The 112783-nt window shown below is 71.9% G+C and carries 99 protein-coding genes and 2 tRNA genes (2 of these 101 only partly in view); 40 read left to right on the forward strand and 61 right to left on the reverse strand.

All coding sequences use genetic code 11. From position 1 onward, the window contains the following. From ACZ69I_RS17400 to ACZ69I_RS17445, 10 genes are all read right to left on the reverse strand, one after another. Positions 1-1201, reverse strand: partial view of a bifunctional albaflavenone monooxygenase/terpene synthase gene (locus ACZ69I_RS17400; RefSeq protein WP_470833022.1) — the 5' portion only. 176 nt of this gene lie to the left of the window's left edge; only the first 1201 of its 1377 coding nucleotides appear in the window; the start codon lies at positions 1199-1201; the stop codon falls past the left edge of the window. Next, complete coding sequence (gene cyc1 / locus ACZ69I_RS17405) at positions 1198-2322, reverse strand: epi-isozizaene synthase (RefSeq protein WP_470833023.1); 1125 nt, start codon at positions 2320-2322, stop codon at positions 1198-1200. Before cyc1 ends, ACZ69I_RS17400 begins: the two co-directional genes overlap by 4 nt. Before the next feature lie 302 nt (positions 2323-2624). Further along, positions 2625-3281: a peptide deformylase gene (gene def / locus ACZ69I_RS17410; RefSeq protein WP_467671130.1), complete on the reverse strand. Its 657-nt coding sequence runs from the start codon at positions 3279-3281 to the stop codon at positions 2625-2627. 63 nt (positions 3282-3344) lie between these two features. After that, entirely contained in the window at positions 3345-4325 is a 981-nt protein-coding gene (locus ACZ69I_RS17415) for a tetratricopeptide repeat protein (protein ID WP_389715245.1), read from the reverse strand. Between the two features lie 198 nt (positions 4326-4523). Next, positions 4524-5774 carry an HD-GYP domain-containing protein gene (locus tag ACZ69I_RS17420; protein ID WP_470833025.1) on the reverse strand — a complete coding sequence of 417 codons (1251 nt, stop codon included), beginning with the start codon at positions 5772-5774 and terminating at the stop codon, positions 4524-4526. After that, the gene (locus ACZ69I_RS17425; RefSeq protein WP_470833026.1) at positions 5771-7168 is read right to left on the reverse strand and encodes an HD-GYP domain-containing protein; all 1398 of its coding nucleotides are present in this window, start codon (positions 7166-7168) and stop codon (positions 5771-5773) included. The genes ACZ69I_RS17420 and ACZ69I_RS17425 overlap by 4 nt, the downstream gene beginning before the upstream one ends. A 171-nt stretch (positions 7169-7339) precedes the next feature. After that, complete coding sequence (gene rsrA / locus ACZ69I_RS17430; RefSeq protein WP_467671123.1) at positions 7340-7660, reverse strand: mycothiol system anti-sigma-R factor; 321 nt, start codon at positions 7658-7660, stop codon at positions 7340-7342. Beyond that, positions 7657-8340: a sigma-70 family RNA polymerase sigma factor gene (locus tag ACZ69I_RS17435; protein ID WP_467671121.1), complete on the reverse strand. Its 684-nt coding sequence runs from the start codon at positions 8338-8340 to the stop codon at positions 7657-7659. Before ACZ69I_RS17435 ends, rsrA begins: the two co-directional genes overlap by 4 nt. A gap of 231 nt (positions 8341-8571) precedes the next feature. After that, on the reverse strand, positions 8572-9213 hold the full coding sequence (locus ACZ69I_RS17440; RefSeq protein WP_470833028.1) for an alpha/beta hydrolase family protein: 642 nt from the start codon (positions 9211-9213) through the stop codon (positions 8572-8574). Positions 9214-9225: 12 nt separating this feature from the next. Next, positions 9226-10041 carry an SOS response-associated peptidase gene (locus ACZ69I_RS17445; protein ID WP_470833029.1) on the reverse strand — a complete coding sequence of 272 codons (816 nt, stop codon included), beginning with the start codon at positions 10039-10041 and terminating at the stop codon, positions 9226-9228. 49 nt (positions 10042-10090) lie between these two features. Here ACZ69I_RS17445 and ACZ69I_RS17450 point away from each other — a divergent pair, with 49 nt between their 5' ends. The 4 genes from ACZ69I_RS17450 to ACZ69I_RS17465 all read left to right on the forward strand — a co-directional run bounded on the left by ACZ69I_RS17450 (position 10091) and on the right by ACZ69I_RS17465 (position 13655). Continuing rightward, the gene (locus ACZ69I_RS17450; RefSeq protein WP_470833030.1) at positions 10091-10813 is read left to right on the forward strand and encodes a M50 family metallopeptidase; all 723 of its coding nucleotides are present in this window, start codon (positions 10091-10093) and stop codon (positions 10811-10813) included. Positions 10814-10845: 32 nt separating this feature from the next. Next, positions 10846-12192: a 3-phosphoshikimate 1-carboxyvinyltransferase gene (gene aroA, locus ACZ69I_RS17455; RefSeq protein WP_470833031.1), complete on the forward strand. Its 1347-nt coding sequence runs from the start codon at positions 10846-10848 to the stop codon at positions 12190-12192. A gap of 17 nt (positions 12193-12209) precedes the next feature. Continuing rightward, complete coding sequence (gene rsgA / locus ACZ69I_RS17460; protein ID WP_467671111.1) at positions 12210-13220, forward strand: ribosome small subunit-dependent GTPase A; 1011 nt, start codon at positions 12210-12212, stop codon at positions 13218-13220. Between the two features lie 111 nt (positions 13221-13331). Continuing rightward, on the forward strand, positions 13332-13655 hold the full coding sequence (locus ACZ69I_RS17465) for a DMT family transporter (RefSeq protein ID WP_389715260.1): 324 nt from the start codon (positions 13332-13334) through the stop codon (positions 13653-13655). A 7-nt stretch (positions 13656-13662) separates the two neighbouring features. Here the strand turns inward: ACZ69I_RS17465 and ACZ69I_RS17470 are convergent, their stop codons facing one another. Further along, a complete protein-coding gene (locus ACZ69I_RS17470) occupies positions 13663-14268 on the reverse strand; it encodes a TetR/AcrR family transcriptional regulator (RefSeq protein ID WP_467671108.1) in 606 nt (201 codons plus the stop codon). Positions 14269-14411: 143 nt separating this feature from the next. Here ACZ69I_RS17470 and hisN point away from each other — a divergent pair, with 143 nt between their 5' ends. After that, complete coding sequence (gene hisN / locus ACZ69I_RS17475; RefSeq protein ID WP_467671106.1) at positions 14412-15212, forward strand: histidinol-phosphatase; 801 nt, start codon at positions 14412-14414, stop codon at positions 15210-15212. 225 nt (positions 15213-15437) lie between these two features. Beyond that, on the forward strand, positions 15438-15839 hold the full coding sequence (locus ACZ69I_RS17480) for a CBS domain-containing protein (protein ID WP_467671104.1): 402 nt from the start codon (positions 15438-15440) through the stop codon (positions 15837-15839). 66 nt (positions 15840-15905) lie between these two features. On the opposite strand, the gene ACZ69I_RS17485 is transcribed toward ACZ69I_RS17480, so the two are convergent. Beyond that, positions 15906-17375, reverse strand: coding sequence for a catalase (locus ACZ69I_RS17485; RefSeq protein WP_470833033.1), 1470 nt, complete (start codon positions 17373-17375; stop codon positions 15906-15908). Between the two features lie 126 nt (positions 17376-17501). Here ACZ69I_RS17485 and ACZ69I_RS17490 point away from each other — a divergent pair, with 126 nt between their 5' ends. The 4 genes from ACZ69I_RS17490 to ACZ69I_RS17505 all read left to right on the forward strand — a co-directional run bounded on the left by ACZ69I_RS17490 (position 17502) and on the right by ACZ69I_RS17505 (position 20937). Then, a complete protein-coding gene (locus ACZ69I_RS17490) occupies positions 17502-17918 on the forward strand; it encodes a Fur family transcriptional regulator (protein ID WP_470833035.1) in 417 nt (138 codons plus the stop codon). Positions 17919-18089: 171 nt separating this feature from the next. Beyond that, entirely contained in the window at positions 18090-18893 is an 804-nt protein-coding gene (locus ACZ69I_RS17495) for an ABC transporter ATP-binding protein (RefSeq protein ID WP_470833037.1), read from the forward strand. Continuing rightward, positions 18890-19762, forward strand: coding sequence for an ABC transporter permease (locus ACZ69I_RS17500; RefSeq protein WP_470833039.1), 873 nt, complete (start codon positions 18890-18892; stop codon positions 19760-19762). The genes ACZ69I_RS17495 and ACZ69I_RS17500 overlap by 4 nt, the downstream gene beginning before the upstream one ends. Before the next feature lie 41 nt (positions 19763-19803). Then, a complete protein-coding gene (locus tag ACZ69I_RS17505; protein WP_470833156.1) occupies positions 19804-20937 on the forward strand; it encodes an ABC transporter substrate-binding protein in 1134 nt (377 codons plus the stop codon). Positions 20938-20997: 60 nt separating this feature from the next. Here the strand turns inward: ACZ69I_RS17505 and ACZ69I_RS17510 are convergent. The 4 genes from ACZ69I_RS17510 to ACZ69I_RS17525 all read right to left on the reverse strand — a co-directional run bounded on the left by ACZ69I_RS17510 (position 20998) and on the right by ACZ69I_RS17525 (position 26311). Then, a tRNA-Met gene (locus ACZ69I_RS17510) sits at positions 20998-21071 on the reverse strand. A gap of 90 nt (positions 21072-21161) precedes the next feature. Continuing rightward, on the reverse strand, positions 21162-22982 hold the full coding sequence (locus ACZ69I_RS17515; protein ID WP_470833040.1) for a tetratricopeptide repeat protein: 1821 nt from the start codon (positions 22980-22982) through the stop codon (positions 21162-21164). Between the two features lie 244 nt (positions 22983-23226). Next, a tRNA-Met gene (locus ACZ69I_RS17520) sits at positions 23227-23300 on the reverse strand. Between the two features lie 50 nt (positions 23301-23350). After that, positions 23351-26311 (reverse strand): UPF0182 family membrane protein, encoded by a 2961-nt coding sequence (locus ACZ69I_RS17525; protein WP_470833158.1) that lies wholly within the window; start codon positions 26309-26311, stop codon positions 23351-23353. A gap of 148 nt (positions 26312-26459) precedes the next feature. Here ACZ69I_RS17525 and ACZ69I_RS17530 point away from each other — a divergent pair, with 148 nt between their 5' ends. Continuing rightward, on the forward strand, positions 26460-26999 hold the full coding sequence (locus ACZ69I_RS17530) for a PPA1309 family protein (protein WP_467671092.1): 540 nt from the start codon (positions 26460-26462) through the stop codon (positions 26997-26999). Positions 27000-27064: 65 nt separating this feature from the next. Here ACZ69I_RS17530 and ACZ69I_RS17535 read toward each other — a convergent pair whose 3' ends face one another. The 4 genes from ACZ69I_RS17535 to ACZ69I_RS17550 all read right to left on the reverse strand — a co-directional run bounded on the left by ACZ69I_RS17535 (position 27065) and on the right by ACZ69I_RS17550 (position 30476). Continuing rightward, positions 27065-28156, reverse strand: a complete 1092-nt coding sequence (locus ACZ69I_RS17535; protein ID WP_467671090.1) for a YlbL family protein — start codon at positions 28154-28156, stop codon at positions 27065-27067. Positions 28157-28238: 82 nt separating this feature from the next. Beyond that, complete coding sequence (locus tag ACZ69I_RS17540; RefSeq protein WP_470833043.1) at positions 28239-28556, reverse strand: hypothetical protein; 318 nt, start codon at positions 28554-28556, stop codon at positions 28239-28241. Between the two features lie 174 nt (positions 28557-28730). After that, positions 28731-29195, reverse strand: a complete 465-nt coding sequence (locus tag ACZ69I_RS17545; protein WP_470833045.1) for a molybdenum cofactor biosynthesis protein MoaE — start codon at positions 29193-29195, stop codon at positions 28731-28733. A gap of 168 nt (positions 29196-29363) precedes the next feature. Further along, positions 29364-30476 (reverse strand): SDR family oxidoreductase, encoded by a 1113-nt coding sequence (locus ACZ69I_RS17550; RefSeq protein WP_470833046.1) that lies wholly within the window; start codon positions 30474-30476, stop codon positions 29364-29366. A 191-nt stretch (positions 30477-30667) separates the two neighbouring features. On the opposite strand from ACZ69I_RS17550, the gene ACZ69I_RS17555 reads away from it, so the two are divergent. Together ACZ69I_RS17555 and ACZ69I_RS17560 are read left to right on the forward strand one after the other, a co-directional pair. Then, positions 30668-32134 carry a zinc-dependent metalloprotease gene (locus ACZ69I_RS17555; RefSeq protein ID WP_470833048.1) on the forward strand — a complete coding sequence of 489 codons (1467 nt, stop codon included), beginning with the start codon at positions 30668-30670 and terminating at the stop codon, positions 32132-32134. Continuing rightward, positions 32131-32655 (forward strand): NUDIX hydrolase, encoded by a 525-nt coding sequence (locus ACZ69I_RS17560; RefSeq protein WP_467671081.1) that lies wholly within the window; start codon positions 32131-32133, stop codon positions 32653-32655. Before ACZ69I_RS17555 ends, ACZ69I_RS17560 begins: the two co-directional genes overlap by 4 nt. A 99-nt stretch (positions 32656-32754) precedes the next feature. On the opposite strand, the gene ACZ69I_RS17565 is transcribed toward ACZ69I_RS17560, so the two are convergent. The 4 genes from ACZ69I_RS17565 to ACZ69I_RS17580 all read right to left on the reverse strand — a co-directional run bounded on the left by ACZ69I_RS17565 (position 32755) and on the right by ACZ69I_RS17580 (position 36699). After that, positions 32755-33510 carry an AIM24 family protein gene (locus ACZ69I_RS17565; RefSeq protein ID WP_467671079.1) on the reverse strand — a complete coding sequence of 252 codons (756 nt, stop codon included), beginning with the start codon at positions 33508-33510 and terminating at the stop codon, positions 32755-32757. A gap of 16 nt (positions 33511-33526) precedes the next feature. Beyond that, complete coding sequence (locus ACZ69I_RS17570; RefSeq protein ID WP_361722062.1) at positions 33527-34207, reverse strand: AIM24 family protein; 681 nt, start codon at positions 34205-34207, stop codon at positions 33527-33529. A gap of 11 nt (positions 34208-34218) precedes the next feature. Next, positions 34219-35934: a TerD family protein gene (locus tag ACZ69I_RS17575; RefSeq protein WP_470833050.1), complete on the reverse strand. Its 1716-nt coding sequence runs from the start codon at positions 35932-35934 to the stop codon at positions 34219-34221. Between the two features lie 141 nt (positions 35935-36075). Further along, the gene (locus ACZ69I_RS17580) at positions 36076-36699 is read right to left on the reverse strand and encodes a M48 metallopeptidase family protein (RefSeq protein WP_470833051.1); all 624 of its coding nucleotides are present in this window, start codon (positions 36697-36699) and stop codon (positions 36076-36078) included. Positions 36700-36910: 211 nt separating this feature from the next. On the opposite strand from ACZ69I_RS17580, the gene ACZ69I_RS17585 reads away from it, so the two are divergent. After that, positions 36911-38053 (forward strand): ThiF family adenylyltransferase, encoded by a 1143-nt coding sequence (locus ACZ69I_RS17585; protein WP_470833053.1) that lies wholly within the window; start codon positions 36911-36913, stop codon positions 38051-38053. A gap of 41 nt (positions 38054-38094) precedes the next feature. Then, complete coding sequence (locus ACZ69I_RS17590; protein WP_470833054.1) at positions 38095-39522, forward strand: ABC1 kinase family protein; 1428 nt, start codon at positions 38095-38097, stop codon at positions 39520-39522. Positions 39523-39535: 13 nt separating this feature from the next. On the opposite strand, the gene ACZ69I_RS17595 is transcribed toward ACZ69I_RS17590, so the two are convergent. The 5 genes from ACZ69I_RS17595 to ACZ69I_RS17615 all read right to left on the reverse strand — a co-directional run bounded on the left by ACZ69I_RS17595 (position 39536) and on the right by ACZ69I_RS17615 (position 43500). Continuing rightward, on the reverse strand, positions 39536-39727 hold the full coding sequence (locus tag ACZ69I_RS17595) for a hypothetical protein (protein WP_467671067.1): 192 nt from the start codon (positions 39725-39727) through the stop codon (positions 39536-39538). Positions 39728-39871: 144 nt separating this feature from the next. Then, a complete protein-coding gene (locus ACZ69I_RS17600; protein WP_467671065.1) occupies positions 39872-40195 on the reverse strand; it encodes a hypothetical protein in 324 nt (107 codons plus the stop codon). Next, positions 40192-40560: a WhiB family transcriptional regulator gene (locus ACZ69I_RS17605; RefSeq protein ID WP_055555173.1), complete on the reverse strand. Its 369-nt coding sequence runs from the start codon at positions 40558-40560 to the stop codon at positions 40192-40194. Before ACZ69I_RS17605 ends, ACZ69I_RS17600 begins: the two co-directional genes overlap by 4 nt. A 170-nt stretch (positions 40561-40730) precedes the next feature. Beyond that, a complete protein-coding gene (locus ACZ69I_RS17610) occupies positions 40731-41072 on the reverse strand; it encodes a hypothetical protein (RefSeq protein WP_361722037.1) in 342 nt (113 codons plus the stop codon). A gap of 163 nt (positions 41073-41235) precedes the next feature. Next, entirely contained in the window at positions 41236-43500 is a 2265-nt protein-coding gene (locus tag ACZ69I_RS17615) for an ATP-dependent DNA helicase UvrD2 (RefSeq protein ID WP_470833056.1), read from the reverse strand. Positions 43501-43593: 93 nt separating this feature from the next. Between ACZ69I_RS17615 and ACZ69I_RS17620 the strand changes: the two genes are divergently transcribed. Then, positions 43594-43836 carry a mycoredoxin gene (locus ACZ69I_RS17620; protein WP_389715291.1) on the forward strand — a complete coding sequence of 81 codons (243 nt, stop codon included), beginning with the start codon at positions 43594-43596 and terminating at the stop codon, positions 43834-43836. A gap of 4 nt (positions 43837-43840) precedes the next feature. Here ACZ69I_RS17620 and nudC read toward each other — a convergent pair whose 3' ends face one another. The 6 genes from nudC to ACZ69I_RS17650 form a co-directional block, all read right to left on the reverse strand. Then, positions 43841-44788, reverse strand: a complete 948-nt coding sequence (nudC, locus tag ACZ69I_RS17625; RefSeq protein ID WP_470833058.1) for an NAD(+) diphosphatase — start codon at positions 44786-44788, stop codon at positions 43841-43843. A 90-nt stretch (positions 44789-44878) separates the two neighbouring features. Further along, positions 44879-46282, reverse strand: a complete 1404-nt coding sequence (locus tag ACZ69I_RS17630; protein WP_470833060.1) for a dipeptidase — start codon at positions 46280-46282, stop codon at positions 44879-44881. A gap of 10 nt (positions 46283-46292) precedes the next feature. Further along, complete coding sequence (locus tag ACZ69I_RS17635; protein WP_470833062.1) at positions 46293-50036, reverse strand: UvrD-helicase domain-containing protein; 3744 nt, start codon at positions 50034-50036, stop codon at positions 46293-46295. Between the two features lie 83 nt (positions 50037-50119). Next, positions 50120-50818 (reverse strand): hypothetical protein, encoded by a 699-nt coding sequence (locus ACZ69I_RS17640; protein ID WP_470833064.1) that lies wholly within the window; start codon positions 50816-50818, stop codon positions 50120-50122. A gap of 96 nt (positions 50819-50914) precedes the next feature. Continuing rightward, positions 50915-54406, reverse strand: a complete 3492-nt coding sequence (locus tag ACZ69I_RS17645; RefSeq protein WP_470833066.1) for an ATP-dependent helicase — start codon at positions 54404-54406, stop codon at positions 50915-50917. 167 nt (positions 54407-54573) lie between these two features. Continuing rightward, positions 54574-55059, reverse strand: coding sequence for an MGMT family protein (locus ACZ69I_RS17650; protein WP_470833067.1), 486 nt, complete (start codon positions 55057-55059; stop codon positions 54574-54576). A gap of 212 nt (positions 55060-55271) precedes the next feature. Here ACZ69I_RS17650 and ACZ69I_RS17655 point away from each other — a divergent pair, with 212 nt between their 5' ends. Continuing rightward, positions 55272-58064: a lysylphosphatidylglycerol synthase domain-containing protein gene (locus tag ACZ69I_RS17655; protein WP_470833069.1), complete on the forward strand. Its 2793-nt coding sequence runs from the start codon at positions 55272-55274 to the stop codon at positions 58062-58064. Between the two features lie 21 nt (positions 58065-58085). Here the strand turns inward: ACZ69I_RS17655 and ACZ69I_RS17660 are convergent, their stop codons facing one another. Beyond that, positions 58086-58853, reverse strand: a complete 768-nt coding sequence (locus ACZ69I_RS17660) for a YwiC-like family protein (RefSeq protein WP_470833070.1) — start codon at positions 58851-58853, stop codon at positions 58086-58088. Between the two features lie 177 nt (positions 58854-59030). Here ACZ69I_RS17660 and ACZ69I_RS17665 point away from each other — a divergent pair, with 177 nt between their 5' ends. From ACZ69I_RS17665 to ACZ69I_RS17700, 8 genes are all read left to right on the forward strand, one after another. After that, complete coding sequence (locus tag ACZ69I_RS17665; protein WP_470833160.1) at positions 59031-62672, forward strand: nitrate reductase subunit alpha; 3642 nt, start codon at positions 59031-59033, stop codon at positions 62670-62672. A gap of 2 nt (positions 62673-62674) precedes the next feature. Continuing rightward, positions 62675-64207 (forward strand): nitrate reductase subunit beta, encoded by a 1533-nt coding sequence (gene narH, locus ACZ69I_RS17670; protein WP_470833072.1) that lies wholly within the window; start codon positions 62675-62677, stop codon positions 64205-64207. Beyond that, positions 64204-64839: a nitrate reductase molybdenum cofactor assembly chaperone gene (narJ, locus tag ACZ69I_RS17675; protein ID WP_470833074.1), complete on the forward strand. Its 636-nt coding sequence runs from the start codon at positions 64204-64206 to the stop codon at positions 64837-64839. The genes narH and narJ overlap by 4 nt, the downstream gene beginning before the upstream one ends. After that, on the forward strand, positions 64839-65561 hold the full coding sequence (narI, locus tag ACZ69I_RS17680) for a respiratory nitrate reductase subunit gamma (RefSeq protein ID WP_467671039.1): 723 nt from the start codon (positions 64839-64841) through the stop codon (positions 65559-65561). Before narJ ends, narI begins: the two co-directional genes overlap by 1 nt. Next, entirely contained in the window at positions 65558-66802 is a 1245-nt protein-coding gene (locus tag ACZ69I_RS17685) for a TIGR04053 family radical SAM/SPASM domain-containing protein (RefSeq protein WP_470833076.1), read from the forward strand. Before narI ends, ACZ69I_RS17685 begins: the two co-directional genes overlap by 4 nt. Further along, positions 66799-68226, forward strand: a complete 1428-nt coding sequence (gene hemG / locus ACZ69I_RS17690; protein WP_470833077.1) for a protoporphyrinogen oxidase — start codon at positions 66799-66801, stop codon at positions 68224-68226. Before ACZ69I_RS17685 ends, hemG begins: the two co-directional genes overlap by 4 nt. Before the next feature lie 100 nt (positions 68227-68326). After that, positions 68327-69874, forward strand: a complete 1548-nt coding sequence (locus ACZ69I_RS17695) for an alpha/beta hydrolase (protein ID WP_470833079.1) — start codon at positions 68327-68329, stop codon at positions 69872-69874. 87 nt (positions 69875-69961) lie between these two features. After that, on the forward strand, positions 69962-71530 hold the full coding sequence (locus ACZ69I_RS17700) for an alpha/beta hydrolase (RefSeq protein ID WP_470833081.1): 1569 nt from the start codon (positions 69962-69964) through the stop codon (positions 71528-71530). A 105-nt stretch (positions 71531-71635) separates the two neighbouring features. On the opposite strand, the gene moeZ is transcribed toward ACZ69I_RS17700, so the two are convergent. From moeZ to ACZ69I_RS17760, 12 genes are all read right to left on the reverse strand, one after another. Beyond that, the gene (gene moeZ, locus ACZ69I_RS17705; protein ID WP_467671028.1) at positions 71636-72814 is read right to left on the reverse strand and encodes an adenylyltransferase/sulfurtransferase MoeZ; all 1179 of its coding nucleotides are present in this window, start codon (positions 72812-72814) and stop codon (positions 71636-71638) included. Between the two features lie 62 nt (positions 72815-72876). Continuing rightward, the gene (locus ACZ69I_RS17710) at positions 72877-73626 is read right to left on the reverse strand and encodes a spherulation-specific family 4 protein (protein WP_467671026.1); all 750 of its coding nucleotides are present in this window, start codon (positions 73624-73626) and stop codon (positions 72877-72879) included. Then, positions 73614-74570, reverse strand: coding sequence for an NAD-dependent epimerase/dehydratase family protein (locus tag ACZ69I_RS17715; RefSeq protein WP_467671024.1), 957 nt, complete (start codon positions 74568-74570; stop codon positions 73614-73616). Before ACZ69I_RS17715 ends, ACZ69I_RS17710 begins: the two co-directional genes overlap by 13 nt. Before the next feature lie 142 nt (positions 74571-74712). After that, positions 74713-76242 (reverse strand): hypothetical protein, encoded by a 1530-nt coding sequence (locus tag ACZ69I_RS17720; RefSeq protein WP_470833083.1) that lies wholly within the window; start codon positions 76240-76242, stop codon positions 74713-74715. Beyond that, on the reverse strand, positions 76239-78023 hold the full coding sequence (locus tag ACZ69I_RS17725; protein ID WP_470833085.1) for a DUF3492 domain-containing protein: 1785 nt from the start codon (positions 78021-78023) through the stop codon (positions 76239-76241). Before ACZ69I_RS17725 ends, ACZ69I_RS17720 begins: the two co-directional genes overlap by 4 nt. Positions 78024-78224: 201 nt before the next feature. Next, the gene (locus tag ACZ69I_RS17730; protein WP_470833086.1) at positions 78225-79835 is read right to left on the reverse strand and encodes a dipeptide ABC transporter ATP-binding protein; all 1611 of its coding nucleotides are present in this window, start codon (positions 79833-79835) and stop codon (positions 78225-78227) included. Further along, positions 79832-80821 carry an ABC transporter permease gene (locus ACZ69I_RS17735; protein WP_470833088.1) on the reverse strand — a complete coding sequence of 330 codons (990 nt, stop codon included), beginning with the start codon at positions 80819-80821 and terminating at the stop codon, positions 79832-79834. The genes ACZ69I_RS17730 and ACZ69I_RS17735 overlap by 4 nt, the downstream gene beginning before the upstream one ends. Continuing rightward, positions 80818-81753 (reverse strand): ABC transporter permease, encoded by a 936-nt coding sequence (locus ACZ69I_RS17740; RefSeq protein ID WP_470833089.1) that lies wholly within the window; start codon positions 81751-81753, stop codon positions 80818-80820. Before ACZ69I_RS17740 ends, ACZ69I_RS17735 begins: the two co-directional genes overlap by 4 nt. Beyond that, complete coding sequence (locus tag ACZ69I_RS17745) at positions 81750-83471, reverse strand: ABC transporter substrate-binding protein (RefSeq protein WP_470833090.1); 1722 nt, start codon at positions 83469-83471, stop codon at positions 81750-81752. Before ACZ69I_RS17745 ends, ACZ69I_RS17740 begins: the two co-directional genes overlap by 4 nt. A gap of 215 nt (positions 83472-83686) precedes the next feature. Further along, positions 83687-83779, reverse strand: a complete 93-nt coding sequence (locus ACZ69I_RS17750) for an Ms4533A family Cys-rich leader peptide (protein ID WP_467671010.1) — start codon at positions 83777-83779, stop codon at positions 83687-83689. A 67-nt stretch (positions 83780-83846) separates the two neighbouring features. Next, entirely contained in the window at positions 83847-85223 is a 1377-nt protein-coding gene (locus ACZ69I_RS17755; RefSeq protein ID WP_470833092.1) for a DUF3152 domain-containing protein, read from the reverse strand. 8 nt (positions 85224-85231) lie between these two features. After that, positions 85232-86230 carry an alpha/beta fold hydrolase gene (locus ACZ69I_RS17760; RefSeq protein WP_470833094.1) on the reverse strand — a complete coding sequence of 333 codons (999 nt, stop codon included), beginning with the start codon at positions 86228-86230 and terminating at the stop codon, positions 85232-85234. A gap of 199 nt (positions 86231-86429) precedes the next feature. On the opposite strand from ACZ69I_RS17760, the gene ACZ69I_RS17765 reads away from it, so the two are divergent. The 4 genes from ACZ69I_RS17765 to ACZ69I_RS17780 all read left to right on the forward strand — a co-directional run bounded on the left by ACZ69I_RS17765 (position 86430) and on the right by ACZ69I_RS17780 (position 88312). Beyond that, complete coding sequence (locus tag ACZ69I_RS17765) at positions 86430-86651, forward strand: hypothetical protein (protein ID WP_470833096.1); 222 nt, start codon at positions 86430-86432, stop codon at positions 86649-86651. A 191-nt stretch (positions 86652-86842) separates the two neighbouring features. Continuing rightward, on the forward strand, positions 86843-87484 hold the full coding sequence (locus tag ACZ69I_RS17770; protein ID WP_361733636.1) for a TetR/AcrR family transcriptional regulator: 642 nt from the start codon (positions 86843-86845) through the stop codon (positions 87482-87484). Between the two features lie 139 nt (positions 87485-87623). Next, the gene (locus ACZ69I_RS17775) at positions 87624-87851 is read left to right on the forward strand and encodes a DUF3107 domain-containing protein (RefSeq protein WP_358590202.1); all 228 of its coding nucleotides are present in this window, start codon (positions 87624-87626) and stop codon (positions 87849-87851) included. A 191-nt stretch (positions 87852-88042) separates the two neighbouring features. Then, a complete protein-coding gene (locus ACZ69I_RS17780) occupies positions 88043-88312 on the forward strand; it encodes a hypothetical protein (protein WP_389715332.1) in 270 nt (89 codons plus the stop codon). A 74-nt stretch (positions 88313-88386) separates the two neighbouring features. Here ACZ69I_RS17780 and ACZ69I_RS17785 read toward each other — a convergent pair whose 3' ends face one another. Then, positions 88387-89124 (reverse strand): ferritin-like fold-containing protein, encoded by a 738-nt coding sequence (locus tag ACZ69I_RS17785; RefSeq protein ID WP_470833098.1) that lies wholly within the window; start codon positions 89122-89124, stop codon positions 88387-88389. A gap of 465 nt (positions 89125-89589) precedes the next feature. Between ACZ69I_RS17785 and ACZ69I_RS17790 the strand changes: the two genes are divergently transcribed. Together ACZ69I_RS17790 and ACZ69I_RS17795 are read left to right on the forward strand one after the other, a co-directional pair. Beyond that, the gene (locus tag ACZ69I_RS17790) at positions 89590-91962 is read left to right on the forward strand and encodes a DEAD/DEAH box helicase (RefSeq protein ID WP_470833100.1); all 2373 of its coding nucleotides are present in this window, start codon (positions 89590-89592) and stop codon (positions 91960-91962) included. Between the two features lie 107 nt (positions 91963-92069). Next, positions 92070-92945: an alpha/beta fold hydrolase gene (locus tag ACZ69I_RS17795; protein ID WP_470833101.1), complete on the forward strand. Its 876-nt coding sequence runs from the start codon at positions 92070-92072 to the stop codon at positions 92943-92945. 43 nt (positions 92946-92988) lie between these two features. Here ACZ69I_RS17795 and ACZ69I_RS17800 read toward each other — a convergent pair whose 3' ends face one another. Continuing rightward, positions 92989-93942: an NYN domain-containing protein gene (locus tag ACZ69I_RS17800; protein WP_470833103.1), complete on the reverse strand. Its 954-nt coding sequence runs from the start codon at positions 93940-93942 to the stop codon at positions 92989-92991. A 181-nt stretch (positions 93943-94123) separates the two neighbouring features. Between ACZ69I_RS17800 and ACZ69I_RS17805 the strand changes: the two genes are divergently transcribed. Next, complete coding sequence (locus ACZ69I_RS17805) at positions 94124-94276, forward strand: hypothetical protein (RefSeq protein ID WP_467670991.1); 153 nt, start codon at positions 94124-94126, stop codon at positions 94274-94276. Positions 94277-94364: 88 nt separating this feature from the next. On the opposite strand, the gene ACZ69I_RS17810 is transcribed toward ACZ69I_RS17805, so the two are convergent. The 3 genes from ACZ69I_RS17810 to ACZ69I_RS17820 all read right to left on the reverse strand — a co-directional run bounded on the left by ACZ69I_RS17810 (position 94365) and on the right by ACZ69I_RS17820 (position 96736). Further along, positions 94365-94970, reverse strand: a complete 606-nt coding sequence (locus ACZ69I_RS17810) for a MarC family protein (RefSeq protein WP_389715352.1) — start codon at positions 94968-94970, stop codon at positions 94365-94367. A gap of 153 nt (positions 94971-95123) precedes the next feature. Beyond that, positions 95124-95999, reverse strand: coding sequence for a PHP domain-containing protein (locus ACZ69I_RS17815; protein WP_467670987.1), 876 nt, complete (start codon positions 95997-95999; stop codon positions 95124-95126). A 95-nt stretch (positions 96000-96094) separates the two neighbouring features. Continuing rightward, the gene (locus ACZ69I_RS17820) at positions 96095-96736 is read right to left on the reverse strand and encodes a DUF6758 family protein (protein WP_467670985.1); all 642 of its coding nucleotides are present in this window, start codon (positions 96734-96736) and stop codon (positions 96095-96097) included. Between the two features lie 164 nt (positions 96737-96900). Here ACZ69I_RS17820 and ACZ69I_RS17825 point away from each other — a divergent pair, with 164 nt between their 5' ends. After that, on the forward strand, positions 96901-98154 hold the full coding sequence (locus ACZ69I_RS17825; protein ID WP_470833106.1) for an MFS transporter: 1254 nt from the start codon (positions 96901-96903) through the stop codon (positions 98152-98154). Positions 98155-98172: 18 nt separating this feature from the next. Here the strand turns inward: ACZ69I_RS17825 and ACZ69I_RS17830 are convergent, their stop codons facing one another. Further along, a complete protein-coding gene (locus ACZ69I_RS17830) occupies positions 98173-98757 on the reverse strand; it encodes a suppressor of fused domain protein (RefSeq protein ID WP_467670981.1) in 585 nt (194 codons plus the stop codon). A gap of 495 nt (positions 98758-99252) precedes the next feature. On the opposite strand from ACZ69I_RS17830, the gene ACZ69I_RS17835 reads away from it, so the two are divergent. Together ACZ69I_RS17835 and ACZ69I_RS17840 are read left to right on the forward strand one after the other, a co-directional pair. Next, complete coding sequence (locus ACZ69I_RS17835; protein WP_467670979.1) at positions 99253-100389, forward strand: magnesium and cobalt transport protein CorA; 1137 nt, start codon at positions 99253-99255, stop codon at positions 100387-100389. Between the two features lie 44 nt (positions 100390-100433). Continuing rightward, complete coding sequence (locus tag ACZ69I_RS17840) at positions 100434-100940, forward strand: hypothetical protein (RefSeq protein ID WP_467670977.1); 507 nt, start codon at positions 100434-100436, stop codon at positions 100938-100940. An 87-nt stretch (positions 100941-101027) separates the two neighbouring features. On the opposite strand, the gene ACZ69I_RS17845 is transcribed toward ACZ69I_RS17840, so the two are convergent. Next, the gene (locus tag ACZ69I_RS17845; protein ID WP_470833161.1) at positions 101028-101747 is read right to left on the reverse strand and encodes a hypothetical protein; all 720 of its coding nucleotides are present in this window, start codon (positions 101745-101747) and stop codon (positions 101028-101030) included. 247 nt (positions 101748-101994) lie between these two features. Here ACZ69I_RS17845 and ACZ69I_RS17850 point away from each other — a divergent pair, with 247 nt between their 5' ends. From ACZ69I_RS17850 to ACZ69I_RS17860, 3 genes are read left to right on the forward strand one after another with little or no spacing between them, the layout of a single operon-like run. Then, the gene (locus ACZ69I_RS17850; protein ID WP_467670975.1) at positions 101995-103272 is read left to right on the forward strand and encodes a magnesium transporter MgtE N-terminal domain-containing protein; all 1278 of its coding nucleotides are present in this window, start codon (positions 101995-101997) and stop codon (positions 103270-103272) included. After that, on the forward strand, positions 103262-103819 hold the full coding sequence (locus ACZ69I_RS17855; protein WP_467670973.1) for a DUF1003 domain-containing protein: 558 nt from the start codon (positions 103262-103264) through the stop codon (positions 103817-103819). The genes ACZ69I_RS17850 and ACZ69I_RS17855 overlap by 11 nt, the downstream gene beginning before the upstream one ends. A 44-nt stretch (positions 103820-103863) precedes the next feature. Beyond that, positions 103864-104997 (forward strand): Mrp/NBP35 family ATP-binding protein, encoded by a 1134-nt coding sequence (locus ACZ69I_RS17860; protein ID WP_467670971.1) that lies wholly within the window; start codon positions 103864-103866, stop codon positions 104995-104997. A 236-nt stretch (positions 104998-105233) separates the two neighbouring features. On the opposite strand, the gene ACZ69I_RS17865 is transcribed toward ACZ69I_RS17860, so the two are convergent. The 5 genes from ACZ69I_RS17865 to sigE all read right to left on the reverse strand — a co-directional run bounded on the left by ACZ69I_RS17865 (position 105234) and on the right by sigE (position 110600). Next, complete coding sequence (locus ACZ69I_RS17865) at positions 105234-105902, reverse strand: hypothetical protein (protein ID WP_467670969.1); 669 nt, start codon at positions 105900-105902, stop codon at positions 105234-105236. A gap of 120 nt (positions 105903-106022) precedes the next feature. Beyond that, the gene (locus ACZ69I_RS17870) at positions 106023-106484 is read right to left on the reverse strand and encodes a sec-independent translocase (protein ID WP_470833109.1); all 462 of its coding nucleotides are present in this window, start codon (positions 106482-106484) and stop codon (positions 106023-106025) included. Between the two features lie 224 nt (positions 106485-106708). After that, positions 106709-108685 (reverse strand): S1C family serine protease, encoded by a 1977-nt coding sequence (locus ACZ69I_RS17875; RefSeq protein ID WP_470833110.1) that lies wholly within the window; start codon positions 108683-108685, stop codon positions 106709-106711. A gap of 131 nt (positions 108686-108816) precedes the next feature. Further along, a complete protein-coding gene (locus tag ACZ69I_RS17880; RefSeq protein WP_470833162.1) occupies positions 108817-109737 on the reverse strand; it encodes a zf-HC2 domain-containing protein in 921 nt (306 codons plus the stop codon). A gap of 89 nt (positions 109738-109826) precedes the next feature. Then, positions 109827-110600: an RNA polymerase sigma factor SigE gene (gene sigE / locus ACZ69I_RS17885; RefSeq protein WP_467670964.1), complete on the reverse strand. Its 774-nt coding sequence runs from the start codon at positions 110598-110600 to the stop codon at positions 109827-109829. Between the two features lie 154 nt (positions 110601-110754). Between sigE and ACZ69I_RS17890 the strand changes: the two genes are divergently transcribed. Further along, positions 110755-111453, forward strand: a complete 699-nt coding sequence (locus ACZ69I_RS17890; protein ID WP_470833164.1) for an O-methyltransferase — start codon at positions 110755-110757, stop codon at positions 111451-111453. A 449-nt stretch (positions 111454-111902) separates the two neighbouring features. On the opposite strand, the gene ACZ69I_RS17895 is transcribed toward ACZ69I_RS17890, so the two are convergent. Continuing rightward, complete coding sequence (locus ACZ69I_RS17895; RefSeq protein WP_003966491.1) at positions 111903-112070, reverse strand: DUF3117 domain-containing protein; 168 nt, start codon at positions 112068-112070, stop codon at positions 111903-111905. 308 nt (positions 112071-112378) lie between these two features. Between ACZ69I_RS17895 and chcB the strand changes: the two genes are divergently transcribed. Beyond that, positions 112379-112783, forward strand: partial view of a 2-cyclohexenylcarbonyl CoA isomerase gene (chcB, locus tag ACZ69I_RS17900; RefSeq protein WP_467670962.1) — the 5' portion only. 396 nt of this gene lie beyond the right edge of the window; the window shows 405 of its 801 coding nt (coding positions 1-405); the start codon lies at positions 112379-112381; the stop codon falls past the right edge of the window.

A 112783-nucleotide genomic window follows, 5' to 3' on the forward strand; every position in this document is an offset into this window, starting at 1 on the left:
TGAACGGCATCATCGCGAAGTCCGGCACGTCGGACGCGCGTTCCGGATTCCAGCGGTCCGGGTCGAACTCCAGGTGCCGCTCGAAGGAACGCGGATCGCGCTGCATCGCGTAGACGCTGTAGACGATGTCCGCGTCGGCCGGAATCGAATAGCCGCCCAGCTCGGTTTCGGCCACGGACCGACGGGTGAATATCCAGGCGGCCGGCCGTATACGCATCGCCTCGGTGACGACATTGCGGGTGTGCGGCAGGTCTCCCAGATCGGCGAATGTGATCGCCCGATCCGGGGCCACGGAATTTACTTCTTCAACCAACCGCCTTTCCTGCTCGGGGTGTTCGGTGAGCAGATGGAACGTCCACGCCAGCGTCGACGCCACATTCTCCGCACCCGCCACGACGAGCGAAACCACGTTGTCGTGGATCTCCTGGTCGGCTATGGGCGCACCGGTTTCGTCCCTGGCCCGCAGCAATTCGGCGAGCAGGTCGTCGGGGCCGCCGGGGCCGGCCGCGCGGCGTTCCGCGACGATCTCGTCCACGAGCGCGTGCAGATCGGCGAGCGCCCGCTCGAACCGCCGGTTGGCCGGGGTCGGCACGCGGTAGAGCGGGCCGACCGAGAGCACCATCCGGCGGTAGAGCCCCTCGAAGACGGTGTGCAGCGAATCGGCGATGCGGTCCGCCTTCTCGCCGATCGAGTCGACCTCCAGGAGCGAGCGCGAGACGATGCGCACGGCGGTGCGGAACATCTCCGCGCTCACGTCGACCGTGGCGCCCGGCTGCCAGCGGGCCGCCGTGGCGCGCGCCTCCTCCTCCATCACCTCGGCGTAGCCGGCGATCCGCTCGGGCCGGAACGCGGGCTGCATCGTGCGCCGCTGGCGGCGGTGCACCTTGCCGTTGCTGGTCGCCACGCCCTTGCCGAGGAGCACCTCGAGGGTGTCCCAGAGCGGTCCGCCGACGATGTACTCGGGGCTCTTCAGAAGGGCGCCGACGAGTTCCGGGTCGCAGACCGCGTACGCCGTCCTCGGCCCCAGCCTGATCCGTACGAGATCCCCGTGGTCGCGCAGCGCGGCGAGGAAGCCGAGTGGGTCGCGCACCAGTTTCCAGGCGTGGCCGAGCAGCGGCACACCGCCCCGGACGAGGGGCGGGGTGCGCAGCGGGCCGGGGCCCGAGGTGGCCGGCGCGGGTATCGCGGATTCGACGCTCATTCTTCACCCACCAGTTCGTTTTCCGCCAGGACGTCTTCGGTCACGTACGGGGGCATGGACCTGTCGTCCCAGCTGTCCACCCGATAGCGACCGGATTCGTGATGGAACCAGTACACGGAAGAGAACCAGTTCCGCATATTGAAGACGCACGATTTCACCGCGTCCGAGAGAGCCCTTCCGCGTTCCGTTCCGTCCGCCAATTCATCGGCGAGCAGGAGGACTTCACGCTCGGCTTCCATGAATTCCCGGACGCACCCACTGACGCGTCTGTGGACTTCGCGCACCGCCTCTTCGAGCGTCATTCCCTCATGGTGGATGAGGCTGATACCGAGATTGTGCAGCTCGTCTCCCGCGAGCTCTTTCGGCAGGGAACACAGGTCGTTGTACCAGGCCGAGAAATCCTGGGTCGCCAGTGCCGCCCGCCGGTATGCGGGGTGTTTCCGCACGGCGCCCGGCAGTTCGCGCCGTGCGGTGGGTTCGAGGAGGTCGATCCACGCCCAGTGCGCGAACGTGAGGCGGCGCAGCTCGACGTACGCCTCGACCGTGGGCACCCTGCCGCAGGCCCGGTTCCTGAACTCCTGGTCGTACGCCTCGATCACCGGGTGGAAGTGCCGGGCGAACCTGGCGTTCCAGCTGGGGCCGAGGAAGGAGTACAGGCGCCGGACGCAGTCCGCGAACCCCGCGACCAACGGGTCCTTGTGGTGCAGGTACTGCCCGGGGTCGTTCAGGGTGGCGTGCAGGCCCCGGCACAGCCGCCGCCACTGTGCCGTCCTGCCGTGCACCGAGTCCCTGTCGTGCCGGTCGTCCCACGCGAAGAACCAGCTGCTGAGATCGGCTATCGCACTGAGCAACTCGTCGGGCGCGCCAATGTAGTAGCCGGCGACCAGATCGGTGTAGCAGAGGCTGTCCGCGTACCGTTCGACCTTGTCCGGTGGCATGAGGCGCATTTCGCGCAGCCACGTCCTGGACTTCTCCTGAAGCTTTGGCCAATACGGATGCAGACGGCGAGGGAAGGTGGCTTCGATCACCGGAACGGCCAGCGCCGGTGGGACGGTAACCACCGGTGTGCGTGGCTGTGTGTGTGCTGGTGTCGGTGAAGTGCTTCCGGAATATGCAGGCACGAACGTACCCCTTTCAGCCGCCTGAGGACACGCGCCCCTTCCGCCGTGCCGGGCGCGCGCCGTTGCGTATCCCCGCGCTTTCCATTCAGCACCACAACTGACCGTTCAGGGAACAGATTTGCGCCATTCACTACCCCCCAGTGCCGAGAACATCCCCGTACGTGACTGAATATGGATCACTGACAGCCTGTTTTGCTCGCACTGGCGAGCGGTTCATGCCAACGGCCCCTGGTCAGGGGCTAGTTCCCGACCAGGGGCCGCTCGTGTCACGCGGTGCCCACGCCTCTCAGGCGTCGCGCACGTCAGTCATTCGCCACCACGGGGTAGCGCGGAGTGCCCTCCGCCATCTGCCGCAGCGCGTCCTTGCGCTCCCGCTTGGAGAGGCGGTCGATGTACAGGTAGCCGTACAGGTGGTCCGTCTCGTGCTGCAGGCAGCGCGCGAAGTAGCCGGTGCCGCGCACCTTGACGGGGTTGCCCTTCTCGTCCTGCCCGGTCACCTCGGCGTAGTCCGGGCGGGCCAGCGGGGCGTACGCCGTCGGGACGGAGAGGCAGCCCTCGCCCGAGTCGTCGAGGCTGCGCCGGTCGGCGGGCAGCTCGGTCAGGACCGGGTTGCAGATCACACCGACGTGGCGCACGCCCTCGTCGTCCATGCAGTCGTAGACGAAGACCTTCAGGTCGACGCCGACCTGGTTGGCGGCCACGCCCACGCCCTGCGCGACGCGCTGTGTGGCGAACATGTCGTCGACCAGCTTCGCCAGCTCGTCGTCGAAGGCCGTGACGTCCTTGCACTCCTTGTGCAGCACCGGATTGCCGACGACCGTGATCGGCCGGGACGTGCCGCGCTCGCGGTAGGCCGTCTCACGCTCCTCACAGTCCTCGGTGTCGATGACGAAGCCCTCGTCGTCGACGGGGAGGACCCCGCCGCCGCCGATGGCCTGCTGCTCAGTGTCCTGCGCCATGTCCGCCGTACGCCTTCCGTGTAACCCTCAGGAGTTTGTGCCGGTACAGCCTACGGCGAAGTGTCAGCAGACCTCTTCGAGATCCCGCCAGTCACGGGAGTCCGGGCTGTCCGCCACCCAGCCGTCCAGGAGCCCGCGCACCAGGGCGGCGGGCGCCGCGAGACCGCACTCGCGCTCCGGCACCCAGAGGGCGCCCGGGCTGCGGTGGCCGAGCGGGCCCGGATGGCCGGGCTCACTGTGGTCGTGCGGGTCGAGGTGCTCCCCGTCGCCCTCGTCGCTCGGCATCCGGGACTCGGAGCACATCCGGCAGAGCAGCCGCACGGAGGACGACCAGTCCTCGGCGGCGAACCCGGCGTCGGCCGCGAGCCGCTCCAGGGCGTCCCTGTCCTCCTCGGTGGCCGCCTCCAGGAGCACGACCCAGGTCGGCACGGGTGAGGGCGCCCACAGCTCGATCTCGTCGAAGACCGGGTACGAGTGCCCGTCCGCCGTCGTCCGCTCGCCGTGCGGGACGCCGTCGTGCAGCACGACCTCGCCCCAGCGGCGCCCGGAGGAGGGCAGCGGAATGGACAGGACCTCCATGCGGGCCGGGTCGAGCCGGCGGCCCCAGACGACCTCGGCCTCGCCCTCCGGGGAGAGCCGCACGGCCGCGCTGCCGAGCTCCATGCCCGTCGGCTCGCCGGAGGCGGCCACACCGCCGGGCACCCGCAGGCCGTACGCCTGCCAGGCGCGGCGGGCCAGGGGCCAGTCCTGCAGGGCGGTCGCCGCGATGCCGACGTTCCACCAGTCGGGGGCGCCCGCGGACCGGTCCAGGAGCGCCACGGCACGCAGCCCCGCGGCCCGTGCCTGCTCCCAGTCGTGCCGGAACTTGTGCAGCAGGGCGAGGTTGAACCAGGACTCGGACAGCCAGGGTTCGAGATCCGCCGCGCGCGTGAGCAGTGCCCCCGCGTCCTCGTACCGGCCGTCGCCGATCAGCGTGAACGCGCGGTCGGTCGCCTGCCGCCATGAGGCGGAGGGCCGGTGCCGTCCCTTGCCGAAGATCCTCACGATTCCCGCCTGTTTCCGCCTGCCACGTTATCCGTAGGTCTCGTCTCGATCGGGCGCAGCCGCGGGTCGGTACCCCCGCGCACCCTCTTCTTCGCATCCAACCACGTACGGTCGGACGGCCGCTCATTACCCATGGGTTACCCAGCTGGACCCGAGGTAAGGCCCGCCGTTCTCCCACCACCGCTCTCACCCGGGACCCTAAGGGCCGCCCCGCCTGTCCCTGGACAGCACCCTGGCCAGCGACTCCACGACCTCCGGCTGGTAGTCGTGGCCGGTGGCGAGGCGCAGCCTCTCCAGGGCCTGGAGGGGCCCGTCGAGCGCCCCCGAGGGTCCTTCTCCCCGCGCCATCTCGTCGTACGCGTTCGCGGTCCGCACAATTCGCGCGGTGAGCGGCTGTTCGCGGTACGGATCGGCCTGGCGCTCCACGACGACGGCGACGGCGGCGTCCACCCCGGTCTGCCGTACGACGGCGCCGCCGAGCAGGGCTATTCGGCGCTGTTCCGCCGCGGGCAGCGCGGCGGTGGCGCCCGCGGGGACCGGGTCGACGAGGGAGAGCTGGCCGATGTCGTGCATCAGGGCGGCGTGCTCCAGGACGGTGAGGTCCGACGCCGAGAGTCCCAGGTCCCGGCCCACGGCCCGGCTCAGCCCCGCCACGCGGTGGGCGTGGCCCTGCGGGGTGTACCCGGCGATCTCGGTGGCCCTGGCCAGCGAGGCCATGGTCTGCCGGTAGGTCGCCCGCACGGCCGCGTACCGCCGGAAGGACAGCTGGGTGAGGAGCAGCGGCAGGCTGAAGACGGGCAGCGCCCACAGGCCCGCCACGGCCACCGAGAGCGCCATGACGGCGCCCGTCGCGCACACGGCGGAGCCGATGCCGAGCGTCGCCCGCAGCTCCTCGCGCAGCAGCGGTCCGAACGGCCACCTCGTGCGGGCGCGCGCGGTCACGGCGGCGAGGACGGCGTCGCAGAGCGCGGTGAGGACCAGCAGGGCGACGATGACGAGCGCGAAGTAGGGCCCGTGCCCGAACCAGCCCCCCAACTTGCCCGAGTTGTAGAGGGGTTGGAAGCAGGCGGCCGCGAAGCCGACGGTCAGCACCCGGCGCGCGATGTGGTCGGGCGTGCCCCCGCGGCCGAGCGCCACGTGCGGCACCGCGCCCACCAGGGCCGCCGCGACGACCACGGCGATCACCTGGAGCACCCCGTGGTGCGTGGCCCGCCCGGAGTTCTCGCCGAGCAGGGCGTACGCGAGTGCCCCGGCGGCGCCGAGCGGCGCGGACTCCCGGCCCTGCCCGCTCCCCCACCGGGCCAGCTCACCGAGCGCGATCAGCATCCCGAAGGCGAGCGCGATCCGGCCCTCGGTGATGCCGTACCAGAGGGTCCAGGCGAGGGCCGCGAGGGCCACGAGGGCGGCCAGGCAGACGACGGTCGGGGGCAGGCGCGCCGGGGCCTTCACCGGGCCGCCGAGCGGGAGACCGCGGGGGCGGCGTCGGCACCGGCGTCGGTACCGGCTCCCGCATGGGCATCGGCATCGGCATCGGCATCGGCATCGGCAGGCACGTTTCCGCCCTGGCCGGGCACGTCGGCCGTGACCTCGGGGTGCCAGCCGTGCCGCTCCAGGGCGCGCGCGAGGGCGCCGACCATCTCGGGGTCGAACTGCGCTCCGGCACACCGCGAGAGCTCCGCCACGGCCGTTTCGACGGGCCGGGCCCGCCGGTAGGACCGGGTGGAGGTCATGGCGTCGAAGGCGTCGGCCACCGCGACGACCCGCGCGCACTGGGGAATCTGCGGCCCGGTGAGCCCGTACGGGTACCCGCTGCCGTCGATGCGCTCGTGGTGGTGCAGGATCGCCGCCCGCGCCTCGCCGAGGAAGCCGATGCCGCGCACCATCTCGTGGCCGTACTCGGGGTGCAGCTCGATGACGCGCCGCTCGTCCGGGGTCAGCGGCCCGTCCTTCCTCAACAGCCGTGTGGGGACGCCGAGTTTGCCGACGTCGTGCAGGATTCCGGCGAACCGCAGGACCTCGACGCGCTCGTCGTCCATGCCCAGTTCGCGCGCGATCATCACGGAGGCGCGGCCGACCCGCTCGCTGTGCCCGCGGGTGTACCTGTCCTTGATGTCGACGGCCTGCACGAGGGCCCGGATCGTGGCCTGGTGGGCGGCCCGCTCGCGGTGGTACTGCGCGAAGACCCAGCAGGAGACGCCCATCGGGAGCAGCACGAGGAGGGCGGCGGGCGGGCCGTACGGGCTGGCCCAGAGCACGGCCATCATCAGCCCGGCGAGGCCGTGCACGGTGACGGGCGCGAGCGAGCGCAGGAAGAGGCCACGCCAGGCGGTGCGTGCGGGCAGGCGCTCGGCGGTCACGAGGATGCCGCCGTCCAGCACGGTGAGCACCCCGGAGAAGGCGAGCACGGCGGCTCCGGCGGGCGCGAGGACGTACGGGAAGTCGGGCGCGGCACCGGCCGCGGGGCCGCCCAGCGCGCCGTACACCCACGCCGCCGCCCAGGCCGCCAGGGCGAGTTGGGCGGCGCGCCAGAGGCGGCGCACCCGTCGGGGGGGCCGGTCGACGCGGGCGAGCAGGGCGCCCGGCACGGCCACGAGGGCCGCGGCGGACGGCGGCAGCAGGAACACCCCGGCGAGCAGTACGGGGAAGAACGTGCCGAGGCCGCGCGGGACGCGGCGCCCGACGAAGTGGCAGCGGGAGAGCTGCTCGCAGCCGGCGAAGAGCACGGCGAGCAGCAGGACGGCGGGCCACGAGGGGTGCGTGCCGGGCGCGGGCGCGGCACAGCAGCCGCCGGCCAGGGCGACGCACAGGATGTAGACGCGGGCCCGCGCCGGCACCGACCGCATGGAGCTCTCCTCCCCGTTCCCGGTCCGGAGACTAGAACGGCGCTCCCCCGGCCAGCACCCGGCCGCCGTTAATTAGCACGTTCGAGTGACGGGAGGGGGGGAGGGGAAAAGAAAGCAGAGCAGGTTCGCGGCGTCGCGATCCTGCTCTGTCTCCTTACGGGGTACGGGGGTTCAGGCCTCCGAGGCCGTCACGTCGGGCGTGACGTCGTGCGCCACGTCCTGGTCGGGCACGGCCTGTCCGGAGCGGATGAGGTCGATGCGTCCCATGACCTTGGCCCGCAGGTCGACGGGGACGTCGTCCGAGCCGCAGCAGCGCTTCACCAGCTTCTTGACCGCCTGCTCCAGGCCGTACTTCTCCAGGCACGGAGAGCACTCCTCGAAGTGCGTCTCGAACTTGTTGCAGTCGCTGTCCGGCATCTCGTGGTCCAGGAACTCGTAGAGATGGTCCAGGACCTCACTGCAGTCAGTCTCGTGCGGCTCTCCGCAGCTCATGAGCCCGAGCCTTTCGTTCCGTTCGACTCCCCGGCACCCGCCGGGACGAGCCCGCGCTCGCGGGCGTAGTCCTCCAGCATGCCGCGCAGTTGGCGACGGCCCCGGTGCAGTCGTGACATCACCGTACCGATGGGTGTCCCCATAATGTCCGCGATCTCCTTGTAGGCAAAGCCCTCTACATCGGCCAGATAGACGGCGATGCGGAATTCCTCGGGGATCGCCTGCAGCGCCCGCTTCACGTCCGAGTCGGGCAGGTGGTCGAGCGCCTGCGACTCGGCGGAGCGCAGACCGGTGGACATGTGCGACTCCGCACGCGCCAGCTGCCAGTCCTCGATCTCCTCGGCGGCGCTGCGCTGGGGCTCGCGCTGCTTCTTGCGGTACGAGTTGATGAAGGTGTTCGTGAGGATGCGGTAGAGCCACGCCTTGAGGTTGGTGCCCTCGCGGAACTGGTGGAACGACGCGTACGCCTTCGCGTAGGTCTCCTGCACCAGGTCCTCCGCGTCCGCCGGGTTGCGCGTCATGCGCAGCGCCGCCGAGTACATCTGGTCGAGGAACGTCAGGGCGTCCCGCTCGAAGCGGGCCGAGCGCTCCGCGGCCGTCTCGGACTTCTCGGCGTGCTCTCGGGGCTGCTCCGCCTGACCGTGCTCGGTCCCTGCGTCGGTCCCAGTGACCGGACCCACCTCCTCCAACGACGTGGTGGGGCCGAATGCAGCCCCACTCGAATCGGAGGATAGACGACGATCCGTACCGCGCGCCGCCCGAATAGTTGCGTTTTTGGGTGCGCTCAGCACCGTCCACTCCAGGTCAGAGGCGCTGGAGCGGTTCGGGCAGATGGTCGAACCCATGCGGCGGACTCCCTCTCGTACGAGCAGCTACCGACGGCGTTCACCGTCTGTCCGCCACAACAGAGGTCAGCCGCTCAGCATTCCCGTCCAACGCGTCACGGCGTCCGTGACGCGCTTCACTGCCTCGTCCTGACCGATGTCCGCGCTCTTGGGCACGGCGAAGCCGTGGTCCCCGTACGGGATCTCCACGAGCTCGTACGCCCCTTCGGGGAATTCGGCGGGCCTGCCGAAGAGGTCGTTGCCGCCCTGGACGACGAGGGTCGGCACGCCCGCGCCGAGCAGTTCGTCGGCGCGGGACTTCTCGGGCCTGCCCGGGGGGTGCAGCGGAAAGCTGAGGGCGAGAACGGCCGCGGCGCCCAGCTCGGTGGCGGTGCGGCAGGCGACGCGGGCGCCCGCGCTGCGGCCGCCGGAGATCACCGGGAGACCCTTCTTCTCCAGCAGCGGCCAGATGCCGCGCCACCCGACGTCGAGCGTCTTCGGCGCGGGGGCCACCTTCTTGCCCGCGACGCGCCAGGGCTGCTCGACGAGGGCGACGCTCACGCCGTGCGCGGGCAGGACGGCCGCGATGGCCTGCAGGTCACGGGCCTCGATGCCGCCGCCGGCGCCGTGACTGACGGCCAGCAGCAGGCGGGCGCTCTTGCGGGGGGCCGGGTGCCAGGTGATCCGGGCCGCACCCGCGTCGGTCTCGACGATCTCGCTCTTGGTCACGTGAGCAGGGTGTCAGAAGAGCGTGCCTTCTTCGGGACCGTCGAGTTCCTTCAGCAGCTCCGGGCCGTTGTTGCGGACGTTGCTGACGGCGGTGGACACCGGATAGGCCCGCATCAGGCCGTGCGGGGGCGGCTCCAGGAGGGTGCGCAGCTCCTCGACGTCCGTGCGGGACGGGTCGAGCCAGGCGTCCCAGCGGTCGGGCGTCAGCATCAGGGGCATGCGCGGGTGGATGTCCGCGAGCGCGCGGGGGCCCTCGTCGGGGGCGACCGCGAGGGGCGCGGTCTCCGCCTCAGTGGTGATCACCGTGCACGTCACCCACCAGGCCAGGGGGTGCTCGTCGGGCAGGGTCTTGTCCCGCCAGAACTCGTAGAGCCCCGCCATGGCGAAGACCGAGCCGTCGGCGGGCGTCACGAAGTAGGGCTGCTTGCGCGGCCGCTTCTTCTTGCCCTCGACCTCCAGCTGCCGCTCCTCGGGCGCGGTCACCCACTCGTAATAGCCGTCGGCGGGTATGACGCAGCGGCGGGAGGTGAAGGCGCGGCGGTAGGACGGCTTCTCGTGCACGGTCTCGGCGCGGGCGTTGATCATCCGCGCGCCGCCCTCGGGCGTCTTGGACCAGGAGGGGACGAGGCCCCACTTCAGTGTGCGGAGCTGGCGAACCGGACGCGGGTCGTCGGCGTCTTTCAGGGGACGGTCGAGGATCGCGTAGACCTCCTTCGTGGGCGCCACGTTGAAGTCGGGAGCCAGCGCCTCCTCGGGCTCCCACTTCTCGATCTCGAAGATCGGAGCGAGATCCTCGGGCCTACGACTGGATGCATACCGTCCGCACATACGTGCCAGACTGCCAGACCGCGCACGACCTGAGGGAGCAGTCCCAGTAATGGAAAGCACCGCCAACGCCAGCCTGACCGACCTCTGGGACCGGGTGTTCGGCACGCAGTCGGCGCCGGAGCAGTGGCTGGTCATAGCCGCCGGTGTCGTCGCCCTGGCCGTCGTCGTCCCGCACAACGTCTGGCGCCTCGCCCGCAACGCCATCACCATCGCCCACGAGGGCGGCCACGGCCTGGTCGCCCTGCTCACCGGGCGCCGCCTCGACGGCATCCGGCTGCACTCCGACACCTCGGGTCTGACGGTCTCGCGCGGCAAGCCCTCCGGGCTCGGCATGATCCTCACCGCGGCCGCGGGGTACACCGCGCCGCCGCTGCTGGGCCTCGGCGGGGCGGCGCTGCTCGCCGCCGGGCACATCACGGCGTTCCTGTGGATCGCGACCGCGCTGCTCGTCGTGATGCTGGTGATGATCCGCAACGCGTACGGCGCCCTGACGGTGATCCTCACCGGCGGCACCTTCCTGATCGTCTCCTGGCTGGCCGACACCGACGTGCAGGCGGCGTTCGCGTACGCGGTGGTGTGGTTCCTGCTCCTGGGGGGCGTACGTCCCGCCTTCGAGCTGCAGTCCAAGCGCAGGCGCGGCGGAGCGGGCGACTCGGACGCGGACCAGCTCTCCCGGCTGACCCACGTCCCCGCGGGACTCTGGCTCTTCCTCTTCCACGCGGTTTCGCTCTGCTCCCTGATGGGCGGGGCCCGGTGGCTGCTCGACGTCTGAGCGGGGCTCCGGCCAGCCACTAAAGTGAGGGCATGACCGAAACTCCGGCGCACACCGCCCTCTGGCCCGCCCCGCACGCAAGCGGAGCCGTCACCGCGACGGTCCACGTCCCCGGTTCGAAATCGGTCACCAACCGTGCGCTGGTCCTGGCCTCCCTGGCCGCGGAGCCCGGCTGGCTGCGCCGCCCGCTGCGCTCCCGCGACACCCTGCTGATGGCGGGCGCCCTGCGCGCCATGGGCGTCGGCATCGAGGAGACCGTGTCGTCGAGCTCCGCCGTCGCCGGGGGCTCGGACGCATCCGGCGAGGCCTGGCGCGTGATCCCCTCGCGGCTGCAGGGCCCCGCCACGGTCGACGTCGGCAACGCCGGTACGGTCATGCGCTTCCTGCCCCCGGTGGCCGCCCTCGCCGACGGCCCGATCCGCTTCGACGGCGACCCCCGCTCGTACGAGCGCCCCCTGCACGGGGTCATCGACGCCCTGCGCGTGCTCGGCGCCCGCATCGACGACACGGACGGCAGCCGCGGCGCGCTGCCCCTGACCGTGCACGGCGGCGGCGCCCTGGAGGGCGGCCGGGTCGAGATCGACGCCTCGTCCTCCTCGCAGTTCGTGAGCGCCCTGTTGCTCTCGGGCCCCCGCTTCAACCAGGGCGTGGAGGTGCGGCACGTGGGCGGCGCGCTGCCGTCCATGCCGCACATCCGGATGACGGTCGACATGCTCCGCGCCGTCGGCGCGCAGGTGGACACCCCGGAGGCGGGCGGCGAGCCGAACGTGTGGCGGGTCGCCCCCGGCGCCCTGCTCGGCCGCGACCTGACCATCGAGCCCGACCTGTCGAACGCCCAGCCGTTCCTCGCCGCGGCCCTGGTCACGGGCGGTACGGTCACGATCCCCGACTGGCCCGACCGCACCACCCAGCCCGGCGACGCGCTGCGCCAGATCTTCACCGAGATGGGCGGCTCCTGCGAACTGACCGAGCAGGGCCTGGTGTTCACCGGCTCCGGATCGGTGCACGGCCTGGACGTCGACCTGAGCGAGGTCGGCGAGCTCACCCCCGGCATCGCGGCGGTCGCGGCCCTCGCGGACTCCCCCTCGACGCTGCGCGGCGTCGCCCACCTGCGCCTGCACGAGACGGACCGCCTGGCCGCGCTCACCAAGGAGATCAACGAACTGGGCGGTGACGTCACCGAGACCGCCGACGGCCTGCACATCCGGCCGCGCCCGCTGCACGGCGGCGTCTTCCACACCTACGACGACCACCGCATGGCGACCGCGGGCGCGATCATCGGCCTCGCGGTGGACGGTGTACAGATCGAGAACGTCGGGACGACGGCGAAGACGCTCCCCGACTTCCCCGACCTGTGGACCGGGATGCTCGGGAACTGACGGGCGGATCGAGAGCCATGCGCCGTTACGGCAAGAACCCCGACGAGGACGACATCCGCGTCCGCCCCAACCGCAAGGGCAACCGCCCCCGCACCCACATCAGGCCCAAGCACGAGGACGCCGCCGAGGGCATGGTCCTGACCGTCGACCGGGGCCGCCTGACCGTCCTGGTCGACGACCGGATCGTGCTGGCCATGAAGGCCCGCGAGCTGGGCCGCAAGGCCGCCGTGGTCGGTGACAGGGTCGCGGTCGTCGGCGACCTGTCGGGCAAGAAGGACACGCTCGCCCGGATCGTGCGGATCGCGGAGCGCACCTCCGTCCTGCGGCGCACGGCGGACGACGACGACCCCTACGAGCGGGTGGTCGTCGCCAACGCCGACCAGCTCGCCATCGTCACGGCCCTCGCCGATCCCGAGCCGCGTCCGCGGCTGATCGACCGGTGCGTCGTGGCGGCGTACGACGGCGGTCTGGAGCCGGTGCTCGTGCTGACCAAGTCGGACCTGGCCTCCGCCGACAAGATCCTGGAGACGTACTCCACCCTCGACATCCCCTACGTGGTCACCAGCCGCGAGGAGTTCACCGACGGCGCGGAGCTCGCGCGCGTCCACGAACTGCTGGCGGGCAAGGTCACGGCCTTCGTGGGGCACTCGGGGGTCGGCAAGACGACGCTCGTCAACGCGCTCGTACCCGAGGAGCGGCGGCGCACGACCGGGCACGTCAACGCGGTCACGGGCCGCGGCAGGCACACCACCACGTCCGCCCTCGCGCTCCCCCTGGAGGGCTCGGAGGGCTGGGTGATCGACACGCCGGGCGTGCGGTCGTTCGGGCTCCACCACGTCGACCCGTCCCGCGTCATCCTCGCCTTCCCCGACCTGGAGCCGGGCACCGCGGACTGCCCGCGCGGCTGCAGCCACGACGAGAAGGACTGCGCCCTGGACGCCTGGGTCACGGCGGGCCACGCCGATCCGGCGCGCCTCTATTCGCTGCGCCGTCTGCTCGCCACCCGGGAGCGGCACGACGGCGACTGACCTCCCCGTTGTTTGCGCCGCGACGGCAAAGGTAAATGCATAATCGCACCAAGCCGGATTCAAGCCAGACGAAGCGGCCGCGGATCGTGGACGAGTACGGGAGGCAAGGACATGGCGTGGCTGCTGGTCATCGTCGCGGGGATCCTCGAGACCGGCTTCGCGGTCTGCCTGAAGCTGTCGCACGGGTTCACCCGGCTGTGGCCCACGATCGCGTTCGCCTGTTTCGCCCTCGGCAGCTTCGGTCTGCTGACCCTCGCCCTGCGGAAGCTGGACGTGGGTCCGGCGTACGCGGTCTGGACGGGGATCGGCGCCGCGGGCACCGCGATCTACGGGATGATCTTCCTCGACGACCTGGTCTCCACGCTGAAGATCGTCTCGATCTCCTTCGTCATCATCGGCGTGATCGGTCTGCAGCTCTCCGGCTCGACGCACTGAGCAGGTCCTAGCGCACGCCCACCCAGCGCCCGATGGCCCCGCGGACCAGTTCCGCGGGGTCGTCGTCGTTCCCGGCGGGCGCCACGACGTAGGACAGGGCGAGGCGGACGGCGCTCTCGCAGGCGAGGGCGAGCTCGGGGTCCCTGGTCCGGCCCCGGCCGCCGAGCGCGAGGACCGCCCGGTCCCTGACGAGCGCGAGCAGCTCCGCGGCGGAGGGCACTCCCGCGTCCGCGCGGCGCTGCGCGGGCACCGGCGAGGTGGACCCGCCGACCCGGCTCGGCGCGGGCAGCCGCTCGCCCCAGCAGCCGGTGAGCGCGGCCCGCACCAGCGTGTTGGCGCGGGCGGCGCCCACGGTCCACGCGGCCACGGCGGCGAGCCGGTCGGCGGGCTCGCGCTCCTGCGCGAGGGCCCGTTCGACGCCGTGCAGATAGCCGTCGGTCTCACGGCGGAGCAGGGCGCGGGCGAGGCCCTCCTTGCTGCCGAACTCGTTGTAGAGGGTCTGCCGGGAGACCCCGGCGCTCGCCGCCACGTCGACCATGCGGACGCCGGGCCACGGCCGCCGCGCGAGCGCCGTGTACGCCGCGTCAAGTAAGGATTCCCGTGCTGCAGGCATCGTCGCCTCCCCGGGCCCGAAACGGCTCCCGTGCCAGAGTTGACGCGCTCGGCAGCACTGTCAATAGGTCCGGCGACGGCAGGGCCGAGCCCCCGCGACCCGGCGCTGTGGATCGTGCCGAACGAGATCGATACTGTTCACCCATGCCCGACTACCACGATGATCTGCGTCTCGCCCACGTCCTCGCGGACACCGCCGACGCCGCGACCATGGACCGGTTCAAGGCCCTCGACCTGAAGGTCGAGACCAAGCCGGACATGACGCCGGTGAGCGAGGCCGACAAGGCCGCCGAGGAGCTGATCCGTGGCAACCTCCAGCGGGCCAGGCCGCGCGACGCGATCCTCGGTGAGGAGTACGGCGTCGAGGGCACGGGACCGCGCCGCTGGGTGATCGACCCGATCGACGGCACCAAGAACTACGTGCGCGGCGTGCCGGTCTGGGCCACCCTGATCTCGCTGATGGAGGCGGGCGAGGGCGGCTACCAGCCGGTGGTCGGCGTGGTGTCGGCGCCCGCGCTCGGGCGCCGCTGGTGGGCGGCGAAGGGCGGCGGCGCCTACACGGGGCGCTCGCTCAGCTCGGCGACCCGGCTGCAGGTCTCCAAGGTCTCGCGGCTCTCGGACGCCTCCCTGGCGTACTCCTCGCTCACCGGCTGGGAGGAGCAGGGCCGCCTCGACGGCTTCCTCGACCTGACGCGGGCGGTCTGGCGCACCCGTGGCTACGGCGACTTCTGGCCGTACATGATGGTCGCCGAGGGCTCGGTCGACCTCTGCGCGGAGCCGGAGCTCTCGCTCTGGGACATGGCGGCGACCGCGATCGTGGTGACGGAGGCGGGCGGCACCTTCACCGGTCTCGACGGCAGGCCGGGACCGCACAGCGGCAACGCGGCGGCCTCGAACGGCGTGCTCCACGACGAGCTGCTCGGCTACCTCAACCAGCGTTACTGAGCCCGCACCCCGTATCACCCGGGTCGCGATCCACACCGGCGCGCGGGCCAGGACCGCACACGCCCCGAACTGACCGCACGCGCCCCCTTGCTGCCCTCCGGCAGGGCTGCGACTCTATGAGTCCCCCCACTTGTGAACTTGTGAATCCCTTCTCCAAGCCGGTAGCGGAGGCAATCCTTCGCCCTCCGGGAGACCGCGGATTCACCAAGGAGGTGGCTCACGCCCATGCTCGTCCGCGACGCCATGAGCTCGATGGTCCTCACCATCGGCCCCGCCCACACCCTCCGTCAGGCCGCCCGGCTGATGTCGGCGCGCCGCGTCGGCGCCGCAGTGGTCCTCGACCCCGACACCTACGGACTCGGCATCCTGACCGAACGCGACATCCTCGTCTCCCTCGGCCTCGGCCAGGACCCGGACCAGGAGACCGCCGGCACGCACACCACGACGGACGTCGTCTTCGCCTGCCCCTCGTGGACCCTGGAGGACGCCGCGGACGCCATGTCGCACGGCGGCTTCCGGCACCTGATCGTCATGGACGGGAACGAACCGACCGGGATCGTCTCGGTCCGCGACATCATCCGCTGCTGGGCGCCGGTGCGGCGCGCGGCGGCCACCGTGGCGGGCTGACACACGGCGGCGGGCCGGTCCCCGAGGGGATCCGGCCCGTCGCTCATCCACGGCAAGTGGCACAGGTCAGCCGCGCAGGGCCTGGACCGCGGCCTCCAGCCGCTTGCCGAAGTCACCGTCGGCCTGACGGAAGTTGTCGATCGCGCGCTCGGCTATGTCCTCGCGCGAGACCTTGGCGATGAAGCCCGACAGGTTCTCCACCAGGCGGTCCTTCTCGTCCTCGGACATCAGGCGGTAGAGGTTGCCCGCCTGCACGAAGTCGTTGTCCTCGGCGTGGACGGCCGGCGCGTGGTTGCCGGTGCCGCCCGTGACCGGGATCGGCTGCCACAGCGGCCGCCCCGTCTGGGCCGGGCCGCCGAAGCTGTTCGGCTCGTAGTTCTTCGCGCCCTTGTGGCGGCCGTCGTACAGGAAGCCGTCACGCGAGTGAGTGCGCGCCTCGGTGGCGTGCGGACGGTTCACCGGCAGGTGGTCGGCGTTGATGCCGACGCGGTAGCGGTGGGCGTCGCCGTACGCGAAGAGGCGGCCCTGGAGCATCTTGTCGGGGGACGGGCCGATGCCCGGCACGAAGTGGGCGGGCGAGAAGATGGCCTGCTCCACCTCGGCGAAGATGTTCTCCGGGTTGCGGTTGAGCTCCAGCTTGCCGATCTCGATCGGCGGGTAGTCCGCGTGCGGCCACACCTTGGTGAGGTCGAACGGGTTGAAGCGGTAGTTCGCCGCGTCCGCCGCCGGCATGATCTGCACCTGCACGGACCAGGACGGGAAGTCGCCGCGCTCGATGGCCTCGCGCAGGTCGCGCTGGTGGGAGTCGGGGTCCTCACCGGCGAGCTTGTTGGCCTCGTCCTGGGTGAGGTTCTTGATGCCCTGGTCGGTCTTGAAGTGGTACTTGACCCAGAAGACCTCACCGGCCTCATTGTTCCACTGGAAGGTGTGCGAGCCGAAGCCGTCCATGTGGCGGTACGAGGCGGGGATGCCGCGGTCACCGAAGAGCCAGGTCACCTGGTGGGTGCTCTCCGGGCTGAGGCCCCAGAAGTCCCAGACGTTGTCCGCCTCCTGCGAGCCCGTGTAGGGGTCCCGCTTCTGGGTGTGGATGAAGTCGGGGAACTTGATGGCGTCCCGGATGAAGAAGACCGGGGTGTTGTTGCCGACGAGGTCGTAGTTGCCCTCTTCGGTGTAGAACTTCAGCGCCCAGCCGCGCGGGTCGCGCACCGCGTCGGCCGCACCGAGGTTGCCCGCCACGGTGGAGAAGCGCAGGAACGTCTCGGTCTCCTTGCCGACCTCGGAGAGGAACTTCGCACGCGTCCACTGCGAGACGTCGCGGGTCAGCGTGAACGTGCCGTACGCACCGGCGCCGCGGGCGTGCACGATCCGCTCCGGGATCCGCTCGCGGTTGAAGTGGGCGAGCTTCTCGAGCAGCGCCTGGTCCTGCACCAGGACCGGACCGTCGACGCCCGCGGTCTCGCTGTTCTGGTTGTCGGCGACCGGCGCCCCGGCCTCCGTGGTGAGCGGTCCCTGCGTCACGTGCGCCTCCTGCGTCATTCCTGCAAGTCCTGTCCCTTGGTGTTTTCCGTACTCGATCCTACGATGGACTTTGTCTAAGTCAAGCGACGATCCAAAGTCGCATCCGTTCGGGACTGAGGTCCCCCGCCTGTTAGGCTGGCTCACATGAGTGACCTGTTGGAACGACTGCGCGGACGCGGCTGGCGCATGACAGCGCAGCGGCGCGTCGTGGCCGAGGTCCTCGACGGGGACCACGTCCACCTCACCGCGGACGAGGTGCACGCCCGCGCCACGGACAAGCTGCCCGAGATCTCCCGGGCGACCGTCTACAACACCCTGGGCGAGCTGGTGACCCTCGGCGAGATCCTCGAAGTCTCGACGGACCGCCGTGCCAAGCGGTACGACCCGAACGCGCACCGCCCCCACCAGCACCTGGTCTGCGCGCGCTGCGGCGCCATCCGCGACGTGCACCCCACGGGCAACCCCCTGAGCGCCCTCCCCGACTCGGAGCGCTTCGGCTTCACGATCGAGGACGTCGAGGTCACGTACCGCGGCGTCTGCCCGAACTGCGCGGCCGCGTAAGCACTCTCCCGTACGTCACGAAGGGGTCCGGCACCGTTCTCGGTGCCGGACCCCTTCGGCATGCCCCCGGCACCGGTGGATCTCGGCCACGGCGCACCCCTTCCAAGATCTGACGCACCGTCATATTCTCTGCGGCGCCCGCCGTCCGCCTGCCCTCCGCAAGGAGAAGCCGTGGAAGCTCCGCACCCGCCGCACCCGCCGCACCCGCCGCACCCCAAACTCCGCGCCCGCGCGGTCACCAGAACCTTCGGCCGCGCCGCCGGGGCGGTGCACGCCCTCGGCCCCGTCGACCTGGACATCGCCCCCGGCGAGTTCACCTGCGTCGTCGGCCCCTCGGGCTGCGGCAAGTCGACCCTGCTCCGCATCGCCGCCGGCCTGCTGCGGCCCAGCTCGGGCGAGCTGGGCATCCGCACCGCCGCCCGCCGCCCCATCGCGATGATCTTCCAGGACTACGGCATCTACGACTGGAAGACCGTGCGGGCCAATGTGCGTTTCGGCCTGGACGTCCAGAAGGTCCCCCGCCGCGAGGCGAACGCCCGCGCCACGGACTGGCTGACCCGCATGGGCCTCGCCGACTTCGCCGACGCCTACCCCGCCGCCCTCTCCGGCGGCATGCGCCAGCGCGTCGCCATAGCCCGCGCCCTGGCCGTGGAGCCCGAGATCCTCCTCATGGACGAGCCGTTCGCCGCGCTCGACGCCCAGCTCCGCACGCTCCTCCAGGACGAGCTCCTCGCCCTCACCCAGACCACCCGCACCACGACCCTCTTCATCACCCACAGCCTCGAAGAGGCGATCGTCCTCGGCGACCGCGTCCTGGTGATGTCGGCCCGGCCCGGCCGCGTCATCGCGCAGCGCCACCCGCCGTTCCCGCGCCCCCGCAGCGGCGAGGTCCGCGCGGCGCCCGAATTCACCGCGCTGAAGAGCGAGTTGTGGGAGCTGCTGCGCGCCGAGGTCGGCACGGTGGCGGCCGCATGACCACCGCCACCGGCAAGAGCCCCGCCCCGCGGGAAGAGGTGCTGGTCAGAAGGCCCGGCCCGCAAGAGCTCCACCCCGTCCGCACGCATCGCCGCCGCCGCGCCCTGGAGCTGTCGCTCGCCGCGGGCGTCCCCGTCGTCCTCGTCCTGCTGTGGCAGCTCGCCGCCGTCAGCGGCTGGATCGACGACCGCGTCTACCCCGCGCCGCAGACCATCCTGGAGGACGGCTGGCAGCGCGCGGCGGACGGCGATCTGTGGCCGGACGTGTGGGCCACGCTCAAGCGCGTGCTCGCCGGGTACGCGATCGGCACGGTCGCCGGGTACGCGCTCGGCCTCCTGATGGGCTCGCTCTCCGTCGTGCGCGCCGCCCTCGAACCCACCCTCGACGCGCTGTACGTGGTCCCGAAACTGGCGCTCCTGCCCGTCTTCCTGAACATGTTCGGCCTCGGCGAGGGCCCGCAGATCGCCCTCGTCGCCGCCACGGTCTTCTTCTTCGTCTGGATATCGACGATGGCGGCGGTCCTCGCCGTACCCTCCGGCCACCGCGACGCGGGCCAGGTCTTCGGTACCTCGCCCTGGCAGATGTTCCGCCACGTCCTGCTGCCCGCCTCGCTGCCCGCCGTCCTGGTCGGCGCGCGGATCGCCGCGGGCGTCGCGGTCCTCGTCATCGTCGCCTCGGAGCAGATCGCGGCGGCGGACGGTCTGGGCCACCTCATCTTCGACTCGCGCGCCCTCTTCCAGAACGACGTGATGTTCGTCGGCATCGTCTGTGTCGCCGTGCTCGGCGTCGTCTTCTCCGAACTGGTGCGGATCGCGGGCCGGTTGCTCACCCCCTGGGCGCCGCGCGACCGCGGCCGAAGCCAGTCATGACCTCCACCGACGTACGTACGAAGACAGCATCCGGAGGCGCCATGCGCACCCGCTCCACCGCACTCGCCCTGCTCGCCGCGGGCTCGCTGCTCGCCACCGCGGGCTGCGCGAAGGAGGACGACGAAGCCCCGTCCACCCCCGCGAAGCCCCGCACCGTCACCGCCGTCCCCGGCTGCGGCAAGGGCAGTTGGACCGACCCCGCCGACCTGTCACCCGACCGCGCTCCGGCCCGCTGCGCGCCCCGCACCCCCGCCCCCGACCCGCTCCCCGAGGAGCGCAGCCTGACGATAGCGACCGGCACCCTGAGCGCCGAGTACGTCGCCCCGCTCCACATGGCCCTGGAAAAGGGAGAGTTCAAGAAGGAGGGCCTGAACGTCGACCTGAAGGTGCTGCCCACCCCCGACGCGCTCCCCCTCCTCGCCAAGGGCGACGTCGACGCCCAGTGGGCGGCCCCGGAGGCCGCCGTGATGAACGGCATCACCAGCGGCTTCGACATCAAGTGGACGGCCGGCAACTTCTCCCCCGACCCCCGGTCCAAGAGCGGCCTGTGGGTGCGGCTCAAGAATCACGAGAGCGCCGCCCACGTCCCCATGGCGGGCCGCAAGCTCGGCACGATGATCGGCAAGGGGTCCGTCATCGCGTACCCCATGAACCAGGCCCTGAAGAAGCACGGCGGCGGCCTCGACAAGATCCGGTTCCAGCAGCTGGGTTCGGCCGACGTCCTCACCGCGCTGCAGAACGGCGGCACCGACTCGGCGTGGCTCCTCGACCCGGTCTGGCGCGAGGTCGACGGCGACAAGAAGTACGCGTTCCTCGGCGGCCAGCCCCCGGCCGAGCCCCTGGGCGGCCTCCTCTTCGGCCCGAACCTGCTGAAGAAGGACCCCGACGCGGGCGTCGCGCTGCTGCGCGCGTACATCCGCACGGTCAACACGTACTTCGCCGCCGACTACAAGGCCGACAAGCCCTTCGCGAGGGAGCTCGCCAGGCTGCTCAAGACGGATGAGGAGGTGCTGCTCTCCACCCCGTCCCTGCGCATGGACTGGGAGATCCGTGCGGGCACGACGGACCGCTTGCAGGACGCGTACCGCGCGGCGGGGGTCTCGGAGGGCGCCGGGGTCCCGGAGAGCAAGGCGGTGGACCGCACGCTGTACGAGGAGGCGGTCGGGCACACATGAGGTCGGGCACACATGAATCGAGGGCCGGAAGCCAATCGGCTTCCGGCCCTCGACCGTCAGTAGCGGGGACAGGATTTGAACCTGCGACCTCTGGGTTATGAGCCCAGCGAGCTACCGAGCTGCTCCACCCCGCGTCGGTGAATACAACTCTACGTCAGGGCTACGACCAGCGCAAATCTGTTCCAGTGAGGCCCCGGGACGGGGCGGACGCGGTGCGCCCGCCCCTACGCGGAGAGCTCTTGCCGCAGAGCCTCGCGCAGCCGCCCGGCCCGCTCGGACACCTCTGCGGGCCCGAGATCGACCGCCCGCGAGGCCCACCGCTGCCCCTGCGCCAGCTGCCCGCGCCGGGCGTAGAGCAGGGCGAGCCGCAGCGCCGCACGCCCGTGCCCCGCGTCGGCGGCCCGCGTCCACCACAGCGCCGCCTCCGGCTCGCTGCCCTCGCGGGCGAGGAGCAGCCCGAGGTTGAACGCGCCGTTGCGGCTGCCCGCCTCCGCGGCCTTGCGGTACCACCGCGCGGCCTCGACGACGTCGCCCCGGCCCGAGGCCAGCATGCCGACCCGGACCTGGGCCCGCCGGTGGCCCTGCTCGGCGGCCCGCTCGTACCACTCCTCGCACTCGCTCTTCTCCGCCGCGGGCTCGCCGAGCGCGGGCGGGGCCGCGGCCGGACGCCGCGCGTCGAGCAGCATCCCGAGCCGGTACGCCGCCTCGGCGCTGCCGCCTCCCGCCGCGCACCGCAGATACCGCTCGGCCTCCCGGTCGTCGCCCGCGCGCAGCCGCGCGGTGCCGACCTGGAGCGCGGCGTCGGTGTGCCCGGCCGCGGCCGCGCGCTCGTACCAGCGCAGGGCACCCGCCTCGTCGTCCCTGCTCGCGTACAGGATCCCGAGGTTGAACGCGGCGTCGACGCTGCCGGCCTCCGCGGCCTTGGAGAACCACGGCTCGGCCCCGGCGGCGTCGCCGCCCTGGAGCAGCAGCACGGCGAGCGCGTTGGCCGCCTCGCGGTGCCCGGCGTACGCCGCGCGGCGGTACCACTGGTCGGCCTGCGCGGTGCGGTCCTGCTCGGCGCAGAGCAGCCCGAGGTTGTACGCGCCGTTCACGTCGCCCGCGTCCATGGCGGCGCGGTACCAGCGCTCGGCGGTCTGCGTCTCGCCCCGCTCCGCGTGCAGCGCGCCCAGGGCGTTCGCGGCGTTGCCGTCGCCGTCCTGGGCGGCCTTGAGCCACCAGACGGCGGCGCTCTCCTCGTCGCCCGCGTCCCGCAGCAGGAACCCGAGCGCGCAGGCCGCCCTCGACTCCCCGTCCTTCGCGGAGTTGAGGTACCAGCGGCCCGCCTCCTTCAGCTCGCCGCGCCGCTCCAGGATCGCGCCGAGGTGCAGCGCGGCCCTGCGGTGCCCGCGGGCGGCCGCCTGGCGGTACCACTGCTCGGCCTCGTCGGCAGGCCCCTTGGTCTCGTCGTCGCCGTGCTCCGCGCGCGAGGGGTGCTCGCCGCGCTCCGTGGTGGCCCGCCGGTCGAGCGCGCGGGCCAGACGGTACGCGGCCTCGCGGTGGCCGCGCTCGGCGGCGACGCGCAGCCAGCGCTCGGCGCCGACGTCACCGCGGTGCTCCAGGAGATCGGCGAGCGCGTACGCCCCGAGGGTGTGGCCGTCCTCGGCGGACTGGCGCAGCCAGTACTCGGCGGCGGGCTCGTCACCGCGCTCGCGGTGGTGGCGCCCGAGCGCGTGCGCGGCCGCCGCGGAACCGGCGACGGCGGCGACCCGCCACCAGCCGGCCGCCTCGTCGGCGTACCCGCGCTGGTGGAGGAGGACACCGAGGTTGTTGGCCGCCGCCCGGTCGCCCGCGGCGGTCGCGGCGCGCAGCAGGGATTCGGCCCCGTCGAGATCACCGCGGCGCAGCAGAAGGCTTCCGAGAACGCTCATCGCGTCCACGTCGCCGGCCTCGGCGGCCAGCCGATGGCGCATCTCCTCGGCGGCCGCCCCGGGATCCTCCCGGTCGGCCGGCTGCACAAACCGCCCTGTCTCCAACAGAGTTGCCTTGTCCCCCATAACGTCCATCGTCGCACCACCTGCAACCTGGGTACACCTGGTATACCGCAGCCAGTGAGGTCACTTCAGCGTTTTGTCGACATGCCCACAGAGAGATAAGTCAAACACAGATCCCCCAACTCTCCCCCGACCTCGCACCGTTCGCATGTCTTGGCATAGGACACCCGCACACGACCGCCACCGGCCGCCGCACGTGCCCCGGCACACACGACGAAGGCCCGGATCCGTAAGGATCCGGGCCTTCACCTTGCAGTAGCGGGGACAGGATTTGAACCTGCGACCTCTGGGTTATGAGCCCAGCGAGCTACCGAGCTGCTCCACCCCGCGCCGTTGTGTTCAAACCGTACCACGGCGCGAGGGGGCAGCCTGACCAGCCACTAGCCGGTCTTGTCGGCCTCGGGGTCGTCCTTCTTGTCCCCGCCCTTGTCACTGCTCTTGTCGGCGCCCTTGTCGGCCTTCTTGTCGCCGCTCCCTGCGCTCTTGTCGTTGGCCTTCGCCGATGCCTCCTCGGCGCGCTCCAGGGCCTCCTGCAGCTGGTCCTGGGCCTCGCCGTACGCCTTCCAGTCGCCCTTCTTCATGGCGGCCTGGCCCTCCTCGAACGCCTTCTGGGCGTCGTCGAGCGCGGCCTGGACCGTCGGATCGCTCGTCCTGGGCGGCTTGGTCGGCTCGTCCCGGCCCTCACCCGGTGGCTTGGTGGCGCCCTCGGCGCTGAAGACCTCGTTGAGCCCCTCGCCGAGCGTGTCCGCGAAGGCGGTCTCCGTGCCGTACGAGACGGCGACCTTCTTCAAGAGGGGATACGCCGACTTGCGTCCCTGTACGTAGACGGGTTCGACGTACAGGAAGCCGTCGTCCAGTGGCACGGTCAGCAGATTGCCGTAGAGGACGTCGGAGTCGGCGCCCTTCATATCTCGCACGAAGTTGCCGACTTGCGTCATGGAGTTCAGCTTGTTCTGGACCTGTTCGGGTCCGTCGACGTCGCCCTGGACTCTGAGCAGCTGCATCCTGCCGTAGTTCTTGCTTCTGGCGTCGGCGTCGACCGTCATGAAGGCCCGTAGGTTGGGCCGCTCGCTCGGTGTGAACGTCGTCGTCAGAGAGAACTGCTGCTGTGTCTGACCGGGCGACTTCAGGGACAGGTAGTACGGCGGGACCGCACTGTCGTCCTTCTTCGTCGGGTCGTTCGGCACCTGCCAGGCGTCACTCGCGTTGTAGAACTGGCCGGGGTCCGTGACGTGGTACTTCGTCAGCAGTTCGCGCTGGACCTTGAACATGTCCTGCGGATAGCGCAGGTGGTCCATCAGCTTCGGCGGGATCTCGCTCTTGTCCTTGACGGTGCCCGGGAACGCCTTCTTCCAGGTCTTCAGGACCGGGTCCTTGTCGTCCCAGGTGTAGAGCTTGACGTCACCGGTGTACGCGTCGACGGTCGCCTTCACCGAGTTCCGGATGTAGTTGACCTGGTTCTGCTGGGCGATCACGGTGCGCTGGCTGTCGGCCTGCGACAGGGAGTCGGCCGTGGTGTCGCCGAGCGTCGTCCGCGAGGCGTAAGGATAGCCGTTGCTGGTCGTGTACGCGTCGACGACCCACTGGATGCGGCCGTCGACCACCGTCGGATAGACGTCGCCGTCGATGGTCAGCCAGGGGGCCACCGCCTCGACGCGCTCCTTGGGCGTGCGGTTGTAGAGGATCCGGGAGCCCTCGCCGATGGCTCCGGAGTAGAGGATCTGCGGCTCTCCGAACGACACCGCGTAGGCCGCGCGGTTGATCGGGTTGGAGAGGTTGACGCCGCTGTCGCCCTTGTAGCTGTACGTCTTCTGACCGCCGCCGTTCTCCTCGTAGTCGAGCTCCTTCTGGGGCCCGCCGACGATCGAGTACTGGCTGGTCTTCTCGCCGTAGTAGATCCGCTGCTCGTACTCGCCGAGGTCACCGTTGGTGGGCAGGCCGGACTCGGTGAACGCCGGGGCGCCCTTGGAGCCCTTCTTGGTCTCCGTGCCCTTGGCGGCGACCATGCCGTAGCCGTGGGTGTAGGCGAAGTGGTCGTTGATCCAGTTCCGCTTGTCGAGCTTGTTCACGTTCAGCTCGCGCAGGCCGACGATGGTGTCCTGGCCGTTGTAGCGGTCCACGTCCAGCGTCTTCGGGAACTGGTAGTAGCTGCGCTCCTGCTCCAGCTGCTGGAAGGTGGGCGAGACGATGTTCGGGTCGTTCAGCCGGTAGTTGGCCGCCGTGTCCGCGTTCTCGCGCTTCTTCTTCGAGTCCTCCTCGACCTTGCCCGCGCCCCTGTACTCCTGGGGCTTCACGCCGTTGATGCCGTACGCGTTGCGCGTGGCCTCGATGTTCTTCTCGATGTACGGCGCTTCCTTGGCCTGCTCGTTCGGCTGGACCTGGAACTTCTGGACGATCGCGGGGTAGAGCCCGCCGATGAGGATCGCCGAGAGCACCATCAGGCCGAAGCCGATGACGGGCAGCTGCCAGGTGCGCCGCCAGAGCGTCGCGAAGAAGAGGATGGCGCAGATGACGGCGATGCAGAACAGGATCGTCTTCGCCGGCAGGTACGCGTTCGCGTCGACGTACCGCAGGCCGGTCCAGTTGCCCGTCGCCTTGAAGTCACTGGACTTCACCGCGAGGCCGTACCGGTCGAGCCAGTACGCGATGGCCTTGAGCGACACGAAGACGCCGAGGAGCACCGAGAGGTGCCCCGTGGCCGCCGCGGTCGCGCGCGCGCCCGGGCTGGTGATCCGCAGGCCGCCGTACAGGTAGTGCGTCAGGGCGGCGGCGACCAGCGAGAGCACCGTCGCCGCGAAGCCGAAGCCGAGCAGGAAGCGGTACCAGGGCAGGTCGAACGCGAAGAACGCCACGTCCATGTGGAACTGCGGGTCCTTCTGACCGAAGGGCACGCCGTTGACCCACAGGAGCCAGGTGCGCCACTGTCCCGCGGCGGACGCTCCCGCGATCAGCCCCACCAGAGCGGTGACCCCGATGAGGAGCCACTTCTTGTAGGGGGCGATTCCCATCCGGTAACGGTCGAGGCTCTGCTGCTCCATCGACATGGCGCTCAGCGGCGGGCGCAGCCGGTGCGCCAGCCAGATGTTCACGCCGACTGCGGCCGCCATCAGGAGGCCGAAGACGAAGAACAGGCCGATCTTGGTCCACAGGGTCGTCGTGAAGACCGATGAGTAGTGGACCGAGCGGTACCAGAGCCAGTCCGTCCAGAACCCCGCGAACATGACGAAGGCCATGGCCAGGACGGCCAGTACCCCCAGTGTCATGAGCAGGGTGCGGACGCGCCGGGAGGGTCGGCCCACTCTGATCCGTGGCCCCGTCGGGCCTCCGCCGCGGTCCGGCATCTGGAAAGCCAAGGTGCGCACCTCGAAGTTCGCTGTTGATGAGCTGTTGGTCCGTCAGGCCCCCGAGATCGCGGACCCACACCTATGCAACTTACTCACGCTTTACTCGGTTCCCGTTTCTCGGGACTAACGAGGCAGGATTGTGACCATGTCCAACACTCCCATGGCAGCGAGCCCCCTCACGCGGGCAGTGCTCGAGATCGACGAGTACGTCTCCGGCCTCGGCTGGGACCGGCCCGCCCGCCTCTTCGCGCTGGTCGACACGGCGCGTCTGCGTACCCAAGAACCCGGCCTCGCCTCCCAGCTCGGCCTCGACGACGGCGTGGAACACGCCGGTTACACGCCCATCGAGCAGGAGGAGATTTCCGCCGACAAGCCGCTGGACGAGTTCCTCGGCACCATCGCCTGGCCCGACGCGGTGACGGGCTGCGCCCTCACGGTGGAGCGCCTGATGCTGCCGCCGTCCGCCGAGACGTCCGTCCCGGAGGGCCTCAGCGAGGCGCAGCTCGCGAAGTGGGTGGCCGAGCACCCGGACCGCCAGGAGGTCCGCATGACCGTGGCGGTGCTCCGTGACGGGGCGCGCGAGTCCGCGCTGCGGCTGCGCGAGAAGGACTCCGCGACGGAGGTCCTCACCGGTTCGGACCTGGTGCCGGGCCTCGCGGAGGCACTCGCGGCGACGTTCGCGTAGGGGAAGGTCCTAGGTGCTGTACGCGGGTGGTCCGCCGCCCGCGTACAGCTGTCCGTCCCGCGGGGTCAGCTCGCCGCGCACTGCGGCAGGCCTGCGGTGTCCCCCTTGCGGATCTTCTTCAGGGACTTCACCGCGTCGTCGATGGTGTTCACCTTCACGAGCTTGAGCCCGTCGGGGACGTCCTTCGCGGCGGCCGCGCAGTTGGCCTTCGGCGTCAGGAAGTACTCGGCGCCCTTGTCGCGCGCGCCGACGGTCTTCATCTCGATGCCGCCGATCGGGCCGACCTTGCCGTTGTCCTCGATGGTGCCGGTGCCGGCCACGAACTTGCCGCCGGTGAGGTCGTCCGGGGTCAGCTTGTCGACGATGCCGAGGGCGAACATCAGGCCGGCGCTGGGGCCGCCCACGTCGGCCAGCTTGATGTCGATCGTGAACGGGAACGTGTGGTCGGTGCCCGCCTGGATGCCGACGACCGCGCGGTCGGCGTCCCCCTCGGCCGGCTCCGTCGTGATCTTGATGTCGTCCGTGCCGGTCGCTTCCTTGCCCGCCTTCTCGGCGGCGGCCGCCTCCTTGACCGGGACGATCGAGAAGGTCACGGGCTCGCCGGGCTTGTGCTTGGTGACGAGCTTGGCGACGTCCGTCATCTCCTTGACGGGCTTGCCGTCGACCTTCTTGATGACGTCACCCGCGTGCAGCTTGCCCTCCGCCGGGTCGCCCTTGAAGACGGTGGAGACGATGACCTGGGACTTCACCGGGATGTCCAGCTGCCGCAGCGCCGCGACCTTGGCGCTCTCCTGGGAGAGGCTGAACTCCTCGGCGTTCTCCTGGGAGGACTGCTGCTCGGTCTTGCCGTCCGGGTAGAGCGTGTCGTGCGGCACCACGATGTTGTCGTGCGCCAGCCAGCCGTAGACGGCCTCCGCGAGATTCATGTTGTAGTCGGCGCTCGTGACCCGGACCGTCGTCATGTTGAGATTGCCGGTCGTGGGATAGGTCTTCCGCCCGGAGATCTGCAGAACCGGTTCGCCGTCGTGGTCCCCGAGGGTGTTCACCGTGGGACCGGGAGACATCTCCGAGTACGGCACTTTGATGAGCACTCCGGCGCAGAGCAGCGCGATCAGCATGAGGGTGGAGGCGAGCATCGTCGCGGTGCGGCGTGGCATGGAACGACAGTACGGGACCTGCCTGTGGGAGCACCCCTGGGGCCGGTCCGTACGGGGCCTCCCGGCCGGGCTGAGCAGGGCCCTAGGTCCCCGTGGCGGACTTCTCCATGACCACGTGGTGCTTCTCGGTCCGGTGGGGCTCGTTCGCGTCGAGCGCGCTCTCGCGGAGCTCGGCCTCTTCGGGCTCGGCGGCCTCTTCGGGCTCGTCGGACCGCACGCTCCGGCGGGGCCGTTCCGCCCCGCGCGACTTCTCCATCGCCTCGCGGAACGCGGCGTAGCCGTTGAGCTCGGTGGCGTCACCCGTCCGGCCGGACTTGCGGTTACGGGCGGCCCAGCTGCCCCACAGACCCGCACCGACGGCCGCCAGGAGCGGAATCAGCAACCAGGCAAGTGATGCCATGTCGACCTCCCGACCCCATGATCCACCACAACTGACTGATCAGCAGATTAACCATCTGCATGGTCAACGCTCACGGCAGGGGTCGGGTTACGCAACCGGAGCCACACGGGTCAATCGCACCTCAGCCGATGTACCCCGCGTCGGAGCGCGCTCCCCCGCGCTCCCGCACCCGTCTCAACAGGCGCCCACCCACTCCTCCTTGCCGTCGGAGAAGCGCTGGTGCTTCCAGATCGGCACCTCGTGCTTGAGGTCGTCGATCAGCTTGCGGCAGGCGTCGAAGGCCTCCGCGCGGTGCGGGCAGGAGACCGCCACGACCACCGCGAGATCGCCGACGGCGAGGTCACCGACGCGGTGCACGGCCGCCAGGGCGCGCACCGGATACGCGGCGACGACCTTCTCGGCCACCCGGCGCATCTCCGCCTCCGCGCTGGGGTGGGTCGAGTACCCCAGCTGGTCGACGTCCGCACCGCCGTCGTGATTGCGCACGGTCCCCACGAAAAGTGCCGTGCCGCCCGCCGCGTCGTCGCCGACGGCCCGGAAGACCTCGTCCAGCGAGAGCGGGGTGTCACGGATCGCGAGGAGGCGGATCGGGTCCTGGGCGGCCTGCTCGCCGGGGTGGTCCATCGTGGTGCGTGCCATGCGGCCATGGTGCCTGACGGCACGGGCCGCGCGGAATAGACCTTTCCCCCGGCACGCGCGCGTGTCGCCTTGGAGCTCCCTACAGGGAGCCGCCCGCACGGGCCCTCTCCAGGACGTCCACGGCCCGCGCGTCCGCCCGGCGGACGGCAGACGGCGGGCCCGCGACCCTCAGATCCTGCGCCGCGCCTTCCGCGCCCTGCGCACCACCGCGGCGGCGCCGAGGAGTGCGACCGTCGCGCCCGCCGCGCCCGCGGCCGTGGCGTCCTTGCGGCCGAGGCGCCGGCCGGCCACGGTGCGCCGTCCGGAGACCTCTTCGAGCAGCTCCGAGAGGACCTCCTCGTTGGTCCACTGCGGCCGCCACCCGGCGTCGTGCAGCCTGCTCACGCTGACCACCCAGGGGTACATCGTGTACGCGAGGTCGCCGGCCGGGGACGGCGTCAGGCCGATCCTGTGCAGCCGGGCGGCGGCGCCGAGGGCGACCGTCGAGGGCAGCTCCATGCGCCGGATCCCGCTGAGCTCCTCGACCTCCTCCTGCTCCAGCCAGCCGTCGCAGCCGACGGCGAGCTCGCCGTCGACCTTCTCGAGGACCGCGTACTCCAGAGCGCTGCACAGGTCCTCGATGTGGCAGAACTGCCAGGCGGGGCGTGAGCCCGCCACGACCAGGAGGCGGGGCGACTCGAAATAGCGGGTGAGGGCCGTGTCCGTGCCGCCGACGAGGGTCGCGGGCCGGACGACGGTGACGTTGAGGCCGGGGTGCGCGCGGGGCGCCCGGCGGGCGAGGCGCTCGACCTCCAGGAGGTCGCCGACGCCGGTGGCCTCGGCGGTGGCGCGCAGTTCGGCGTCTTCGGAGAGGGGCAGTTCGTTGTCGGACAGCGCTCCGTAGACCATCGCCGACGTGCACAGGACGACCCGGTGCACGCCCGCGGCGGCGGCGGCCGTCAGGACGGTCTGGGTGCCGCGCACGTTGTAGGCGGTGCGGGCCGCCCCGTCCGTCTCCAGGTCGAGGTCGAGCGCCAGGTGCACCACGACGTCCGCGCCGCGCAGCTTCTCGGCGATGGCCGGATCCCGCACGTCCAGAATGTGCCACTGCGCCTGCGAGCAGTCACCGCGGCGCTCGTCGATGGCGATGACCTGCTTGATCTCCTCCGAGGCCGCGAGGCGCTCGGTCAGCAGCGCGCCCACCCCGGAGGCCGCGCCGGTCACGGCGACGACGGGCCCTCGGACGGGCGCCGGGGTTGACGGGTTTCGCGCTGCGCGAACCTGTGGATCTGGGGAACTCACCGGGCGTCTCCAGCGGTTGTCTTCAGTACGTACGCGAATGACGCGTACGTACCAGGTGGCATCCATCCTGCCGCAGGCCATGAGTCGGCGAAGCACCGAGGCCCGATCCCGTCACGGTGTCTACGCTGGGTGGTGTTGTAGGGCAGCCGCCGCCGGCACATTACCGGCGGCCTGACGAGCCGAGGAATCCCGTGAGTGACACCCCATTCGGATTCGGCCTTCCGCCGGAGGAGCCGGAAGACGGCGACGAGGGCAAGAAGAAGGAATCCCCTGGAGAGGGCCAGAGCGGGGGACAAGGCGCAGGTGGCCCCGCGAACCCGTTCGGTTTCGGGGGGTTCCCGGGCGCGGGCGGTCCCGGCGGCGGTGACAATCCGTTCGCCGCGATGTTCGGTTCGATGAACCCGAACGACCTGGGGGCCGCGTTCCAGCAGCTCGGCCAGATGCTCTCGTACGAGGGCGGCCCGGTGAACTGGGACATGGCCAAGGACATCGCCCGCCAGACCGTGTCCCAGGGCACGGCGGACGGCACGAAGGACGCCAGCGTCGGCCCCGCCGAGCGCTCCGCCGTCGAGGAGGCCGTGCGCCTGGCCGACCTGTGGCTGGACGACGCGACGTCGCTGCCGTCCGGGTCCGGCACGGCGGTGGCGTGGAGCCGCGCCGAGTGGGTCGAGGCGACCCTGCCGGTCTGGAAGGAGCTCGTCGACCCCGTCGCCGAGCGCGTCGGCCTTGCCATGGGCGACGTGCTGCCCGAGGAGATGCAGGCCATGGCGGGCCCGCTGATCGGCATGATGCGCTCCATGGGCGGCGCCATGTTCGGCCAGCAGATCGGCCAGGCCGTGGGCGTGCTCGCGGGCGAGGTCGTCGGCTCCACCGACATCGGCCTGCCGCTCGGCCCGTCCGGCAAGGCGGCGCTGCTCCCGGTGAACATCGAGGCCTTCGGCAAGGACCTGGGCGTCGACAAGGACGAGGTGCGGCTCTACCTGGCGCTGCGCGAGGCCGCCCACCAGCGCCTCTTCGCCCACGTCCCGTGGCTGCGCTCGCACCTGTTCGGAGCGGTCGAGGGGTACGCGCGCGGGATCAAGGTCGACACCGCCAAGCTGGAGGACGTGGTCGGCCAGCTCGACCCGCAGAACCCCGAGCAGCTGCAGGAAGCGCTTCAGCAGGGCATGTTCCAGCCGGAGGACACCCCGGCCCAGAAGGCCGCTCTGGCCCGTCTGGAGACGGCTCTCGCGCTCGTCGAGGGCTGGGTGGACGCGGTGGTCCACGCCGCCGCCAAGCCGCGCCTGTCGTCCGCTGACGCCCTCCGGGAGACGCTGCGCCGCCGCCGCGCCACGGGAGGGCCCGCCGAGCAGACGTTCGCGACCCTGATCGGTCTCGAGCTGCGCCCGCGCCGTCTGCGGGACGCCTCGCGCCTGTGGGCCTCCCTCACGGACGCGCGCGGCGTGGACGGCCGGGACGACCTGTGGGAGCACCCGGACATGCTGCCGACCGCCTCCGACCTGGACGACCCGGACGGTTTCGTCCACCGCGAGCAGCTGGACTTCTCCGAGCTGGACAAGATGCTCGGCGAGGCGGCCGGGTCCGGCCCCGCCAAGCCGGACCTCTCGAAGGACAAGGGCGAGGAGTCCGACGAGGACAAGGGCGAAGACGGCAAGTGAGTCTGTACGACGACGCGGTCCTCGTGCTCAAGGGCTACGAGGACCAGCCCGAACTGCGCCAGGCCTACCTGGACCACCTGGCCGAGCACGGCGACGACGGCATGTGGAAGGCCTGCACGGCGGGCCATGTGACCGCGAGCGCCCTGGTCGTCGACCCTTCGCGCGGGCGGGTGCTGCTCACCCTGCACAAGAAGCTGCGGATGTGGCTCCAGATGGGCGGCCACTGCGAGCCGGGCGACGCGACGCTGGCCGCGGCGGCGCTGCGCGAGGCCACGGAGGAGTCCGGCGTGCCCGGCCTGACGCTGCTCGCGGGCGGCCCCGTCCGCCTGGACCGGCACCCGATCCCGGGCCCGTGCACGCAGCACCTGGACGTGCAGTACGCCGCGCTCGCCCCGGCCGACGCGGTCGAGGCGATCAGCGACGAGTCCCTCGACCTGCGCTGGTTCGCGTATGACGAGGTGGCGGGGGTGGCAGACGAGTCGGTGGTGCGCCTCGTGAAGGCGACGAGGGCGCGCCTTTAGCGGGGGCGCCCCTGAAAGGGGCGCGGGGAACTGCGCGACCAGCCACAGCCGGCCCGCAGTTCCCCGCGACCTGTCCGCTGCTTCACCGAAGCGGAGCGCTCAGCTCCAGACGTTGCCCTGGTTCGCCCCCCGGGCGCCCTGCTGGCCCATCCCGAACTGCGCCTGGGCACCCTGTCCGATGACCGCGTTCTGGGGCGGCAGCATCTCGCTGGGCTGGACGAGCGCGTAACCCTGGCCCATGAAGCTGAGCTCCCAGCCCTCGCCGGTGTTGCCGCGGCGCCGCCACACGCCCGAGGAGTGGGTCTGGGCCTGCATCTGGACGCGCAGGCCGTTGGACCAGGCGACGATCGCGTCGGCGTCGGCGTTGACGTACCGGTCGGGCGTGACCTGCAGCATCAGCGGCTGGCCCGACGTCATCAGGGCGACCTTGCCGCGTCCGGTGATGTTGAGCTGGTACTTGCCGGACCCTGAGATCCCGTACTGGCTGTCCACGGCGATGACCTGGTGGGTCAGCGACGAGTCCATGGCGAGGACATAGCTGCTGTCCACGGTCAGGCCGTCCTGGTCCACGTCCACCACGTGGATGTACTGGGCGAGGTTGGCGAGGTAGACCGTCCCCTGGCCGTGGCAGCGCATCAGGTCCAGGCCCTCACCGGTGTGCGCGCGGGCGCGCTGGTTGCCCCGGCTCTGGTACTCGGCGTCGAACTCCATCAGCCCCTGGTAGGCGACCATGGCCCCCTTGCGGGCCAGGACGTCGTCGTGGCCTTCCAGGGCGACCCGCAGCATCTGCGGGTTCTGGACGGAGTAGCGCTCCTGCGTCTGCTGTTCGGCGTGCGCGAAAAGTGGACTCTGCATGGTGTGTTGCTCCCCCTCAGCCCCGTGCTCGGAGACGGTCGGTGCTGTCCTCGCTGGGCTGTACGACGACGATGCCCTCTCCTGAGAAGCCCATCTGGTAGGCCTCGCCGCTGCCGCGCCCGATGAGGGAGCCGGCCTTGAAACTGCGCTTGCCCTTCACCTTCAGGTTCGGGGACCAGGCGATCAGGGCGTCCGGGTCGACGTACGTCTCGTCCTCGCCGCGGCCGCAGTCGACCACGATCGGGGTTCCGCGGGAGGTCAGCGCGACCCAGCCCTGACCGGAGATCTTGATGTTCCACAGGCCCTGGCCCGCGAACTTGGCCATGCCCTTGACCCGCTCGACGCCCCACTGGAGGGACGCGTCGAAGGCGAGCAGGTTGGTGCCGTTCACCGAGAGGGAGTCGCCCGCCAGATTGATGACGACGACGTCCGCTCCGTAGTCGGCCAGATAGAGGAGGCCGTCTCCGGAGCACTTCATCAGGGGCGCGCCCTCGCCGGTCATCCACTCGCGCGCGACCTGACGGACGGCGGGCGGATTCGGCTCGTACTGCACGAACCCTTCGTAGGCGACCATCGAGCCCACGCGCGCGAAGAGGTCGTTGCCGGTCTGCATGGCCACCTTGACCATGTGGTGGCCGTGGTTCTCCATGCGGGTGGCGACGGGTGCGGGAGCGAAGCCCGCGAGTTGCTGATTCATGACGGGCTCCCTCAGACCTCGTACGGCTGGACGACGATGAAATTGCCGGGCGCGCCACGGAACTGGAGGTTCACGCTCTCCCCCGTGGAACCCGCGTAGGCGTTGCTGCGCAGCCGTACCTGGCTGGAGACGATCGCCTGCGCGGCGGCCGACCAGGCGACGACGGCGTGGCAGTCGGCGAACGTCGTCGGCGTGACGGGCAGCACGACGGGTACGCCGTGGGTCTTCACGATGATCGTGCCGGTGCCCTGGAACTGCATGACGAACAGGGCGCCGCCTGGAATCCCGTGCCCCTCGATCCTGCGCACCTCGTGCTGGAGGCTCTCGTCGAAGGCGAGGACGTTCTCCGCGGAGACGCAGATCGCGTCACCCTGGAGCTCGATGGGGTGCAGGTGGGTGCCCTCTTCGGCGAGGAAGACCTGGCCGCGGCCGGAACAGCGCATCAGCTGCATCTCCTGGCCGGTGGAGTTGCCGACGATGCGCCCGGCGAAGCCCGCGCCCTTGTAGCTGAACTCGACCTTGCCCTGGTAGAGCACCATGCTGCCCTGACGGGCCAGGATCGGCTGGTCAGCGACGCCCAGGTCGACACGGACCAGCTTCTCGTTCTGCTGGGTCCAGCGCTGGCCGGTGGGGGCCTCGCGGTACTTCTGCAGGGCGGCGGCCACACCGGCGCCCTGCGGAGCCGCGCCCTGTGGGGCGGCGGGCTGGGGGGCGGCGGCCTGGCCCGGGAACTGGCCGCCCGGAGGCTGCTGCCCGTAGCCGGGAGGCATGGGGGCGCCGGGCTGCTGGCCGTACCCGGGGGGCATCGGGGCCTGCGGCTGCTGGCCGTAGCCCGGCGGCAGGGGCGCGGTCTGGCCGGGGGCCTGCTGGCCGGGGACCTGGCCGAACTGCGGCTGCTGCGGGGGCTGCTGGCCCGGCTGGCCGTACGGCGAAGGGGGCGGCGGAGGCGGCACGGGGCCGCCCGGCGGCTGGTTCAACGGGGCGACGACGGTCTGCGCGGCGTGCACCGACGGGTTCGCGGGCGCGGGCGGCGGGGGCGGAGTGGCGCCCTGGGGCGGCGCGAAGTGCTGCGCGGGGGCGGGCGCCTGGGGCGGCGCGGCGGCCGCCGGGGCACCGAACGCGGGCGGCGCCGCGGCCTGCGCGGGCGGCGCGAAGGAGGGAGCGGCGCCCTGCGGCTGCTGCGGAGCGGCGGGCTCCTCCTCGGCGACCTCGCCGCCGAAGTTCTTCAGGAGCGCGTCGAGTCCGCCGTCGAAGCCCTGGCCGATCGCGGCGAACCGCCAGACGTCCTTCAGGTAGAAGTCGCCCAGCATGACGGCGCGCTCCGTGGAGAACTCCGAGCCGTTGAAGGCGTAGCGCGCGACTTCCTCGCCGCCCGCGACGATGCGGATGTACCCGGAGGCGACCTGCGACATCTGCCCGGCGCCGTCGACCGTCGCCGTGAACGACAGCCGCTGTATCTGCTGCGGGATGCGGTCGAGCGTGACGCGGAAGGACTCGCTGTCACCCGCCTGCGCGCCGAGGAGCTGGATCGACTCCTCGGGCGACTTCGGCTGGTTGAAGAAGATGAAATAACGGTCGTCCGAGAGCCGTTCGCTCGCGTCCAGGCCGAAGCAGCTGATGTCGAAGGTCAGCCCGGGGGCGGAGATCTGTACGCCGACGTACAGGTCCGTGCCCGGAGTGAGATCACTGATCTTGGCCTTGTGGCCGCGTTGGAATTCCCTGGCCATACGTAACGACCGTCCCCCATCCCGAATGTGAATACGTCGCGTCAGGCTAACCGCAAAGTCTGACGGCGAGCGAAGCCGGTACAGACCCGCTACACAACCCTCGGGATCCGGCGAACGTGCACTCCGCGCGGTCGCGGACGTTCACTCCTCGCGGGCGGCGGGAAGGTGCGGCAGCCGGCTCGCCGCGACCACTCCTTCGAGGTACCCCCTGGCCCGCTCGGTGCGGGGGTAGGCCTCGAGGAGGCGCCAGAAGCGGGGGCCGTGACCGGGGACGAGGAGGTGGGCGAGCTCGTGGACGAGGACGTAGTCCACGACGTATTCGGGCATGCCCTGCAGCCGGTGCGAAAGGCGGATGCTGCCCTCTGCCGGCGTGCAGGAGCCCCACCGGGTGTTCTGGTTCGTGACCCAGCGCACCGAGGCCGGTCTGGGGCGGCCTCCGAAGTACTGCTCCGAGAGCTGCCCGGCACGCTCGGCGAGCTCCGCGTCGCCGAGGAGCCGCTTGCTCTCCTGGGCGGCGAGCTTGTCGAGCATGACGTTGACCCAGCGCTGCTCCTCCGCCTCGGACATCCGGGCGGGGATGAGGACGACCGTGCGGTCGCCCTCCCGGTACGCGGAGACCGTTCTGCGACGGCGCGCGCTCCGTCTGACCTCGACCGCGCTGGCCGCCGCGCCGGACGGCGCCGGGCTGGTCGTGCTGCGCTGTGGAGTTCCGGCGCGACGCGCTGAGGTCTCCCCAGCGACGCGAGAGGACGGGTCGGCGGGCACGCCCCGACGTTACCCGCTGGGCATGGGGGAAGTCCCGCCTCCGGGACGGTTCGGCGCCGTTCCGCACCCCGTGCGTTTGATTAGTACGACGAACACCCCCCGCCTGTGGACAACGCGACGCAAGCGTCCGGCGAGGCGGGCATTCTGGCATTCGATCGACGCGGCGGACGGGACCGCGCCGACCGGCCGACGGGGGACGACCATGCGTCTGATGCATCCGATCGTGAAGCCGGCGCTCCGGCGTGGCTGGCGGGACCTGAGCACCGTGCAGTTCGGGGTGGCGCCCGCGCACGCCTTGGTGCTCGGCCCGATGGACACGGCGACGAGCAGCTTCCTGACCCTCCTTGACGGCACCCGGGGGCTGCCGCTGCTGCGCGAGGAGGCCCGGCGGATGGGGCTGCCCGACGGGCACGTGGACCGACTCCTGGGAGAGCTCTCGCGCGCCGGACTCCTCGACGACTCGACGGGCGGCGGAGCGGCGGCCGACTCCCTGCGCGAGCGGGACGAGGTCATGGACCGGCTGCGGGCCGACGTGGCGTCGCTGTCGCTCCTGTCGCCCGAGCCGGGCGGTGCGATCGCGAAGATGGCGGCGCGTCGGACCATGCGGGTACGGGTCCAGGGCGCCGGTCGGGTGGGCGCCGTCGTGGCCTCGGTGCTCGCGGCCGCCGGGGTCGGCCGGGTCGATGTGCTGGACGGCGGACATGTGCGGCCGTGGGACGTCGCACCGGGCGGCCTGCCCGCGGAGTCCGTCGGGGAGCGCAGGGACACCACGGTGCGCCGGGTGGTGCGGCAGTCGGCGCCCGGCCGTCCGGTCCGCCGCCCCCGGCAGGAGGCTGAGCCGGAGGGGACGGCGGGACTGTCCCTCGTGGTCATCGCCCCGAGGGACGGTCTGGATGCGTATGCTCCCGCGCCCGCCGCGGCCGAGGAACTCCTCGCCTCGGGCACGCCCCACCTGTACGCCGGAGTGATCGAGGGCACGGGGGTGGTGGGCCCGCTGGTCCTGCCGGGGGCGACCGCGTGCGCCGAGTGTCTCTTCCGGCAGCGCGCGGACCGCGACCCCACCTGGCCCCGGATGCTGGCCCAGTGGCGCTCGGGGCACGCCCGGCAGGTGCCCGCGTGTGACGTGGCCCTGTCGACGTCGGTCGCCGGGCTCGCGGCGGGGCACGCCCTCGCCTTTCTGGACGGGGAGTCATCGGCCTGCGCGGGCGCGCGCTGGAAGGCAGCCGTGCCCGGATTCGAGTGGCGCTCGAGCCCGATTTGGGCCCATCCATCATGCTCTTGTGGGGCGGGGATGTCCGTTAGGGGGGATCGGCCCACCGCCGGTTCGGAGCCGCACGCAACAATGGCCGGGTAACCGCCTGAGAGGGCGCGGCTGTCTGGGACTTGGAGGGGCGCATGTCTGATCTTCCCCGGAAGGCGGTCACCCGTACCGCCAAACTGGCCGCGCTGCCACTCGGCTTCGCGGGGCGCGCTACCTGGGGGCTCGGCAAGCGGATCGGAGGCAGGTCCGCGGAGATCGTCGCGCGTGAGCTGCAGCAGCGCACGGCCGAGCAGCTCTTCAAGGTCCTCGGCGAGCTGAAGGGCGGCGCCATGAAGTTCGGGCAGGCGCTGTCCGTCTTCGAGTCCGCGCTGCCCGAGGAGATCGCGGGGCCGTACCGCGCCGCGCTGACGAAGCTGCAGGAAGCGGCGCCTCCGATGCCGACCAGCACCGTGCACTCCGTCCTCGCGGAGCGTCTGGGCACGGACTGGCGCGAGTACTTCCTGGAGTTCGAGGACAAGCCGGCGGCCGCCGCGTCCATCGGCCAGGTGCACCGGGCCGTCTGGACGGACGGCCGTGAGGTCGCCGTCAAGGTGCAGTACCCGGGAGCGGGCGAGGCGCTGCTGTCCGACCTCAACCAGCTCGGACGCTTCGCCCGGCTCCTGGGGCCGCTGATTCCCGGGATGGACATCAAGCCCCTCATCGCGGAACTGCGGGACCGCGTGTCGGAGGAGCTCGACTACGCCTTGGAGGCCGCGGCCCAGCAGGCGCACGCCGAGGAGTTCACGGACGACCCCCAGGTGGTGGTGCCCCAGGTGGTGCACCAGAGCGACCAGGTCCTGGTCACCGAGTGGATGGACGGGACGCCCCTGTCGAAGGTGATCTCGGAGGGTACGCAGGAACAGCGCGACCGGGCGGGACAGCTCCTTGCCCACTTCCTCTTCTCGGGACCGGCCCGCACCGGACTGCTGCACGCCGACCCGCACCCGGGCAACTTCCGTCTGCTCCCCGACGAGAAGGACGGCTACCGCCTCGGGGTCCTCGACTTCGGCACGGTGGACCGGCTGCCCGACGGGCTGCCCCCGACCATCGGCACGTCCCTGCGGATGACGCTGGCGGGCGAGGCCGACGCGGTCTACGACATGTTGTGCGAGGAGGGCTTCGTCAAGGAGTCCGTGGATCTCGAGCCGCAGGCGGTGCTCGACTACCTGCTGCCGATCATCGAGCCCATGGCCGTCGACGAGTTCACCTTCACCCGTGCCTGGATGCGCAAGCACGCGGCGCGGCTGGCCGATGTCCGCTCCCCCGCCTACCAGTTGGGCCGGTATCTGAACCTGCCCCCGGCGTATCTGCTGATCCACCGCGTGACGGTGAGCACGATCGGGGTGCTGTGCCAGCTGGGCGCGACGGTACGGATGCGGGACGAGCTGGAGGAGTGGCTGCCCGGTTTCGTGGAGGAGACCGAGGAGCTCACGGAGTCCGAGGAGCTCACGGAGTCCGAGGAGCTCACGGAGTCGGAGGAACTGGTCGAGGCTCGGGAGGGTGGCGCGGCGGCGGAGGCCTGAGCCGCGGAGAGGCTCACCACCAGGCGGAGTCGAGGCGCCCTTCGATGGCTCTGATGTTCTCCCGTGCGCAGGCGTCGCAGAAGTAGCGGCGGGCGCCGTTCTCCACGGAGCAGGTCCAGGTCGGTGGCGTGCCCTCGGCGACCGCGCCGCAGCGGCAGCACACGAGATTCCCGGTCTCCTGGGGCTGGGGGTTCTGCTGGTCCACCCGGCGACCATAGCGCCGCACCGGGAAGATCGGGGAGCACAACGCACCACGGGGGGCGGTCCGTTCGGACCGCCCCCCGTGGCATCTGTCAGGGTGCCGAGCCGCGTCGGCGGCGCTTTCGGCGTGACAGCTTCTGTGTGGCTCCTACTGCATGACCGCGATGGCGAGCGCGCGCCGGGCACGCAGCGAGGCGCGCTCCGCGCGGCGCTGCATGCGGCGGGCCGCCATCAGGCGCTCGGCCGGGCGTTGGGCCTCGGCCTCGCGCAGTCGTTCGTGCATATGCGCACGAGCCATGGCTTCTGGGATGAGTTGCATCTCACGGGTCCTGTTCTGGCGCGCGACGTGCGCGCCGGTGGTGGTGAAGTCTGTGGTGGCGGAGCCGGCGGGCTCACGCGTGGCTGCCTTCATCGGGGCCTGCTTCTTGGGGTCGTGCGTCAGGGGGCGGTCGATGGTTCCGGCGGTGCTCATGCGGCGACCGGGTTCTTGCGCGGGCGACCACGCGGCCGCTTGCGGGCAACGACGACACCCTGGACGAACAGTTCGCCGCCCCAGACGCCCCACGGCTCACGCCGCTCCTTGGCGCCGGCGAGGCAGGCTTCCATCAGCGGGCAGGTCCGGCAGAGGGACTTGGCGTACTCGACGTCGGCCGGGGACTCCGCGAAGAAGACCTCCGGGTCGTAGGCACGGCAGGGAACGGGTACGCCGAGGTTCTCGATGGCGTCGTCGAGCGCGGTGAGCGCAGTCAGGGGGGTCAAGGTCGGGTCCTCCGTGGGTGCGGGCGGGGGGAGCGTCTGTGAAGGCGGTACGGACGGGGCGTGCGCTTCGAGTTGCACGGTGGTGTTTTCCTCGTCTGGTCGTGCCGGCCTGGGTCGGCCGGTTGGCGGCTGGTACCGGGTCTTGCTGTCGGCCCCTTCGCTCTGTTCTCCCTGTTCTGGGGAAAACAGAAGGGCCGCGGATCCCGGGTGGGGTTCCGCGGCCCTGAAGGCGCCTGTCTGATCGAGGATCAGACTGGATCACTCCAGGGTTCGAGCCCACGGAAGGCCCACATCGTGTGGTGCTGCGTCGTCTGCTTCCGGAATCCGGCACCGGCTGCCGCAAAGGCATAGGCCTGGGCCTGCGCCTCCGCTACTGCTGCTTCCGGTGCCTTGGTCGGTCGCTCATTGCCCTCATTGACCTCGCGGACGGGAAGACCCGTGAGAGGCAGGGAGGCGGACATCGGACGGGTGGCGGGGATGCCGCCGGACAGACCGGTGCCCTGGTTCGAGAAGCCGAGCAGGCAGGAAGCGACGACCGAGCGATCGGTCATTTTCGCGGTGCTGATGAAGCTCTCGTTGATGCTGATCACTGGAATCGCCTCCTCTCGGCGTCTAGGGGTTCGGTCGGAACCGAACCTGCGGACTGACAAGTACAGCACGGAACCGGGGCTTCGGAGAAGCCCGCCGTTTCCGTGTTAAGAACCTATGGGTCTTCCTTGCGCATGCGCAAACTATTTTTTCGACGAGTTTGAATCATTCTCCCTCGGCGCCCCTTACACGCTCCTGACCTGCGCAAATGGCGAGGACATCGGCGCCGAACCGGTGAAACTTACGGACGCCGACCCCGGGGATGCGGGCCAGCTCGCCCTCGTCCTCCGGCACGGCTTCCGCGATGGCGATCAAGGTCTTGTCCGTGAAGACGCAGTACGCGGGCTGTCCCAGCTCCCTCGCCTGGCCGGAGCGCCACTCCCGCAACCGTTCGTACAGCCCCTCGTCCATGTCGGACGGGCAGTCCTCGCACCGCATGAGCTTCATCTCACCCGCCTCGGTGAGGGTGCGGCCGCAGACCCGGCAGCGGGCCGGCGTACGGATCTTGCGCTGACGGCGGCCCACCGCGGCCACGGCCCCGCCGCCGCTGCCACGCTCGACACCACCGGGGCCACCGCCCGCGGCACGGGCCGCGGAGCCCGCCCCCGAGCCGGGGCGCAGCCCGTCCAGGAAACGGCTGGGACGGCGGCTCGGTCGGCCGCCCGGCGAACGGGAGAGCGCCCAGGAGAGCGAGAGGTGCACGCGGGCGCGGGTCACCCCTACATAGAGGAGGCGGCGCTCCTCCTCGATCTGCTCGTCCGTCTTGGCGTACGTGATCGGCATCATGCCCTCGGCGAGGCCCACGAGGAACACGGCGTCCCACTCCAGGCCCTTCGCCGCGTGCAGCGAGGCCAGCGTGACGCCCTCGACGGTGGGCGCGTGCTGGGCGTTCGCCCGCTCGTCGAGCTCGGCCACCAGATCGGCGAGGGTCGCCTCCGGTCTGGCCCGCGCGAAGTCCTCGGCCAGCCGCACCAGTGCGGCCAGCGACTCCCAGCGGTCGCGGACGGCGCCGGAGCCCGCGGGCGGCTCGCTCGTCCAGCCCTTCGTGGAGAGCACGGCGCGCACCTGGGAGGGCAGGTCGACCACGTCGTCGAGGAGGGCGTCGTTCCCCCCGAAGCGGGCCGCGCCGCGCAGAGCCGCGCCCGCCTCGCGCACTTCGGTGCGCTCGAAGAACCGCTCGGCACCGCGCAGCTGGTAGGGCACGCCCGCGTCGGCGAGCGCCTGTTCGTAGATCTCCGACTGGGAGTTCGTGCGGAAGAGGACCGCAATCTCGCTGGCGGGGACGCCGTCGGCCATGAGGGCACGGATGCGGCGGGCGGCGCCCTCGGCCTCGGCCGGCTCGTCCACGTACTCCGTGTAGACCGGTTCCGTGCCGGGATCACGCTGGGAGATCAGCTCGAGGCGGTGGTCGGCGGCGCGGCCGCGGGCCTGGGAGAGCAGGCCGTTGGCGAGGTGGACCACCTGCGGAGTGGAGCGGTAGTCACGGACCAGCTTGACGACCGTGGCCCCGGGGTGGCGGGTGCGGAAGTTCAGCAGGTGGTCGGGGGTCGCGCCGGTGAAGGAGTAGATCGTCTGGCTGGCGTCGCCGACGACGCAGAGGCTGTCCCGCTCACCGAGCCACAGCTCGAGGAGCCGCTGCTGGAGCGGGCTCACGTCCTGGTATTCGTCGACCACGAAGTGCTGGTACTGGGCGCGGATCTGTTCGGCGATGTCGTGCCGGTCCTGGAGGATGCCGACGGCGAGCAGCAGCACGTCCTCGAAGTCGATGACGGCGCGGTCGCGCTTGAGGTCCTCGTACGCGGCGTAGAGCTGGGCGGTCTCCGCGGGGTCGCGCGGGACGTCCCGGCCCGACTTGGCGGCGGCGGCCGCGTAGTCCGCGGGGACGGTCTGGGTGACCTTGGACCACTCGATCTCACTGGTGAGGTCGCGCAGCTCATTGCGGTCGAGCCGGATGCGGCAGGCGGCGGCCGCGTCCGCGACGAGCTTGATCTTCCGGTCGACGATCCGGGGCAGCGGGCCGCCGACCGCCTTGGGCCAGAAGAACTGGAGCTGGCGCAGGGCGGCGGAGTGGAAGGTGCGGGCCTGGACGCCGGAGGCGCCGAGCTGGCGCAGGCGGCCGCGCATCTCGCCCGCGGCGCGGTTGGTGAACGTGACGGCCAGCACGCTGGCGGGCTGGAGCATCCCGGCCCGCACCCCATAGGCGATCCGGTGGGTGATCGCCCGGGTCTTGCCGGTACCGGCGCCCGCCAGGACGCACACCGGCCCGTGCAGGGCGGTGGCCACCTCGCGCTGCTCCGGGTCGAGCCCGTCGAGCACCGCGTCGGCAGATTCCGGGACCTGCGGGAAGAGGGAGGAGTGCGTTGCTGATGTCACCCTGCCATGCTGCCAGGTCGCACGAGGCGGCTGAGCCGGTTGTCCACAGGGCGGCACCTGTGGTCGTACTAATGCGGGAATGGCGGCCGGGTCGCGTACGTTCGATCCATTGCGAACACGCACCCCGAGCGACGAAGGAGCACGAAAGAGATGCCGGGCACTGTGACGATGTACAGCACCACGTGGTGCGGCTACTGCCGCCGCCTCAAGGGTCAGATGGACCGCGAGGGCATCGGGTACACCGAGATCAACATCGAGCAGGACCCGGACTCGGCGGCCTTCGTCGAGAAGGCGAACGGCGGAAACCAGACGGTTCCCACCGTCCTCTTCCCGGACGGCTCGACGCTCACGAACCCCTCGCTGGCGCAGGTCAAGCAGAAGCTGGACGTCTGAGGGCTCAGCCCACGGTCCCGGGCTTCGGCAGGGGCTTGCCGTACCAGAGCTCGATCAGGCGGGCCGCAATCGAGATTCCGTAGGGAGGCAGGACCTCTCCGGACTCGAATGCGGCCCGCAGGTCTTCGCGGGAGAACCAGCGGGCCTCCTGGATCTCCTCGCCGTCGACGTTGATCTCCGAGGAGGTCGCGTCGGCCATGAAGCCGAGCATCAGGCTGGAGGGGAACGGCCAGGGCTGGCTCGCGACGTACTCGACGTCGCCGACCGTGACGCCCGCCTCTTCGAAGACCTCGCGCCGCACCGACTGCTCGATGGACTCCCCCGGCTCCACGAAGCCCGCGAGGGTGGAGAAACGGCCCTCGGGCCAGTGCACCTGACGGCCGAGGAGGATGCGGTCCTCGCTGTCCCTGACCGCCATGATCACGGCGGGGTCCGTGCGCGGGTAGTGCTCGGCGCCACAGGCCTGGCAGCGGCGGATGTGGCCCGCCGCCGCGATCACGGTGCGTTCGCCGCAGCGCGAGCAGAAGCGGTGCAGGCGCTGCCAGTTCTCCAGGGCGACGGCGTGCACCAGCAGGCCCGCGTCCCGCGGGGAGAGCAGGAGCCCCGCCTCGCGCAGCCCGGCCGGGCGGGCCGACTGGTCCATGCGGCCCGGCAGGCCGTCCTTCTGGAGCGCGAAGTAGCTGATGCCGTCGTCGTCCGTGCCCAGGAAGTAGCGGTGCTCCTCGGTGAGGGGCGCCTCGAAGGCGGGCGTCATCACCAGTTCGGTCCGGCCGTCGGGCGTCTCGTCGATGAGCGCCTGGCCACCGGAGACCACGAAGACCCGGGTCGTGGGGTGGCTCCAGGCCGCGGCGAGCCACGCCTCGTCCATGCGGTGGTGGGCCGCGCGGTCGATGCCGCTCGCGGCGGTCAGCGAGACGGGGCGGTCTGCGGTGCGGTCGGTCCAGGTGGTCACAGGTGCTTCCAACTCCCCCGATGGAATGGGTGGTTCAGCAGGGCGTGCGGCAGGACGTGTTCGGCGGCCGGCGGGGCCGCGAAGGGGGCTTCAGTGTGCATCGCGCCAGTTCTCCGCGAGGTCGCCCCACAGGTGTGCCGTCGTCTCGACACCCTTCAGGAGCAGGTCGATCTCGACCTTCTCGTTCGGCGCGTGCCAGCCGTCGGAGGGGACGGAGATGCCGAGGAAGAGCACGGGAGCGGCGAGCACGTCCTGGAGGTCGGCCGCCGGCCCCGAGCCGCCCTCGCGCGTGAAGCGGATCTGCTGTCCGAAGGCGCGGCCCATCGCCCGCACGACGGACTGCAGGGCGGGGTGGTCGAGCGGGGTCAGGCACGGGCGCGTACCGGCGCTGAAGGTGACCGTGTGGCGGATGCCGGCGGGGACCCGGTCGGCGGCCCAGGCGCGCACGGCCTGCTCCACGCGGTCGAGGCGCTGACCCGCGACGAGCCGGAAGGACAGCTTCACGAAGGCGGACGACGGGATGATCGTCTTGCTGCCCGCCCCCTGGTAGCCGCCGCCGATGCCGTTGACCTCGGCGGTGGGGCGGGCCCAGATGCGCTCCAGGGTGGTGTGCCCCGCCTCGCCGTGGGTGCCGTGGGACTTGGCCGTGCGCAGCCAGCGCTCCTCGTCGAAGGGGAGCTCGGCGAAGAGTTCGCGCTCGCGGTCGGTGAGCTCGGTGATGCCTTCGTAGAAGCCCGGTATCGCCACGCGCGCGTGGTCGTCGTGGAGGGCGGCGACGAGGCGGGCGACCTCGGTGGCGGGGTTCGGCACGGCGCCGCCGAAGGAGCCGGAGTGGATGTCCTGGTCGGGGCCGTGCAGTTCGATCTCGCACTCGGCGAGGCCGCGCATGCCCGTGCAGACGGTCGGGGTGTCCTCCGACCACATGCCGGTGTCCGAGACGATCACCGCGTCGGCGGCGATGCGGTCCCGGTGGGCCTCGATGAGGGCGCGGAAGTGCGGGGATCCGGACTCCTCCTCGCCCTCGACGAGCAGCTTGAGGTGGACCGCGGGCGCGGTGCGGCCGGTGGCGGCGAGGTGGGCGCGGACGCCGAGGGTGTGGAAGAAGACCTGGCCCTTGTCGTCGGCCGCCCCGCGCGCGTGCAGGCGGTTTCCCCGGACGACGGGTTCGAAGGGCTCGGTGTCCCAGCCGTCCTCGCGGGCCGCGGGCTGGACGTCGTGGTGGCCGTAGACGAGGACCGTGGGGGCCTGCGGGTCGTCGGAGGGCCATTCCGCGAAGACGGCGGGCGCACCCGGCGTCTCCCAGATCTCCGCGACCGGGAAGCCGGTCTTCCTGAGCTGGGCGGCGAGCCATTCGGCGCTGCTGCGCACGTCCCCGGCGTGGTCGGGCTGGGCCGACACGGACGGGATGCGCAGCCACTCGGCGAGGTCGTCGAGGAAGGCGGCGCGGTGGTTCTCGATGTACGTGCGGACGGCGCTGTCCGGTGTCTCGCTCATGGTCACGAGCCTATCCGCCATCCGGGGTGGTCCCGTCCGGCGGCTCGTCGCCCGGCGCACCGGCCGGTTCCTCCAGGAGGAGGCGCTCCAGCTGGGCGCGGCCCGGCAGGTTCCTCGGGCGGGCGGTCTCCCCGCTGCGGACGTAGAGGAAGGCGGCCTTCACCGACTCCAGGGGGACGCCCTGCTGCTCGGCCCAGGCGAGCCGGTACACGGCGAGCTGCAGGGGGTCGGCGGTGCGGGTGCGGCTGGTCTTCCAGTCGACGATCTCGTACGTGGTGTCGGCGCCTTCGCCTTCCTTGTAGACGGCGTCGATGCGGCCCCGGATGACGCGGCCGGCGATCACGAACTGGAAGGGGACCTCGACGCGGTGGGGCGCGCGGTGGGCGTACTCGGTGCGTTCGAAGGCTTCCTTGAGGGCTTCCAGGTCGCGCTCGTCGGCGATCTCGGCCTCGTCGGGGCCGCCGCCCGGCAGGTCCTCCGGGGCGAGCATCGGCAGGGTGAGCTCTTCGAAGCGGGACTCGATCCAGGCGTGGAAGCGGGTGCCGCGGCGGGCCGCGGGCTGCGGCGGGCGCGGCATGGGCCGGGCCAGGTCCCGCGCGAAGCCCTCGGGGTCGGCGGCCAGGCGCATCAGCTCGGACGCGGTGAGCGAGGGCGGCACGGTGATGTCCCTGACGGCTTCGCGGGCGCGCAGCAGCTCGCTGGTCAAGGCGTCCAGGTCGCGGTCCCAGGAGGCGAGGGTCCGGGCCTCCTCCGGGGTGAGGCGGGCGCCGGGCTCTTCCGGGGCGGGGTGGGCGCCGGGCTCCCCCGCGATGGGCCGGGCGCCGGGCTCCGCCGGGGCCGGGCGGCTGTCCCGGACGTGGTCGGCCGGGTGCGGGAGGGCGTCGGGCGCGGGTGCGGGGGGCGGCACGCGTGCGTGGCCGCTCTCCTGCGGGGCGTCGGGGTGGCCGGACGCGGCGTCCGGCGTGTCCGCGGGGTGCGGGAGCGTCGGGCGCCGGGTCGGCAGTGCGTCCCAGTCGGCCGGGTCGGCAGGATCGGCCGGGTCGGCAGGGTCGGCGGCGGGGAAACCGGCCTCTCCGTAAGGGGGGTCTCCGTAGGCGGCGTCTTCGTAGCGGGCCTCTTCGTAGAAGGGCTCTTCGTCCTCCGGAGGGGGCGGCCATTCCGGGTCGTCGGCCGGGGGCACGTCGTCGTACGCCGCCGGGTGGGCCTCCTCGTGGGAACGGGCGGGCTCCGGGGCACCCTCCCCCGTCAGGCGGTCCAGGTGGGCGAGGACGGTCTGCGCGGCGGCGCGGCGGCGGGCCATAGAGTCCTCGTCGAGCGGGAGCGGCCACGCCTGGTCGGCGGTCGCCTCCCCCAGGGCGGGGTTCTCCTCGTCCTCGGCCGGCTCGTCGGCCCAGGCCTCGATCTCGCCGTGGCCCGCCGCGCAGTGGTCGTGCAGGGCCTGGAGGAAGTCCGAGGGGCCGCGCGGTTTCTTCTGGGAGGGGCCCCACCAGTGGCCCGAGCCGAGCAGCAGGGAGCGCGGGCGGGTGAAGGTCACGTAGCCGAGGCGGAGTTCCTCGGTGCGCTGGTGGTCCTTCATCGCTTCGTGGAAGGCCTTCATGCCCTTGGCGTCCCACGCCTCGATGTCGGGCAGGGTCGCCGCGTCGCCGCGCAGTTCGTGCGGGACGACCTTGGCCTGGGCGGTCCACTTCTCCCGGCCCTGCGCGCTGGGGAAGGTGCCGTTGACCAGTCCGGGGACGGCGACGACGTCCCACTCCAGGCCCTTGGACTTGTGGGCGGTGAGCACCTTGACGGTGTTCTCGCCGCCCGGCAGGGCGTTGTCGAGGCCCTTCTCGTACTGGGCGGCGGTGCGCAGGAAGGCGAGGAAGGCCAGGAGCGTCGCGCCGTTGTCGTTCGCGGCGAAGGAGGCGGCCACGTCCAGGAAGTTCGAGAGGGTCTCGCGCCGGCGGGCCGCCAGAGCGCCCGGCGACGCGGAGAGCTCGACCTCCAGGCCCGTCACGGCGAGGACGCGGTGCAGCACGTCCATCAGCGGGTCGGACAGCGAGCGGCGCAGTTCGCGCAGTTCCGCGGCGAGACGGGCGAAGCGGACCCTGGCCTCGGCCGAGAAGGGCAGCCCGTCGTCCCCTCCGGAGGCGTCGGCCGGTTCGAGGGGGGACTCCAGGAAGGTGTCCAGCGCGTCCGCGAGCGATATCACCTCGGCGGGGTCGACTCCCTCGACGGCTTCGGCGAGGCGCCGGTCCGGGTCGTCGGGGGCGGCGTGTCCCGGTCGTACGAGGAGGCGGGCGCGGCGGCCGAGGAGGGCCAGGTCGCGGGCGCCGATGCGCCAGCGCGGACCGGTCAGGAGTCGCACCAGGGAGGCGTTGGCCCCCGGGTCCTGGAGGACCTCGCAGACGGCGACGAGGTCGGCGACCTCGGGGAGGTGGAGGAGTCCGGAGAGGCCGACGACCTCCACGGGGATGTCGCGGGCCACGAGCGCGCCCTGGATCTCGCCGAAGTCCGTCGCCGTGCGGCACAGGACGGCGATCTCGCCGGGCGCCTTGCCGGTGCGGACCAGGTGGGCGATCGAGTCGGCGAGCCAGTCGATCTCCTCGGCGTGGGTCCGCAGCAGGGCGCAGCGCACCACGCCGTCGCGCTCTGCGCCGGGCGCGGGCCGCAGGGCCTGCACGCCCGCGTGCAGGGCTCGCAGGGGCTCCGCGAGGCCGTTGGCGAGGTCCAGGAGGCGGCCGCCGCTGCGGCGGTTCTCGCTGAGCGCGTGGCGGGCGGCTGGGCGGCCGTCGGCGTGCGCGAAGTGCTCGGGGAAGTCGTCGAGGTTGGCCACCGAGGCGCCGCGCCAGCCGTAGATGGCCTGGCAGGGGTCGCCGACCGCGGTCACCGGGTGGCCCGTGCCGCCGCCGAACAGGCCGGACAGGAGGATGCGCTGGGCGACCGACGTGTCCTGGTACTCGTCGAGGAGGACGACGCGGAATTCGTCGCGGAGGATCTCGCCGACCTCCGCGCGGGTGCGGGCCAGCGTCGCGGAGAGGGCGATCTGGTCGCCGAAGTCGAGGAGGTCGCGGGAGCGCTTCGCCGCGCGGTAGTGGCCGACGAGCTCGGCCAGTTCGAGCCGGGCCGCCGCCGTCTCGGGGACCTTGCGCAGGTCGGCGTTGGAGAGCTTGGCGCCCTCCAGGGCTTGGAGCAGCCCGGTGTCGTACGCGCGGAGCCGCTCGGGGCGTACGAGGTGTTCGGCGAGCTCGCTGTCGAGGCTGAGGAGATCGCTGACGAGGTCGGGGAAGGACCGGGTGAGGGCGGGGTAGGGACCGGGGGCCTCGCGCAGCACGCGGGCGGCCAGCTGGAAGCGGGTGGCGTCGGCGAGGAGGCGCGAGGTCGGTTCGAGGCCGATGCGCAGGCCGTGGTCGGTCAGGAGGCGGCCGGCGAACGCGTGGTACGTGGAGATGACCGGCTCGCCGGGCGGGTTGTCCGGGTCGACCGCGTCGGGGTCGGTGACGCCCGCCCTGATCAGGGCCTGGCGCACGCGCTCGGCGAGCTCCCCCGCCGCCTTGTTCGTGAACGTCAGGCCGAGGACCTGCTCGGGAGCTACCTGGCCGGTGCCGACCAGCCACACCACGCGGGCCGCCATCACCGTCGTCTTGCCCGAGCCGGCGCCGGCCACGATCACCTGCGGGGCGGGCGGCGCGGTGATGCAGGCCGTCTGCTCCGGGGTGAACGGGATGCCGAGGAGCTCCTTGAGCTGCTCGGGATCGGTGAGGCGAGGTGACACGTCAGAGAGGCTAGCGGTGGCCACTGACAACCGGGGCGGGCCCGGGCGCGAGCGGCCACCGCACGCTCATGGGAGGCGTGGGGTCAGGAGCCCGTGGCCAGCTTCTTCGGGTCGACGACCTCACTGGCCGGCGGGGCCTTGACGTCGACGGCCTTGCCGTAGTCCTGGAAGGTGACGGTGCCCGGACCGTCGGCGCCCTTGTTCACGACCTTCAGGAAGTAGGGCTTGCCCTCCATCGCGACGTAGAAGGTGGTGGTCTCGTCCTTCTTCGTACGGGTGAGGACCGCGGCCTTCTGACCGGCGACCTCGGCGTCGTCCTCGCGCTTCAGCTTCTTGAGGTTCTTGTTGCTGAACATGTCGTCCGGGTTGCAGACGGCCTTGCCCCCCTTGTTGGGCTGCTTCACCCAGCGGCCCTTGAGGAGCTCCGCCGTGGCCCCGCCGCCCTGGGCCTCCCAGAACTTGTCGTCGCCCTTGGAGTACGAGAACTCGCCGGAGGACAGGAACTCGGCCTTGCCCATCTTGGCCGAGCCCATCGTGCCCTTGCAGTCGCCGGACTCGGCGACCGCGAACTCGATGTCGCTCACCTCGCCCTTCTGCTTCATCTGGCCCTTCATGCGGTAGGACCCGGCGTCCTTGGACGCCTTCGACGCCTTCTCGGCGATCTTGTCGGCGCTCATGCCGTCGAAGGGGTCCTTGTCGCCGTCGCTGCTGCAGCCCGTCACGCCGATGACGGCGGCGGCACAGGCGACTGCCACTGCCAGGAGCTTCCGGTTGGCTGCCATATACGCGTACTCCTCAAAAAGGTGCGCCTCGGGCGGCGCACAGCAAGTTCTTACGGTGACTTTAATTCGCCCACGCGGGTGCCGTGTTCCCCGGGGCTATTCCACGACCTGACGGCCCTCCGGGCGCGCGCTGCAGGATGCCCGGAACGCGCAGTGTGTGCAGTGCTGGCCGGTGGTCGGGGTGAAGCGTTCGTCGAGGACCTTGCCCGCGGCCGTCGCGAGGAGGTCGCCGATCCACTCCCCGGAGAGGGCCTCCTGGGCCTGCACCTTCGGGAGGGCGTCGCCGCCGTTCTTCTTGGCGGCGCCCTGGCGCAGCTGCACCAGTTCGGCGCCGCCCGGCTGCGGACGCACCCCTTCGAAGAGGTCGTCCGCGGCGCCCTCGCGGACCGCGAGCTGGTAGACGGCGAGCTGCGGGTGGCGGGCGACCTCGGCGGAGCTGGGGGCCTGCTTGCCTGTCTTGAAATCCACTACGTAGGCGCGGCCCTCCGCGTCCTGCTCGACACGGTCCATGGAGCCGCGCACCCGCACTTCGTAGGAACCGGCCTTCAGAGTCACGTCGAAGCCGTGCTCGCTGGCGACCGGGGTACGGCTCGCACGGTCCATCACATGCCACTGGAGGAACCGCTCCAGCGCCACACGCGCGTGCTCCTTCTCCTGCGCCGACTTCCAGGGCGCGTCGAACGCGAGCGCGTCCCACACCGAGTCGAGGCGCTCCATGAGGACGGCGAGGTCGGCGGGGGTCCGTCCGGACGCGACCTCGTCGGCCAGGACGTGCACCACGTTGCCGAAGCCCTGGGCGGCGGTCGAGGGAGCGTCCGCCTTCACCTCGCGGCCGAGGAACCACTGCAGGGCACAGGTGTTGGCGAGCTGGTCGAGAGCGCTTCCGGAGAGCACCACGGGCTTGTCCCGGTCGCGCAGCGGGACCTCGCTCGCCGTCGGTTCGTACATGCCCCACCAGCGGTAGGGGTGCGCGGCCGGTACGAGGGGGCGGCCGTCGGCGTCGCTCAGCGCGGCGAGGCGGGCCAGACGCCGCGCCGCCGCCTCGCGCAGGGTGTCGGAGACGCGCGGGTCGACGGTGGTGGCGCGCAGCTCCGCGACGAGCGCGGCGACGGAGAGGGGGCGGCGCGGGCGGCCCGTTATGTCCTTGGGCTCGACGCCGAGTTCGGTGAGGAAGCGGGAGGGCTGGTCGCCGTCGTCCGCGGGCGCCTTCACCGCGGTCACGACGAGACGTTCACGCGCGCGCGTGGCGGCCACGTAGAACAACCGGCGTTCTTCGGAGAGGAGCGCTCCGGGGGTGAGTGGTTCGGCGAGGCCGTCGCGGCCGATGCGGTCCGCCTCCAGGAGGGAACCGCGGCGGCGCAGGTCGGGCCAGAGGCCCTCCTGGACGCCCGCGACCACGACGAGCCGCCACTCCAGGCCCTTGGAGCGGTGGGCGGTCATCAGGCGTACGGCGTCGGGGCGGGCCGCCCGGCGCGTGAGCGTGTCCGCGGCGATGTCCTGCGCCTCGGTCTCCTCCAGGAAGTTGAGGGCGCCGCGACCGCCCGTACGCTCCTCCGCGCGGGCCGCGGCGGCGAACAGGGCGCACACCGCGTCGAGGTCGCGGTCGGCGTTGCGTCCGGCCGCGCCGCCGCGGCGTGCGGTGCGCTCCAGGCGCCTGGGCCAGGGCGTGCCGTCCCACAGCTCCCACAACGCCTCTTCGGCGGTGCCGCCGCCCGCGAGGCGCTCACGGGCCTTGCGGAGCAGCGCGCCGAGGCGCTGGGCGCCGCGGGCGTACGTCGGGTCGTGCGCGACGAGGCGCTCGGGCTCGGCGAGGGCGCGGGCCAGCAGCTCGTCGGAGGGCGGCGGCACGTGGTTGCCCGCCGCACGCTCCTCCTCGCGCAGGGCGCGGCCGAGGCGGCGCAGGTCGGCGGCGTCCATCCCGGCCAGGGGCGAGGTGAGGAGGGTGAGCGCGGTCTCGGTGTCGAGCCAGGCGGGGGCGGTGGTTTCGGGGGCGGTGGTTTCGGAGGCGGTGGCTTCGGAGGCGGTGGGCTCGGGGCCCGTGCTTTCGGGGTCGGCACTCGTGGAACTGGAACCAGCGCCTTCGGAGGCGGCGCTCTGGTGAACGTCCTCTTCGACGTCGTGGGGCTCAACAGCATCGTCCGGGCCGACCACGTCATCGGCCTCGGCCCCGCCGACCGCCCCCGCCTCGACGGCCCTCGCCACCACCCGCAGCGCCGTCAGCAGCGGTGTCACCGCGGGCTCGTGGCGCAGGGCGATGTCGTCGCCGTCGATCTCCAGGGGGACGCCCGCCGCGCTCAGGCTGCGGCGGACCGCGGGGATCGTGCGGGCGCCCGCACGGACCAGGACCGCCATGTCGCCCCAGGGGACGCCGTCCTCCAGGTGGGCGCGGCGCAGGATGTCCGCGATGTTGTCGAGCTCGGTACCGGCCGTCGGGTACGTGTACACCTCGACGCGGCCGCCGTCCCTGACCGGTGCCAGCTCCCGGTGGGCCCGCACCTTCTCCGCCGGAAGCCTGGTCAGCGGCATGCGCCGGGTGAGGAGCCGGGTGGCCTCCAGGAGCTGCGCGCCCGACCTGCGGGACGTCCTGAGGACCTCGACCGGCGCCGGGGTGCCGTCCGCGCGCGGGAAGTCGTGCGGGAACTCCAGGATGCCGTTCACGTCGGCGCCCCGGAACGTGTAGATCGACTGGTCCGGATCGCCGAACGCGACGAGCGTGCGGCCGCCCCCGGCGAGCGCGTGCAGCAGCCGCACCTGCGCCGGGTCGGTGTCCTGGTACTCGTCCACGAAGACGGCGTCGTACTGCGCGCCGAGCGCCCGCGCCACCTCGGGCCGGCGCGCGAGCAGCACCGCGCGGTGCACCAGTTCCGCGTAGTCGAGCACTCCTTGCAGGTCGAGTACGTCCAGGTACTCGGCGAGGAAGGCCGCCGCGGCGCCCCAGTCCGGCCGGCCGCTGCGGCGGGCGAAGGCGTCCAGGGCGTCCGGGCCTAGGCCCAGCTCACGGCTGCGGGCGAGCACCGCGCGCACCTCGTCGGCGAAGCCGCGCGTGGTGAGGCAGGCGCGCAGCTCGTCGGGCCAGCGGATGTGCCCGTGCCCCTCCTGCGCGAGGTCGATCTGGCCCGCGAGCAGTTCTCGTACCGCCACGTCCTGCTCGGGGCCCGACAGGAGGCGCAACGGCTCCACGAACAGTTCGGCGTCCTGGTGGGCGCGGACCAGGGCGTAGCAGAAGGAGTGGAAGGTCGTGGCCTGCGGAGCGCGCACCGCGCCCATGCGCAGCGCCATGCGGTCGCGCAGCTCCACCGCGGCCTTGCGGCTGAAGGTCAGCACCAGGATCCGCGCGGGGTCCCCGCCCCGGGCGACGCGCTCGGCGACCGCCTCCACGAGCGTGGTCGTCTTGCCGGTGCCGGGCCCGGCCAGGACCAGCAGGGGCCCGCCCTTGTGGTCAACCACACTGCGCTGACCCGCGTCCAAGCGAGGGGGAGCCAACGGTGCCGGCGGCGTACGCACCAGTCGGTAGACGTCCCGGCTCCCCTGTCGTACCTGGTGGTGCGACGGGTGCCGGATGTGCCGAGTGGAAGAAGGGGAACTCACGTGGGTCGCCGGTCCTGGTGGGTGTACTGGTCTCGGAGCGGCTGCGCGGTGGCAGCGGGGTGAAGGGGACGCGTGCTGTCGACGCTACGCCAGTGGGCACACAGGACGCGTGGCTTCCCCCGTACGGGCCACCGGTCCCCCGCCGGACCGCCGGATGCCGGAAGCTGTCAGGTGTGAGCCTCCGGAGCCTGCGGGCGAGCGTGACCCGCGGCGTCGCCCTCCGCGGCGTCGCCGACCAGCGTGCAGCCGATCACCGCGCCACCGGCCATCACCTCGTCGGCCCCCGCGCCGCCGTCCCACCGCGCCTGCCGCATGTCGAGCTTCGGAACGTGCCCCTGGGCGGCGCGCGACGCCTGCCGCAGGGGGGTGCCCTCCTCCCGGTACCGCTCCAGGGCCCGCAGTTCGCTGCCCGGAAGCAGCACGCCGTCAGAGCGGACCACGCGCCACCACGGAACGCCCCCTCCGTAGAGGGCCATCACGCGCCCGACCTGGCGCGGACCGCCTTGCTCAAGCCACTCGGCGACGTCCCCGTACGTCATCACCTTCCCCGGAGGGATCAGTTCGGCGACCTCGAGGACCCTTTCCGCGTACTCCGGCAGTGCCTGTCCCGCGTCGTCGGGCGGCGCCTGTCCCGTTCGGCTCTCCTCGCTCATCCGGACCATCCTGCCGTACCCCACCGACAAGGTGACGGGCCCGGTACAGAGCGTGCCGCAGGGCCTCTGACTGGGCACAAAGTGTCGTTTCGTGACCACTTCGCAGCCTTGCGTTGCCCCCTGCTGCCCCCCTCGAGGGACAGGACATGCCACCATCGTCCGGGCGGTGACTGGTGATACGAGATCAAGAAGAGACCACGGAGCAGCAGGGCGTGCATCCCGATGAGAAGGCGGGCACCTCTGCGTCCGAGTCACACCCGGACACCGGTGAGCGCCCCCTGAAACCAGAGAAGACCGAGCAGCGGACCGGCGAGCGGAACGACGAGCAAGGGGTCGCGTCCGATGTCGCACACGAGATCGCCCCCGGCTCCGGCTGCGCCGACGGCGAGGGGGCGCACACCGACCGCGTCGCGGGCGACGAACCGCTCCTGGCCGCTCGTGTGCACCGCCCGTCCGACCTCATGCGGCTCCTCGTCGGCGTGCTCGCCATCGCGGTGCTCCTGGCCATCGCCGCGTTCGCGCACGGCACGACCTCCGGCCTCGAACAGGACATCGACAAGGGCACGGAGCAGGCGCCCGATCTGCTGATCAAGGTCGCGGGCCTGGTCGCCAGCATCGGCGTGCTCCTCGTCCCGGTCGCGTTCGCGATCGAACGCCTGATCAAACGGGACGGGTTGCGCATCGCCGACGGGGTGCTCGCCGCCGTCCTCGCGCACGGCGTGACACTGGCCACCGACCTCTGGGTCGCGAAGGCGGCCCCCGACTCCATCCAGGACGCGCTGACCAAGCCGTCCCCCGCCGACCTGCACGCCTTCACCGATCCGGTGCACGGCTACCTCGCGCCCGTCATCGCGTACATGACGGCCGTCGGCATGTCCCGCAGGCCGCGCTGGCGCCTGGTGCTGTTCGTGGTGCTGCTGCTCGACGCGTTCACGATGCTGGTGACCGGCTACACGACGCCGTTCTCGATCATCCTGACGGTGCTGATCGGCTGGGCGGTGGCGTACGGCACGCTCTACGCGGTCGGCTCGCCGAACGTACGGCCGACCGGGCAGACCCTCCTCGTGGGCCTGCGGCACGTCGGCTTCCACCCCGTGAGCGCCGCCCGCGAGGAGTCCCCGGACAGCGAGCACGGCGACCGCGGCCGCCGGTATTTCGTCACCCTGGAGGACGGCCCGCCCCTGGACGTCACGGTCATCGACCGCGAGCAGCAGGCCCAGGGCTTCTTCTACCGGGTCTGGCGCAGGCTCACCCTGCGGGGCATCACCCAGCGGCGCAGCCTGCAGTCCCTGCGGCAGGCCCTGGAGCAGGAGGCGCTCCTCGCGTACGCGGCCATCGCGGCCGGGGCGAACGCGCCCAAGCTGATCGCCACGTCCGAGCTCGGCCCCGACGCCGTGATGCTCGTCTACGAGCACACCGGCGGCCGCACCCTGGACTCCCTGCCGGACGAGGCCATCACCGACGAGCTGCTGTGCGACACCTGGCGGCAGGTGCAGGCGCTGCAGTCCCGACGGATCGCCCACCGCAGGCTCGCGGGCGACGCGGTGCTGGTGGATCGTTCCGGCAAGGTCATCCTCACGGATCTGCGCGGCGGTGAGATCGCCGCGGGCGACCTGGTCCTGCGGATGGACATCGCCCAGCTCCTGACCGCGCTCGGCCTTCGCGTGGGCGCGGAGCGCGCGGTCGCCGCCGCCCTCGAGGTCATCGGGCCGGACGCGGTGGCCGACTGTCTGCCGCTGCTGCAGCCCATCGCCCTCACCCGCTCCACCCGCGGCACGCTGCGCAAGCTGGCCCGGGAACGGTCCCAGCGCGAGCGCGAGGCCGTCCTCGAGGCGTCCCACCGGGCCAGGGCCGCGCGGGCTGAGGTGTCCGAGGACGACCCGCTGGACAAGCCGTCGCAGAAGGCCGGCAAACAGGCGGAGAAACAGGCCGCCAAGCAGGAGCAGCAGGCCGAGAAGCAGGCGATAGACGACGCCATGGAGCAGGCCCGCGAGGACGACCTGCTCACCCAGATCCGCCATCAGGTGCTGCTCATCCGCCCCGCCGCGCCGGTCGAGCCGGCGCAGCTGGAGCGGATCAGGCCCCGGACGCTGCTCAGTTTCATCGCCGGTGCCATCGGCGCGTACTTCCTGCTCTCGCAGCTCACGCACGTCGAGTTCGGCACGCTCTTCCAGGAGGCGGAGTGGGGCTGGGTGGCCGCCGCGGTGGGCTTCTCCGCGCTGAGCTACTTCGCGGCGGCGATGAGCCTGCTCGGCTTCGTTCCTGAGCGGGTGCCGTTCCTGCGGGCGGTCGCGGCGCAGGTCGCCGGCTCGTTCGTGAAGATCGTGGCGCCCGCGGCGGTCGGCGGTGTCGCGCTGAACACCCGGTTCCTGCAGCGGTCCGGAGTGCGCTCGGGGCTCGCGGTCGCGAGCGTCGGCGCCTCGCAGCTCTTCGGACTCGCCTCGCACATCCTGCTGCTGCTGGTCTTCGGCTATCTGACGGGGACGGAGAAGACGCCGTCGTTCACGCCGTCCCGTACCGTCATCGCCGGTCTGCTGTCGGTCGCGGTGCTGGTGCTCGTCGTCACCGCGATCCCCTTCCTGCGGAAATTCGTCGTCACGCGCGTGCGGTCGCTTTTCGCCGGTGTCGTGCCGCGCATGCTGGACGTGCTGCAGCGGCCGCAGAAGCTGCTCACCGGCATCGGCGGGATGCTGCTGCTCACCCTGATGTTCGTGCTCTGCCTGGACGCCTCGGTGCGGGCCTTCGGCAACGAGGAGATGACGTCGCTCAGCCTCGCGAGCGTCGCGGTCGTCTTCCTCGCGGGCAACGCCCTGGGGTCGGCGGCGCCGACGCCCGGCGGTGTGGGCGCGGTCGAGGCGACGCTGACCGTCGGCTTGATCGCGGTCGGTGTCCCCAAGGAGGTGGCCGCGCCCGCCGTGCTGCTCTACCGTCTGCTGACGCTGTGGCTGCCGGTGCTTCCGGGGTGGCTGTTCTTCAACCATCTGACACGGAAGGGGCTGCTCTGACTCATCCGGTGGGATGACACGTCAGAACAGCAGCAGAAGCACCGCCAGCAGCACCAGCGCCCCGACCACCTCCACCGCCCCCACCACGGCGACCTTCACGCCCTTGCCCGGCAGCAGCGCCGCGCGCGCCAGGTACGCCGCGAAGGGCACCGCGAGCCAGGGGCTCAGCGCGTACGCGGCGGGCACCGCGAGCACGTGGTACGCCACCGACGCCCGGTAGTACGCGCGGGAGCCGCGCTCGCGGATCATCGTCTTCACGTACGGCACCGTGCCCGCGAAGAACAGCAGGCAGGCGAGCGCGGGGCGCCAGCCGTCGGCGAGGGAGCCGCCGCCCGTCCGCAGGGTCACGAGGAGCATGCCGCAGGCGGGCAGCACCGCCGCCAGCCCGTTGACCAGGGCCCGCTCCTTGTTCCGCCACGCGTAGTACGTGTTGACGGCCACGAAGGGCGCGGCACACAGGGCCGCGAGCAGCAGCCAGGGGTGGGCGAACAGGAGCGGCGTCCCGCACGCCGCGCACAGCGCCGCCGAGGCCAGGGCGGGGCGCACGTGGCGGCGCGGGGCCCTCGGGTTGCGGGAGAGGCGGCGCAGCCGCAGCCACTGCTGGGCGTGGAAGGCGGCGACGTACCCCGCCAACCAGGCGACGAACAGCGGCAGATGGGCCCAGCGGGGTCCGGCGCCCGGCCCGTGGGCGAGGAACACGCCCGCCGCGAACGGCACCGCGAGCATCGCCCACGCACCGTGCTGGTTCGGCAGCCACGTGTGGAGGGCGCCGCGCTTCTTCCTGCTCATGTTCTCAGCCTCGCAGTACAGGGGCCCGAACAATTCCTGCTGTTGGTCACCCCTTCACGGGACCTAAGACCCCGGGGCCCCAACCATCCCCAGGCTTAGGGTCGTTGTAGGCGGCACGTGGGTGTGGCCTTTTCTTCGGGACGGCCGGGAGACAAGACGTTGCAGCAGAGGAAAGAAATCGCTGAGACGCTCGTGAAGGCCGGGAGTTTCTTCACCCGGACCGCGGAGACATCCGAGGACCTGCACCGGGTGGAGCACACCGGCGGTCGGGACGGGGAATCCTTCTATCGCGACCGCTGGAGCCACGACAAGGTCGTGTATTCCACGCACGGAGTCAATTGCACCGGCTCGTGCCGCTGGAAGGTGTACGTCAAGGACGGCATCATCACCTGGGAAACCCAGGCCACGGACTACCCCTCCGTGGGGCCGGACCGCCCCGAATACGAACCCCGTGGCTGCCCGCGCGGCGCCTCCTTCTCCTGGTACACGTATTCGCCGACTCGCGTCCGCTATCCGCATGTGCGCGGCGTGCTTCTGGAGATGTACCGCGAGGCGAAGGCGCGGCTGAAGGACCCGGTCCTGGCCTGGGCCGACATCCAGGGCGACCCCGAGCGCCGGCGGCGGTACCAGCGGGCGCGCGGCAAGGGCGGCCTGGTGCGGGCTAGCTGGGACGAGGCCGTCGAGATCGTCGCGGCCGCGCACGTCCACACGATCAAGGAACACGGCCCCGACCGGGTCGCGGGATTCTCCCCCATTCCCGCGATGTCGATGGCGTCGCATGCCGCGGGCGCCCGTTTCCATTCCCTCATCGGCGCCCCGATGCTCTCCTTCTACGACTGGTACGCGGATCTCCCGGTCGCCTCTCCGCAGGTGTTCGGCGACCAGACGGACGTACCGGAATCGGGCGACTGGTGGGACGCCGCGTATCTGATGATGTGGGGTTCCAATGTGCCGGTGACGCGGACGCCGGACGCGCACTGGATGACCGAGGCGCGCTATCGGGGGCAGAAAGTCGTCACCGTGTCGCCGGATTTCGCGGACAACACGAAATTCGCGGACGAGTGGATGCATCCGCACCCCGGCACGGACGGTGCGCTCGCCCTCGCCATGGGGCACGTCATCCTGAAGGAATTCTTCGTCGACCGGCAGACGCCGTTCTTCCAGGATTACGTACGCCGCTACACGGATCTGCCTTTCCTGGTCACGCTCGACGAGACCGGAAAGGGCCTCGTACCGCACAAGTTCCTCACCGCCTCCGACATCGGCGAGGAGACCGAGAACGCCCGGTGGAAGACCGTCCTGATCGATGACGCGAGCGGCGGGTTCACGGTGCCCAACGGCACGCTCGGGCACCGCTGGGGCGCTTCCGGGACCCCCGACTGGAATCTGGACCTCGGTGACACGGTGCCCCGGCTCACCCTGCACTCGCCGGACGCCGAGAGCGCGGAGATCCTGCTGCCCCGCTTCGAGGACGACGCGCCCGGCGTCATGCGCCGGGGCGTCCCGGTGCGCCGGATCGGCGGCCGCCTCGTCACCACCGTCTTCGACCTGATGCTCGCCCAGTACGGCGTCCCGCGCGCGGGACTGCCCGGTGAGTGGCCCGCCTCCTACGACGACGCCTCCCAGCCCGGCACCCCCGCCTGGCAGGAGACTCTCACCTCGGTTCCTGCCGCGCAAGCCACGCGCGTGGCACAGGAGTTCGGCGAGACGGCCGAGGCCTCACAAGGGCGCTGCATGATCCTCATGGGCGCGGGGACGAACCACTGGTTCCACGCGGAGACGACCTACCGCGCCTTCCTCGCGCTGCTCACGCTCACCGGCTGCCAGGGGCGCAACGGCGGTGGATGGGGGCACTACGTCGGGCAGGAGAAGTGCCGCCCGGTGACCGGCTGGGCGACGCTGGCGAGCGCCTCCGACTGGGGGCGCCCGCCCCGGCACATGATCGGCGCGGGCTGGTTCTACCTGCACACCGACCAGTGGCGCTACGACAGCCTGCCCGCCGAGTCCCTCGCGTCCCCGCTGGGGGAGGGCCGCTTCGAGGGCATGACGGGCGCCGACTGCCTGGCCGCCTCCGCGCGCATGGGCTGGATGCCGTCGTACCCGACGTTCGACCGCAACCCCCTCGACCTCGGAGCGGCCGAGGACCCGGTGGCGAGCGCCGTCAAAGAGCTGGCGGACGGCACGCTGGGCTTCGCCGGGGAGGACCCCGACGCGCCCGGCAACTGGCCGCGCGTGCTCAACGTATGGCGGGCCAACCTGCTCGGCTCATCCTCCAAGGGCAACGAGTACTTCCTCAAGCATCTCCTCGGCACGCACTCCAACCTGCCCGACGACGGCCCGCGTTGTGCGCCCCGCGACGTGCGGTGGCGCTCCGAGGACGTCGAGGGGAAACTCGATCTGCTGCTCTGCCTCGACTTCCGGATGACGTCCACGACGCTCCTCTCCGACGTCGTCCTGCCGGCCGCCACCTGGTACGAGAAGCACGACCTGTCGTCCACCGACATGCACCCCTTCCTGCACGCCTTCACACCGGCCGTGGACCCGCCCTGGCAGGCCCGCACGGACTACGACGCGTTCCTGGCCGTCGCGCGCCGCTTCGGCGAGCTGGCGGGCGAGCACCTGGGCGTGCGGCGCGACCTGGTCGCCACCGCCCTGCAGCACGACACCCCGGGCGGCGAGATGGCCCAGCCCGGAGGCGTCGCGCTCGACTGGTCCAAGGGCGAGTGCGAGCCCGTCCCCGGGCGCACGATGTACGACCTGACGGTCGTGGAGCGCGACTACGGAGCGGTCGGCGAGAAGTTCGCGGCGCTCGGCCCGCTGGTCGACCGGCTCGGGGTGACCACGAAGGCGGTCACGTTCGACGTCGCCGAGGAAGTCGCGTACCTGAAGGAGAAGAACGGCACCGTGCGCGGCGGCGCCGCCGACGGCAGGCCGCGCCTGGACACCGCCCAGCGGGCCTGTGAGGCGATCCTGTCGCTCTCCGGGACCTCCAACGGCCGCCTGGCCACCCAGGGCTTCCAGACGCTCGAGAAGCGCGTCGGCACCGAGATGGCGCACCTGGCCGCCGAGGCCGAGGGGAAGCGGATCACGTTCGCCGACACCCAGGCCAGGCCGGTGCCGGTCATCACGTCTCCGGAGTGGTCGGGCAGCGAGTCCGGCGGCCGCCGCTACACCGCGTTCACCGTCAACACCGAACACCTCAAGCCCTGGCACACGCTCACCGGGCGCCAGCACTTCTTCCTCGACCACGACTGGATCCACGAGGTCGGCGAGGCGCTGCCCGTCTACAAGCCGCCGCTGAACATGCACCGCCTCTACGGAGAGCCCCCGTTGGGATCCCGGACGGTCGGCGACGGCGGCCGCGAGGTGGCCGTGCGGTTCCTGACCCCGCACAACAAGTGGGCGATCCACTCGCAGTACCAGGACAACCTCTACATGATGACGCTCGGCCGCGGCGGTCAGACGGTGTGGATGTCCCCGCAGGACGCGGACGCCATCGGCGTGCGCGACAACGAGTGGATCGAGGCCGTGAACCGCAACGGCGTCGTCACGGCCCGCGCGATCGTGTCCCACAAGATGCCCCCGGGGACCGTCTACATGAACCACGCCCAGGAGCGGACCGTCGGCGTCCCGAAGACGGAGCGGACCGGGCGGCGCGGCGGCATCCACAACTCCCTCACCCGGATCATGCTCAAGCCGACCCATCTGATCGGCGGATACGCCCAGTTGACCTGGGCCTTCAACTACCTGGGGCCGACCGGCAACCAGCGCGACGAGGTGACGGTCATCCGTCGCCGCTCGCAGGATGTGGAGTACTGATCATGCGCGTCATGGCCCAGATCGCCATGGTCATGAACCTCGACAAGTGCATCGGCTGCCACACCTGTTCGGTCACCTGCAAGCAGGCGTGGACCAACCGCAAGGGCACCGAGTACGTCTGGTTCAACAACGTCGAGACGCTCCCCGGACAGGGCTACCCGCGCCGCTGGGAGGACCAGGAGCGGTGGCGGGGCGGCTGGGAGCGGACCAGGTCCGGCAGGCTGCGGCTGCGGGCCGGAGGGCGCCTCAAGCGGCTCGGGCAGATCTTCGCCAACCCCGAACTGCCGGAACTCACGGACTACTACCAGCCCTGGACGTACGAGTACAAGAACCTCACCGACGCCCCGGCGGGCGACGACATGCCCGTCGCCAAACCCCTCTCGCAGCTCACCGGCGAGCCCATCGGGACCATCGAGTGGGGGCCGAACTGGGACGACAACCTCGGCGGCGCCCCCGAGCACGCGCCCAAGGACCCCCTGGTGGAGAAGATCCGCGACGAGGTCGGCGAGAAGATCCGCTTCGAGTTCGAGCAGAGCTTCATGTTCTACCTGCCGCGGATCTGCGAACACTGCCTCAACCCCGCGTGCGTCTCGTCGTGTCCCTCCGGGGCGATGTACAAGCGTGTGGAGGACGGCATCGTCCTGGCCGATCAGGACCAGTGCCGCGGCTGGCGGATGTGCGTCTCCGGCTGCCCCTACAAGAAGGTCTACTTCAACCACGCCACCGGCAAGGCCGAGAAGTGCACGTTCTGCTTCCCGCGCGTGGAGGCCGGGATGCCCACCATCTGCTCGGAGACCTGCGTCGGCCGCATGCGCTATCTGGGCGTGATGCTGTACGACGCCGACAAGGTCACCGAGGCGGCCTCCGTGGCGGACGAACAGGACCTGTATCCGGCGCAGTTGGAGTGCTTCCTCGACCCGCACGACCCGGCGGTCGTGACTGCCGCCCGCGCATCGGGCATCAGCGACGAGTGGCTGGACGCGGCCCGCCGCTCCCCCGTGTACGACCTGATCAGGACGTACCAGGTCGCTCTTCCGCTCCATCCGGAGTACCGCACGATGCCGATGGTCTGGTACGTGCCGCCGCTCTCCCCGGTGGTCGAGGCGGTCGCCGCGGCCGGCCGCGACGGCGAGGACCCCGGCAACCTGTTCGGCGCCATCGACGCGCTGCGGATCCCGGTGGAGTACCTCGCCGAGCTGCTCACGGCGGGCGACACCTACGCCGTCGACGCGGTGCTGCGCCGCATGGCCGCCATGCGCGCCCACATGCGGCGCGTCAACCTCGGTGAGGAGCGCGACGAGTCCGTCGCCGCCGCCGTCGGCCTGACCGGGCAGGAGATGGAGGACATGTTCCGCCTCCTGGCCGTCGCCAAGTACGAGGACCGGTACGTGATCCCGACCGCCGCGCGGTCCGACGCGGACGCCCTCGCCGACGCCCACCCCTTCGCGGAGGGCTGCCCGGTGGCCGGGGCCGCACCCGCCGCCACCGAAGAGCGCGTCCTGCTCAACCTCAGCCCCACCCGGAGGAGCGCATGAGCCCCGACGCCCTCACCCGCCTCGTCGCCGGACGGCTCCTGCAGTACCCGGACGAGCGGCTGTACGCGGAGCTTGACCGCCTCCACGAAGCGAGCGGTCACCCGCTGCTGCGCGCCTTCATCACCCACGCGCGCGGGCAACGCCCTCTGGACCTCGCCGCGCACTACACACGTGTCTTCGACACCCGCAACCGCCGCTGCCTCTACCTCACCTGGTGGTCGGACGGCGACACCCGCAACCGCGGGCTCTCGCTGGTGCGCGTCAAGCGGGTGTACCGCGAGCACGGCCTGGAGTTCACCTCCGAGGAGCTGCCCGACTTCCTGCCGGTGCTCCTGGAGTTCGCCGCCCGCGAGGAGACCGCGGGCACCGCCCTCCTTGAGGAGCACCGGGCCGGACTCGAACTGCTCCGGCTCGCCGTCACCGACGCGGACACCCCGTACGCGCGCGTGCTCGAAGCGGTCTGCGGGACGCTCCCGGGGCCCTCCCCGAAAACGCGGGCCGAGGCGAAGGCGCTCGCCCGCAGCGGGCCGCCCCGCGAGTCCGTCGGGCTCGAACCCTTCGGGCCCGGCGTGGAACTCCCCTGGCCCACCCACCCCGGCGCCCGCCCCGGCCGCGAAAGGACCCCGGCGTAATGGACCTCATCCTGTGGGGCGTCATGCCCTACGTCGCCGTCACGCTCCTGATCGCGGGCCTGGCCTGGCGCGCCAGGTACGACCGGTTCGGCCTGACCACACACTCCTCCCAGCTGCGGGAGTCGCGGCTGCTGCGCATCGGCTCGCCGCTCTTCCACTTCGGGATGGCGTTCGTGGTGCTCGGCCACGTCGTGGGCCTGCTGATCCCGGACAGCTGGACCGACGCGGTGGGCGTCAGCGACCACGCGTACCACCTGCTCGCCGTCTCGACGGGTGCCGTCGCGGGCCTCGCCGCGGCCGTCGGCATCGGGATCCTCGTGTACCGGCGCCTGACCGTGCCCGCCGTCCGCGGAGCCACGCTCCGCAGCGACCACCTGATGTACACGGTGCTGCTCGGCGCGCTGTTCCTCGGCCTGATCGCGACCGTCCTCAACTCCTCCGGAGCGGTCGACTACGACTACCGCGAGGGCATCTCCGTCTGGTTCCGGAGCCTGTTCACGCTCCGGCCCGACTACGGGCTGATGGGCGCCGCGCCCCTCGCCTTCAAGCTGCACGTCGTCTTCGGTTTCGCGCTGTTCGCGCTGATCCCCTTCTCCCGGCTCGCCCACATCGTCAGCGCGCCCTTCAAGTACCTCTTCAGGCCCTACGTGGTCTACCGCCGCCGCGACCCCGCACAGCTCGCGAACCGGGAGCCCGAGCGGGGCTGGGAGCGGGTCTCGTGAACCGGATCGTCAGACGCCCCCGGCACGATGTCGGCGAGCGCCCCTTCATCGTCATCTGGGAGGCCACGCGCGCGTGCCCGCTGGCCTGTCCGCACTGCAGGGCCGAGGCACGGCCCGCGCGGGACCCGCGCGAGCTGGACGGCGCGGACGCCCGCCGCCTCATGGACCAGATCGCCGCCTTCGGACGGCCGAGCCCGCTCTTCGTGATCACGGGTGGCGACCCGTTCCAGCGGGCCGACCTCACCGACCTGATCTCCTACGGAACGGCCCGCGGACTGCGCGTCGCCGTCTCCCCCTCGGGGACGCCGACCCTGGACCGGGCGAACCTCACCGCGGTGCGCGACGCCGGGGCCCTCGCCCTCTCGCTGAGCGTCGACGGCTCCACGGCCGAGCGGCACGACGCGTTCCGGGGCGTGGACGGCGTCTTCGAGTGGACCCTGGAGGGCTGGCGGACCGCCCACGAGCTCGGCCTGAAGGTGCAGATCAACACCACCGTCACGCGTGAGAGTCTGGCGGACCTCGCGGACATCGCGGCCCTGGTGCGGCGCGAGGGCGCGATGCTGTGGAGCGGCTTCGTGCTCGTGCCGACGGGCCGCGGCGGACAGCTCGCCGCGCTCACCCCCGACGAGGTCGAGGACGTCCTGCACTTCCTGTACGACACGGGCGCGGTCCTGGCCACCAAGACCACCGAGGGCCACCACTTCCGCCGCGTGGCACTCCAGCGCGTCATCCTGGAGCGGCACGGCGAGACGCCCGAACGGGGCCCCCTGTACGCCCACCTCACGGCACGCGCGCGTGCCCTCGGTCTGCACGAGGGCGAGCGGCGCGCGGTGCGCAGGCCGCCCATGGACGTCGGCTCGGGGCGCGGCTTCGTCTTCGTGTCGCACACCGGCGAGGTGCGTCCCAGCGGCTTCCTGCCGCTGGCGGCCGGCAATGTGAAGCACCATCCGCTCGTCGACATCTACCGGGGCTCCGCGCTGTTCACGACGTTGCGCGAGCCGTCCCTGCTCGGCGGCGCGTGCGGGCGCTGCGAGTTCAACACCGTCTGCGGGGGCTCCCGTTCGCGCGCGTACGGGGCGACGGGGCGGGTCCTCGCCGCCGATCCCTGGTGCGCGTACGAGCCCGGGAGCTTCCCGTACCAGGACGAGCTGCGGGAGCTGCTCGCGCAGGCCACGCCGTCCCGTACCGCCTCCGCGGCCCGCCCCGGCGCCCCGGCCCGAACGGAAGGGGGCGCGGCATGACGCGCTCAGTGATCGTCGTCGGCGGCGGCATCAGCGGTCTGACCGCGGCCTGGCGGCTGCGCGCCGACGCGGAGGTCACCGTCCTCGAAGGCGCCCCCCGCATCGGCGGCAAGCTGCGCACCGGCACCCTCGCGGGCATCCCCGTCGACGAGGGCGCCGAGTCGCTGATGGCGCTGCGCCCCGAGGCCGTCCACCTCGCGCAGGAGGTCGGCCTCGGCGACGACCTGTGCGACCCGGCCCCGGCGCCCACCACCCTGTGGTCGAACGGCGCGCTGCGGCCGCTGCCGCCCGGCCACGTCATGGGCATCCCCGCCGACCCCGGCGCGCTGGCGGGCACCGGCCTGCTCTCCGAGGAGGGCGCGACCCGGCTGCGCCACGAGGAGTCCCTGCCCGTCGAGCCGACCACCGACGACGTGTCCGTCGCCGAGTACCTCGGCGGGCGCCTGGGGCAGGAGGCCGTGGACCGGCTCGTGGAACCGCTGCTCGGCGGGGTCTACGCGGGCCGTCCCGACCGCCTCTCGCTGCGGTCCGTGCTGCCGCGCGTGGCGGCGGTCGCGGAGCGGGGCGAGCCGCTCCTCGGGGCGCTGCGGCGGATGCACCCGTCCTTCGGCACCGCCGCCCCGCGCGCGGGTGCCCCGCGAACCGTCCCCGTGAAGGGCCTGCGCGGCGGCGCCGGACGCCTCCCGCTCGCCGTCGCCGCGGCGAGCGGCGCCCGCGTGCTCACCGGCACGCGCGTGCGTGAGCTGCGGCGCACCCCCGGCGGGCGGTGGCGGGTGCTCGCCGTCACCGGGGACGGGCCGCTGCTCCTGGAGGCGGACGCGGTCGTCCTGGCCGTGCCCGCGTACGAGGCGGCGGAGCTCCTGCGGCCGCACGCCCCGCTCGCCGACGCCGATCTCGGGGCGATCCAGCATGCCGGCACCGCCGTGGTGACCATGGCGTTCCCGCGCGCGGAGGCCCTCGTCCTGGGCCACGGGAACCGGCACGGGGACGCGCTGCCCACGGGCAACGGCTTCCTCGTCCCCGCGGTCGACGGGCGCACCCTCAAGGCGGCCACGTTCCTCAGCAACAAGTGGCGCTGGCAGCGCGAGGCGGCCCCCGACCTCTTCCTGCTGCGCACCTCGATCGGCCGCGTCGCCGAGGAGCACCGGCTCGCCACCCCGGACCGCCATCTGGTGCGCGCCTCGGTCACCGAGCTGCACCAGGCGCTCGGGTCCGTCGGCGAGCCCGTCGCGGCCCGCGTCACCCGCTGGGAGCGGGGCCTTCCGCAGTACGGCGTCGGCCACATCGAGCGCATCGCCCGCGTCCGCGAGGCCGTCGGCAAGCTGCCGGGGATCGCGCTGTGCGGTGCGGCGTACGACGGGGTGGGCGTCGCCGCGTGCGTGGCGACGGGGACGGCCGCCGCCCGCCGGATCGCCGAGGGCTGACCCCGGACAGCGCGCGGGAAACGCCGGAGTCCGCAGCGCGGGCTCACCCACACGGCCCGCGCCCCGAGCGCCCCGTCAGGAGCCCGCGCAGGATGAGCACATGCCCACACAGTCCACGCCGCGCGTCACCGCGCTGGCCGCCGCCGCCCTGCTCCTGTCCGCCGCGCTCTCGGCGTGCGGCGGCGGCGACTCCAAGGAAGAGGACCTGTCGGCTCAGAAGCTGAGCTGGAAGGACTGCCCCGCACCCGACGACTCCGAAGGCGGCGGCGGGGCCCCGTCCCCGCTGCCCGGCGGCGCCGAGTGGCAGTGCGCCACCATGAAGGCGCCCCTCGACTGGTCGAAGCCGAAGGGCGACACGATCGACGTCGCTCTGATCAAGGCGGCCACGAGCGGCGGCAAGGACGACCGCATCGGCTCCCTCGTCTTCAACTTCGGCGGCCCCGGCGGCTCGGGCATCACCACGCTGCCCGCCTTCGGAGAGGACTACGCGAAGCTGCGCACCCGCTACGACCTGGTGAGTTTCGACCCGAGGGGCGTCAGCCGCAGCGCGGGCATCCGGTGCGAGGACGCCGAACAGCTCGACACGTACTTCCAGCAGGACTCCACGCCCGACGACGAGGCCGAGCGGAAGAAGCTCGTCGAGAACGTGAAGTCCTTCAACGGTGGCTGCGAGAAGAACGCCGGCGACACCCTCGGCCACGTCCGCACCACCGACGCGGCCCGCGACATGGACCTGATGCGCCAGGTCCTCGGCGACGACAAGCTGCACTACTTCGGCATCTCGTACGGCACCGAACTCGGCGGCGTATACGCACACTTGTTCCCCAAGAAGGTGGGGCGGGCGGTGTTCGACGCCGTGGTCGACCCCACCGAGAACGCCGAACAGGGATCGCTCGGCCAGGCGAAGGGGTTCCAGCTCGCGCTCGACAACTTCGCGAAGGACTGCACGTCGCAGTCGGCGGACTGCACGATCGGCGACAGCGAGCAGGACGTCAAGGACAAGATCGCGAAGCTCCTCGACGACCTGGACAGCAAGCCCATCCGCGGCCTCCCGCCGCGCGAACTGACGCAGACCGCCGCCACCAACGGCATCGCGCAGGCCCTGTACTCCAAGGACTTCTGGCCCTACCTCACCCAGGGCCTGGAAGAGGCCTACGACGGCGACGGCAAGATCCTGATGGCGCTCTCGGACTCGATGAACGGCCGCAACGAGGACGGCGAGTACAGCAACATCCAGTCCGCCAACGTCTCGATCAACTGCGTGGACGACAAGGCGCGTTACACCCCGGGACACGTCCAGAAGAAGCTCCCCGAGTTCCGCGAGGCCTCACCGCTGTTCGGCGACTACCTGGCGTGGGGCATGGTCAGCTGCACCGACTGGGCGGTCGAGGGCCAGGCCGACCACCCCGACGTGAGCGCGCAGGGCGCGCCGCCCATCGTCGTCATCGGCAACACCGGCGACCCGGCCACGCCGTACGAGGGCGCGCGCAAGATGGCCCGGGCACTCGGCAAGGGCGTCGGCGTCGAGCTGACGTACAAGGGCCAGGGCCACGGGGCGTACGACAGCAAGAACAAGTGCGTGCGGGACGCCGTGAACGGCTATCTGCTCAAGGGGACGGTCCCCAAGGCGGACACGGTCTGCTCCTAGAGGCTGTGTCGCGGGCGGCCCTTCCCGGTGCTGTCGGAGGGCCCGCCTACTATGGCCTGACTGTCTTCCGAGGGGGGAAGCGCTTTCATGCAGCGTTTCGTACGGTCCGCGGCCCTGGCCGCCGCAGGAGTGCTCGTGGCGGGCCTGGCCGCCGGGTGCGGCTCGTCCGACGACGGCGGCGAGAGCGACGGGAAGGGCCCCTCGGCGAGCTCCCGCGGCCCGCGGCCGAAGCCGGACCCCTCCTCGACCCTGCCCGCCTCGCTGACCGCCCAGAAGCTGGACTGGGGCCGCTGCGAGGCGCCCGAGGGAGGCAGCGCGCCGGGCACCGAGTGGCAGTGCTCGACGCTCGAGGTCCCGCTGGACTACGCGAAGCCGGACGGCGAGCGGATCGGGATCGCCCTCATCCGCGCCAGGAGCACGGGCAAGGGCGACCGCATCGGCTCCCTCGTCTTCAACTTCGGCGGGCCCGGCGGCTCGGGCGTCACCGGCCTGCCGTCCTTCGCCGACTCCTACGACACCCTGCGCGAGCGGTACGACCTGGTCAGCTTCGACCCGCGCGGGGTCGCGGCCAGCGAGGGCGTGCGCTGCCGCGACGACCGGGCGACGCAGGCCGCCGAGAAGAGGATCGACCTCACCCCTGACACCCCGGCCGAGGAGAAGGCCTACTTCGAGGACGCGGCGGAGTTCGGCGCCGGCTGCGCGCGGAACGCGAAGAAGGTCATCGGCCACATCTCCACCGCCGACGCCGCCCGCGACATGGACCTCATGCGCCAGGTCCTCGGCGACGGCAAGCTGCACTACTTCGGCGTCTCGTACGGCACCGAACTCGGCGGCACGTACGCCCACTTGTTCCCCCGGCGCGTCGGCCGCCTCACCTTCGACGCGGTCGTCGACCCGAGCACCGACTCGATCGGCCACGCGGAGAACCAGGCGAGGGGCTTCCAACGCGCCCTGGACAACTACTTCAGGTCCCGCGGCCAGGACCCGAAGGCGGGCGCCGCGAAGATAGTGAAACTGTTCGAGCGCCTGGACGCCGAGCCGATGCGCGCCTCGGGCGACCGGAAGCTGACCGAGTCCCTCGCGAACACGGGCATCCTGGTCACGCTCTACAGCAAGCAGACCTGGCCCACACTGACCCGCGCCCTCGCGGACGCCGAGAAGGGCGACGGCTCGGCGCTGCTCCAGCTCGCCGACGCCTACAACGAACGCGACCCCTCCGGGCACTACAGCACGCAGAGCCACTCGCAGCGGGCAATCTCCTGCCTGGACTCCAAGGCGCGGACCTCTCCGGAGGCGGCGAAGAAGCGCCTGGACCGCTTCCGTGACATCTCGCCCGTCTTCGGGCGGATCCTCGGCTGGGACACGGCGGGCTGGTGCCACCAGTGGCCGGTGGCGGGGCTCTACGACTCCCCCGAGGTGAGCGCGCCCGGCGCCGCGCCGATCCTCGTCGTCGGCAACACCGGCGACCCGGCCACGCCCTACGAGGGCGCCCGCAGGATGGCGGACGAGCTCGGCAAGGACGTCGGCGTCCACCTGACGTGGAAGGGCGAGGGCCACGGGGCGTACGGCAACGGCAGCGACTGCGTGGACGGAGCGATCAACACGTACCTGCTGGAGGGCACGCCCCCGAAGAACAACAAGGTCTGCTCCTCCTGAGTCACGCCGGCCCGTCCGGCGTTCGAGGACGAGCCCTCAAAGCGAAAAAGGGGGCCCGCACCCAATAGGTGCGGGCCCCCCTCATGGACCGTTCAGGCCCTACGCCTAGTAGATCGGCTTCTCGGGCTCGATCTGGTTGACCCAGCCGATCACGCCGCCGCCCACGTGCACCGCGTCCGCGAAGCCCGCGGACTTCAGCACGGCGAGCACTTCCGCGGACCGGACACCCGTCTTGCAGTGCAAGACGATCTTCTTGTCCTGCGGGAGGTCCTGCAGGGCGTTGCCCATGAGGAACTCGTTCTTGGGGATCAGCTTGGCGCCGGGGATCGAGACGATCTCGTACTCGTTCTGCTCGCGCACGTCGATGATCTCGATCTTCTCGTCCGCGTCGATCCACTCCTTGAGCTGCTTGGGAGTGATCGTCGAACCGGCCGCCGCCTCCTGGGCCTCCTCGGACACGACGCCGCAGAAGGCCTCGTAGTCGATGAGCTCGGTGACGGTGGCGTTCGGGCCGCAGACCGCGCAGTCGGGGTCCTTGCGGACCTTGACCTGGCGGTACTGCATCTCCAGGGCGTCGTAGATCATCAGACGGCCGACCAGCGGGTCGCCCACGCCGGCCAGGACCTTGATCGCCTCGGTGACCTGGATGGAGCCGATCGACGCGCAGAGCACGCCGAGCACGCCGCCCTCGGCGCAGGACGGGACCATGCCGGGGGGCGGGGGCTCCGGGTAGAGGCAGCGGTAGCACGGGCCGTGCTCGCTCCAGAAGACGGACGCCTGGCCGTCGAAGCGGTAGATGGAACCCCACACGTACGGCTTGTTGAGCAGCACGCACGCGTCGTTGACCAGGTAACGCGTCGCGAAGTTGTCCGTGCCGTCGACGATCAGGTCGTACTGGCCGAAGATGTCCATCACGTTGTCGGCCTCGAGCCGCTCTTCGTGGAGGATCACGTTCACGTACGGGTTGATGCCGAGGACCGAGTCCTTCGCGGACGCTGCCTTGGAGCGGCCGATGTCCGACTGGCTGTGGATGATCTGACGCTGCAGGTTGGACTCGTCGACCTCGTCGAACTCGACGATGCCGAGCGTGCCGACACCGGCCGCGGCCAGGTACATCAGGGCCGGCGACCCGAGGCCGCCGGCGCCGACACACAGCACCTTGGCGTTCTTCAGCCGCTTCTGCCCGTCCATCCCGACATCGGGGATGATCAGGTGGCGGGAGTACCTGCGGACCTCGTCGACGGTGAGCTCGGAGGCGGGCTCGACCAGGGGTGGCAGCGACACGGGGACTCCGTTGGTCGGTATTTCGGAAGGTTGTTCTCCGCGTAACACTGCCACGCCCCTCTTCATTCCGAGACACCCGTTCCGATACGCGAGACGATGTCGTCCCAGTAACCGGGCAGCGACTCCCAGGGGTCGCCACCGGCCCCCCTTTCCACCCGGTCGGTAAAGTAGATCGTGGAGGCGCCCTGCCAGCGGGCGATGCGCAGCGCCTCGTCCAGGTGTCCCAGCGGCATGCCGTGCACGAAGTGGCAGAAGCGCTCCGGCGGGTAGTCGGCGGTCCACTCGGCCACCTGCGACCAGCGGTAGTCGCTCCACGCTCCGGCGAAGGTCACCAACTGGTCGCCCGTCTCGGCATATCCGGGGTACGGGTGGCTGCCGTGGCCGAGCACGATGTGCGCGTCGTCGATCAGCGCGCGCAGGGTCGTCACCGTCCGGCGCACCTCCGGCAGCGCGGCCCGTTCGGTCGGGCAGCGGTCCAGCGAGAAGCCGTCGACCTGGTACCAGTCGAGGTAGCGGTGCGCGTCGGAGACCAGCTCCCCGAACGAGCGGGCTCCGTACGTCGCGTCGAGGTGTCCGAGCACCCGGACGCCCGCGTTCCGCAGTCGGCCCGCCGCTTCGAGGCAGTGCGGGTCGGGCCGCTCGCCCGGGCCGTTCGCGACATTGAGGACAACCCACTTCAAAGGGGTGCCGGGGCGGGTGAGTTCGGCCCATTCGACGGGGGCGACGAGCGGGTGGGCGAAGCCCGGGATGCCGAAGCCGACGCGCACCTCGGTGCTCGCGGCGCCCCTCGTGGACCTGGTCAGATGCGGCATGCGGCCTCCATCCAGATGTCGGCGAGCGACTCTTCCAGGTTGATGCGCGGCCGCCAGCCGAGCCGGTCGCGCGCGGTGCGGACATCGGCCTGCTGCCAGCTGCCGCAGCCGTCCGGATAGGGATATGCGGCGGCCGGGGTGGCGTGCTCGGACTCGCCGCGCTGGTGGCCGATGACCTGGCGCACGGGCACCTGGTCCAGCTCATGCAGCGCGCCGCCGTACCCCGCGACGCGGGCCAGGACGGCGGCCGCGTCACGCAGCCGTACGGCACGGCCCGCACCGATGTTCACGACGCCCTGGGCGGCGGAGAGCGAGGCGGCGTGCACGGCGCGCGCCACGTCGCGTACGTCGACGAAGTCCCGCTGCACCCCGAGCCCGCCGAGCTTGAGCTCGCCGTCCCCGGCCTGCATCGCCCGCCGCATGGCCTCCGCGAGTCGGCCGAGCGGCGACCCGGCCGGCGTCCCGGGCCCGGCGGGCGAGAACACCCGCAGGACGACGGCGTCGAGCCCGGAGCCGAGCACCAGCTCGGTGGCCGCCAGCTTGCTGACCCCGTAGGGCCCGCCGGGGCGCGGCACCGCGTCCTCCGCGGTCGACGAGCCGGGCTGGCTCGGCCCGTACTCGGCGCCGCAGCCGAGCTGCACGAGGCGCGCCCCGCAGCCGCTGCGGCGCAGGGCCTCGCAGATGGTGGCGACGGCGACGGTGTTGTGGCGGGTCAGGTCGCGGGCGCCGCCGCGGGTGGCACCGGCGCAGTTGATGACGACGCCCGGGTGCACGGCGTCCAGGAAGCGGGTGAGCGCGCCGGGGCTCCCGCTGGCGAGGTCGAACCGTACGTCCGAGTCGTCGCCGCGGCCGAGCGCGGTGAGCTGCACGGCCGGGTCGGCGAGCAGCCGGTCGGCGACGAACCGGCCGAGGTATCCGTTGGCTCCGATCAGCAGCACCCTCATCGGGCGCCTCCCGGGGTGGCCGCTCGATGGCGGAGACGGCTGCGGGTGGTCATCTGTCTTTCTCCTTCGGGGTGTTGCCGTGGTGCACGGGGTGAGGCCCGCGGTGTCGGCCCCGCGGGAGGGTGGTCGTGCCGGTCGGTGGCTACGGCGCGGCGCGGGATGCCGCGTGGGCCGAGGCGAGGGTGAGGGTCCTGGCCGCGTGGACCAGGAGGACGAGGGCGGCGGCGCCGCACGCGGCGGTCGGTACGGCGCCCGGCCCCCAGGCGTCGACGGCGGCCGTGACGGGCGCGGCCAGTGCGGCGCAGCCGGGCAGCCTCGCCAGGAACACCAGGGCCAGGGCGGTCGCTTCGCAGGTGCCCGCGGCGCCGAGCAGCAGGACGGGGGCGCGGGTGAAGCCGTAGACGCCGAGGAGGCGGGCGAGCAGGAGCAGCGCGCCGAGCGCGGCGGCCCCGAGCAGTGCGGGAGGACCGCCGCCGGGGTGGCCGCTCGATCGCCCGTCGAGGCCCCCGAAGTCGCCGGTGCCGCCGAGCACCGCGTCCGCCGCCGCGAGGAGCGCCCCGAGCGACCCCAGGAACAGCGCGAACACCCCGAGCAGCAGCGGCCGTACGGAGGACGCGAACTCGTCGAGCCCGCGGCTGGCGGCGAGCCGGCCCCCGGCCCGTACGGCGAAGAGGCGGGCGCACCAGGTCGCGGGCGCGACGGCGAGGGCGAGCCCCAGGAGCGCGGCGGCCGCCGGGTCCCAGAGGTCGCCGGGTCCGCCGGGCCCGCCCGCGACGACGCCCCGCACCAGGCCGTCGCCCAGCAGGGCGTACGCGAGGAGCCAGCACACCCACGCGCGCGTGGCGGGCATCGCGTGCGAGGTGGAGCGCAGCGGCCCGTGCCGCAGGGCGATGTGCAGGGCCACGCCGACGGCGAGCGCGCCCAGGGGCAGGGCCACGAGGCGCGTGCTCCCCTCGCTGAGGGCGAGGCCGGTCACGGCGGCGGCGCAGGCGGCGCCGGGCAGCAGCGCGAACAGGGCCCAGCCGGTGGGCACTTCGGGGATGCCGGTGGGTGCGCCGTGGCCGGTGGTCCGCCCGTCGCTTCCGGTGCGTTCGCCCCCGGGCCCGTCGCCGGGTGGGGTGTCACCGCCGTCGCGGGGCACGCGCGCGTACATCTCCTCGGCCAGGGCGAAGACGTCGCGGTGCCGGAAGCGTGCGGCTGTTCTGTCGGTGACGCCGTGGGCCTCCAGGCCCGCCGCGATCTCCAGTGGGTCGACGGCGCGCTCGCACAGCCCGCGGTGGCGGTGCATGAGGGCCTTGACGGGGTCGGCGGGGCCGCGCCGCGCGGGCTTGGCGCGGGCGGCGCTCGGGCGGGGCGCCCGCACGCCGGTGGCGCCGAGGCCGGTGCCTCTGGAGCCGTTGCCTCTGGAGCCGGTGCCTCTGGAGCCGGTGCCTCTGCCCTTGCCGCGCGCGTCCCAGCCGCTGTCGCCGTCGTCGTCACCCTCGCCCTCGCCGAAGGCGGGCACGGACGCCGCGCCGACCGGGGCGACGGTTCCCGCGCCCGGCAGCTCCGTCGGCTCCGGCGTCAGCGCCCGGTCCGCGAGCAGTTCCTCGGAGCGCGAGTCCCAGCCGGTCGCACCCTCCGGAGCGCGCGGTGCGTCCATGGCCCGGACGGCTCCCTCATGTCGCCTCATACGGTGGCCTCCTTCAACTGCGCCCGCACATCGGCCTCTTGCGTCACGGCCCAGCTCGGCGCCCCGCCGCCCTCGGCGCCCGCCCCGGCCCCGTTCGACGCGGGCCCGACCGCGACCGCCCACCGCCCCGGCACGTACGCCTCCGCCGGATGCGCGAACGGCACGGGCTCGCCCGCCTCGTCCACCACGTCCCTGCGCACCGGGCAGTGCGAGACGATCTCCAGGTAAATGCTTCGAAATGCCGCGACGTTCTGCTCGACGGTGAAGAGCTCAAGGGCCCGCGCCCGCGCCGCCGCCCCCAGGCGCGCGCGCCGCTCGGGGTCGCGCAGGAGCGACACGCACGCCTCCGCGAGCGCCTTCGGATTGCGCGGCGGCACGACGAGACCCGTACCGCCGATGACCTCCACCACCGCGCCGACATCCGTGGAGACGGTCGCGCGCCCGCAGAACATGGCCTCGACCAGGCTGATCGGGAAGCCCTCGACCACGCTGGAGAGGACGACGACGGCTCCGGAGGCGTACGCGTCGGCGAGTTCGGGGACGTCGGGGCCGCCGATCTCCTCGAAGGAGACGGGGTTGCAGCCGACGGCGTGCGCGCCCGGCGCCTCGTCGGGGAAGAGCTGCGCGGCGAGGGCCCGGCAGTGCGCGAGGTACTCCACCGCCCCGGGCCCCTCGGCCGGCGCCCCGACGATCCTGAGACGCGCGCCCGGCACCGCAGCGCGGACCTCCGCGAAGGCGTGGAGCAGCGAGATCAGGTCCTTGGCGGGCTCGACGCGGCCGACCCACAGGAGCGTGTCGGGGCCCGCGGCGAAGTCGTCGTAACCCCCTTCGCCGATCTCCGAGAAGCGGGCCGCCTCCATGCCGGGGTGGACCGTGCGCAGCTTGGCGCGGTCGGCGCCGCAGCGCTCCTGCCAGCGTCGGGCGTGGGTGTTGCCGGGGGTGATGAGGGTGGCCCCGCGGTACACCTCGGCGGCGAGGAGGCCGTGGAAGGACGCGAGGAGCGCCCGCGCCGGTGCGCTCAGACCGGTGTCTCCCGCGGCGAGGTAGTGCGCCCGCAGCCGCACGCCGTACTCGGTCACGAGCAGCGGGACCCCGTCGAAGTGGCCGGCGAGGAGTCCCGGCAGCGCCGCGGGTCCGCCGGAGGCGGCGTGGCACAGGTCGACAGCGCCGAGTCCGTCGGCCCCGTACCAGTCGAGGGAGAGCGGTCGCAGCGCGCGCTCCATCAGGCCCGCGACGGTGAGCAGGTCGGGCACGCGGGCGGCGCGGGCGGACCGCAGTGCGCCGGGCGCGCGGCAGGCGCGCTCCAGGGCGCGGACGGCGGACTCGGAGCGCAGGGCAGCGACGAGGCCGCCCTCGTCGCGGGCGAGTTCGGCGAGCCCGTACAAGGCGCTGCTGAAACGGTCCGCCACTTCGTCGCGCGCGTCCTGCGCCGCGCCCTGCGCACCAGCGGCGGCACCCGCACCGGAACCGCCGCGGCACACCACGTCCGCCAGCTCCCCGTAGCACTCCGCGAAACGGCGCCGGGCCCGCCGCCCGTGGCCGCCGCGGGGGCCCGCGGCCCAGAGCGCCTCGTCGTCGGCGGTCCACAGCGGCGCCGTGCGCACCCGGCCGACCTGCGGGGGCAGTTCGACCCAGCCCCGCGCCTGCTGCCGCTCGCTGCGGCTGAGGGCGTAGACGTCGAACTCGTGTTGCCCGAGCCCACGCACGAGCCGGTCGCACCAGAGCCTGGCCTCACCGCTCACATACGGATAGCCACCCTCCGTAAGCAGTCCGACGCGCACGAGCGCACCCCCGATATCCCGTCCGGGGAGCCGCCGTTGGTCCGACGGCTCGCAGCGGGACGAACGTATGCGGTCATGCGGGTGGCGCGACGGACGGTTGTCCATCGCGCCACCAAAAGGGGTGAACGGCAGTAACTTTCCCGCGCCGGTTGCGTTCCGTCGCGCTATAGCACCCCGAAAGCCCCGTTTCGCTACGCAGAGTCAGGCTGCGGCCAGCTCCTTGCGGGCCTCGCGCCGCTGCCTCGCCGCCTCGGGGTCGAGCGCGGGCACCGCCGCGAGGAGCCGCTGGGTGTACGGGTGCCGGGGCGCGCCGTAGACCTCCGCCACCGGTCCCTCCTCGACGATCCGCCCCTGCCGCATCACCGCGACCCGGTCGCTGACCTGGCGCACCACCGCGAGGTCGTGGGCGACGAAGACCAGCGCGAGTCCGAGCTCGCGCTGCAACTCGGCGAGCAGCGCGGTCACCTGGGCCTGCGTCGTCACGTCGAGGGCGGAGACGGGCTCGTCGCACACGATGAGCCGGGGCTCCGCCGCGAGCGCCCGCGCGATGCCGACGCGCTGGCGCTGGCCACCGCTGAACTCGTGCGGGTAGCGGTCGTAGTGCGCCGGTTCGAGCCCCACGCGCCCCAGGAGTTCGCTCACCCGTCCCCGTACGAAGGAGTCGCCCTCGCCCCGCGCGCGCAGCGGGTCGGCGATCGACTCGCCCACGGAGCGGCGCGGGTTGAGCGAGGAGACGGGGTCCTGGAACACCATCTGCACCCCGGGCACCACCCGACCGCCGGGCACCTCCGCACCCCCGTGGCGGAGGTGCCCGGCGGTCGGCGCCAGGAGGCCCACGAGCATGCGGCCGAGCGTGGTCTTGCCGCTGCCGCTCTCGCCCACGATGCCGAGGGTCTCCCCGCGCCGGACGGTGAGCGAGACGTCGTCGACGGCGGTGACCGCACGCCTGCCGCGCCCGAACGCCCGGCGCAGACCGACGGCTTCGAGCACGACCTCGCCCGCTTCACCGGCGGCCGGCACCAGCGGCGAGTCCACCCGCGGGACGGCCTTCAGGAGCTCCCGCGTGTACGCCTCCCGCGGCGCCCCGAGGACCTCCCGCACCGCACCGCGCTCCACCGCGCGCCCGTCCCGCATGACCAGCACGTCGTCGACGCTCTCGGCGGCGACGCCCACGTCATGGGTGACAAGGAGCAGCCCCATGCCGGTCTCGCCGCGCAGCGTGTGCAGCAGGTCGAGGATCTGGGCCTGGACGGTCACGTCGAGCGCGGTGGTCGGCTCGTCGGCGACGAGCAGCGCGGGCTCGCAGGCCAACGCCATGGCGATGAGAGCCCGTTGGCGCATGCCGCCGCTGAACTCGTGCGGGCGGGCCCGGGAACGGCGCGCGGCGTCGGGAATGCCGACCCGGTCGAGCACCTCCACGGCACGCGCGCGTGCCGCCCGCCGGGACGCGCCCGTGTGGACGCGGTACACCTCGGCGATCTGGCCGCCCACCGCGTAGTAGGGGTCGAGGGAGGAGAGCGGGTCCTGGAAGACCATCGCGGCCTTCCCGCCGCGCAGCCGCCGCAGTTCGGTGTCGGACGCCGCCTGTACGTCGACGCCGTCGACCAGCACCGACCCGCTGACGCGCGCGCCCGTGTCCCGGTGCAGGCCGAGCAGCGCGGACGCCACGGTGGACTTACCGGATCCCGACTCTCCGACCAGGGCGAGCGCGCCGCCCTTCTCCAGCGTGAAGGAGAGGCCGTCGACGGCGTGGACGGCACCCTTGCCGGAGCCGAACCCGACCCTCAGATCGCTGACTTGGACAAGACTCACGACAGCACCACCCGTCGGTCGGCCACCGCGTACAGGACGTCCGCGACGGCATTGGCGAGCACCACGAAGAGGCCGGTGACCAGGACCATCCCGACGACCACCGGCAGGTCGACGACCTTGACCGCGTGCACGAGTTCGCGGCCGAGGCCGGGCAGCCCGAACAGCGTCTCGGTGAGTACGGCACCCCCGAACATCGATCCGAAGTCGGTGGCGGTCAGTGTGATGACGGGAGCGACGGCACCCCGCAGCGCGTGCTTCCCGATGATCGTGCGCTCCCCCACGCCGTACGCCCGGAAGGTGCGCACGTGGTCGTCGGCGAGCGTCTCCAGCATCGAGGAGCGGGTCAGGCGCGCGTACTTGGCTGCCTCGATCAGCGCGAGCGACAGCCACGGCAGGAGCAGGTTCCACGCCCACTGCGTCGGGTCGTCCGCGAAGGGGACGTACTGCGGGAAGGGCAGCCACTGCAGCTGGCCGCAGACGACGATCATCAGCAGCAGCCCGATGATGAAGACGGGCGTGGCGGTGCCCGCGAGGGTGATGGCGGTCAGCACGCGCTCGGTCACCCGGCCGCGCCGCCAGGCGGAGAGCACGCCGGTGCCGACGCCGAGGAGCAGCCAGAGCACCATGGCGCCGAGCGCGAGCGACCCGGTGACCGGCAGCTTCGCCAGGATCAGCGCGGTGACCTGCTGGTCGCTCTGGTAGGAGATGCCGAGGCAGGGCGCGCCGCAGTGCTCGGTGCCCGTGCCGGTGGAGTAGTCCTGGCCGACGAAGAGGCCCTGGAGGAAGTCCCAGTAGCGGACGTACAGCGGGTCGTCGAGCCGCAACTGCTCGGCCACCTGCTGGACTTGGGCCGGTGAGCAGCGTGGTCCGCAGGTGATCTGGGCGACGTCGCCCGGCGCGGCGTAGAACACCGTGTAGATGATCACGGAGATGACGAGGAGGGTGACCGCGGCGCCCGCCAGGCGCCGCGCGAGGAAGCCGGTCACGCGCTGACCTCCCGCTTGCGGCCCGTCCCGATCCGCAGCCGGGACGCGGCCCGCGGGTCGAGGGCGGTGCGCACGCCGTCGCCGAGGACGGTGAGCGCGAGGACGGTCACGAACAGGGCCCCCGCCGGGAACAGCAGGTACTGCGGAGCCGCCTGGTACCAGACGTTCGCGGTGGCCAGCATCTGCCCCCAGGACGGGGTGGGCGGCTGCACGCCCACCCCGAGGAAGGACAGCGCCGCCTCTGCGGTGATGTTCGCGGGGAGGAGCAGCGCGGCGTAGGTGATGACGGGCGCGGCGAGCGCGGGCAGCAGCTCGCGCCGGGCGATCTGCACGCCGCCCCAGCCGCTGAGCCGGGCGGCGGCCACGTGGTCGAGCTCCTTGAGCGCGACGGTCTGCCCGCGCACGATCCTGGCCACGACGCCCCAGGCGACGAGGCCCATGACCAGGGCGACGAGCACGGGCCGCGGGAAGCCGTCCGGCACGACCGCCATCAGCGCGAGTGCGAAGACCGTCAGCGGCAGCGCCACGATCACGTCGGTGGCCCTGCTGAGCACCTGGTCCACCCACCGGCTGCCGAACCCGGCGGCGACGCCGACGACGATCCCGATGAACAGCTGCACGACGGTCGCGGCGAGTGCGACGCCCAGCGAGACCGGCGCCCCGTGGACCAGGCGCGCGAAGAGGTCACGCCCGGTCTGCGGCTCGACGCCGAGCCAGTGCTCGCCGCTGATCCCGCCGAACGGGCCGACCGGCACGCCGCCGCGCGCCGAGTCGATGAGGTCCGGGTGGTACGTGGTGGGGTCCTGCCCCTCCAGGGCGGTGAGCAGCGGCGCGGCGAGCGCCACGAGGACGAGCACCGCGACGACGCCCGCCGCGACGAGGGCGGCGCGCTGCGCACGCAGCCGCCCCCAGAAGCCGGAGCGGACGGTCACGACGACTTCACCGCGACCTGGGAGACGTCGAGGACACCGGTCCAGTCGCTGATGACGACGTTCTTGACGTCCTTGCCGTACAGGCGCTTGTAGACCGGGTGGAAGAGCGGCACGGTCAGCGCCCGCTCGCCGATCTTCTTGTCGAGCGCGCCCCACCGCTTGGCGGCGGCCTTGAGGTCGGTGAGCTTGTTGATCTCGTCGATCTCGTCGTTGACGGACTTGTCGTCCAGGAACCCGGAGTTGAAGTTGGAGCCGTCCTTCACGATCTGCCGGCCGTCGAAGATCGGGGCGAGGAAGGGGCCGCCGGAGGGCCAGTCGGCGCCCCAGTGGGCGAGGAAGAGGCCGGGCTCGTCCTTGGCGCTGTGGGTCTTCTCCTGGTAGTCGTTGTCCTCCAGGCCCTCCAGCTTGACCGTGATCCCGGCCTTCTTCAGCGCGTCCTGCACGGCGGTCGCGATCTCGGGGCTGGTCTCGAAGTCCTTGGCGTTGGAGTGCGTGAGCGTGATGGTGAGCCCGTCCTTGTGACCGGCTTCCGCCAGCAGCTCCCTGGCCTTCTTCGGGTTGCCGGACGGGCCCGCCGGGAAGTGGTCGAACTTCGTGTATCCGAACGACTTCTGGTTGGGCAGGAACGTGGTGGCGGGCTCGGCGAGCGAGGAGCCACCGGCCGCGTTGACGACCGAGGAGCGGTCCACGGCGTACGAGATGGCCTGGCGGACCTTCGGGTCGTCGAACGGCTTCACCTTCGGGTTGAAGGCGAGGTAGTTCGTGTAGCCGAAGTGGCCGGTGCCGACGTGCGAGGCCAGCTGCTTGTCGCCGGTGACCTTCGCGAGTTCGGCCGGGCCGAGGTTGGTGTCGGTGGTGACGGCGGCGGCGTCGGCGCCCTGGCTGGCGGAGAGCCGCTGGTTGATGACGGACGAGTCGAGCCCGGACCGCACGTCGATGACGTCCGGGTAGGCCTTGCGCTCCGGGTCGGTCTTGGCGGACCAGTGCGGATTGCGCTCCAGGCGCAGCCGCTCGCCGTCGTTCTCGTTCCTGGCGACCTTGTAGGGCCCGGACGAGACCGGGTGCTCCTCGTACTTGGTGCCCTTGTCCCTGGCCTTCGGCACGGGTGCGAACGACGTCTGCGTGGCCACGTAGTCGAAGTCGCCCACGGGCTTGTTCAGATGGAAGACGATCGTCCGCTCGTCCGGCGTCTCGACCGACTTCAGGCCGCCCTTGCTCTTGTACGGCCCTTCGTAGTCGGCGCCCCCGATCAGCCAGTCCCTCAAGAAGGGCGCACCGCCGGACAGTTCGGCCGCGAAGGACCGCTCGATGCCGTACTTCACGTCCGCCGAGGTGATCGCCGAACCGTCCTCGTACGTGAGGCCCTTCTTCAGGGTGTACGTCCACACCGTGGCGTTCTTGCTCGGCTTGCCCAGATCCGTGGCGAGGTCCGGCACGACCTCGGTGCCCTTGGCGCCGTCCTCGCGGTGGCGGGTGGTCAGGGTGCGGAAGACGAGGCTCGGCACGTTTCCGCCGCCGGAGGTGTAGAGCCGCGCGGGGTCGAAGTCGACCTGCGGTACACGGTTGAGGACGGTGAGCGTGCCGCCCTTGGCGGGCGTCCCCTCGCCGCTCCCGGCGTCCCCGTCCTTCGGACCCGCGCAGGCGACGAGGCCCGAGGCCAGGACCAGGCTGACGGATGCCGCTGCCACGCGGCGGGCTATGACGGGCGATTGACGCATCGGAAGAAGACCTCTCGGGGGACGCTGCGAAAAGGGCAGCGGATCAACGGGAATCGAGCAGAGACCGAGCGGAGCTCACCCCGGAGAAGGCGCGGAAGACGCGGCACAAAGGCCGCGGAAAACAGCTGAGCCCGACGACGAGCAGCCGAGAACGGCTACGGTCCGGCCGGGACCGGTACAGCTGGAAAGGAGCGACGCACTCGCCGGGGCGGGCGTCAGCAACAGTGAATGTCGGCCACGCAGAGCGCGGTCACGCCGAACAGCGCCAGCTCAATGGCGGCGCTCGACGGGGCGTGCTGGTTCGACATGCGGAGAAATATGAACGAATTTCCGACTGATGTCAAAACCGCCCCGGGGCCCGAACGCCGCCCCACCTCAACTCTTCGGGAACACCCAGGGGTTGGCCTTGCACTTGATGCCGTCGTGCTCCAGGAATTTCGTCTGCTGCTGCATGACGGGGGCGAGCTGCCCGTCCTTCGTGCAGTCCGTGTGATTGTGACCGAGCCGGTGGCCGACCTCGTGATTGATGAGCATCTGGCGGTACGGGTGGATGGCGTTGCCGAATTCCTTCTTGACGGCGTCGCCGTAGGTCTCGGCGCCCTGCGCCCACCGATAGGCATTGATCATCACGCGGTCCGTCGCCGCGGAATCGCACGACACGTTGTCCTGGGTGATGTCCAGGCCGGATTTGGCGCACCACTTCGCGGTCGTTCCCGGGCTCGCCAGCGTGATGACGAAATCAGGCCGCCCCGACGAGATCCGCTCGAAGGTGCGGGCCCCCGCGTGGGCCCAACTCCGGTCGTCGTTCAGGGTCTTCTGCACCGCCTGCGCGAAGAGCTTCCCGTCGAGGCCGAGCCCCTTCTCGACGTCGACGCGGTAGCGGAACCGCTGCCCCTTGCCGGGCGCCTTGTCGAACCCGGGCATCGCCTCGAAGTCGCCGGACGCCCTGAGCTTCGGGTCCAGCGGGAACTCCTTGCCCATCTTCTGGTCGTACGTGTCCGGGGCGTCCCGCAGCTCGTTCGGCGTCGGCCTGCGGTCCGAGCGGGACGCGGGGTCCTCGGTGTCGCGCGCGCCACCCGGCGCCGCCTCAGTACCCGAGTCCGAGCCCTTCGCCCCGCCGGCGAGCTGACCCGCGACGACGACCGCGACCACGCCGATCACGGCGGCGGCCGCGACGCCGACGACGGCGCGGCCGCGCTTCCTGGTGCGGGGCCCGGCATCGGACCCCGCACCGCCGAGGAGCGGCTCGACGTCGTCCCAGTCCGTGACGGAGGCGTACGGGTCGCGGGGCGGCGGCGGCCCCATGACCGCGCCCGCGCCGGGCTCCGGCGAGGCCGGCGTGAAGCCCTCGGGGAGCTCGTCGGGGAAGGCGGCCATGTAGTCCTGCCGGGGCCCGGGCACGTCGGGGCCGCCCCCGGCCCGGGGACCACCACCTGTGCCGGTTCCGGCGCCGCTGTCGGCGCCGTCGCCCCAGCCGCCGCCGGTTTCGTGCTGCTCGGGGTGCCCGCCCCGCACGTGCGGAATCCCGTGGGAAGGCGTGCCCTGCGCGGGCATCCCGTGCGCAGGCGTCCCGTCAGCGGGCGTCCCCTGAGCGGGCGTGTCCTGCGCGGGTGCTCCGTCCGCTCCCGGCGCACGCCTGCGCCGCCCCGGGCCGGGCCCCTGCTGCGGGCCCGCGCCGCGCGACTTCGGTATGCCCGAGGTGCTGGTGTTGTCAGGTGTGTCTGCCGGACCCCGGCGGCTGTGCCGTCCCACGCGCCGCCTCAGCTCCCCGAACCCGGGCGCGAGCCGTCGCGGTCCGCCGCGGCCAACTCGCCGGTGTCGATGAGGAGTTCACGGAAGGCCGTGGCCACACTCTCGGGGTACTCCATCATCGCCACGTGCCCCGCGTCGGGCAGCGTGAGCAGCCGCGAGTCGCGGAACGCGGCGGCCGCCCTGCGGGCCATGCGGAACGAGACGAGCAGGTCGCGGCCGCCGTAGACCAGCAGGGTCGGCGCGAGCACCCGCTCGGCCTGCCGCCACAGCCCGTGCTGGCCGCCCAGCGTGTACGCGTTCACGACGCCGCGCGCCGAGCGGGCCATCGCGTCCCAGAAATAAGGGAGCTGGAGCCTGCGCTCCATCTCCCGCACCGCCGCGTCGAACCCTTCCGGCGTGACCCTGCCCGGGTCGCCGTAACAGAGCCCCATGACGCCGCGCACCCGCTGCTCCGCCGTCCACTCCCTGGTGAGCCGGGTGAAGAGGGCGGCGACGCCCGGCACCGCGAGCAGCCCGGTCGGCACCGCCGTGCGCTGCACCCGCAGCTCCGGCAGGGCGGGCGAGATCAGCGTCAGCGTGCGGACGAGGTCGGGGCGGACCGCGGCGACGCGCGTGGTGATGGCGCCGCCCAGCGAGTTGCCCACCAGGTGGACGGGCCCGCGGCCGCGCGCGTCGAGATAGCGGATGACCGCACGGGCGTGCCCGGTGACGGAGTAGTCGCCGTCGTCGGGCGGCGGGGAGTCACCGAACCCCGGCAGGTCGAGCGCCTCGCAGTCGACGACGTCCGCCAGCCGTGGCATCAGCGCCGACCAGTTCTGCGAGGAGCCGCCGAGCCCGTGCACGTACAGCGCGGGCGGCAGTCCGGGGCGGACCGAGGGCCGGGAGCGCACGGTCAACGAGAGCCCGGGCAGACCGACCGAGTCGAGCCGTTCCCCCTCCGCGACCGCCACGGCACCCGGCTTGGGGGCGGCGGCGGCCAGTAGGTTCGGCAGATCGGTCGAAGGCATGCGGCAATGTTACGAGACGATCACGCGGTAGTTCACGTGTTCGCTGTCACAGAACGCACACAGATCGCGTAGCGCCTCGTCCAGGTCTCTTCTACGCTCGGAAGAGCTGACGAAAACCGACGAAAAGAGTCATGGAAAGAGGGCGCAGGGGCACTCGAACCACCAGGCCACCGAGGACCGCGAGGGAAGAGAGCCATACATGAGTGTCGACCCCACCGACCCGGACACCTTCGAAACCGAAGAGACGCACGCGCCCGAGGTCGACGTCGAGGCCCCGGAGGCGGACACGGCCGAGCAGCGCACCGACCTCGCGCCCAGCCGGGACGACTCCCTGGTGGAGGCCGACCCCGCCACCGCCAGCGAGGCCGACCTGGCCGAACAGGCCCGCGTCGTCAGCCTCGACGAGGACGACTACCGCTAGGGGAACCGGGCGGGAGCCGAGGGCCGCGGACCCGGACCTGACCGTGTTTGCCCTGCTACGCACCGGTGCGCAGCCCTTCTGCGGTCGTCCAGTCCGTGAAATTCTGCGCTCGCACCGCGCACATCACAGTTACCGAAAAGTACGATGGCGGCGCGGCGCTCACCGCACATCGGACGATTTTGGGAGGCGGCGTGACAGCCATCGAGCAGACAGAGGCAGCACGCCCGCGGGGCACACGGCTGCCGCGCCGTGCCCGACGCAACCAGCTCCTGGGCGCGGCCCAGGAGGTGTTCGTCGCACAGGGTTACCACGCGGCGGCGATGGACGACATCGCCGAGCGCGCCGGCGTCAGCAAGCCCGTGCTCTACCAGCACTTCCCGGGCAAGCTCGACCTCTACCTCGCCCTGCTCGACCAGCACTGCGAGTCACTGCTCCAGTCCGTGCGCGCGGCGCTTGCGTCCACCACGGACAACAAGCTCCGCGTCGCCGCGACGATGGACGCCTACTTCGCGTACGTGGAGAACGAGGGCGGCGCCTTCCGGCTGGTCTTCGAGTCGGACCTGACGAACGAGGCCGCGGTGCGCGAGCGCGTGGACCGCGTCACCCTCCAGTGCGCGGAGGCGATCTGCGAGGTCATCGCCGAGGACACCGGTCTGCCCAGGGACGAAGCGATGCTCCTCGCCGTGGGCCTCGGCGGGTATTCGCAGGTCGTCGCCCGGTACTGGCTGGCAAGCCGCAGCACGGTCCCGCGCGACAAGGCGGTGGAGCTGCTCACCTCGCTCGCCTGGCGCGGCATCGCGGGTTTCCCGCTGCACGGCACGGAAGGCCACTGAGCTCTCGCGTCCTTGTTCCCGCTCCGTGTTCGCTACCGGCGTGCACGGCCGCGGCCGTCCCCGTCCCCTCACCGGGCTAATGTGTGCTGGGTACGGCGCGGACGGCCGCGCACAGACTGACCGTCGGAGGGACAAAGCCGTGGAGGTCAAGATCGGCGTGCAGTACGCGCCCCGCGAGATCGTGCTGGAGAGCGGCCAGAGCGCCGAGGAAGTCGAGACCGCGGTGTCCGAGGCGCTGACCGGCAAGTCGCCGCTGCTGAGCCTCGTGGACGACCACGGCCGCAAGGTCCTGGTTCCGGCCGACCGCCTCGCGTACGTCGAGCTCGGTGAGCCGACCGCGCGCAAGGTGGGCTTCAGCGCCCTGTAGGACGCTTCGGCGCATGCGTGACGGAACGGCCCGGTGGTTCTCAATCACCGGGCCGTTCCCGTGCGTTGTGCGGATCCTGTGCCTCGTACGGGGGAATCCGGCGCCGGCCGATCATGGAGGGTTGCATTCCGGCCGCCCGGGGTAGACCGGCTACGACCGATTTGCACCTGGCCGCAAGGGAGGGCACCACCGTGATTCTGGAAGCACTCGGCTCCACACTGCTCGGCCTCGCCCTGGCCTGGGCCGCCGCGCACCGCCTCGGGCACCGCCTGCCCGGGCGCAGCCTGGTCCTGTCCACGGGCCCCGTCGGCGCCCTCATCGGCGCCTTCATCACGCACATGGCGCTCGGCTCCGGCCACGCCCCCGCGACGCTGGTGGGAGCGCTCGCCGTATCGGCGGCCCTGCTGTCGCTGCTGCTGCGCCCGACCGGCGGCAGACTGCGCCACTCGGCGACGGCCTGAGAGCGCCGGAAGCGGCCGGGGCCCCGTCGGGCGGCGCGCCCCGCAAGGGGTGCGGGGCGCCCCCGTAAGGGTTGTTACGCCGCCAGGCCCAGCGCGGCCATCCGCTTGGTGTGCGCCTCGGTGATCCGGGAGAACATCCGGCCGACCTCGGCGAGGTCGAAGCCGTCGGCCACGCCTCCGACCAGCATGGTCGACAGCGCGTCCCGGTCGGCGACGACCCGCTGCGACTGGGAGAGGGCCTCGCCCATCAGCCGTCGCGCCCACAGCGCGAGCCGCCCGCCCACGCGCGGGTCCGCGTCGATCGCGGCGCGCACCTTCTCCACCGCGAAGCTCGCGTGCCCGGTGTCGTCGAGCACGCCGAGCACCAGGGCGCGGGTGTCGCCGTCGAGGCGGGCCGCGACCTCGCGGTAGAAGTCACTGGCGATCGAGTCGCCGACGTACGCCTTGACGAGGCCCTCCAGCCAGTCCGACGGCGCGGTCTGGCGGTGGAAGCCGTCGAGCGCGGCGACGAACGGGTGCATCGCCTCGGTCGGCTCCGCGCCGATCGCCGAAAGGCGGTCCCTGAGCTGCTCGAAGTGGTGGAATTCGGCCGACGCCATCTTCGCCAGCTCCGCCTTGTCGCCGAGCGTCGGTGCGAGCTTCGCGTCCTCCGCGAGGCGCTCGAACGCCGCGAGCTCCCCGTAGGCGAGCGCGCCGAGCAGGTCCACCACCGCGGCGCGGTAGTCGGGCTCGGCGGAAGCTGTCGCCCAGTCCTGGGCAGCGATTCCAGTGGGTTCGGGGGCGGATTCGGCAGAGGTGTCAGGCGTCTCCATGAAGCGCACAATAGCCCGCTTGCCGGAAGGCGTAAGGCCCTGGTCAGTCACTGTGACGACGACCATGTGACGAATCCGCCGGACACACATGCGAGATTTAGCGGTACAGTGGTAATGCGCCCGCCGAGTATTTGACGGGCGGTACGAATGAGGATGCCCGGTCGGTGGCCCGATCGGCTCCGACCCGACAGCCCTCCGGGCAGTGCGCACAGGTTGCGTACGGCACGAGGAGGGAACCTCAGCGGTACGAGCGCTCGAGCGCCGGCAGTGGTCCCGCGCCCCCGGCCCGCCCCACAGGCGGCCGGCGGTTACCGGCACGGTCACGACCCCCAGCGTTCGCCTCGCACCGCGTCTCACAGACAAGGCATAGCCCTGACTACGACTTTCCGAGAGCTCGGGATCCTTCCCGAGACGGCCGAGGCCCTCGAAGCCGTCGGCATCATCAATCCCTTCCCCATCCAGGAGATGACGCTCCCCGTCGCCCTCTCGGGCTCGGACGTCATCGGCCAGGCCAAGACCGGCACCGGCAAGACGCTCGGCTTCGGCCTCCCGCTCCTGGAGCGCGTGATCGTCCCCGCCGACGTCGAGGCCGGCCGCGCCAAGCCCGAGCAGCTGACCGAGGCGCCGCAGGCCCTCATCGTCGTGCCCACCCGCGAGCTCTGCCAGCAGGTGACGAACGACCTCCTGACCGCCGGCAAGGCGCGCAACGTCCGCGTCCTCGCCATATACGGCGGCCGTGCCTACGAACCGCAGGTCGAGGCCCTCAAGAAGGGCATCGACATCGTCGTCGGCACGCCCGGCCGCCTCCTCGACCTCGCCGGGCAGCGCAAGCTCGACCTCAAGCACGTCAAGTGCCTGGTCCTCGACGAGGCCGACGAGATGCTCGACCTGGGCTTCCTGCCCGACGTCGAGAAGATCATCAACATGCTTCCGGCGAAGCGCCAGACGATGCTGTTCTCGGCGACCATGCCCGGCGCCGTCATCGGCCTGGCCCGGCGGTACATGTCGCAGCCCACGCACATCCGCGCCACCGCGCCGGACGACGAGGGCCAGACCGTCGCGAACACCAAGCAGCACGTGTTCCGCGCGCACAACATGGACAAGCCCGAGATGGTCTCGCGCATCCTGCAGGCCGAGGGCCGCGGACTCGCGATGATCTTCTGCCGGACGAAGCGCACCGCCGCCGACATCGCCGAGCAGCTCGAGAAGCGCGGCTTCGCCTCCGGCGCGGTCCACGGCGACCTCGGCCAGGGCGCGCGCGAGCAGGCGCTGCGCGCGTTCCGCAACGGCAAGGTCGACGTGCTCGTCTGCACCGACGTCGCCGCGCGCGGCATCGACGTCGGCGGTGTGACGCACGTCATCAACTACCAGTCCCCCGAGGACGAGAAGACCTACCTGCACCGCATCGGCCGCACCGGCCGCGCGGGCGCCAAGGGCATCGCGATCACGCTCGTCGACTGGGACGACATCCCGCGCTGGCAGCTGATCAACAAGGCGCTCGACCTGGGCTTCAACGACCCGGTCGAGACCTACTCCAGCTCCCCGCACCTGTACGAGGAGCTGAACATCCCGGCGGGCACCAAGGGTGTCCTGCCGCGTGCCGAGCGGACCCGTGCGGGTCTGGGCGCGGAAGAGGTCGAGGACCTCGGCGAGACCGGCGGTCGTGGCCGTGGCGGCCGCTCCGGCGGTCGTGGCCAGGACCGGGATCGCGACCGTGATCGCGACCGCGACCGTGATCGTGCGGGCTCCGCGTCCGCCGAGCGCGAGCGTCCGGCCCGTACGCCGCGTCGCCGCCGCCGTACGCGCGCCGGCAGCCCGCTCGACGCCGCCACGACGGTCGCTCCGGCCGCCGTGGTGACCGAGACCGCCGCTCCGGTGGCCGCGGCCGCCCCGGCCGTCGAGGCCGCCCCGGTCGCCGCCGAGGCGACCGAGCCGCGCACCCCGCGCCGCCGTCGGCGCACGCGCGCCGGTGCCGCGTCGGAGGCCCTGGCCACGGCCGAGGGCACGACCGTCGAGGCACAGGCGCCCGCGCCCGTCGTCGAGGCGGAGGCACCGGTGTCGAAGCCGCGCCGCCGCACCCGCAAGACCGCCGAGACGGTGGCCGACGCCGCCGCAGCGGAGGTCACCGCGCCCGAGGCCGCTGCCCCGGAGGCCGAGGCGGAGGCGCCGGTCACCAAGCCGCGCCGCCGCACCCGCAAGGCCGCGGAGACCGCCGTCGCCACGGCCGAGGGCACCCCGGAGACGGTCGAGGCCGTCGAGGCGCCCGCCGCCGAGAAGCCGAAGCGCCGTACGCGCAAGGTGGCGGAGAAGGTCGCCGAGGCGGCCGCTCCCGAGGCGGAGGCGGAGGTGGAGGCGCCGGTCACCAAGCCGCGTCGCCGTACCCGCAAGGCCGCCGAGACCGTCGCCGACGCCGCGACCCCCGAGGTCACCGCGCCCGACGCCGAGGCCGAGAAGCCCAAGCGCCGCACCCGCAAGACCGCGGCCAAGGTCACCGAGGCCGCTGCCCCGGAGGCGGAGGCGGAGGCGCCGGTCACCAAGCCGCGCCGCCGCACCCGCAAGGCCGCCGAGACCGTCGCCGACGCCGCGACCCCCGAGGTCACCGCGCCCGACGCCGAGGCCGAGAAGCCCAAGCGCCGCACCCGCAAGACCGCGGCCAAGGCGGCCGAGACTATCGAGGCCGAGATCCCGGCGCAGGCGACGGACGAGGCCAAGCCCCGTCGTCGTACGCGCAAGGCCGCTGCCGCCCCGGTGGACGCGGCCGGGGCCGAGGCGCCCGTCGCGGCCCCGCGCCGCCGCACGCGCAAGAAGGCCGAGTCCGTGGAGACCCCGGAGAGCTGACCCCCAGGTCACCCCTCCGCCGGTCCTCACCGGTCCGCCGTACCGAAGGCCCGCCCCCGACCGGGGCGGGCCTTCGCGCGTGGTGCGACGACCGTTAGCCTCGGCTCATGAGCAGGCCCCCGACCTTCGTCCCGCCCCCGTGTGCGACCGCGCGCACCCTCCGTACCGCCCGTGGTGACTTCGCCGTCCTCGACGCCGTGCCCGCCGCGGGTGTCCGGCGTCGGGGGACCGTGCTCCTCGTCCCCGGCTTCACCGGCAGCAAGGAGGACTTCATCACCCTCCTGGAGCCGCTGGCCGACGCGGGCTACCGTGCGGTGTCCGTGGACGGCCGCGGCCAGTACGAGAGTGCGGGGCCGGACGACGAATCGGCGTACGCCCAGGCCGAGTTGGCGCGCGATGTGCTGGCCCAGGCGACCGCCCTCGCGGCGGCCCCGGCGGCGGCCCACCTCCTCGGGCACTCCCTGGGCGGCCAGATCGCCCGCGCCGCCACGCTCCTCGAACCCGGCGCCTTCGCCACCCTCACCCTCATGTCCTCGGGCCCCGCCGCGATCGCCCCCGCCCAGCGGGAACGCGCCGCGATGCTGGCGGACGCCCTCAAGGTGTACTCGATGGACGAGGTGTGGCAGGCGATGCGGGCCATGGAGCCGCCGCCCCCGCAGGACGTGGAGACCGGCGCCGACGAGGGCGGTCTCGACGAGGCGCTGCGGGCCCGCTGGCTCCTGCACAGCCCCGCCCAGCTCATCGCCACGGGCAGGCAGCTCTCCACGGAGCCGGACCGCGTCGCCGACCTCGCCGCGCTGCCGCTGCCCAAGCACGTGGTGTCCGGCGAGCGCGACGACACCTGGCCCGTGCCGCTCCTGGACGAGATGGCGGAGCGCCTGCACGCCCACCGCACGGTGATCCACGGCGCCGAGCACTCCCCCAACACCGACCGCCCCGCCGAGACGGCGGCGGCCCTGATCGACTTCTGGAACCGCCACTGACCTCGCGGCACCGCGTCAGTACCGCGCGGTCACTCCTGCACGGTCAGTACTGCGCCTGCAAGTGCTCCCAGAACCCGTCCCGCAGCGCCCGGCGCAGATCCGCCTGCCCGCGCAGCGAGTACTGCAGGAGCCGCTCCGCCTCCACCAGGAGGTCCTGGTCCACGGAGCCCGGCAGGTAGGGGTGGCCGGGCAGCAGGCCCACCAGCGCCTCGCGCCCCCGCGCGGCGAGCCACTTCGCGGCGATCTGCGCGCCGACGAAGCGGACGTCCTCGCGGGTGGGGCGGTGCACGGTGGCCCCCGCCTCGTACGTCGTGACGGCGCGGCGCGTGACGTACGGCTTGAAGAAGTCGAGGTCGAACGTGCGCTGGCTGTCGACCTCCCACAGCAGCGCCTCCGCCTGGTTGCGGCCGTCGGGCGCCTCGATGCCCCAGAGGTGGACCCGCGCGCCGTACCCCTGCGCCGCCTCGACCGCCGAGACCAGGTCCTCGTCGCCGCCGATCAGTGCCGCGTCGCTGATGGCGCGGTGCCGGGCCAGTGACTCCAGGTCGCTGCGGATCAGGGAGTCGACGCCCTTCTGCTGGTTGTTGGCGTTGAGGTTGCCGAGCCTGACCTTGACGTCGGGCAGCTCGGCGATCGACTGCTGCTCGGTCGTGTGGATGCGGCGCCTGGCGCCGTCGTACCAGTAGACGCGCAGCAGACGGCTGTCCGCGAAGATCGTCCTGGCCTTGTCGATGAGCGCGTCGATGAGGCCCTCCGCGTCGAGGTCGAAGGCCCGCCGGTCCTCGGTCCCGGCCGCGAGGCGGCCCGCGGCCGCGTACAGGTACCCGGCGTCGACGAAGATCGCGTGCGTGGACGGGGTCCTCGCGACCTCGGCGAGCACGCGCGCGAGCAGTCCGTTGGCGCGCTCCAGCTGAGCGCTGATCTCGGCCGCGTCGGGCGCGGCGGTGGCGGGGTCGGCCGCGGAGGGGTCGACTGCGCTGGGGTCGGCGTCGTTCATATCGGGTCCAGTCTCCCGCCGGTCACACAGCGAACACAACTGGTCTCGCTACTCGCAAGTAATTAGGTTCTCGAAAAATTTCCTTAGCGTAGGGAATGTTTGCACCGAGCAACTCGTTGTACCCATCAGGAACACAGCAGTTCTCCTTGCAGGAGGATGACCAGACGAAGGGAGAAGCCCTATGCGCTTCGAAATCATGCGACTCGACGACGTCGATGGCTCGGCCGTGGACAGCACCGTCGTGGACGCCGCCTCCGTCAATCGGATCGTGCAGCAGGCCGCCTCGATCGGCCAGCGCATCTACATCCGCCCGGCCGACACCTCGGCCTCGTAACGCAGACGTCGCAGGGCCCCGTACGGAATCCGTACGGGGCCCTTCGTATGCGCCGACACACCCGGGGGCGACCCACCCGGGGCGGCCGCTAGCTGCCGTTGATCACCTGCGTCACGCCGTTGATGATCTGCTGCACCGCGATGGCGGAGAGCATCATGCCCGCGAGCCGGGTCACGAGCACCACGCCGCCGTCCTTGATGACGCGGATGATCAGCAGCGAGTACCGCATCACCAGCCACAGCACCACGTGCATCGCCACGATCGCCGCCCAGACGGAGAGCTGCGTACCGACGCTGTCGGCGTCCTGCACGGCGAGGATGACGGAGACGATCGCGCCCGGCCCGGCGAGCAGCGGCATGCCGAGCGGCACCAGGGCGACGTTGACGTCCTTGGTCTGCTTCGGCTCGTCCGTCTTGCCGGTGAGCAGGTCGAGCGCGATGAGGAGCAGCAGCAGTCCGCCCGCGATCATCAGCGCGGGGACGGAGACGTGCAGGTAGTCGAGGATCTGGTGGCCCACGAGGCCGAAGACCGAGATGACGCCGAAGGCGACGCAGACGGCCTGGAAGGCCATCCGCTGCTGCACCTTGGCGGGCCTGCCCGCGGTCAGCCCGAGGAAGATCGGGGTGATCCCGGGCGGGTCCATGATCACGAACAGGGTGAGGAAGAGGGAGCCGAAGACGGCAACGTCGAACACAGTGATGGCCTTGCAGAGAGTCGTACGAAGGAGCCGTGCCGGGCGGCACCGTGCGCAGGGCGCGGCAGCCGCCGCCACGGAACCGGTGGATGCGGTGAAGTGAGGTGCGGTGAGGAGAGGCGCGTGGAGGACGGCCCTGCGCGGTGCGGGCTGTTACGCGGCGGGGCTTCCGCCGGCTCCCGGCACGGGGAACGCCCCGGTCGCGCGGCGGGTGATCTCGCCGTAGATCTCGGGGTCGGTGGTGAACTCCCCGAGCACACACGTCTTGCGGCTGCCGTGGTAGTCGCTGGAGCCGGTGACGAGCAGGCCGAGGTCCGCCGCGAGTCCGCGCAGCCTGGTGCGGGTCTCGGGGGTGTGGTCCATGTGGTCGACCTCGATGCCGTCGAGGCCTGCCGCCGCGAGCTCGGCTATCACCGAGTCGGACACGATCTTGCCGCGCTTGATGGCGCCGGGGTGCGCGAAGACGGTGACGCCGCCGGCCGCCTTGACCAGGCGAATGGCGTCGAAGGGGTCGAGCTCGTGCTTGTCGGCGAAGGCCCGGCCGCCGTCGGCGAGCCACTCGGCGGTGAACGCGTCGGAGACGGTGGGCACGACGCCGAGGTCGACGAGCGCCTCGGCGATGTGCGGGCGGCCGACCGAACCGTCGCCCGCGATCCGGGCGACCTGCTCCCAGGTCACCGGCACTCCGAGCCCCTGGAGCTTGCCGATCATCTCCTTGGCGCGCGGCACCCGGTCGTCGCGGACCAGTTCGCACTCGCGGGCGAGCTCGGGCTCCTCGGGGTCGAAGAGGTAGGCCAGCATGTGCAGACCCATGCCGTCGAGGCTGAAGGAGAGCTCGGCGCCGGTCACGAGGGTCGGTCCGGACGGCAGTTCGCGCAGGGCCCGCTTCGCCTCCGCGTAGCCCCGGGTGGTGTCGTGGTCGGTCAGCGCGACGACGTCGAGCCCGGCGGCCGCCGCGTTGCGGACCAGCTCGGCCGGGGTGTCCGTGCCGTCGGACGCAGTGGAGTGGGTGTGCAGATCGATGCGCACGACGCTGGCTCCAGTGCTCTGACGGGCGGAAGAAGGGGACGCTCAAGGATAACGGGAACCCGGCGCCCCGTACCCCGCCCCTGACGAGGCATCGCTCACGGCGTCAGGAGCCGTGGCGAGAGCGCGCCGCACGGCAGCAGGTCCACCTCCGCGCCCGCGTCGCGCAGATCGGTGAGGACCAGTTCGTCGTACATCAGGAGGCCCGACTGCTCCGGCCACGCGATGGCCCACAGCCACAGGCCGCGCGCCTCGCCCGCGAACACGGCGCGGTCGTCCGGCGTCCCGGAGACGTGCCACATCGGCGTCGGCCGCCCGGCGGCGAGGACCTTGGCCTGCGGCGGCTTCTCGACACTCATGTGCGGGCCGGGGTCGGGGCCGTCGATGCCCGCGTACCGCGCGCCGAGGCCGACGCCCAGCTCCTCGGCGACGAGCACCAGCTCCCCGACGCCGCCGAGCGGCGCGGGCCCCGAGCAGGCCACGGCCGTCGCGCGGCCACCGCTGCGGTCGTCCCCCGCGCAGGCCACACCCGTGAACAGCCAGCCGACCGGCAGGGGCCACGGCATCCACACCGGCACCTGCGCGCGGTGCACCACGACCTGGAGGGCCTCGACGCTGGGCGGGATCACGGGTTGCAGCGGATGCACGGTGCCGTGCACGTCGCACTGCCAGGAGTCGGCAAAGAGACCGGGAGCCCTGACCCGGCCACCACACTTCGGGCAACTGGGTTCGCCCCTCATAGCGACCAACGGTCCTCCCCGGTCGCCGCCCCGTCAAGGACGATCACCCGTCCGGTGGCCCCGTCACCAGGCGAAACTATATGTAGCTTGCATTAATTAGCCCGCCTAACTTAATGTGTGTATACATCAACGAACCTCGTGGGACGCAGCGAAGGAGCGGCTGTATGCACAGCAGCACAGGAGGCCCTGCCGAAGGGGACCCGTTCGACGCCGGGGCGGGCAGCCTCTTGCGCCAGCCGAAGGCCGTGTGGGCGACGGCGGGCGCGTCCGTCGTGGCGTTCATGGGCATCGGACTCGTCGACCCGATCCTGCCTTCCATCGCCAAGGGCCTGGACGCGAGCGCCAGCCAGGTCTCCCTCCTCTTCACCTCGTACTTCCTGATCACCGCGGTCGCCATGCTGGTCACCGGCTTCGTCTCCAGCCGCATCGGCGGCAAGAAGACCCTGCTGCTCGGCCTCGCGCTCGTCGTGGTCTTCGCGGCCCTCTCCGGGACGTCCGGTTCGGTCGGCGAGCTCGTCGGGTTCCGCGCGGGCTGGGGGCTCGGCAACGCGCTCTTCGTCTCGACCGCCCTCGCCGTCATCGTCGGCGCCGCCGCCGGCGGCAGCGCGGCCGCGATCCTGCTGTACGAGTCGGCGCTCGGCCTCGGCATGGCGTGCGGGCCCCTGGTCGGCGCGCTGCTCGGCGACGCCAGCTGGCGCTACCCCTTCTTCGGCACCGCGGCCCTGATGGCGATCGGCTTCCTCTGCATCACGGCGTTCCTCAAGGAGCAGCCGAAGCCCGCGCGGAAGACGTCACTGCTCGACCCGATCAAGGCACTCGGCCACGGCGGGCTCGCCTCGGCGGCGGCCTCGGCGTTCTTCTACAACTACACGTTCTTCACCGTGCTCGCCTTCACGCCGTTCGTGCTCGACATGACCCCGTACAAGTCGGGCGCGGTCTTCTTCGCCTGGGGCGTGCTGCTCGCGGTCTTCTCGGTGCTCGTCGCGCCGCGGCTGCAGGCGCGGCTCGGCTCGCTCAAGGTGCTCGGCGGCTCGCTGGTCCTGCTCGCGGCGGACGTCCTGGTGCTCGGCTACGGCAACCACGTCACGGCCGTCGTCTGCACGATCCTGTCCGGCGCCTTCATCGGCGTGAACAACACCGTCTACACCGAGCTCGCCCTCGGCGTCTCCGACGCGCCGCGCCCGGTGGCCAGCGCGGGCTACAACTTCGTGCGCTGGTTCGCGGCGGCCGCCGCGCCGTTCTTCGCGCCGAAGATCGAGGAGTGGAGCGACATCCACGTCCCGTTCGTGGTCGCGGCCGTCACGGCGGTGCTGGGCGCGGTCGTGGTGTGGGTGCGCAGGAACGCCCTCACGCACGAGGCCGAGGAGCTCGAACCGCGGCACGCCACGGAGGACGGCGTCACCGTCTTCGCCAACTGAAGGACGAGCGGCCGGACTTCAGTCCAGGGACACGGACTTGCGCAGCGGATCGCGCAGGTCCGTACCGCTGTTCAGCCAGCGCTCCTGGAGGGCCGCCGCGCCGTGCACCCGCTTCCACGCCGCCTCGTTCGGCGTCATGGGGAGCAGCGGCAGGAAACGTACGGGCTCCATGGGCGCGTCGAGGCCGAGGTCCTCGACCAGGCCGCCGGACTCCGCGACGAGCACCGAGGTGAACGGCGCGCCGGGCCACAGCGGTTCACCCACGTCCAGCGAGGCACCGGGCACCACGACCAGGCCCTCGACCTGCGGCGAGGCGGCGAGGACGGCGAGCGGGCGCAGCACCTTGTCCGTGTCGACGAGCCCCCCTCGTACCGAGAGGACCAGCTCGGCACGCGGGCCCTTGACCGGGTCGGCGAGCGCGGCCGTGGGGTCGGCCATCGGCTGCGCGGACATGCCGAGCGTCGCGTAGCGCACGACGTCGCCGTCCGTGAACCGCAGCACCTCGACGCGGTCGGTGCCCAGGAAGGTCACCGCGGCGCGCGCGTCCGGTTCCCCCAGGCCAGTACGGAAATGGGCCTCGACCAGCGCAAGAACATCAGCCATGACGTGAGCATAGATCTCGTCAGGTAAGGGCAAAGCGGGGGCTTGACACTTCTGTCGGCTGATAGTGTTGGCCGCTGGCTCAGGGCAGCACGCAGAAGCGTCGCTTTCAAGCCCTGCAGACAGACACTGACTTTGCGCCACTGGCGTGAAGGGCGCATGGGACTTCCCTTACGGGGGACCGGCCGGAGGAGGTGGGGCTGCAATGGACCGAAGTCGACCGTGCAGTACCACCCGCTCTTCCGCCCGGTGAATCACGCAGCCCTGTAGCTGCGCACACACACGCCTCGCGAGCACCTTTCGTGCCGTGTGCGACGGAAGAGCACTTCGTTCCCACCTGATCTGTCTGAGTTCCCTGATCTGTGTCAGTAGCGAAGCTGCCACCGCGACGGTGCGGTGCTCCCCGCTTTGTGGACGTGCCAAACACTCCGCCATAGGACGTCCCCATTCCGGGCAGTTCCAACCGTCGCAGGTCGCCTCCGCCGAAGGAGCCTGCCCATGTCGATGATCCGCGACCTTCGTGCCGCCGTCCGCCCCTCGCTGCGCAAGGACGGCACCTCCTACCCTTCCTCCCCCGCGTCGTACGACACCTACGACGCGACCCGTGACGCCGCGTCAGCCGTCGTCGACTGCGCCGTCTACCGGGACGGCGCCCGCCTGGGGTGCGCCGACGCCCTCACCCCGCACGAGGCCATGCTCGAGGTGCGCCGCCGCGGCGGCTTCGCCTGGATCGGCCTGCACGAGCCGACCGAGGCCGAATTCGCCGGTATCGCCGCCGAGTTCGGGCTGCACCCCCTCGCCGTCGAGGACGCGGTCCACGCCCACCAGCGCCCCAAGCTGGAGCGCTACGACGACACGCTGTTCACCGTCTTCAAGACCATCCACTACGTCGAGCACACCGAACTCACCGCCACCAGCGAGGTCGTGGAGACCGGCGAGGTGATGTGCTTCACCGGCCGGGACTTCTTCATCACCGTGCGGCACGGCGGCCACGGCTCGCTGCGCGCCCTGCGGCGCCGCCTCCAGGAGGACCCGGAGCTGCTCGCCAAGGGCCCCTCCGCGGTGCTGCACACCATCGCCGACCACGTCGTCGACGGGTACATCGCGGTCGCCGACGCCATGCAGGACGACATCGACGACGTGGAGAGCGAGGTGTTCTCCGCGCCGAGCAAGGGCAAGGGCAGCTCGCGCGGCGTCGACGCCGGGCGGATCTACCAGCTCAAGCGCGAGGTCCTGGAGTTCAAGCGGGCCGTGTCGCCGCTGCTCCGCCCGATGCTGCTGCTCAGTGAGCGGCCGATGCGGCTCGTCGACCCCGACATCCAGAAGTACTTCCGGGACGTCGCCGACCACCTCACGCGCGTCCAGGAGCAGGTCATCGGCTTCGACGAGCTGCTCAACTCGATCCTCCAGGCCAACCTCGCGCAGGCCGCCGTCGCGCAGAACGAGGACATGCGCAAGATCACCTCGTGGGCGGCGATCATCGCCGTGCCGACGGCCGTCTGCGGCGTCTACGGCATGAACTTCGAGCACATGCCCGAACTGCACTGGCGGTACGGCTACCCGATGGTCCTCGCCCTCATCGGCGGCGTCTGCTTCGCGATCCACCGGACCCTGAAGCGCAACGGCTGGCTGTGACGGCCGGGGCCGGCCGCGGGGCGTCACTCGATAGGCTGCCGCCCATGACTGCTGACCCGCTGCTCGAGCGCGCCCTCGTCGAGGAGGCCACCAAGAAGTCCGGCCTCGTCTGGGTCCAGGGCGAGGGTTCGCCCGCCCGGGCGCTCTGGCACGTCTGGCACGAGGGCGCCGTGCACCTCGTGGGCGACGGGCCCGGCGAGCAGCCGCTGCCGGGGCTCGTCGACGGAGGCACCGCCGAGGTGACCGTGCGCAGCAAGGACAAGGGCGGACGTCTGGTCGCCTGGACGGCGGACGTGAGCGAGCTCGCGCCCGGCTCCGAGGCATGGGAGGCGGCGGTCGCGGAGCTCAAGGGGAAGCGGTTGAACGCGCCGGACGGGGTGACCGTGCGGTGGGCCGAGCAGTGCCGGGTGGTCCGGCTCGCTCCGCGTGGCGGGGTTTCCGCGCTCCCCTCGGGATCCCTCGCGGCTGCGCCGCTGCCTACGGGGGCGACCACTCGGGAGCCTTTGCCCGGGGGGCTTCCTCGGCTGCTCCTCAAGCGCAGGCGGCGCTAAGGGCGGGTGCTTCGCTCTGCGGGTGGGTTGTGGTTGCTCGCGCAGTTCCCCGCGCCCCCGGAGGCTCGCCCCTGCGGGGCTTGCCTCTCAGGACGTGGGGAGTTGCTTCCCGTAGTCGACCATCTCGTCCTTCCCCGGCTCCTTCAGGGGGAAGTCCTCGTTCCAGTCGGTGAGTTTCAGGGTGCCCGCGTGGCCGCCCCGCTCCAGGCGCAGAGGGTAGGGCTTGCCGTCCAGGGAGACGGAGAGCGTGCCGCCCGCGCCCTCGTCGCCGGTGATCCTGATGGTGCGGAGCCTGCCCGTCTTGCCCCGGTCACCCTTGGCGAGCGTGCCGTGCAGGGTGAGCATGCCGCTCAGGAGCTTGTCCTTGTCCGTGAAGCCGCTCAGCTGCTGGTAGGCCGGGTCGCCCTGGGGGACCTTCACGTACTTGTCGTCCAGCTTGGCCGCGGCGGCCCCGTCACCGCTCCCGGACTTCCCGTCGGCCGCGCCGCCGTCGTGCCTCCAGAACTCCGAGCCCGCCTTCAGGTAGAGCTCCTCGCCGACCCGCAGCAGCTGGAATGTCTGCCCCTTCGAGGTGACCGAGCCGGTGCCGCCCTCGCCCTTGAGGCGCATGTCCAGGGTGTACGTGTGGTTCTTGCTCACCACCGTGCCGGAGAGCCGGACCGCGGACGCCGCCCCGGCCGCCCTCTCCGCCTTGCCCTGGATCTTCGACGCGGAGAGCTTGCCGACACCGTTCGTTCCGGCGTCGGGATCCTCTCCGCCACCGCAGCCCGTCAGGCCCGTGGACGCCGCCACCAGGCCCGCGCACATCGCGCTCACGAACGCTGCCCTGCGGGCGCGGCTGGCCGGGGGAAGTACGGTCACAGGTGGCGCTGCCTCTCGTGCGGACGAGCTCTACGGCTTCGGCAGTACGGCAGCGTACCCGGGACGGACGAGTCGATCGGAGGCAGTCCGTCCGGACCCTCCGCCGGGGCGTATCCGACGGGGACGGGCTAGCCTGAAGCCCGTATTGACGGACCAAACGGCATGAACCCCCCGGCCTGAAGGAGGCGCACGCATGGCGGCAGGCGCCCCCAGGGTCTTCGTGTCACACCTCTCCGGCATCTCCGTCTTCGACCCGAACGGCGATCAGGTGGGCCGGGTGCGCGACCTGGTGACGATGCTCCGGGTGGGCCGCAGGCCCCCTCGGCTGCTCGGCCTCGTGGTCGAGCTGTCGACGCGGCGCCGCATCTTCCTGCCGATGACCCGCGTCACCGGCATCGAGTCGGGCCAGGTCATCACCACCGGCGTGCTCAACGTACGGCGCTTCGAGCAGCGGCCCACCGAGCGGCTCGTCCTCGGCGAGATGCTCGACCGCCGGGTCCACCTGGTCGAGACCGGCGAGGAGGTGACCGTCCTGGACGTGTCGATCCAGCAGCTGCCCGCGCGCCGCGACTGGGAGATCGACCGGGTCTTCGTGCGCAAGGGCAAGGGCGGCACCTTCCGGCGCAAGGGCGAGACCCTCACCGTCGAATGGGCCGCCGTGGACGGGTTCTCCCTGGAGGAGCACGGGCAGGGCGCCGAGAACCTCCTCGCCACCTTCGAACAGCTGCGCCCCGCCGACCTCGCCAACGTCCTGCACCACCTCTCCCCCAAGCGACGGACCGAGGTGGCCGCCGCCCTCGACGACGACCGGCTCGCCGACGTCCTGGAGGAGCTCCCCGAGGACGACCAGATCGAGATCCTCGGCAAGCTCCAGGAGGAGCGCGCGGCCGACGTCCTGGAGGCCATGGACCCCGACGACGCGGCCGACCTCCTCGCCGAGCTGCCCGAGGAGGACAAGGAACGCCTGCTCACGCTGATGCAGCCGGACGACGCGGCCGACGTGCGGCGCCTGATGGCCTACGAGGAGCGCACGGCCGGCGGTCTGATGACGACCGAGCCGATCGTGCTGCGGCCCGACGCGACGGTCGCCGACGCCCTCGCGCGGGTGCGCATGGAGGACCTCTCCCCCGCACTCGCCGCCCAGGTGTACGTGTGCAGGCCGCCGGACGAGACGCCGACGGGCAAGTACCTGGGGACCGTGCACTTCCAGCGCCTTCTTCGCGATCCGCCGTACACGCTGGTCGGTTCGATCCTCGACGACGACCTGCAGCCGCTCGCGCCGGGTGCCACGCTGCCCGCCGTCGCCGGGTTCTTCGCCACGTACGACATGGTGGCGGCGCCCGTGGTCGACGAGGGCGGCTCGCTGCTCGGGGCGGTCACCGTCGACGACGTGCTCGACCACATGCTGCCCGACGACTGGCGCGAGACGGAGTTCCACCTGGAGGAGGAAGGAGCGGGCCATGGCGGCTGACCGTGAGCGCGACAACCGCGCCGAGCCGCGGAGCCCGCGATTCCGGCTGGACCAGCCGAGGACCCCGCGCCCCAAGCTCCTGCCGGACTACGACCCGGAGGCCTTCGGCCGGCTCTCGGAGCGCATCGCGCGCTTCCTCGGCACCGGCAGGTTCATCGTCTGGATGACGGTCGTCATCATCCTGTGGGTGGTGTGGAACGTCGCGGCCCCCGCCCACCTGCGCTTCGACCACTACCCGTTCATCTTCCTCACCCTGATGCTGTCGCTGCAGGCGTCGTACGCCGCTCCGCTGATCCTGCTCGCGCAGAACCGCCAGGACGACCGCGACCGCGTCAACCTGGAACAGGACCGCAAGCAGAACGAGCGGTCGATCGCGGACACCGAGTACCTCACCCGCGAGATCGCCTCGCTGCGCATGGGCCTCGGCGAGGTGGCGACCCGCGACTGGATCCGCTCCGAGCTCCAGGACCTGGTCAAGGAGCTGGAGGAGCAGCGCGCGCTATTCCCGCCGGAGGGTTCGCGCGGGAGTGATGTAGGCGACCGCTGACAGCCCTTTCCCGGGCGGGGTTACCGCGCCGTACTATCGGTCGTATGGCTACGGAAGACGCGGTGCGCGAAGCACTGTCGACGGTGAACGACCCCGAGATCCAGCGACCCATCACCGAGTTGGGGATGGTCAAATCGGTGGACATCGCCGCTGACGGGGCGGTAGCGGTCACCGTGTACCTGACCGTCTCCGGCTGCCCGATGCGCGAGACGATCACCAAGAACGTGACCGACGCGGTCGCCGCCGTCGAGGGCGTCACGCGCGTCGACGTCACCCTCGACGTGATGAGCGACGAGCAGCGCAAGGAGCTGGCGTCCGCGCTGCGCGGCGGAACCGCCGAGCGCGAGGTCCCCTTCGCCAAGCCCGGCTCCCTCACCCGCGTCTACGCGGTCGCCTCCGGCAAGGGCGGCGTCGGCAAGTCCTCGGTGACGGTGAACCTCGCGGCCGCGATGGCGGCGGACGGCCTGAAGGTCGGCGTCGTCGACGCCGACATCTACGGCCACTCCGTGCCCCGCATGCTGGGCGCCGACGGCAAGCCCACCCAGGTCGAGAACATGATCATGCCGCCGTCGGCGAACGGCGTGAAGGTCATCTCCATCGGCATGTTCACCCCCGGCAACGCGCCGGTCGTATGGCGCGGCCCGATGCTCCACCGCGCCCTCCAGCAGTTCCTCGCGGACGTCTTCTGGGGCGACCTGGACGTGCTCCTGCTCGACCTGCCGCCGGGCACGGGCGACATCGCGATCTCGGTCGCCCAGCTCGTCCCGAACGCCGAGATCCTGGTGGTCACGACCCCGCAGCAGGCCGCCGCCGAGGTCGCCGAGCGGGCCGGCTCCATCGCCGTGCAGACCCACCAGAAGATCGTCGGCGTCGTCGAGAACATGTCGGGCCTGCCCTGCCCGCACTGCGACGAGATGGTCGACGTCTTCGGCACGGGGGGCGGCCAGCGGGTCGCCGAGGGCCTCACGAAGACGACGGGCGCGACGGTGCCGGTCCTCGGCTCCATCCCGATCGACGTCCGCCTGCGGGAGGGCGGCGACGAGGGCAAGCCGGTCGTCCTCACGGACCCGGACTCCCCCGCGGGCGCGGCCCTCCGCGCGATCGCGGGCAAACTGGGCGGCCGCCAGCGGGGCCTTTCAGGCATGACGCTGGGCCTGACCCCGCGCAACAAGTTCTGACCGTCCTGCCCCCGTACGGCCGGTTGTCGCCCCCAGGCAGTGGGGGCTGACCGCGCAGTTCCCCGCGCCCCTGAAAGCGCCCTACGGGCGCCCGGGGGCGAAGCCCTCCAGGGGCGCGGGGAACTGCGCGAGCAACCCCCACGAACCCGCAGCGACCCACCAACTCCCGCACACGAGGTAGGTAGGGGGGCGCCGTCACCCCGACGGCGCCCCCCTACCCCGTTCAGCCCGCCGCCCTAGGCGTACGCTGCGATGTCCCCAATCACCGAAAACCCCAACCCATAAGCGCTCATCCCCCGCCCGTACGCCCCCAGATGCACGCCCTCCTTCGTGGAGCCCGCGAGCACCCAGCCGTACTCGGACTCGCGGTAGTGGAACGGGGTCGGCACCCCGTCCACCGGCAGGGACAGCGAGGACCAGTCGGAGCCCTCCAGGTCGTCGGCGAGGACCCAGGCCGTCTCCGTCTGCTGGTCGAGCCAGTCGTCGCGCAGGGTGTGGTCCATCTGGATGGGCCAGGTGAACGACAGCAGCCCGACCCCGGCGAGCCAGGCCGCGGAGGACACCGAGGTGGCCTCCAGGACACCCGTACCGTCCGCGCTGCGCCGAACGGGGTTGGCCGCGACGGTCACCACGACCGCGAAGCGCTCCTTGTCGCTGTTGCCGAGGACGCCGTCGGCACGGACGGACGGCTCCTCGCCGTGTCCGATCGAACCGTGCTCCACGGTGCCGTCCGACGTCGCGCCGACCTGCATCAGCCAGCGCTGCCCCGTGAAGGCCTCGTCCAGGCCGTACCAGGGGAAGGGCGCCAGCAGGTAGCCGTCGATCGTGCGCCGGGCGGAGGGCACCGCTTGTGCGGTGCCGTCCGCGGCCGGCGCCTGCGCGCCCACCCGACTAGTCGTCTCCATGTACCCGGCCGCCTCCTCGCTCTCGTGTGTCCGGAGCGGCCCGCCCCCCTCGGGCGTCCTCACGCCGGACAACAAGGCAGGATAGCCACACCTGTTGGCGGCGGCAGTTCAGGCGATGCCTCAGGTGGCGTCCGCGTCGAACGGCGGCGGGTCGCCCGCGTCGAGCTTCCCGGGCTCCGCGGACTTCTTCTGCATGTCTACCCGGGCTCCGCCGGACGAGGCGGCGGCGGCCCCCGAACCGGCTTCGGAGGAGTCGCTGTCGCGGCCGTGCACGGCGTCCGCGACCTCGTTCATCTCCTTCTTCAGGTCGAAGCCGTTGCGGATCTCCTTGATCCCGAGCTCATCGTTGTCGAGCTGCTTGCGGATGAACTTCTTGGGATTCAGGTCGTCGAACTCGAAGTCCTTGAACTCCGGGCCGAGCTCCTCGCGGATGTCCGCCTTCGCGCTGTCGGAGAACTCGCGGATCTTGCGGATCGTGCGGGAGATGTCCTGAATGACCTTCGGCAGCTTGTCCGGACCGAAAATGAGCACGGCGAGGACGACCAGCGCCACTATCTCGAGTGCGCCAATGTCATTGAACACCTAGAGCTCCTTGCGATGTCCTCAGCCCGCGGCAGGTCGTCCGTGCATGGGTGGCAGGTGGTGCGCAGCAGGTCTTGCATGGTCCGGACCGGAACCACGGTACCCGCCGCTCATGTCCGTCCGGTAGCCGCTGCACGACAACGCGGATCAGTCCTGGCCAGTCCTTTACCCGGACTCCACCGTCCGCCGGACCCGCGCCGCCCCCTCCGGCCCGCGCCGCCCGCTCAGTCGCCGTCGGCCGAACCGAGCACGAGGGTCACCTCGCGGTCGCCGCCGCCCCGCTCGACCGTCAGCCGCAGGCGGTCCTTCGGGCGGTGCGCGCGGACCTTGACGATCAGTTCGTCACTGGAGTGCACGGGGCGGCCGTCGACCTCGGTGATGACGTCGCCCGGCTTGAGACCCGCCTTGTCACCGGGGCCGTCGGTGTTGACCGACGGGCCGCCGGTCTTGCCCTTGTCCGCGATCCGGGCGCCGTCGCCGGTGAACTGGGTGTCGAGCGTGACGCCTATCACGGGGTGCGTCGCCCTGCCGTAGTTGATCAGCTCTTCGGCGACGCGCTTGCCCTGGTTGACGGGTATGGCGAAGCCGAGGCCGATGGAGCCCGCCTGGCCGCCGGTGGGGGCGGAGCCCTCGTCCGCGGAGCGGATGGCGCTGTTGATGCCGATGACGCGCGCCCTGGAGTCGACGAGGGGGCCGCCGGAGTTGCCGGGGTTGATGGGCGCGTCGGTCTGCAGGGCGTCCACGTACGAGACGTCGCTGCCGTCGCCCTTCTCGCCGCCCGCGGTGATGGGCCGCTCCTTGGCGCTGATGATCCCGGAGGTCACCGTGTTCTCCAGGTCGAAGGGGGCGCCGATGGCCACGACCGGGTCGCCGACCTGGACGTTCTCGGAGTTGCCGAGGGCCAGGGGCTTCAGGCCGCGCACGTGGGACACCTTGACGACCGCCAGGTCGTAGCCGGAGTCGCGGCCGATGACCTCGGCCTTGGCGGTCTCGCCGCCGCTGAAGGTGACCGAAACCTCGCCTCCGGTGCCCGCGGGCTCGACCACGTGGTTGTTGGTGAGGATGTGCCCCTTGGCGTCGAGGACGAAGCCGGTGCCGGTGCCCTGGGCGGAGTCGCCGCTGACGTGCAGGGTCACGACGCCGGGCAGGGCGGCCGACGCGATGCCGGCGACGCTGCCCTTGGGGCGGTCCGCGGACTCCGCGCCCGGCTGGCGGAGCTCGATGTCGTCGGCGCCGTTGCGCTCGAGGTACGAGCCGACCGCGCCACCGATGAGGCTGGACACGAGAGCGATCACGACCGCCCCGCCGACCAGCATCCGCTTCGCCCGCTTGCGCCGCTTCTCCGCGGTCTCCGGGGGCAGCGAGCCGATCTGCTGGAGGGGCGCGTTCCACGGGTCGTAGGGCTGCCGGGCCTGCGGGACGGTGTTGTACGGGGGCGGGGTGGCACCGGCACCGGGGCCGGGCGCCCCGTGGGCTGTCTCGGCGCCCGGCGCGGCGGCGGGAAGGGCCGTGCCGCGGGCCGGAGTACCCCCGGGGTGCTGCACCGGCGGCGCGGGCGCCCAAGGCCCCGGCTCACCGTAGGGCGGAGTGCTGTAGGGATCCGGATCGTGCAGGGGCTGCGGCCGCCCCGCGGAGGCCCCGTCCCGGACCGGCGGATGCTGCGCGGTCACGGGAGCGGCCACGCCCCCGTCCGTGGTCCCGTACGGGGCCCCGGCGGCCGGTATGGAACCACTGGGGGTCCCGCCGTGCGGGGCGGGGCCGGAGGCGGTGCCGCCGGACTGGGACGCCGACACGGCATCCTGCGCGGAGGGGGCGGGGGCGGGGACGGTGCCGCCGGACCGGGACGACAACACCGCATCCTGCGCCGAAGGGGCCTGCGCCGGAGCGTCGAGGGCCCAGGCGTCCGGCGCCGGGGCGGCGGGCGGCTGACCAGGGAAGGCAGCGGCCGGGTCGGCGGGCTGGGGCTGCGCTCCCGCAGCCTGCGTCAGCGGCTGGTCCGGAGACGGCGCCGGGGCAGCGGGCGCCCTACCGGGGAGGGGGGCCGCCTCATCGGCGGGGGGCCGTGGGGTGCCCGGGGTGGGCGTCTGCGGCTGGTCCGGGGGCCCGGCGGGGACCTCGGCGGGCAACTGGTCCGCCGATCCCGGCACTTCCGGGCGGGGGCGACTCCACCAGTTCGCCTTCGTGGGCTTCCCCTCGTCCATGTTCTCCCCACAACTGGCCCGCGGCGGACGCCGTTCGCATGGTCTACCCCGCGCCCGCCACGATCCCCGGCGAGCACGGCCCACCGAGGATTCAACCAGGTTCCCGCGCGGAAGCGCAGGGCACCGTCGGGTCAGCGCATCTGCGACGTGCCGTTCAGCGGCCCCGTGCCCGGGGACGCCGCCGTGGTCCGCACCGGATTCGACTCCCTCGCCACCACCGGGTCCTCCGCCTGCGGCAGGTCCGTGCCGGGCAGCACACCGGAACGACGACCCTGCGGCACCGGACGTATCAGCGGGGAGATGGTGGCGGCGCCCGCCACCATCGGAGCCGTCAGCTCGTACACCGAACCGCGGGGGCGGAGCGGCTGCGTGGGAGGTCCTGGCAGCAGCGGTCCCGTGACCTCGGTCGGCGCGACCGGCACCGACAGGGCGCCGGGGCGCTGGCCCTGCACCGACAGCGGATTGCCGCCACCGCGGCGCCGCACGGAGTCGGAGGTCGCCGAGGCGCCGGGGCCCTGGCTGCGCTCCGGGGTCACATTGCTGCCGGAGCCGCCCGCACGGGTGTCACCCGAACCGACGGGAGCACCCACCGTGACGCCGCCGAGCGCGATCGCGGCCAGCGACACCGCGCCCGCCGCCGCGAACGCGAAACGGCGGCCGCGCCAGAGCGACCGCTCCGCCTCGTGCCGGGTGACCTCGTGTATGCGAAAGCCGTGCTGCTCGCCGGGCAGTACCGCGGCGTGGGCGCCCGTCGGCACGTACTCCACGAAGGGGTCGGAGCTCACGCCGAAGATCCCGCCCCGCGGCAGACCCGCGGAGTCGGTGGCTCCGGTGGCGAACCCCTCGTCACCACCGAGCACGCCAGGTCCTCCCGACGGCCCGGAACCGCCTCCCGGAAGACCCTGGAGACGGGCGAGGAAACTCTCGGACGGCGGCGGCGGGGCCGCCTGCGCGAAGACGTTCTTCAGGCGGCGCTGCGCGTCCGCCTCGGTCTTGCACATCGGACAGGTCGCCAGATGCGCGAGGACGCGCTCGCGCGCGTCATGACCCAACTCGCCGTCCACAAGGGCGGCCAGCCGGTCCCCCAGATGCTGCTCGGCCTCGGCTAGGTGCCGTTCGGCAGGATTCGACCGTGATCCACTCACGCGGTCGCGCCCCCTCCTCCCAGCGCCATGGCTCCGGTCACCGCGAGCGAACGGCGCTCCGCGCGGGCCTCGGGAGACCGGTGCTGGAGGGCCTTGCGCAGCTGCGAGCGACCCCGGTGGATACGGCTGCGGACCGTACCGAGCTTGACGCCGAGTGTTGCGGCGATCTCTTCGTACGAAAGGCCCTCGATGTCGCAGAGGACCACGGCGGCGCGGAACTCGGGCGCAAGCGTGTCGAGCGCCTGCTGGACGTCCGCGTCGAAGTGCGTGTCGTTGAACACCTGCTGAGGCGACGGCTCGCGGCTCGGCAGCCGCTCCGCGGCGTCGTCCCCGAGCGCGTCGAAGCGGATGCGCTGCTTGCGGCGCACCATGTCCAGGAAGAGGTTGGTGGTGATGCGGTGCAGCCAGCCCTCGAATGTGCCGGGGGTGTACGTCGAGAGGGACCGGAAGACACGGACGAAGACCTCTTGCGTGAGGTCCTCGGCGTCGTGCTGATTGCCGGTCAGGCGGTACGCCAGGCGGTACACGCGGCCGCTGTGCGTGCTGACGATCTCCTCCCAGGTGGGCGGAGTCCACGCCTGCGATTCCGCGTCAGCGGCAAAGGTCGCGGTCTGAGCGGAGTCGTTGGCACGGATGCGGTCAGCGGTGTCGGTCACGGATTTCGGCTCACCCGCCAACCCGAGAAAACGCCGGAGCGCTCCTCCCCGATCCGCGGACGCAGCCGCACCTCCCCTGTCGGCTCTGGTGGTGTCCAGTGGAGCCCCTACCATAACCACCTCGCCCGTTAGCTCCGGATAAGCGTTTTTACGTGAATTTGGTACGGGCTTCGCAGCAGGTGTCCTGCCGCTTCGAGCCGCCCGCTTCCGGTCTTGATCCATCCGTCCACCCCCGCTGTTCTCCCACCCCCTAATAACGCCCGGTCCCATCTGCGGGTTCCCGCCCCCAACGGATACAGTCACGGCCAGGCAACCACGGGGACAGGAGAGGGCCATTACCGGCAACCGGCAGACGAGCTGGGCGTTCGCCGACGCCTTTGTCGCCGAGGACGAGACGGTGCGCTGGGCCCGGGACCGGGCCCGGGAGGCAGGCCTGCCCTCGGTGTCGCCCGGCACCGGCGCCGCGCTGCGCATGCTGGCCGCCACGGCTGACGCGAAAGCGGTGGCCGAAATCGGTACGGGCACGGGGGTGTCGGGGATCCACCTCCTGCACGGGATGCGGCCCGACGGCGTCCTGACCACCGTCGATCCCGAGCCGGAGCGGCAGCAGTTCGCCAGGCAGGCCTTCCGCGCGGCGGGCTTCGCGGGGAACCGGGCGCGGTTCATTCCGGGGCGCGCCCTCGATGTCCTGCCGCGGCTCGCCGACGGCGGGTACGACCTCGTGTTCTGCGACGGCGACCGGCTGGAGTCCCTCGAGTACCTCGCTGAATCGTTGCGCCTGCTGCGGCCCGGTGGGCTCGTCTGCTTCGAGGGCGTCTTCGCGGACGGCAGGACGGTGGACTCGGGGCCTCAGCCGGTCGAGGTGCTGCATCTGCGGGAGCTGTTGCGGGCGGTGCGGGAGAGTCCGGACCTTGTTCCGTCTTTGCTGCCGGTGGGGGACGGGTTGCTGTGCGCCGTCAAACGGTAGCGCTGTGCTGGCTTGGGCGGTTTCGGGGTGCGGGGGGTTGGGGGGCGGGGGGCGTGGTCTCGTCTTCTGCGGGTGAGTCGTGGCTGGTCGCGCAGTTCCCCGCGCCCCTGTAGGACCCCCGACCGTTGTCGTCCGACGGCCGTCCCTGGTTGCTCGCGCCGTTCCCCGCGCCCCTGAACGGACCCCGTCCGTCGTCGACCGACCGCCGTCCCTGGTTGCTCGCGCCGTTCCCCGCGCCCCTAAACGACGCCCCGTCCGTCGTCGACCGACCGCCGTCCCTGGTTGCTCGCGCCGTTCCCCGCGCCCCTGAACGAAACCCGCCCCTCGTCGACCAGCCGCCGGTCGCGCCGTTCCCCCACGCCCCTGCGGGAAGCCCCTGGGCCCGGACACACCCCTGCCCCGGCTCGTCGTGCGATGCCGGGGCAGGGGGAAGTGTGGGCGCTTCCGCGTCAGCCGACGACCTTCTTCAGAGCGTCGCCGAGCGCGTCGGCCTCGTCCGGAGTCAGTTCGACGACAAGTCGTCCGCCGCCTTCGAGCGGAACGCGCATGACGATGCCCCGCCCCTCCTTGGTCACCTCGAGCGGGCCGTCGCCCGTCCGCGGCTTCATGGCCGCCATGCTCGTTCCCCTTCCTGAAACCAGCTCATCGCAGCCGACAACCCAGGTGTCACCGGCATCGAACACATTGCTTCCAGGCCATTATCCCGCATGGCAGGACCCGATGACCAACATCGGTCGGCATCGAGTGCGCAACGCGCGCCCGCAAAACCACTCAATTCGGCGATGTGGCTGCGATACTTCGCCGCCCCATACGCCTCACAGGCCCGGAATTGTTAGACGCAGGTCACATATCCGCCCTCATGCCGGACCCCGATGATCTCCGTCATGCTGAGTTCCTACGTACTGGACCAGCGGAGGGGAACACCATGGCCGACAGCGTGCTCTACGAGGTGAGCGACGGACTCGCGACGATCACGATCAACCGTCCCGAGGCCATGAACGCCATGAACACCGAGGCGAAGGTCGGCCTGCGGGAGGCCGCACTGGCGGCCGCCGCGGACGAGGCCGTGCGCGCCGTACTGCTCACCGCGACCGGGCGCGCCTTCTGCGTGGGGCAGGACCTCAAGGAGCACATCGGCTCGCTCGCGGCGGACCGCGAGGCGGGCACCGGGCAGACGATGAGCACGGTCAGGGAGCACTACAACCCCATCGTGCGGGCGCTGACGAGCATGCCGAAGCCGGTCGTGGCGGGCGTCAACGGCGCCGCGGCGGGGGCCGGCCTCGGCTTCGCGCTCGCCGCCGACTACCGCGTGGTCGCGGACACGGCGAAG

The sequence above is a fragment of the Streptomyces sp. NPDC036815 genome, assembly GCF_055609205.1.

Excerpts from the sequence above, each read along its gene's own strand:
- narH (WP_470833072.1), top strand. The coding sequence starts at position 62,675 with ATGCGCGTCATGGCCCAGATCGCCATGGTCATGAACCTCGACAAGTGC.
- ACZ69I_RS17545 (WP_470833045.1), bottom strand. The coding sequence starts at position 29,195 with ATGGCACGCACCACGATGGACCACCCCGGCGAGCAGGCCGCCCAGGAC.
- sigE (WP_467670964.1), bottom strand. The coding sequence starts at position 110,600 with ATGGTAGGGGCTCCACTGGACACCACCAGAGCCGACAGGGGAGGTGCG.
- ACZ69I_RS17535 (WP_467671090.1), bottom strand. The coding sequence starts at position 28,156 with ATGCCACGCCGCACCGCGACGATGCTCGCCTCCACCCTCATGCTGATC.
- ACZ69I_RS17790 (WP_470833100.1), top strand. The coding sequence starts at position 89,590 with ATGACGCTCCCCGTCGCCCTCTCGGGCTCGGACGTCATCGGCCAGGCC.
- ACZ69I_RS17785 (WP_470833098.1), bottom strand. The coding sequence starts at position 89,124 with ATGGAGACGCCTGACACCTCTGCCGAATCCGCCCCCGAACCCACTGGA.
- ACZ69I_RS17845 (WP_470833161.1), bottom strand. The coding sequence starts at position 101,747 with ATGTGCGCGGGCCTGGTGGCGGCGTCCACGGGCCTGACGGGCTGCGGT.
- ACZ69I_RS17600 (WP_467671065.1), bottom strand. The coding sequence starts at position 40,195 with ATGAGCACCGCCGGAACCATCGACCGCCCCCTGACGCACGACCCCAAG.
- rsgA (WP_467671111.1), top strand. The coding sequence starts at position 12,210 with ATGCGCCGTTACGGCAAGAACCCCGACGAGGACGACATCCGCGTCCGC.
- ACZ69I_RS17505 (WP_470833156.1), top strand. The coding sequence starts at position 19,804 with ATGCGCACCCGCTCCACCGCACTCGCCCTGCTCGCCGCGGGCTCGCTG.
- ACZ69I_RS17765 (WP_470833096.1), top strand. The coding sequence starts at position 86,430 with ATGAGTGTCGACCCCACCGACCCGGACACCTTCGAAACCGAAGAGACG.
- ACZ69I_RS17720 (WP_470833083.1), bottom strand. The coding sequence starts at position 76,242 with ATGAGGCGACATGAGGGAGCCGTCCGGGCCATGGACGCACCGCGCGCT.
- narJ (WP_470833074.1), top strand. The coding sequence starts at position 64,204 with ATGAGCCCCGACGCCCTCACCCGCCTCGTCGCCGGACGGCTCCTGCAG.
- ACZ69I_RS17855 (WP_467670973.1), top strand. The coding sequence starts at position 103,262 with ATGGCGGCTGACCGTGAGCGCGACAACCGCGCCGAGCCGCGGAGCCCG.
- ACZ69I_RS17830 (WP_467670981.1), bottom strand. The coding sequence starts at position 98,757 with ATGGCTGATGTTCTTGCGCTGGTCGAGGCCCATTTCCGTACTGGCCTG.
- ACZ69I_RS17485 (WP_470833033.1), bottom strand. The coding sequence starts at position 17,375 with ATGACGCAGGAGGCGCACGTGACGCAGGGACCGCTCACCACGGAGGCC.
- ACZ69I_RS17695 (WP_470833079.1), top strand. The coding sequence starts at position 68,327 with ATGCCCACACAGTCCACGCCGCGCGTCACCGCGCTGGCCGCCGCCGCC.
- ACZ69I_RS17860 (WP_467670971.1), top strand. The coding sequence starts at position 103,864 with ATGGCTACGGAAGACGCGGTGCGCGAAGCACTGTCGACGGTGAACGAC.
- ACZ69I_RS17575 (WP_470833050.1), bottom strand. The coding sequence starts at position 35,934 with ATGGCCAGGGAATTCCAACGCGGCCACAAGGCCAAGATCAGTGATCTC.
- ACZ69I_RS17620 (WP_389715291.1), top strand. The coding sequence starts at position 43,594 with ATGCCGGGCACTGTGACGATGTACAGCACCACGTGGTGCGGCTACTGC.
- ACZ69I_RS17800 (WP_470833103.1), bottom strand. The coding sequence starts at position 93,942 with ATGAACGACGCCGACCCCAGCGCAGTCGACCCCTCCGCGGCCGACCCC.
- ACZ69I_RS17590 (WP_470833054.1), top strand. The coding sequence starts at position 38,095 with ATGTCTGATCTTCCCCGGAAGGCGGTCACCCGTACCGCCAAACTGGCC.
- ACZ69I_RS17540 (WP_470833043.1), bottom strand. The coding sequence starts at position 28,556 with ATGGCATCACTTGCCTGGTTGCTGATTCCGCTCCTGGCGGCCGTCGGT.
- ACZ69I_RS17570 (WP_361722062.1), bottom strand. The coding sequence starts at position 34,207 with ATGAATCAGCAACTCGCGGGCTTCGCTCCCGCACCCGTCGCCACCCGC.
- ACZ69I_RS17835 (WP_467670979.1), top strand. The coding sequence starts at position 99,253 with ATGTCGATGATCCGCGACCTTCGTGCCGCCGTCCGCCCCTCGCTGCGC.
- ACZ69I_RS17480 (WP_467671104.1), top strand. The coding sequence starts at position 15,438 with ATGCTCGTCCGCGACGCCATGAGCTCGATGGTCCTCACCATCGGCCCC.
- ACZ69I_RS17805 (WP_467670991.1), top strand. The coding sequence starts at position 94,124 with ATGCGCTTCGAAATCATGCGACTCGACGACGTCGATGGCTCGGCCGTG.
- ACZ69I_RS17445 (WP_470833029.1), bottom strand. The coding sequence starts at position 10,041 with ATGTGCGGACGGTATGCATCCAGTCGTAGGCCCGAGGATCTCGCTCCG.
- ACZ69I_RS17895 (WP_003966491.1), bottom strand. The coding sequence starts at position 112,070 with ATGGCGGCCATGAAGCCGCGGACGGGCGACGGCCCGCTCGAGGTGACC.
- ACZ69I_RS17525 (WP_470833158.1), bottom strand. The coding sequence starts at position 26,311 with ATGCCGGACCGCGGCGGAGGCCCGACGGGGCCACGGATCAGAGTGGGC.
- ACZ69I_RS17565 (WP_467671079.1), bottom strand. The coding sequence starts at position 33,510 with ATGCAGAGTCCACTTTTCGCGCACGCCGAACAGCAGACGCAGGAGCGC.
- ACZ69I_RS17840 (WP_467670977.1), top strand. The coding sequence starts at position 100,434 with ATGACTGCTGACCCGCTGCTCGAGCGCGCCCTCGTCGAGGAGGCCACC.
- narI (WP_467671039.1), top strand. The coding sequence starts at position 64,839 with ATGGACCTCATCCTGTGGGGCGTCATGCCCTACGTCGCCGTCACGCTC.
- ACZ69I_RS17660 (WP_470833070.1), bottom strand. The coding sequence starts at position 58,853 with ATGAGCAGGAAGAAGCGCGGCGCCCTCCACACGTGGCTGCCGAACCAG.
- ACZ69I_RS17490 (WP_470833035.1), top strand. The coding sequence starts at position 17,502 with ATGAGTGACCTGTTGGAACGACTGCGCGGACGCGGCTGGCGCATGACA.
- ACZ69I_RS17710 (WP_467671026.1), bottom strand. The coding sequence starts at position 73,626 with ATGCCGCATCTGACCAGGTCCACGAGGGGCGCCGCGAGCACCGAGGTG.
- ACZ69I_RS17750 (WP_467671010.1), bottom strand. The coding sequence starts at position 83,779 with ATGTCGAACCAGCACGCCCCGTCGAGCGCCGCCATTGAGCTGGCGCTG.
- ACZ69I_RS17820 (WP_467670985.1), bottom strand. The coding sequence starts at position 96,736 with ATGAGGGGCGAACCCAGTTGCCCGAAGTGTGGTGGCCGGGTCAGGGCT.
- ACZ69I_RS17530 (WP_467671092.1), top strand. The coding sequence starts at position 26,460 with ATGTCCAACACTCCCATGGCAGCGAGCCCCCTCACGCGGGCAGTGCTC.
- ACZ69I_RS17825 (WP_470833106.1), top strand. The coding sequence starts at position 96,901 with ATGCACAGCAGCACAGGAGGCCCTGCCGAAGGGGACCCGTTCGACGCC.
- ACZ69I_RS17700 (WP_470833081.1), top strand. The coding sequence starts at position 69,962 with ATGCAGCGTTTCGTACGGTCCGCGGCCCTGGCCGCCGCAGGAGTGCTC.
- ACZ69I_RS17470 (WP_467671108.1), bottom strand. The coding sequence starts at position 14,268 with ATGCCTGCAGCACGGGAATCCTTACTTGACGCGGCGTACACGGCGCTC.
- ACZ69I_RS17715 (WP_467671024.1), bottom strand. The coding sequence starts at position 74,570 with ATGAGGGTGCTGCTGATCGGAGCCAACGGATACCTCGGCCGGTTCGTC.
- ACZ69I_RS17630 (WP_470833060.1), bottom strand. The coding sequence starts at position 46,282 with ATGAGCGAGACACCGGACAGCGCCGTCCGCACGTACATCGAGAACCAC.
- ACZ69I_RS17500 (WP_470833039.1), top strand. The coding sequence starts at position 18,890 with ATGACCACCGCCACCGGCAAGAGCCCCGCCCCGCGGGAAGAGGTGCTG.
- ACZ69I_RS17760 (WP_470833094.1), bottom strand. The coding sequence starts at position 86,230 with ATGCCTTCGACCGATCTGCCGAACCTACTGGCCGCCGCCGCCCCCAAG.
- def (WP_467671130.1), bottom strand. The coding sequence starts at position 3,281 with ATGGCGCAGGACACTGAGCAGCAGGCCATCGGCGGCGGCGGGGTCCTC.
- ACZ69I_RS17795 (WP_470833101.1), top strand. The coding sequence starts at position 92,070 with ATGAGCAGGCCCCCGACCTTCGTCCCGCCCCCGTGTGCGACCGCGCGC.
- rsrA (WP_467671123.1), bottom strand. The coding sequence starts at position 7,660 with ATGAGCTGCGGAGAGCCGCACGAGACTGACTGCAGTGAGGTCCTGGAC.
- hisN (WP_467671106.1), top strand. The coding sequence starts at position 14,412 with ATGCCCGACTACCACGATGATCTGCGTCTCGCCCACGTCCTCGCGGAC.
- ACZ69I_RS17650 (WP_470833067.1), bottom strand. The coding sequence starts at position 55,059 with ATGAGCGAGGAGAGCCGAACGGGACAGGCGCCGCCCGACGACGCGGGA.
- ACZ69I_RS17450 (WP_470833030.1), top strand. The coding sequence starts at position 10,091 with ATGGAAAGCACCGCCAACGCCAGCCTGACCGACCTCTGGGACCGGGTG.
- ACZ69I_RS17865 (WP_467670969.1), bottom strand. The coding sequence starts at position 105,902 with ATGGAGACGACTAGTCGGGTGGGCGCGCAGGCGCCGGCCGCGGACGGC.
- ACZ69I_RS17515 (WP_470833040.1), bottom strand. The coding sequence starts at position 22,982 with ATGGACGTTATGGGGGACAAGGCAACTCTGTTGGAGACAGGGCGGTTT.
- aroA (WP_470833031.1), top strand. The coding sequence starts at position 10,846 with ATGACCGAAACTCCGGCGCACACCGCCCTCTGGCCCGCCCCGCACGCA.
- ACZ69I_RS17850 (WP_467670975.1), top strand. The coding sequence starts at position 101,995 with ATGGCGGCAGGCGCCCCCAGGGTCTTCGTGTCACACCTCTCCGGCATC.
- ACZ69I_RS17640 (WP_470833064.1), bottom strand. The coding sequence starts at position 50,818 with ATGGCAGCCAACCGGAAGCTCCTGGCAGTGGCAGTCGCCTGTGCCGCC.
- hemG (WP_470833077.1), top strand. The coding sequence starts at position 66,799 with ATGACGCGCTCAGTGATCGTCGTCGGCGGCGGCATCAGCGGTCTGACC.
- ACZ69I_RS17465 (WP_389715260.1), top strand. The coding sequence starts at position 13,332 with ATGGCGTGGCTGCTGGTCATCGTCGCGGGGATCCTCGAGACCGGCTTC.
- ACZ69I_RS17425 (WP_470833026.1), bottom strand. The coding sequence starts at position 7,168 with ATGCGGTCGGTGCCGGCGCGGGCCCGCGTCTACATCCTGTGCGTCGCC.
- ACZ69I_RS17745 (WP_470833090.1), bottom strand. The coding sequence starts at position 83,471 with ATGCGTCAATCGCCCGTCATAGCCCGCCGCGTGGCAGCGGCATCCGTC.
- ACZ69I_RS17875 (WP_470833110.1), bottom strand. The coding sequence starts at position 108,685 with ATGGACGAGGGGAAGCCCACGAAGGCGAACTGGTGGAGTCGCCCCCGC.
- ACZ69I_RS17585 (WP_470833053.1), top strand. The coding sequence starts at position 36,911 with ATGCATCCGATCGTGAAGCCGGCGCTCCGGCGTGGCTGGCGGGACCTG.